The organism is Falsiroseomonas sp. E2-1-a4, from assembly GCF_051433165.1.
Lineage (GTDB): Bacteria > Pseudomonadota > Alphaproteobacteria > Acetobacterales > Acetobacteraceae > Falsiroseomonas.
In genome coordinates, this window is the sequence record NZ_JBHMFS010000018.1 from 1 (window position 1) to 102953 (window position 102953).

Below are 102953 nucleotides of genomic sequence, written 5' to 3' on the forward strand. Positions count from 1 at the left end.
GCAGTCCGCAGTCCCGGCCTGAACCCCAGTCCTTGGTAGAAAGCGTGGACCCAAGGGTCCTTCCGGCCGCTCTGCATCAGCACATGGCAGCATCCGCGCGTCCATGCCCGGTCGAGGGCGGCGGTCACTACGGCTCTGCCATGGCCCTGGCCCTGGAATGCTGGATGCGTAACGACGTTCTCCAAAACGTTGCATCGACCGGCGCGCAACAGGCTTGGAGCCGTCACCAGCATGCAGGTCGCGGCAATCCGGTCGCTCCTGCCTGACACGAAGACCTGGACCCCGGGATGCTGCAGGGTGTCCTGCCGGATGGCCTCCGCTCGCTCCGGCGTCTGCACGGCGGCGCTGACGTCCGAGGCCGCGAACATCTCAGGCAGCGACGAAATGTCCGAGGCACGGGCGAGACGAGCTGGCATTCGCAAACCTCAGCTGTCCACGGAGGCCCCACGTCCCACTATGCCGCGCCCGAGCCAAACGGTCTGCATTAGTTCGAGATCGCCTGCACATAATAGCCCAATCCGATTGTTATGTTGCGGCGCAACCAAAACAGGGACGCCGCGTTGACTGCCATGTACAGGCAATCAACTGAGCAAATATTAAATCAATTTATGAATCCATTTATTTGTGAAACGGATTCTTTCAGTTCAACGCCCCAACCATAATCGACGACAAGGACATGCCCCATGACCCTCCGAAGCCTGATGCAGGCCGGCCCAGCCAAAGCCAACGACCTGTTCGCCAAGCTGTCCGAAACATCGGATGGCGCTGTGAAGACCCGGGAGAAGCTCTTTGCGGAGCTCAAGGCGGAGCTGGAATTCCACACCAGCCTGGAGGAACAGCACCTCTTCCCGGTCCTGCGGCGAAACCCTGAGACCAAGGAGCTGGTCGCCGAAGCCATCCGCGACAACAAGGAGTTGCGCGCCAAAGTGGCAGAGCTCGACGCCACGGCGAAGAACGATCCGGCCTTCGCGGAGCGTCTCTCGGACCTGCAGAAGCTGTTCCGCCAGCATGCGCGTGACGATCGGAAGGAGCTTCTCCCGGCCGTGCAGCGCGCGCTGAGCGAGGAGCAGGTCCAGGGCGTCACGGAAAAGATGGAGGCTGGCATCGCCGAGGCCGAGCAGGCGAAGCAGGACGAGGCCGAAGAGCGTCGGGCCAAGGCCCGGCAGGAGCGCGAGCAGGCCGAGCTCCTTGCCCGCCAGGCCGAACTGCGCGAGCAGGAAGCTGCGAAGGCCGAACGTGACCAGGCTGCCGCCGAGCAGCGCGTGCAGGCGAAGTCACGCCAGATTGCGGACGCGGCGCTGAAGCCGGTTGCGGCGGCGGCAAAGGCCGTCGATCAGGTCGCCCGCCAGACCACTGCCGCATTGGGCGCCGATGCCGGGCGCAAGCAGCCCTCGGCGCTGGCCCTGACCAACATGTTCATGTTCCCTTGGCTTGGCGCCATGCAGGGCGCGGAGCGGAACAGCCCCGTGAAGCCACGCGGCGTGTCCGGCACCGAGGAGGTGATCCCGCTGGGCGAGGAAGTTCTCGAAGTGGGGAAGCGTACCGAGAACCGCGGCACGGTACGCATTCGCCGTTTCGTGGTCGAAACCCCCGTCGAGCGCCAGGTCACGCTGCAGAGCGAGCGGGTCGTGGTCGAGCGCCGTCGGCCGGTGAGCGACGCGGTCACGGGCGAGACGTTGACCGAGTTGACCGTCGAAATCGTCGAGACGGAGGAGCTTCCGACGGTCGAGAAGCGCCTTCGCCTGCGGGAAGAGATCGTGGTGCGGACGGAGCGCACCCAGCGCGTCGAGACGGTCAAGGAGACGCTTCGGCACGACGAGGTGGAGATCCAGCAGCCCAGCCGCAAGCGCGGCAGCCAGCACCTTCGCGCGGTTCCAAGCGAAGACTGATGCGCGTCGGGGCGGCGCCCAGGCGTGCGCCCTGACTATTCCGCTCCGTTCGGCGCCAGCGCCTCGAACACCAGCATGTGGCGACCGCGATAGGCAAAACTGTCGCATTCCCGCATGCCGATATCGGCCAGCACGAGGCGCGAGGCCGTATTGCCTTCCCAGGCGACCGCGATGATGCGGGACAGGCCGCGCCGGAAGCCGAAGGCGAGCGCGGCCCGTGCCGCCTCCCGCGCATAGCCCTTGCCGCGGCAGGCCGGCCACAGCGCGTACCGCAGCGCGACACCGCGGCCATCGGGCCGTTCCATCAGGCCGGTGATACCGAGAAACACCCCGGTTTCGCGCTCATACACCGCCCAGGTGCCATAGCCGCGGACCAGCCAAAACTCCCGGTCATCCTCCAGCTCCTCCCGCGCCCGTTCCGGGGTGCGGGTGCCATGCAGCATCAGGCCAAAGGCGGCATCGTCACCCTTCAGGGCGATGAGGTCCGGCAGGTTTTCCGGCGCGACCGGGCGCAGCGAAAGGCGTGGCGTGGTGACGCCATTGCCTTCCGCCAGACGAGAGACGACCAGCTCCCTACCGGGCCAGCGGGCGGTATTTGATGCGGTGCGGCTGATCCGCCGCGGCGCCGAGTCGACGTCGCTTATCCGCTTCGTAGGCTTCGAAGTTCCCCTCGAACCACTCCACGTGGCTGTCGCCCTCGAAGGCCAGGATGTGGGTCGCCAGGCGGTCGAGGAACCAGCGATCGTGGCTGATCACCACGGCGCAGCCGGCGAATTCCTCCAGCGCATCTTCCAGCGCGCGCAGCGTGTCGATGTCGAGGTCGTTGGTCGGCTCGTCCAGCAGCAGCACGTTGTGCTCCCGCTTCAGCATCTTCGCGAGATGCACCCGGTTCCGCTCACCGCCCGAGAGCACCCCCACCCGCTTCTGCTGGTCGGCGCCCTTGAAGTTGAAGGCGGCGACATAGGCGCGGGACGGAATGGTCCGCTTGCCGATGGTGATCTGGTCCATCCCGTCGGAGATTTCCTGCCAGACGGTGCGCGTGTCATCCAGGCTGTCGCGGGACTGGTCGACATAGCCCAGCTTCACCGTGTCGCCGACCACCAGGCTGCCGCCATCCGGCGTCTCGACGCCGGTGATCATCTTGAACAGCGTGGACTTGCCGGCGCCGTTCGGGCCGATGATGCCGACGATGCCACCCGGCGGCAGCTTGAAGTTCAGATCCTCGATCAGCAGGCGGTTGCCGTAGCCCTTCCGCAGATCCTGCGCCTGGATGACGATATTGCCGAGGCGTGGCGCGGGCGGGATGACGATTTCGGTATCGCCGCTCGCCCGATCCAGGCTCTTCGCCAGCATTTCCTCGTAAGATGCGATACGCGCCTTGGACTTGGCCTGGCGCGCCGCGGGGCTGCGGCCCATCCATTCCTGTTCCTTGGCGAGCTGCCGCTGCCGGGCGCTTTCCTCGCGCTCCTCCTGCTGCAGGCGCTTCCGCTTCTGGTCCAGATAGGCCGAGTAGTTGCCCTGGTAGGGGAAGCCCCGGCCGCGATCGACTTCCAGGATCCAGTTGGTGACGTTGTCCAGGAAGTAGCGGTCGTGGGTGACGATCAGGACGGCGCCCTTGTAGTCCTTCAGCGTCTGCTCCAGCCAGGCCACGGATTCCGCGTCCAGGTGGTTGGTCGGCTCGTCCAGCAGCAGCAGGTCGGGCTTTTCCAGCAGCAGCTTGCACAGCGCCACGCGGCGCTTCTCACCGCCCGAAAGATGGGCCACCGGGCTTTCGAAGGGCGGGCAGCGCAGCGCATCGAGCGCGATCTCGATGCGGCGATCCAGCTCCCAGCCCTCGGCGGCCTCGATCTTTTCCTGCAGATCGGCCTGCTCGGCGAGCAGGTCGTTCATCTGCTCCTCCGTCATCTCCTCGGCGAATTTGTCGGAGATTTCGTTGAAGCGGCGGAGCTGGCCGGTGAGCTCGGCAAACGCCTCCATGACATTCTCGCCGACCGTCTTGGTCTCATCGAGATGCGGCTCCTGCGGCAGGTAGCCGACGCGGGCGCCCTCGGCGGCCCAGGCCTCGCCGCCGAATTCCTTGTCCTGGCCGGCCATGATCTTCATCAGCGTGGATTTGCCGGCGCCGTTCGGGCCGAGCACGCCGATCTTCACATCGGGCAGGAAGGACAGGGTGATGCCCTTGAAGACCTCTCGCCCGCCCGGATAGGACTTGGTGAGGTCTTTCATGACGTAGACATATTGCCAGGCGGGCATGTGCTCGAATTCCGGCGCAGAGGATGAAGCGGCGGGTTCTACCGCGCCGGGGGGGCGGATGCCAACCGCGGCGGGTTTGGGAGGGGCAAGGCAAGGCCGGGGAGAAGGTATTCTCCCCGGACCCCTCATCTATTTTCGGGAATTGGGGGCGGAGCAGATTGATCCGCGCTGCGCGCGGTGCCTCATGCCTCCGGCGGATTTCCGCCTCGCGCGGCAGCGCCGCGCGATTGGCCGCCTTGCGGCCAATTCGGCGGAAATGGGCCCGGAGGGACTCGAACCCCCAACCAAGCCGTTATGAGCGGCCCGCTCTAACCATTGAGCTACAGGCCCATAGCCCGCGCCTGCATGGCAAGCGCCGCGGCTTCACGCAAGCCCGGCGAGCACCTTGGCCGTCGCCCCGCTGATCTCACCCAGCTTGGCGCCCGCCGCCACCCGCCCCTGCGTCGCCAGGCCACGCTCCTGCCGGGCGATCGCGGTACGGGCTTCTTCCTCCGCCTCACCCGGTGGCAGGATCAGCACGCCCGATTCGTCAGCCAGCACCGCATCGCCGGGCATCACCACCACGCCGCCGATGGAAACCGGCACATTCATCCGCCCGCCGAGGTCGTAGATACGCGTGGTGATCGGCGCGAGGCCGCGGCACCAAAGCGGGAAATCACTTCCCTCCACCTCCTCCACATCCGTGCAGGCGCCATCGACGATGCCTGCCTTGGCGCCGGCCGCCTTGGCCGCCACGGTCACGCCGCCTCCCCAGCAGGCGTGGCGGTCATCGCCCAGCCGGTCCACCAGCAGGATGTCACCGGGCCGCAGCAGGCCGAGCGCATGGTGCAGGATGGCCGAATCTGGCCCCGGGCATTGCACCGTCACCGCCGTGCCGGCCACGCGGCGGCGCAGCAGGCCCTGGATTTTCCGGTCCACGAAACCCCAATGGCGCCAATGGCCCACCGTTGCGGTTTCGGTCTGCTCCAGCAGCGCCACCACCTCCGCGCTGATCTGGCCGGGCATGGGTTCGACGACATAGCGAGCGATCATCATTCAATTCCTTCCAACGGCACGGGAAAAGCCGACCAGCCGCTCCACCAGCAGCACAACCGCAAGCGCCACGCCGATCAGCGTCATGGCGAGTGCGGCCACCAGCGGGTCCGTGCGGCTTTCGGCATAGCGAAACATCTCGACCGGCAGGGTGGACAGGCGCGGCCCCACCAGGAACAGGCTGATCACGGTCTCATCGAACGAAACCAGGAAGCACAGCGCCCCCGCCGCGATGGCGCCCGGCGCGGCCAGCGGCAGCGTCACCCGCAGCGCTGCCTGGAAGCGCGTGGCGCCAAGTGTCCAGGCGGCTTCCTCCAGATCCTTCGGCACGCCGCCGAAGGCGGTGGTCATGATGCGCACGGCAAAGGGCACGGCGACCATGGCATGCGCCAGCATCAGCCCCGGCCAGGTGGCTGCCAGCCGCGCCGGCTGCAGGGCCAGCAGCAGCGCCAGGCCCAGCACCAGCGTCGGCAGCAGCAGCGGCGCCACCAGGAAGCCCGCGAGCGCGCCGCGCCCGGGGAATTCCAGCCGCGCGATCGCATAGGCCGCCGGCATACCCACCACCAAAGCAATCACGGCCACCGCCAGCGCCAGCAGCGCCGAATTGCGCAGCGCCGTCATCAACTGCCCATTGTCGATCAGCGCCGCATACCAGCGCAGCGAGAATCCCGGCGGCGGAAAGTTGAGAAAATCCCCCGCCGAGAAGGAAATCACGAAGACCAGCACCGCCGGCGCCAGCAGCAGCGCATAGCCGCAGATGGCGGCGAAGCGAAGGAACCAGCCAGGCTTCATCGCGCCGCCCCGCGCCCCGAGAGCACGCCGCGCAGCACCATCGCCGTGATCAGCGTGCCCAGCAGCAGCATCGCCAGCGCCGCCGCGGCCGGCCAATCCACCGTCTCCAGCGCCAGGTCGAAGATCTCGGTCGCCACCACGAAGACGCGCCCGCCGCCCATCAGCCGCGGCGTGATGAAGGCGGAAACGCCGAGCACGAAGGCCAGTGCGAAGGCCGCCGCCAGCGCCGGCGCGGCGAGTGGCAGCGTCACCCGCAGGAAGGTGCGGCTGCGCGTGGCGCCTAGCGTCGCAGCCGCTTCCTCCAGCCGGGAATCGAGGCGCGACATGCCGGCGATCAGCACCAGGCAGCAATAGGGCATCAGGCTCTCGGTCAGGCCGATCCGCACGCCGGTGAGGTTGTTGATCAGCCGCACCGGATCGCTGGTGATGCCAAGCCCGGTCAGCACCGCGTTGATCATCCCCTGGTCGCCCAATATCGCCATCCAGCCCACCACACGCGCGGTGCCGGAGACCAGCAGCGGCGCCACCGCCATCAGCGCCAGCACACCGCGCCAGCGCGGTGCCGCGCTGCGGATCAGCAGCGTCACCGGCAGGGCCAGCGCCACCGCCGCCGCGGCCGCGCCGGCGGACAGGGTGATGGTGTTCAGCGCCAGGTCCCAGGTGAAGTCGTCGGTGACGATCTTGGCGTAGGTGTCCAGCGTCCAGGCCTGCTCCATCGCGCCCATGTCATTGGTGCGGTTGAAGCTGATGCGGCCGAGCAGCAGCACCGGCCAGACGAAGCCCGCCGCCAGGATCAGTGCCGCCGGCAGGCACAGCAGCAGGCCGATCACGCCGGGAACACCCGCAGGTCGCCGGGCTCCACACCAAGCCGCAGCGCATCCCCCACGCGCAGCGAAGCGGCCGGCGTGCCACCGGGCACTTCCGCCAGCAGCGTGCCGGCGGCGCTGCTGCATTCCAGCGTGATGATGTCGCCCGTATAGGTGCGGCGGGTGACGCGCGCCGGCAGCACATTGGCGGAATCCTCGCCCTCGGCCAGTGGCCGCAGATGATGCGGCCGGATGAAGATCTCGGCGCGGCCGGATTGCGGTGTCTCCGCCGCCTGCAGCGTCGCGCCGCCCGCCCGCAACAACCCGGGCGCCACTACTTCGGCGGCCAGGATGGCGGCGCGGCCGACGAAGGTGGCGACGAACCGGGTGGCGGGGCGTTCGAACACCTCCTCCGGCGCCGCCAGTTGCTCGATGCGGCCCTGGTTCATCACGGCGACCAGGTCGGCCATCGCCAGCGCCTCCGTCTGGTCATGCGTGACGAAGACGGTGGTGGTGCCGAGGCGCTGCTGCACGGCGCGGATTTCATCCCGCACCTCCTCGCGCAGCTTCGCATCGAGTGCCGAGAGCGGCTCGTCCAGCAGCAGCAGGTCCGGCTGTGGCGCCAGGGCACGCGCCAGCGCCACGCGCTGCTGCTGGCCACCCGAGAGTTGCCGCGGCTTGCGCGCGGCGAAGCCCTCCAGCCCCACCAGCGCCAGCGCATCAGCGACGCGCTTCGCCCGATCGGCCCGCGCCACGCCGCGCATCTCCAGCCCGAAAGCCACGTTGCCCGCGGCCGAAAGATGCGGGAACAGCGCGTAGGATTGGAACACCACGCCCATGTTGCGCTTGTGCGGCGGCAGCGCGGTCACGTCCCGCCCCGCCACCTGGATGTGCCCGCCATCCGGCGCTTCCAGCCCGGCAATCATCCGCAAGGTGGTGGTCTTGCCGCAGCCGGAGGGGCCGAGCAGGGCGAGCAATGCGCCCTGCGGCAGATCCAGCGAGATACCGTCCACCGCCGGCGTGGCGGTACCGGGAAAGCGCCGTGTCAGGCGCTCCAGCCGAAGATGCGTCACCGGCTGCTGGCGGCAATCACCTCACGCCGCCAGCGCTGGTTCCAGCCATCGCGCAGGCGCACCATTTCCGACCAGTCGAGCGGGATCACCCGGCTGCGGGATTCCGGTGCCAGCGCGGTACGGGCCAGCGCGGCGGCGGAGGGCTGCGCGCGGGTGTTGGTCGGGCCGTAGAACATGCGCTCGGTGAAGGCCACCTGCGCTTCCGGTGACAGGGCATGCGCGATGAAGGCCAGCGCCTGGGCGCGGTTCTTTGAATTGGCCACCAGGTTGATGGTGTTGATCTGGAACACCGTGCCCTCCGTCGGCAGCGTCACGCCGATGCGGCCCTGCGACTGGTCGCTGTACAGCTGCGCCCGCGCATTCCAGCCGGTGGCGAAGCGCACCTGGTCGTTCAGGATCAGCGTGTAGCCATCCGGATTCGGCGTGAAGGTCTGCACGGCGGGTGCGAGTTCCCGCAGCTTCGGCATGGCCGCGCCGATGTTGCGCCAGTTGCCGCCATCGGCATGCGCCAGGATCGCGGTCAGCGCCAGGCCCTGGATGTTGGGCGGCGCGGACAGCGCGATGCGGCCGCGGTGTTCCGGCGCCCACATGGCGGACAGGCTGGTCGGCGCCGGCGTCACCGCGCGGCTGTCATAGACCATCACCAGATGGTCGTAGGTCACGGCCGGGCCGCATTCGCCGCCGGCCTGGCGGCCCTGTTCGTCCACATCGCCGATTACCGGCAATGTGCTGGCATCGATCTTCTCCACCAGCCCCTCGGCGCAGGCGATGGCGGCGGTGGTGACATCCATGATGACCACGTCGATCTGCGGATCGGCGCGCTGGGCGCGCAGCGTGCCGAGCATCGCCGCACTTGTGCCGCCATCATGGTACTGCACGGCGGTGCCACGCGCCGCGGTGAAGGGCGCCACCACCGTCTGCGTGTAGTTGTCCCGGAAGATGCCGGCATAGGCCTGCAGCGTAATCTGCCCGCCACCCTGGGCAAGTGCCGGAGCGGCGAGGCCAAAAGCGGCGACAGTGGCAAGCAAGATGCGGCGCATGGTGCGGTCCCCGATCCGTGAGGACCGCAGCATGGCAAGGCATCGCCCCGCTTGCCAAGCACCCATGTTGCGGATGCTCAGCCCCGGGGCACTCAGCGGCGGTTCATGAAGCCCACGATCGCCGCGGTGATCGCCGCGCCAATGGCGCCTTTCTTTAGTGTCTGGCTCCGCAGCAGCGGCGCCAGGATCATCGCCTGCGTGGCGGTATCACCCATTTGCCGCAACGCCGCCTGGCGCAGCGCCAGGGCTTCCTCCGCCACGGTGTCGCGCGGCGGCTTGCGGGCGAGCAGGCCGAGTATGGCCGCCAGCACCAGATCGGCGAAGGCGATGATCAGCGCCGACCAGACCGGCCCCTGCGAAGGCACCAGTGCTGCAAAGCCCGCGATGTGCAGCATCACCAGCATCAGCAGCGCGAAGATCGCCGCCACGGCGCCGAAGCCCGCCTGGATGGCGTAGCCTCGGCCGCTGCGGCGCAGGTACAGCCCTTCCGCCTGCCAGGCGGCACGGGCCAGGCTCAGCAGGCGCATGGTCCTGCCCGCCGCTTACTTGCGGTCCGGGTAGACGTAGGTGCGGTTGCCCATCAGCCGGCCGATGACATAGCCGCTGAAGGCGGCGGCGGCGACGAACAGCAGCGGCTGGGCGCGCACGGTGTCGGACAGGGCGGTGGCGTTGTCCTCGATGCTGTGGCGGGCGCGGCGGGTGTAGTCTTCCACCGTCTCCGCGGCGTGGCCGAGCGCCGGCGTCACGCGCTCTTCCATCAGGCGCTCAACCTGGTTCCGCAGGCGGGCCAGCTCGTCGCGCGCATCGTCGGCCAGGCGGCCACCGGCGGCCGAAGCTTCGTCGCGGATGTTCTTCATGTCGTTGCCGAGCTGAGACATGTTCATTTTCCTTTCGGGACCATTGGTGGCTGACGAACGCACCGTATCCGATTTGGTTCCTACCGCCCCGCATGTCTTCACCGCAATGCGGTATGCCACTTCCGCCGTGCTCCCGGCACGGGCTAACAATGCGGTGGACGACAAAGGGGCGGGCGATGCGCGGGCGGCGGGACTGGCTGGCGGCAACGGGCGTTTCGCCACTGGCGGCGGCACTCGGCCTTTCGCCGCTGACCGCAGCCCGGCCCGGTCAGGCCCAGGGTCTGCGCGACCTCACCGTCGTGTCCTGGGGCGGTGCCTATCAGGACGCGCAGCGGGACGTGTTGTTCCGCCCCTGGATGACCGCGCGCGGCGCGCGGATGCTGGAGGAGAACTGGGATGGCGGCATGGATGTGCTGCGCACCCGCATGCGCGACGGCGGCACCAATTGGGACCTGGTGCAGGTCGAAGGCGACCAGCTGCTGATCGGCTGCCGCGAGGAATTGTTCGAGCCGATGGACTGGGACGCCATCGGCGGCCGCGACGCCTACCTGCCGGAGGCGGTGCATTCCTGCGGCGTTGGCGCCGCCCATTATGCCTTCGTCCTGGCCTGGGACCGCGCGCGGCACCCCGTGGCGCCGACGGGTTGGGCCGATCTGTTCGATCTGGCGCGCTTTCCCGGAAAGCGAGCCTTGCGGCGCGGCCCCAAGACCACGCTGGAAATCGCCCTGATGGCGGATGGCGTGCCGGTGGCGGAGGTCTATGCCCGCCTCGCGACCCCGCGCGGCCAGGACCGGGCCTTCCGCAAGCTGGACAGCATCCGCGCCGAGATCGCCTGGTGGGACCGCGGATCGCAACCGCCGCTGTGGCTGGCGAATGGGGAGGTCGCGCTGGCCTGCGCCTATAATGGCCGGATCAGCGCGGCCAATCTGCGCGACGGGCGGGATTTCGGCATCATCTGGCAGCAGAACCTGGCCGGCATGGGAAGCTGGGTGATCATGCGCGGCAGCCCGAACAAGGCGCAGGCGCTGGATTTTCTCAACTTTGCCGGGCGGGCGGAGGCGCAGGCGCGGCTGGCGCGCATCATCCCCTATGGCGTCACGGCCGCCGGCGCCGCGGCGCTGCTGACGGCGCCGGTGCTGGCACAACTGCCCACCGCGCCCGCCCAGGCCGCGGCGGCGCTGCGGCTGGACGAGGCGTTCTGGCAGCGCAATCTGGATGCGCTGACCCGGCGCTTCCGCGCCTGGCTGCGCGCCTAAAGAAACCCCACCGGGTCCACATCCACCTGCACCCGGACGGAGTTCGGCAGCCTCACCCGTTCCAGCCAGTCCCGCAGCAGCGGCTGCACCTGCACATCCTTCCGCGCCTTCAGCAGCAGCCGACGCCGGTGCCGGCCGCGCAGCAGGGCCAGCGGGGCGGGGGCCGGGCCGAGCACCTCCACCCCCTCCCCCCTCGGTGCCGCCAGGCCGAGGTCGCGGGCGGCGCGATCGGCCTCCCGCTCATCCTCCGAGCTGACGATCAAGGCTGCCAGCCGGCCGAAGGGCGGCCAGTGGCCGGGGCGGCGCCCTTCGGCCTCGGCGCTCATGAAGGCCTCGAAATCATGGGAGACCAGGGCCTGCATCACCGGGTGGTCTGGGTTGAAGGTCTGCATCAGCACCCGCCCCGGCGCCTCCGCCCGCCCGGCGCGGCCGGCGACCTGGTGCAGCAATTGCAGCGTGCGCTCCGCCGCCCGCAGATCGCCACCGGCCAGGCCGAGATCCGCATCGACCACGCCCACCAGCGTCAGGCCCGGAAAATGCCAGCCCTTGGCGACGATCTGCGTGCCGATGATCAGATCCACCTGCCGGTCCGAGATCGCCGCCGCCGCCGCCGCGGCCGCCGCCGGGCCGGGGATGGTATCGCTGGCCATGACGATGCGGCGGGCATCGGGGAACAGCGCGGTGGCTTCCTCCACCACCCGTTCCACCCCTGGCCCCACGGGGGTCAGCGTGCCGGGCGCGTTGCATTCGGGGCAGGTGGGCGGGATTGGCTCGGCATGGCCGCAATGGTGGCATTGCAGGCGCTTCTGGGCGCGGTGTTCCACCAGCCAGGCGGTGCAGTTCGGGCAGCGCATCCGATGGCCGCAGGCGCGGCATAGCGTGAGCGGCGCATAGCCGCGGCGGTTGAGGAACAGCATCGCCTGTTCGCCGCGCGCCAAAGTTTCGCGAATGGCCTCCACCAGGACCGGCGACAGGAAGCGGCCGCGTTCAGGTGGCGATTTCCGCAAATCCAGCGCCTCCACCCTCGCCATGCCCGCCGCGCCATGCCGCTCCGGCAGGTCGAGGTGCCGGTAGCGGCCGGATTCCACGTTGTTCAGCGTCTCCAGCGAGGGCGTGGCGGAGACCAGCACGCAGGTCGCCTGCGCCAGCCGGGCACGGACCACCGCCATGTCGCGGGCATGATAGACCACGCCCTCCTCCTGCTTGAAGGCGGTCTCATGCTCTTCATCCACCACGATCAGGCCGAGATCGGGGAAGGGCAGGAACAGGGCGGAACGGGCGCCGACAAGGACGGAAACCTCCCCCTCCGCCACCGCGCGCCAGGTCTTGGCGCGGGTCCTGGTGCCGAGCTCGGAATGCCACAGCGCGGGGTCCACGCCGAAGCGCTTCCGGAACCGCTCCAGCCATTGGGCGGACAGCGCGATCTCCGGCAGCAATACCAGAGCCTGCCGACCTTCCCGCAGGCATTCGGCCACCGCGTCCAGATAGACTTCGGTCTTGCCGGAGCCGGTGACGCCGGTCAGCAGCGTCACGCCGAAATCCCGCGCCGCGACCTGCGCCCGCAGCGCCGCCGCCGCGCTGTCCTGCTCCGGCCCAAGCACCGGGCCGGGCAAGGCGAGGTCCGGCGGGGTGAAGGCGCGGCCCGGCGGCAACAGGGCGGGCACCAGCAGCCCGGCATCGGCCAGCCCCCGCACCACGGCGGGCGAGACCCCGGCGGCGGCGGCCAGTTCCGACCCGGCCATCACTTGACCCGGCCGCAAGGCGGCCAGCACGCGGGCACGGCCGGGGGTGACGCGCGCGGGGGGCTCCGCATTGGCCAATTGCCAGCCGGCGCGAGCGGGTGGCGGTTCCAGCGCCGCCGGTGCGCTCATCGCCATGCGCAGCACGGCGCCGGGGGGGCTGAGCGTGTAGGCGGCGACCCAGGTGACGAAGCGGCGCAGCGTTTCCGTCATCGGCGGCGCATCGAGCAGCCCGGCGACATCGCGCAGCTTCGCCTCCGGCAGGTCGGGGTCGGCCGCGCCATCCCAGGCCACGCCCAACACCTGCCGCCCGCCCAGCGGCACCACCACGAAATCACCCGGCTGCACCGCCAGCCCGGCCGGAATCCGGTAATCATAGGCCCCGGCTGCCAAAGGAAGAGGCAGCAGCACACGGATTCGTGGCATGGAAGACACGCTTGCCGGTTGGTTCGGCTGCGATGCCTTCCACGGGGGGGCCTGCATGCTATAAACTCCCAGTCGAACGAAAGCGAAACAAAGTCACATTCGCCGCAGCTTTCCCGGCCAGGACCGGAATGCCGGCATCAAGGGAATCGACCTTCATGAAGTTCTTCGTGGATACCGCTGATGTCGCCGAGATCCGGGCGCTGGCGGAATCCGGCCTGGTTGATGGCGTCACGACCAATCCCAGCCTGATCGCCAAATCCGGGCGCAAGATGTCCGAGGTCATCGCCGAGATCTGCGCCATCACTGACGGGCCGGTCAGCGCGGAGGTCACCGCCACCGATTTCGCCGGCATGCTGGCGGAGGGCAAGTACCTGCGCGACATCGCCGGCAATGTCGCGGTCAAGGTGCCGCTGACGGAAGCCGGGCTGCGGACCTGCCGGGCGCTGTCGCAGGAAGGCACGCCGGTCAATGTCACCCTCTGCTTCTCCGCCGCCCAAGCCCTGCTCGCGGCGAAGGCGGGCGCTGCCTTCATCTCGCCCTTCGTCGGCCGGCTGGACGACATCGCGCATGACGGCATGACGCTGATTGGTGACATCGTCCAGATCTACCGCAACTACCCGGGCATCAAGACGGAAGTGCTGGTCGCCTCCGTCCGCCACCCGATCCATCTGGTGCAATCCGCCAAGCTCGGCGCCCATGTGGCGACCCTGCCGCCGGCGGTGATCCGCCAGTTGCTGAAGCACCCGCTGACCGATAGCGGGCTGTCCGCCTTCCTCGCCGATTGGGCCAAAACGGGGCAAAGCATCCTGTGAGCCAGCACGCCACGACCATCCTCGACCCAGGAGACGATCCGATGGCCGAGGAGGTCGCGGCGTATCTGCGCGACCACCCCGATTTCCTGACCAGGCGGCCGGAGCTTTACCGCACCCTGGCGCCGCCGCGCCGCGTGCATGGCGAAAACATGGCAGACCACATGGCCGCCATGGTCGCCGCCGAACGCAGCCGCACCCGCGGGCTGGAGGCGGAGGTGCAGGCCGCCGTCGCCAGCGGCCGCGCCGGCGCCACGCTGGTGATGTGCGTGCGGCTGGCGGTGCTGGCCCTCATGCGGTCCCGCGATGTGATGGAGACGGTGACCCAGGAACTGCCCGCCCTGCTGCGGGTGGAAAGCTGCACCCTGCTGAACGAACCCACCACACATGCGTCCGGGCGCCAAGCCGAAGCGACCTTCGCTTTCCGCCGCGCCGGCTTCCTGCCGATGCCGCCCGGCAGCCTGGTCCGCCTGGTCGGCCGCGGCCGGGATGCCCGGGTGCGGACCGAGGTGACGGAGGCCGCCATGCTGCATGCCGAGGCGGCGGAATTGGTGACGCGGGACGCGTTGGTGCGCGTGCCTCTGGCCTGCGGCACGCCCTGCCTGCTGGCGCTTGGCGCGCGCGATGCGGCATCCCTGCCGACGCGGCAGACGACGACGACGCTGGCCTTTCTCGGCCGCATCGTGGCGGCGGCGCTCTCCCGCTGAAATGACGGGCGCCGAAGCCCTGGCAGGTTGGCTGGCGGCCCTGGCGGAGGAACGCCGCGCCAGCCCGCATACGGTGGAGGCCTATGCCGCCGACCTGTCCCTGTTCCTCGGCTTCCTGACCCGCCATCTGGGGGAGGAGCCGGATGTGGCCGCCCTCGGCGCGCTGCGGCCCACCGATCTGCGCGCCTTCCTGGCGGAGCGCGCGGCGCAGGGGGATGGCAACACCACCCGCGCCCGGCGCCTCGCCGCGCTGCGCAGCTTCCTGCGGCATCTGGCGCGCCGCCACGGCCAGCCCACCACCGCGCTGGCCGGCCTGCGTGGCCCGCGCGCCGCCAGGCCCGTGCCGCGCGCCCTGACGGCGGCCGATGCGCGGGAAGCCGTGACCGGCATCGGCGCGGTGCATGACCCGGACCGGGCGATGCACCCCCGGATGCAGGCAGCGCGGGACGTGGCGCTGTTCACGCTGCTGTATGGCTGCGGCTTGCGGATTGCGGAGGCGCTGGCGCTGGATGTGGCCGACGCCCCCCGCCCCGGCGCCACGGGCGCGCTGCGCGTGACCGGCAAGGGCAACAAGCAGCGACTGGTGCCGGTGCTGCCGGCGGTGCGCACCGCGATGGGCGAATGGCTGGCGGAACACCCGGACCCGCGGCCGGATGCGCCGCTGTTCCTCGGCGCACGCGGGGCGCGGCTGGACCCGGCGGTGGCGCAGCGGTCGCTCCGCAACTGGCGCCGCCTCGCCGGGCTGCCGGAACATGCGACGCCGCATGCCCTGCGGCATTCCTTCGCCACCCATCTGCTGGGTGGCGGGGCGGATCTGCGGGCGATCCAGGAATTGCTGGGCCATGCCAGCCTGTCCACGACGCAGCGCTACACCAGCGTGGATGCCAGGGCGCTGCTGGAGACCTGGCGCGCCGCGCATCCAAGGGCGGATTGATTACCCGGCGCGCGGGGCCTGCAGGGCCTGCGCGCGCTGCAGATGCTGGCGGATCGCCGGCAGCTTCGCCTGGGCAAAGGTCTTCAGCGCCGTCACTTCGCCATTCTGGGCATAGGATTCGTAGAGCGTCGCCAGTTCCTGCTGCGCCTCGACCTGCATCTGCACATACCAGCGGTTCAGCTCGTCGCCCTCATGGTTCCGCAGGCTGGCCAGCTTGGCCTGCATCCGGTCATCGCCGCTGGAGGGCTGGCGGGTGGAGGCTTCGGGCAGAGCCAGCAGTTCGGCGGCTTTCGCCGTGTGGGCGCTGACCAGGTCCTCGGCCAACTGGCGGATCTGCGGATGCGTGCTGCGCTCCAGCAGGATCTGGCTGGACTGGATCGCGAAGTTGTTGCCGATGATCGAACGCTCGACGAAGGTATTGGCGCCGACGCCCGTGCCGCTCAGCAGGTCCAGCACCGTGGTCGGACGATCCTGCGCCATCAGTGGCAGGGCAGGCAGCAGCATGGCGCCGGCAAGGAAAAGGCTGCGTCGGTTCATCACGGTGGTCTCCTGGATACATGTCGCTCGTATCCAGCAAACGTCACCGGGGTTGCCGGGTTGCCCGGGCCAGGCCGGATTGACGCCGATGCGGTGACAGACGGGCTATCCCGCCCGGTCGAAAATGCGCCGGGAGCGATCGCGCAGCCCCTGGATGGTGCGGTCCGCGCGAAGAACCATGCGCGTCTCCATCACCTCCACCTTCGCCACCGCCCCCGGCCAGCGTGAATCGGCCCAGGACAGCGCGTTATGCGCCCAATGATATTGGTGGCGCAGCACGAACAGGCCGAGCACCAGGAAGACAAGCCCCGGCAGGACCGGCAGCAGGCCTCCGATGGGCGCCAGGGCGATCAACGACCATCCGGCGCATTTGCGCCGGAGGGAGGGGCGATATTCCATCATGGTGTCGCAGATGGTCCTGCCGCGGCACCGCTGCAACGGTCCTGTCCCGGCACATGCCCCCCCTGCACCATGCGGTAGTCCTGGTTCCGCGGCAGGTCCAGCCGGCGGTCGCTGGCGACATACAGCCGCTCTACCGTCCCCTCCGGCCCCGGCGTGCCCACCTTCTCCCCGCGCCCGTTGTGAATGCCAAGGCGGGTGCCGGCGTAACGGCGATGCGGCACCTCCAGCACATGCAGGAAGCCGCGCCCGGCCAGCATGCGCTCCAGCTCCGCCCGCGCCAGGAAGCCCTCCGCGCCGAAGGACACCACCAGGGTGCGTGCGCGTAGATTCGTGACCAGGCGGGTGAAGGCGGGGCCGATGCCGGCGCGGGTATTGAAGGCGCTGCGGCGGGTGCGGCAATCCACGCGCTTCTGCGCCCTTCCATAGACCTCCGGCCGGTCCCACCGCACCAGCGTTTCCCAAAGATGGTAGTTCGACAGGTAGGCGTGCTGGTCATAGGGCGGGTCGAGATAGGCGACATCGCATTCGATGGCGCCGGCGAGCGAAACGGCATCCTCCGCCAGCGCCAGGCAGGGGCCGGCGGCAGGGCGGGGCAGCAATTCGGGCTGGCGCAACACCAGCGGCTTCAGGGCGCGCGGGGCGAGTTCCCGCATGAAGGACATCTGGTGGCCGGCGCAGCTATCGACCCGGTCCGCCGCCTGGATCAGCGCGGTGAGCAGAATGGCGCGCAGCTCCGGCGCCGGCTCAAGCCGCTCGATCGCCTCCCGCATCGCCTCCAGCCGCGCCGCATTCACCGGATGCAGGTAGCGCGCGGTCTCGGCATAGGTGGCGGTGAACCAACCCGGCGCGGGCGGCAGATGCGACAGGTCGTCCAGAACCTTGTCGGCCCGCGCGGCCCAATGCTCGGCATCGGCCTGGACCAGCCCGCAGGCAAGGGTCTGGGCGAAGGGCAGCTCATCATTCGCCAGCACGCGCCAGCCAGCCGCCTTCAGCGCATGGGCGACACGGGCGGAGCCGGAAAACAGATCCGCCACCACCGCCCGATCCCCGGCCGCGGCCCCCACCGCCCGCAGGATCTGCGGCAACAAACCCCGCTTCGACCCCAGATATTTTATCAGGCTACCGCTGCCCGGTGGCACGGCGGGCCGGCCACCCTGCAAGGTTGGCGCGGATCGTGCGCTTCCAGAACGCCGACCAAGGCGATCATCCCGCGCGAATGGCAAGCGCGCGGAAGCCGCACCCGTAGCGCCGACATTGCGCCTGCGGCACGATCGCGCGCCTAGATATGCAGCGCGCGCCCACTGACGGCCAGTGCCGCTTCCTTCACCGATTCATTCAGCGAGGGATGCGCGTGGCAGGTCCGCGCCACATCCTCCGAGCTCGCGCCGAATTCCATGGCGATGGCGATCTCGGCGATCAGCGTGCCGGCATCCGGGCCGATGATATGCGCGCCCAGCACGCGGTCCGTGGCCTTGTCCGCCAGGATCTTCACGAAGCCGTCCATGTCGCCCATGGCGCGGGCGCGGGCATTCGCCATGAAGGGGAATTTGCCGACATTGTACTCGGCGCCGCGGGCCTTCAACTGTTCCTCGGTCTCACCGATGCTGGCCACTTCCGGCCAAGTGTAGACCACGCCCGGAATGGCATTGTAGTTCACATGGCCATGCTGGCCGGCGAGGATTTCGGCCATGGCCACGCCCTCCTCCTCCGCCTTGTGCGCCAGCATCGGGCCGACGATGGCATCGCCGATGGCATAAAGGCCGGGGATGTTGGTGGCGTAGTGGGCATCCGTCACCACGCGGCCACGCTCATCCAGCGCCACGCCGATCTCCTTCAGGCCCAGCCCGCCGGTGAAGGCGCGGCGGCCGATGGCGACCAGCACGACATCGGCCTTCAGCGTCTCCGCCGCACCACCCGCCGCCGGCTCCAGCGTCAGCGTCACGCCGTCCTTGTCCTTCGTGGCACCCGTGACCTTGGTCTTGAGCTTCGTCTTGATGCCCTGCTTGCCCAGCACCCGTTCGAACAGCTTGCCCACCTCGGTATCCATGCCCGGCACCAGGCGGTCGAGGAATTCCACGACCGTCACCTCGGCGCCGAGGCGGCGCCACACGCTGCCCAGTTCCAGCCCGATATAGCCGCCGCCGATGACGACGAGGTGGCCTGGCACCTTCTCCAGCTCCAGCCCGCCGGTGGAGGTGACGATCTGCTTCTCATCCACCTCGACGCCCGGCAGCGGAATGCTCTCGCTGCCCGTGGCGATGACGATGTGCTTTGCGGCGTAGGTGGTGCCGGCGACCGCCACCTGGCCCGGCGCGGGGATGGTCGCCTCCCCCTGCAGCCAGGTCACCTTGTTCTTCTTGAACAGGAACTCGATGCCCTTGGTGTTGGCGGACACCACCTCACCCTTGCGCGCCTGCATCCGCGCCAGGTCGATCTTCACGCCTTCGACCATCACGCCGTGATCGGCCAGCTTGTGCTTGGTTTCCTCGTAATGCTCGGAGGAATGCAGCAGCGCCTTGGAGGGGATGCAGCCGACATTCAGGCAGGTGCCGCCCAGCGTCGCCCGCTTCTCCACACAGGCGACCTTCATGCCGAGCTGCGCCGCGCGGATGGCGCAGACATAGCCGCCGGGGCCGGCACCGATGACGATGAGGTCGAAGCTCTCGGACATGAAGAATGATCCTGCGAATGCTGGGCGGACCATAGCCCGCACCGCCCGGGGTGCAAGCCGCCACAGGATCGCAAGCGCGATCAAGCCGGCTTCGGGCAGGATCGCGGCGCTGAAGGAACCGTCGATGGCCACGAAAAGTCTCACGCGGCAGGATTACGGAGGGCGCATGGCGCGGACCATCGCGCATCTCGGCCGACCCGGCACGCAATACGGGGCTGGAGGAGCTGGCGCCTTCAGCCCCTTCCGGCTGTACCGAGACTGGCTGCCGCAGAGCGGGGCCGAACCCGCGGACCAGTAGGTGGCCGCCCGGTTGGTGGGCAGCCTATCGCAGCAGCGCCCCACCCAGCAGGCCAAGTCCAAACACCCCGGCCGCCATGGAGGTCATGCCCCACCAGCGTTCCGGCGTGAAACCGCCGGCGAAAGCGAAGACGGCGCCGAGCAGATAGGCGCCGGCGCCCTGCGCCACGTCGACCCGCACCATCACCACCAGCGGCCCGATGGTGGCCAGCAGCCCGGCCAGTGTGCCAAGGCCACGCCAGATACGGTCCGTGCGCGGGTCCGGCCGCAGCAGTGGTTCACCGCGGGCGCGATACTCCAGCGCCGCGCACAGGGCGAGGAAGCCGAAGGCGAGGAACAGCATGGCCGATCCTCGCCATCCGGCCTCAGAGGTCCAGCATCAGCCGGCGCGGATCCTCGATGCTTTCCTTCACGCGCACCAGGAAGCTGACGGCTTCCTTACCGTCGACGATGCGGTGGTCGTAGCTCAGCGCGGTGTACATCATCGGCCGGATTTCCACCTTGCCGCCAACCGCCATCGGGCGTTCCTGGATCTTGTGCATGCCCAGGATGCCGGATTGCGGCGGGTTCAGGATCGGCGTGGACATCAGCGAGCCGTAGATGCCGCCATTGGTGATGGTGAAGCTGCCGCCGGTCAGGTCTTCCAGCTTCAGCGCCCCGTCACGCGCCTTGCGGCCAAGGCCACCGATGGCCTTCTCGATCTCGGCAAAACCCATCTGGTCGGCATCCCGCACCACGGGCACCACCAGGCCGGAGGGGCCGCCGACGGCGATGCCCATATGAACGGCGTGCTTGTAGACAATCTCGTCACCGTCGATCTCGGCGTTCACCGCCGGGAATTCCTTCAGCGCCGCGACGCAGGCCTTCACGAAGAAGGACATGAAGCCGAGCTTCACGCCGTGCTTCTTCTCGAAGGCGTCCTTGTACTCGGTCCGCAGGGCCATCGCCGCGCCCATATCCACCTCGTTGAAGGTGGTCAGCATCGCGGCGGTGTTCTGGGCTTCCTTCAGGCGGCGCGCGATGGTCAGGCGCAGCCGGGTCATCTTCACCCGCTCCTCACCCACTTCCGGGGCGCGCGGCGCCTTCGCGGCGGGTGCTGCGGCTGGCGCTGCGGCGGGCTTGGCGAGGAAGGCGAGCACATCGCCCTTGGTCACGCGGCCATCCTTGCCCGTGCCGGCACCGAGCTGCGCCTGGGTCACGCCCGCATCGGCCATCGCCTTGGTCGCGGCCGGGCCGTTGTCGGTGCTCGGCGCGGGGCGTGACACCGGGCCGGGCGCCGGCGGCGGCGCCTCGGCCTTCGGCTGGGCCGGCGCGGCGGCGGCCGGCTTGGGGGCGGCGCCGGGCTTGGCGGTCGCGCCCTCGGCGATCACGCCGATCACGGCACCGGCCTCGACCTCCGCGCCCTCGTCGGCGCTGATGCTCTCGATCACGCCGGCAACGGCGGCATTGACCTCCACCGTGACCTTGTCGGTCTCCAGCTCCACCAGCGGCTCATCCATCGCCACCGCTTCGCCGGCCTTCTTCAGCCATCGCGCCACGGTGGCGGAGGAGACGCTTTCCCCGAGCGGGGGCACCACGATATCGGTCATCTGTCCTGCCTTCTGCCTGGGGGGACGCTCACGAAAGGCCGAGCGCCTCACGCACCAGGGTTTCCTGCTGCTGCTGGTGAACCTTGGCGAGTCCCGTCGCCGGGCTGGCCGCCTCGGCGCGGCCCACGTAGATCGGGCGCTTCGCCTTCATCTCGATGTCGCGCAGCACGCCTTCGATCTTGCGGTCGATGTAGGTCCAGGCGCCCATATTCTCGGGCTCCTCCTGGCACCACACCACCTCCGCATTGCGATAGGGCGCGAGCACCTTGGACAGCGTCGTCCGGGCGAAGGGGTAGAGCTGCTCGACGCGGATGATCGCCACGTCCTTCACGCCCTTCTCCCGCCGCTCCGCCAGCAAATCGTAATAGACCTTGCCGGTGCAGAGCACGACCCGCTTCACCTGATCCTCCGCCACCAGGGCGTCGGTTTCCGGGATGATGTACTGGAAGGCGCTGCCCGGGCCGAAATCAGCCAGCGGGGAGACCGCCAGCTTGTGGCGCAGCAGCGACTTCGGTGTCATCAGCACCAGCGGCTTGCGGTAGTTCGCCTTCAACTGGCGGCGCAGCGCGTGGTAGTAATTGGCCGGTGTGGTCAGGTTGCCGACGCGCATGTTGCGCTCCGCGCAGAGTTGCAGCCAGCGCTCCAGCCGGGCGGAGGAATGCTCCGGCCCCTGGCCTTCGTAGCCATGCGGCAGCAGCATCACCAGGCCGGACATGCGCAGCCACTTGGTCTCGGCACTCGCGATGAACTGGTCGATGATGACCTGCGCGCCATTGGCGAAGTCACCGAACTGCGCTTCCCACAGCACCAGGGTGCGCGGGTCCGCCAGGGTGTAGCCGTACTCAAAGCCGAGCACGCCCATTTCGGACAGCAGGCTGTTGAAGGCCTCGAACTTCGGCTGGCCGGCGCGGATGTTGTTCAGCGGGACGTATTCGGCCTGGGTCTTCTGGTCCACCAGATGGGCGTGGCGCTGGCTGAAGGTGCCGCGCTGCACATCCTCGCCGGACAGGCGCACACGGTGGCCCTCCAACAGCAGGGTTCCGAAGGCCAGTGCCTCGCCGGTCGACCAGTCGATGCCTTCGCCGGTCTCGATCGCCGTCTTCTTGGCTTCGAGCTGGCGCAGGATCTTCGGGTTGGCGCCGAAATCGGCCGGTACGCGGGCCAGCGCGGCGCCGACCTCGCGCAGTTCATCCAGGCCGACCGCGGTCTCGTGCAGCCGCTCGACATCCTCACCCACCGTCACGGCCTTCAGGCCTGACCAGTGGCCTTCCAGCCAATCCGCCTTGTTCGGCTTGAAGCTGGTGGCGGCCTGGAAGGCTTCCTCCATCTGGGCATTGAAGGCATCCAGCACCGCCTTGGATTCCTCGGCCGGCACGCTGCCCTCCTTCGCCAGCTTCTCGGCGTAGAGGGTGCGGGTCGTCTTCATCTCGCGGATGCGGCCGTACATGATCGGCTGCGTGAACGCCGGCTCGTCCGTCTCATTGTGGCCGTGGCGGCGGTAGCAGACGATGTCGAGCACGAAATCCGCGCCGAACTCCATGCGGAACTCGGCCGCCATGCGGGCGCAGAACACCACCGCTTCCGCGTCGTCGCCATTCACATGCAGGATCGGCACCTGGATGCTCTTCGCCACGTCCGTGCAATACAGGCCGGAATAGGCATGCGCCGGGACGGTGGTGAAGCCGATCTGGTTGTTGGTGACGATGTGGATGGTGCCGCCGGTGCGGTAGCCGATGAGCTGGCTCATCGCCAGCGTCTCATACACCAGGCCCTGGCCGGCGAAGGCCGCATCGCCATGCAGCAGGATGCCGAGGACGGAGCGCCGCCCCTTGGTGTCGCCCGCCATGTCCTGGCGCGCCCGCACCTTGCCCACCACCACCGGGTCCACCGCTTCGAGATGCGAGGGGTTCGGCTGGAGCGAGAGGTGCACCATGCGCCCGGCCACCTCGATATCGGTGGAGGTGCCGAGGTGGTACTTCACGTCGCCGGAGCCCTGCACATCCTCGGGCGTCGCGGCATTGCCCTTGAACTCGCTGAACACGGCGGAGAAGGGCTTCTTCACCACATTCACCAGCACGTTCAGCCGGCCGCGATGGGCCATGCCGATCGAGATCTCGTTCACGCCCTGGCTGGCCGTGACCTCGATGACGGATTGGATGGCCGGTATGGTGGATTCACCGCCCTCCAGCCCGAAGCGCTTGGTGGTGGCGTATTTCTTGGCGCAGAAGGCCTCGAAGCCCTCGGCCTCGGTCAGCTGCTGCAAAATCTGGCGCTTGGCGGCGCCGTCGAAGGCCTTGACCCAGGGCGCACCCTCGATCCGGCGCTGGATCCAGGATTTCTGCTCCGGGTCCTGGATATGCATGAACTCGGTGCCGATGGAGCCGCAATAGCTGGCGCGGCAGATCTGCAGGATCTCGCGCAGCGTCGCGTTTTCCTTGCCCAGGACGAAGTCCAGGAAGATCGGCCGGTCCATATCGGCATCGGTGAAGCCGTAGGTCTTGGGGTCCAGCTCCGGATGCGGCTTCAGCACCTGCAGGCCCAGCGGGTCCAGCTGCGCTTCCAGATGCCCGCGCACGCGGTAGCTGCGGATCAGCATCAGGGCGCGGATGGAATCCAGCACCGCCCGCTGCGCTGCGGCCTTGTCCACGGTGTTCGCAGCCGGCGCGGCGGCGGCGGGCGCCCCCTTGCCCTTCGGGGCCGCGGCCGGCGGCTCCGGATCCGGGCCGAAGGCGCCGCGCAGGCGGGGCGCCCAGCTGGCGCCGACCGCATCGGTCAGTACCGAACGAGCTTCGTCGTTCAGCGCCCCGAACAGCTCGGCGAAGGAGGGATCGACGCTGTCCGGCTTCTCCGCCCATCGGGCATAGAGGTCGGCGAGGTAGGCGGCATTCGCGCCCGACATCGCACTCGCGAGGACATCCACTCCGGCCATTTCCGTCTCCGTTGCGCCTGCCTCAATCCCCGGGCGGCGCGCCGCACATAGATAGGGCACCAGGCCCGTCAACGTCAGGCCCTGAACCGGGACCCTGACGCGACCCTGGTGACCGTTACATTACTTCTTGAGCGCCTTCACCATGGTGGAACCCAGGGCGGAGGGGCTGTCGGCGACATGGATGCCGGCCTTCGCCATTGCTTCCATCTTCGCCGCCGCCGTGTCGTTGCCGCCCGAGATCACCGCACCGGCATGGCCCATGCGGCGGCCCGGAGGGGCGGTGGCGCCGGCAATGAAGCCGACCACCGGCTTGTTCGGCTTGCCCGGTCCGAAATTATGCTCGGCCAGGTATTCGGCACCGATCACCTCGGACTGGCCGCCGATCTCGCCGATCATGATGATGGACTGCGTCTCGTCATCGGCCAGGAACAGCTTCAGGACATCGATGAAATCCATGCCCTTCACCGGGTCGCCGCCGATGCCGACGCAGGAGGACTGGCCGAGGCCGGCCGCCGTGGTCTGCGCCACCGCCTCATAGGTCAGGGTGCCGGAGCGGGAGACGATGCCGACGGAGCCGCGGCGATGGATATGCCCCGGCATGATGCCGATCTTGCAGGCATCCGGCGTGATGACGCCTGGGCAGTTCGGCCCGACCAGCAGCGACTTGGAGCCATCCAGCGCGCGCTTCACCTTCACCATGTCGAGCACCGGAATGCCCTCCGTGATGCAGATGATCAGCGGCATCTCGGCGTCGATCGCTTCCAGGATCGCGTCCGCGGCGAAGGGCGCGGGGACGTAGATGACGGTGGCGTTCGCCCCGGTCGCGTCCCGGCATTCCACCACGGTGTTGAACACCGGCAGGTTCAGCTCGGGGTGCATCGTGCCGCCCTTGCCGGGGGTCGTGCCACCGACATAGGTGCTGCCATAGGCAATGCCCTGGCTGGCATGGAAGGTGCCCTGGGCCCCGGTGAAGCCCTGGGTCATGACGCGGGTGTTGGCGTCGATCAGAACGGCCATGGTTCAGGCGCCCTTTACAGCAGCGACGACCTTCTGGGCGGCGTCGGCAAGGTTGTCGGCCGCGATGATCGCCAGCCCGGACTCCGCGAGAATCTTCTTGCCGAGGTCCACATTCGTGCCCTCGAGCCGCACCACCAGCGGCACGCTGAGCGACAGGTTCTTGGACGCCTCGACAATGCCGTTGGCGATCATGTCGCACTTGGCGATGCCGCCGAAGATGTTGACCAGGATCGCCTTGACGTTGACGTCGGAGGTGATGATCCGGAACGCCTCCGTCACGCGCGCCGCATTCGCGGTGCCGCCGACGTCGAGGAAGTTCGCCGGGCTGCTGCCGTACAGCTTGATGATGTCCATCGTGGCCATGGCCAGGCCGGCGCCATTCACCATGCAGCCGATCTCGCCATCGAGCGCCACATAGTTCAGGTCGTTCTTGATGGCATCCAGTTCCTTCGGATCCATCTCGCTGTCATCGCGCAGCGCTTCCAGATCCTTGTGGCGGAACAGCGCGCTCTCGTCGAAGGACACCTTGGCGTCCAGCGCCACGATGTCGCCCTTGCCGGTCACGACCAGCGGGTTGATCTCGACGATGGCGCAGTCGAGTTCGAGGAAGGCGCCGTACAGCGCCAGCACGAACTTCTGGAACGCCGCGACCTGCTTGCCTTCCAGGCCCAGCCCGAAGGCGAGCTTGCGCGCGTGGTAGGGAAAGATGCCGGCGGCCGGGTCGATCGCGACCTTCAGGATCTTCTCGGGGTGGTCATGTGCCACCTCCTCGATCTCCATGCCGCCCTCGGTCGAGGCCATCACGGTGACGCGGCTGGTTTCGCGGTCGATCAGCAGGCCGAGATACAGCTCCCGCTTGATGTCGCAGCCATCTTCCACGAAGACGCGGGAGACCAGCTTGCCCTGCTCGCCGGTCTGCTTGGTAACCAGGACATTGCCGAGCATCGCCTCGGCCGCTTCGCGGACCGCCTCGATCGACTTGACGACGCGGACGCCGCCCTTGCCGTTCGGGTCGTTGGTGAAGCGGCCGGCGCCGCGGCCGCCGGCGTGGATCTGCGACTTCACGACATAGACGGGGCCGGGCAGCTTCTTGGCCGCTTCCACGGCCTCATCCGCCGTCCAGGCCACATGGCCCTCCAGCACCGCCACGCCGTAGCGGCGCAGCAATTCCTTCGCCTGGTATTCGTGGATGTTCATCCGATGTCTCCGGCCAGCAAGGCGCCAAAAAAGCCGGTGGCCCGACGCCTCTAAGGCATCGGGCCACCGGCGGGCAATCTCAGACGCCGAGCGCCTTGAAGTCTGCGACCAGCTTCTTCACCGCGTCGCAGGATTTGTCGAAGGCGGCCTTCTCCTCGGCCGTGAACTGCACTTCCATGATGCGCTCGACGCCGCCGGCACCGATCACCACGGGCACGCCCACATAGAACTGGTCCTGGCCGTATTCGCCATTCAGCATCACGGCGCAGGGCAGCACGCGCTTCTTGTCCAGCAGGTAGCTCTCGGCCATCGCGATGGCGGAAGCGGCCGGCGCGTAGAAGGCGGAGCCCTTCTCCAGCAGCTTGACGATCTCGCCGCCGCCATTGGCGGTGCGGGCCACGATCGCGTCGATCTTTTCCTGCGTCGTCCAGCCCATCTTGATCAGGTCGGGCACCGGCACGCCGGCGACGGTGGAGTAGCGGGTCAGCGGCACCATGGTATCGCCATGGCCGCCCAGCACGAAGGCGGTGACGTCCTCGACCGACACACCGAATTCCTGGGCCAGGAACAGGCGGATGCGGCTGCTGTCCAGCACGCCGGCCATGCCCACCACCTTCTCCGGTGGCAGGCCGGAGCGCTGCTGCAGCACCCAGACCATGACATCGAGCGGGTTGGTGATGCAGATGACGAAGGCGTTCGGGGCATACTGCTTGATGCCCTCGGCCACCTGGCCGATCACGCCGGCATTCTTGGTCAGCAGATCGTCGCGGCTCATGCCCGGCATGCGCGGGAAGCCGGCGGTGACGATGACGACATCCGCACCCTCGATGGCGGAATAGTCGCCGGTGCCGGACATGGCGCTGTCGAAGCCGTCCACCGGGCCGGACTGCATGATGTCCAGCGCCTTGCCGGCGGCAACGCCCGGGAAGACGTCGAACAGCACGACGTCACCGAGCTCCTTCAGGCCGATCAGGTGGGCGAGCGTGCCGCCGATGTTGCCGGCGCCGATGAGCGCGATCTTCTTGCGGGACATGCAGCGGTCCTTGCCTTGTGGTGCTTCGCAGGGATTTCAAGGCTGCGCCGTGCGGCGCGCCCTGCGGGGCTTCCTACTCCCGCCCTGCAGGCCGGGCAAGGCGGCGCTGCGTGTCATGCGTGCGGACCGCGCCAGTTGCGGCCCGCCGTGGTTTCAGACGGTCAGAGCGGCATGCAGCGGACGATATCGTCGTGTCCGCGCGCGAGGGTGGCGAAGGTGCCCACCGGGCAGTCCCGCTGCGTCATGGTCATCGCCGGCAGTCCGGCCTGCCAGCCGGCAATGCCGCTGCCGCGGGAAATGGTGGCCGCCGACGCCCCGCGTACCACGACGCTGCTGCGCTGCGTGCGGACATCGCCGCGGCGGACCGGCGCCTGGCGGGTAACGGCCTGGGTCCGGGCCGGGCGGGCGGCCGTGCGGCTGGTGGGCCGGGCCGCGGTGCGGGTGACCGTCCGCGGCGCGGCGCGTGTCACGGTGCGGGTGGCAGCCGCGCGGGCCGTGGTGCGGGCGGGTGTCCGCGTCGCGGCGGCCCGGGTCGTGGTGCGCGGCGTGGCGCGGGTGGAGGCGCGGGTGGCGGGGCTGGCTGCGGTGTTCGTTCTGCTCACCGCCGTTCCGCCGCGTTCGTCCCGTCTGGCGGCATCGGCCGCCTGCGGGGCCAAGACAAGTACAGTCAGCAGGGCGAGCAGGATCGTCCGCATGCGAGAATAGTCCCCCAATCAACACCACCCCGGCGTAATGACCGGTGGCAGCCCCCCGAGCCAAGAAATGGCCCAATGCGCGTTACTAGACTGAGGCGCCCGTAGCCTGTCAACGCGCATTTCAGGATGTTACGTGAGGTGCGCGAGCCCAAGCCAATCCTGGCTTTGCATCTCATTCAGCCGGCTCGCCGTCCTGGCAAACATGGCAGCATTATGACCTTCTTCGTGCAGGCGGTCCGGCACCGCCTGGGCGCTGGCCAACAACTTCACCCGATGCTCATAAAGCGCATCGACCAGTGTGATGAAGCGCCGGGCGCGATCGAAGTTCTCCGGATTGAGACGCGGCACGCCGTCCAGGACCATCGTATGGAAATGGGTTGCTAACGCGAGATAATCGGCCGGACCCAGCGGCTGGCCGCATAGCGACTCGAAATCGAACCGCGCAACGCCCCGCGCCGCCTGCGGGACGGCCAGGCTGCGGCCGAGCAAGGTCAGCCGGGTGGGCTTGCCATATTTTTCGCCGGTCAGTTCCTCGAAGGCCGCATCCAGCGCCCGCGTCGCCCGCTCATCGGCCGGGACATGCCAGGTGGGCAGGGCGCGGACCCGGTCGAGGCGATAGTCCCGCGCGGCCTCCAGCGTCAGCACCTCCAGCCGGCGGGAGATCAGGCCGATGAAGGGCAGGAAGGCATCGCGCCCGGGGCGGCCCTTGAACAGATCGGCCGGCGCCGTGTTGCTGGTCGCCACCACCACAGTGCCGCGGGCGAACAGCGCCTGGAACAGCCGGCCGAGAATCATCGCATCGGCGATGTCATGCACCTGGAACTCGTCGAAGCACAGCAGGGCTGCTTCCGCCGTGATGGCATCCGCCAGCGGCGGAATGGGGTCCGCCGTGTCGCCATGCTGCTTCTTCCAGGCATGGATGCGCCGGTGCACATCCTGCATGAACTGGTGGAAGTGGATGCGCCGCTTGCGGGTGACCTCCGCCGTCTCAAAGAACAGATCCATCAGCATGGATTTGCCTCGACCCACCTCACCCACCAGGTACAGGCCCATCGGCGTGCCGGCGGGCGCTTCCTCCGCGGCGACTGGCTTGCGGCGGGTGAAGCGGGCGAAGAAGCCGCCCTTTTCAGGCTCCTCCGGATGCGGGTCGTAGCCCTTGGTGCGGCGCCAGAGGTCCTGCAGCACCTCCACCGCCCTGGCCTGGGCCGGGTCGGCGGCCAAAGCGCCTTCGGCGATGCGGGCGCGGTAGGTCGGCAGCGGACCCCCGCCTGGACCTCCGCCGGCGGGATGCGGCCGATCGTTCATCGCCGCGCGATACCGCGATACTCCCTTCGCGGCAACGGCGGGTTCGGCGATTGACGCGCCACGGCGCGGCCCGCAGCCTTCGCCGCATGACCACCCCCGCCGCCGCCGCGCTGCTCTACGCCCCCGATGGCTACGATACCTCCCGCCCTCGGCTGATGGGGCGGCATGCGGCGGGGGAGGGTTTTCTCAGGGCGCTGATCCAGCATGCGGATTTCGACCGGCTGGTGGCGCTGACCCGCACGGCCGAGGATGCGGCGGCCTTCCGCGCGCAATGCCAGGCCCTCGGCGCGACGATGCCGCTGGAGGCGGTGCCGGAGACGGAGTTGCATCGCCTGGCAGAGACCGGCTGCCTGATGCTGCCGGGGCCGGAGCTGTCCCACCACGCCTGGCGGCGCCGGCGGATCGGCGCGGCGCGGGGCTTTTCCCTCGTCGGCCTGACCCACACCATCGCCTCCGCCACCGCCATGGACAGCCTGGCAGATTTGCTGGTGGCGCCGGTGCAGCCCTGGGATGCGGTGATCTGCACCTCCGCCGCCGTGCGCGGCGCCGTGCAGCGGCTGTGGCAGGCGGAAGGCGAATACTTGGCGCGTCGCCTTGGCGCCACGCGGCTGGAGGGGCCGGCGCTGCCGGTGATCCCGCTCGGCGTCGATGCGCCGGCGCTGGCGCGTGATCCGGCGGCACGCGCGGCCTGGCGGCAGAAGCTGGGCGCTGCGGCCGGGGATGTGGTGGTGCTGCATCACGGAAGGCTGTCCTTCCATGCCAAGGCGCATCCGCTGCCGATGTTCCTGGCGCTGGGGCGCGCCGCCGTGGTCGCGCCGCCCGGGGTCGCGGTGCATCTGGTACTGTCCGGCTGGTTCGCGGATGAGGTCCAGCGCAACGCCTTCAAGGCACTGGCCGCCGCGCTGTGCCCGAACCTGGCAGTGCATCACGTGGATGGCCGCCTGCCAGAGGTGCGGCGGGCCATCTGGTCGGCAGCCGATGTCTTCACCCTGCTATCCGACAATATCCAGGAAAGCTTCGGCCTGGCCCCGGTGGAGGCGCAGGCCGCCGGCCTGCCGGTGGTCGCCACGGATTGGGACGGGCTGCGGGATACGGTGGCGCATGGCGTCACCGGCTTCCGCATCCCCTCCCTGATGGCCGGGCCGATGGAGGATCTCGCGGCGCGGCATGAGGATGGGCAGGACAGCTACGACCACTACATCGCCGGCGCCGCGCAATTCACCGCGGTGGATCTCGGCGCGGCGGAGGCTGCCTTCGCGGCGCTGATCGGCGATGCCGGGCTACGCGCCCGCATGGCCGCCGCGGCCCGGGACCGCGCGCGGGCAACCTATGACTGGTCGGTGGTGATCGGCCAGTACCGGGCGCTGTGGGCGGAACTGGCGGCGCTGCGCGGCGCGGGGCGTGGCGAGCGGGCCGCCCTGCTGCGCGGCGCGCACCCGGTGCCGCGCCGGCCGGACCCGAGCCGTCTGTTCGCCGATTTCCCCACGCAGCGCCTGGCGCCGGAGACGCGGCTGGCCCTGGCGCCCGGCCTGCCGGATGCGGCGGCCGCCCTGGCGCGGCTGCGGGCGATCGCCGCCATCCCCGGCGGGGCGCCGCGGCTGGACCTGCTGCCGGGGGCGGAGGTGTTCGGGCTGATGTTGTCGGGGCTGGAAGCCGGACCGGCCCAGGCCGGCACGCTGGTATCGGCGCTGCCGCCGCCCCAGGCCGGGCGGTGCTTTCGCGCACTGGCCTGGCTTGTGAAGGTGGATGTGCTGCGGCTGGCGTGACCCCGGGTCACCCCCGCCGCCGGAACCGCTCCACCGCCGCCACCAGCGCCGTCCGCACCCCCGGCTCCAGCGCCGAATGCCCGGCATCCGGAATCACCGTCAGCCGCGCCGGCGCCCAGGCGGCGGCCAGGTCGAAGGCGCTGTCGCAGGGGCAGACCATGTCGTAGCGGCCCTGCACGATCTCGGCCGGGATGTGGGCGATGCGGTCCATGTTCCCCAGTAGCCCCTCGGGCGGCAGGAACAGGTCGTGGCGGAAATAATGCGCCTCGATCCGCGCCAGCCCCAGCGCGCTCCGGTCCTGCGCGAAACTCGCCACCGTCTCCGGGCTCGGCATCAGGGTGGAGCATGAGCCTTCATACAGGCTCCAGGCCCGCGCCGCCGGGCTGTGCACCAGCGGGTCCGGGTCGCAGAGCCGCTTGAGGTAGGCGGTCAGCAGGTCGCCGCGCTCCTCCGGCGCGACATGCTCGGCGAAGGCCGCCCAGGCATCGGGGAAGACGCGGCGCAGGCCGTAGAGGAACCACTCCACCTCCGCCGCCCGGCCGAGGAAGACGCCGCGCAGCACGCAGCCCGAGACACGATCGGGGTGCGCCTGGGCATAGGCGAGCGCCAGCGTGCTGCCCCAGGACCCGCCGAACAGCAGCCATTTCTCGATGCCGAGGAAGCGGCGCAGCGCCTCGATATCCGCCACCAGATGCGGGGTGGTATTCTCCCGCAGGTCGCCCAGCGGGCGGGACCGGCCGGCGCCGCGCTGGTCGAAGATCACCACGCGCCAATGATTCGGGTCGAAGAAGCGGCGATGGATCGCCCCGGCGCCGGCGCCCGGCCCGCCATGCAGGAACAGCGCCGGCTGGCCGCGGGGGTTGCCCACCTGTTCCCAATACATGACGTGCCCGGCCGATAGCGGCAGAAGGCCGGTCTCGAAGGGGGCGATATCGGGATAGAGGTCGCCGCGGGGCATGCCAGCCCTTTAAGGGGCGGGGCCACCCCGAGTCCAGACAGCTTGTTACGCAGCCTGATGCGGATTCCCACAAAGTGACCCTTCGCCCCGGGCCGGATCGTGCCTAGTTTGTGCAGATGGCCGAGACCCCCTCGGCCGGCTCCCGTTCCGCCACCGCCGGCGCCCTGCGCTGCGGGGTGTGTGGAACCGAGAGCCGGCACCCCGCTTTCCGCCCGGCACCGCCCGAACAGGCCCCGGACCTCGATCTTCGCCCAGGCGAGCCGGTGCGCTCCACCATGGCGCGCTGGCTGCAGCAATGCCCTGGCTGCGGCTATGCCGCGCCCGACATCACCCGCGCCCATCCGGCGGCGGCGGAGGCGGTGCGCGCCGCGCCCTTCCGCGCCCTGCTGGCGGAATCCGGCACGCCGCCCCTGGCGCGGCGCTTCCTGGCCTGGGCCCTGGTGCTGGAGGAGACGGGCGCGCTGCATGCCTCCGCCGAGGCCACGCTTCATGCCGCCTGGGTGGCGGATGATCTTGGCCGGCCGGAATTCGCCCGCGCCTGGCGGCTGGATGCCGTGGCGCTGTGGCGCAGCGGGCCGCAACTGGATTCCGAACAGACGGTGCGGGTGATCGATGCGCTGCGCCGGGCGGAGGCCTGGGGCGATGCCAGCGCGACCGCCGAGGCGCTGGCCCTGACCGATCCGCCGGAGGCAGTGGCGCAGGTGGTGGCACTGGAACGGCGGTTGATCCAGGCGCAGGATTCCGGGCGGCATACCGTGGCCTCCGCCCTGCCGCCGCCGTCCCGCCGCCCGCACGTAACGCATCAGCGGATCGAGAAGCGGGGCGAGGGGCTCTGGGTGCGGCTGCGCCGCTGGCTGGGCTGGGGCTGACAGCCCCTTCGCCAGCACCGGCGCACGCGCTTGGCACTTGCCGCATCCCGTCTGCGCGCATAAAGCTATAGTATAACATTCCAAGGATCGGCGTCACCATGCTCCGGCGCACCCTTCTTTCCCTGCCGGCCCTTCTGCTGGTGGCCCCGACGCGGGCGCAGGCCCAGGCGCAGGCCACCTCGCCGCTCGTCGTGGCCTCCTTCTCCATCCTCGGCGACATGGTGGCGGAGATCGCCGGTGATGCGGTGCAGTTGCGCACGCTCGCTGGCCCGAATGTGGACGCGCACAGCTTCGCGCCCCGGCCATCGGACGCGCAGGCGCTGCGCGGCGCGGCGCTGGTGGTCCGCAACGGGCTGGGCTTCGATAGCTGGATGGATCGCATGATCCGCGCCGCCGGCTATCGCGGCCCCGTCGCCACCGCGACCCAGGGCATCACCCCGCTGCAGATGGATGGGCACGGCCATGGCCACCGGCAGGGCGATGCGCGCCAGGTGCCGGATCCCCACGCCTGGCAGGATCTGCGCTTCGGCATCCAGTATGCGCGCAACATCGCCACCGCCCTTACCGCCGCCCTGCCCGCCCAGGCGGCGCCGATCGAAGGCCGCGCCGCCGCCTATATCGCGCGGCTGGAGGCGCTGGATGCCTGGGTCCGCGCCGAGATCGCCGCGGTGCCGGAAGCGCGCCGCAAGGTGGTGACCAGCCACGACGCCTTCGGCTATTTCGGCGCCGCCTATGGCATCACCTTCCTGGCGCCGCAGGGCGTCTCGACCGAGGCCGAGCCGAGCGCCGCCGAGGTCGCCCGGCTGATCCGCCAGATCCGCGCCGAATCCATCACCGCCGTCTTCATGGAGAACATGGGCAACCCCTCCACCCTGGAACGCCTGGCGCGGGAGGCGGGCGTCGCCGTGCAGGGCAGGCTCTACGCCGATGCCCTGTCCGAGGCCGCCGGCCCAGCCGCGAGCTATGAGGCGATGTTCCGCCACAATGTCGGCGTGCTGGTGCCGGCGATGCGCGGCCAGGCGAGCTGAGAAACCACCGGCCATGCACCTGGCCGACTTCCCCGCCACCGCGGCCGCCGCCCGCCTGCTGCAACCGGCACTCGCCGCCCGCGTGGTGCCGCGGGACGATCTCGGGCCGGTCCGGGTGGTGGCCGGGGCGGATGCCAGCACGCTGCGCTTCGACCCGACGCGCACGGTCCACGCCGCCATGGTCGCGCTGGATGCGGCAAGCCTCGCCCCGCTGGGGGAGTGCGGCGCCACGCATCGCGGCGGCCTGCCCTATGTGCCGGGCCTGCTCGGCTTCCGGGAAGTGCCGCCATTGGCAGATGCGTTCCGCGCCCTGCCCCGGCGGCCGGACCTGGTGCTGGTGGATGGGCACGGCCTGGCGCATCCGCGCGGCCTGGGCGTCGCCTGCCTGCTGGGTGTGACGCTGGATGTGCCGACCATCGGCGTGGCGAAATCCATCCTGGTCGGCACGGTGGAGGGCGACCTGCCCGATGTAGCGGGCGCGCAGGCGCCGCTGGTCTGGCAGGGGCGCATCATCGGCATGGCGTTGCGAACCCGGCGCGGCGCCAACCCGGTCTATGTCTCCCCTGGCCACCGCGTATCCCTGGCCACGGCGCTGGCCTGGGTGGTCGCACTCGGCCGCGGGCGGCGTCTGCCGGAGCCGACGCGGCTGGCGCATGCGGCGGCGACGCGGGTGCGGCTGGGCCACGACCCGGGCTGACGGATTGGCTTCAGGAAACCGGGCGCAGCGCCTGCCAGATTCGCTGCGGCGTCATCGGCAATTCCACATGCACGCCATCCAGCGCATCTGCCACCGCATTGGCAAGCGCCGCCGGGGCGCCATTGGTCGGCAGCTCCCCGACGCCCTTGATGCCGAGGCTGTTGTTGGGCGAGGGCACCGGCAGCACCGCATGCCGGAAGTCGGGCAGATCCGCCGCGCGGGGCATGGCGTAGTCCATCAGCGTCGCGGCCAGCATCTGGCCCTCCGCGTCGTACAGCGCATCCTCCGACAGCGCCTGGCCGATGCCGGCCGCCCAGCCGCCCTGCAACTGGCCCGCCAGCAGCACCGGGTTCACCACGGTGCCGGCATCGATGGCCGCCGCGAAACGGTCCAGCAGCACCTGCCCCGTTTCCGGGTCCAGCTCCACCTCGCAGATCGCGATGCCGGCGGGCCAGGTCTCCACCGTCTCGGCGAAATCCGCCTGGCCGTGCAGCCCGCCCTGGCGCGCGGCGACGGCGGCCAGCGTCACGCGGCGATCGGTGCCGGTGATCTCATAGGCGCCGTTGTGCCAGGCGACATCGATGGGCGCGGCCTCCAGCATCTCCGCCGCCAGGGGCAGGCCGCTTTCAATGGCGGCCTCGGCGGCGCGGGCCAAAGTGGTGCCGGAGATGATGGTGGAGGAGGACCCGCCGGTGCCGCCGCCGCGCGGAATGCGGTCGCTGTCGCCCTGGATGATCTCGATCTGCGTGGCCGGCACGCCGAAGGCGGCGGCGAGAAGCTGGGCATAGGCCGTCGCATGGCCCTGCCCCTGGCTCTGCGTGCCGGTGCGCGCGGTGATGGTGCCATCCGCCCGCACCTCCACCATCGAGGTCTCGTCGCCCCAGCCGCCGGAGCCGTGCAGGTGGCAGGCGACGCCGCGCCCACGCCGCAGCCCGCGCGCGGCGGAGGCTGCGCGCCGCGCCGCGAAGCCGGGCGCATCGCCCAGTTCCAGCACCGCATCCAGCAGCGCCGCCGGGTCGCCGCTGTCGTAGCGGTAGCCGAGCGCCGTGCGGTACGGGTAGGCATCGCGGGGCAGCAGGTTCAACCGGCGCAGCGCGACGGGATCGCGCCCGGACTCCCGCGCCGCCACATCCACCAGACGCTCCAGCAGCAGCAGCGCCTCCGGCTTGCCGGCGCCGCGCACTGCGTCCACCGGGGCGGTGTTGCTGAAGGCGCAGCGCAGCGCGATGTGCATGGCGGGAATGTCGTAAAGCCCGCCGATCACCTTCGCCATGCCGGCGGTCGGAATGGTGGGATTCACGGTGGAGACGAAGGCGCCGAAATTCGCCACACCCTCCACGCGCACCGCCAGGAAGCGGCCTTCGGCGTCCAAAGCGAGCGAGGCCTCCGCCACCAGGTCCCGCGCATGTGTGTCCGCCAGGTGATGCTCGCTGCGGTCCTGCACCCAGCGCACGTCGCGCTGCAATTCCCAGGCGGCGAAGCAGGCCAGCGCCTGTTCGGGATAGGGCGGGAGCTTGGGGCCGAAGCCGCCGCCGACATCCGGCGTCATCACCCGCAGCCTGTCGCGCGGCCACTTCAGGATGTGGTCGCACAGGATGCGATGCAGCAGGTGCACGCCCTGGGATGGCGTGGTCAGCGTGACCCGCCCGTCCCGCCACTGCGCCAGCGCCGCGCGGGTTTCCAGGTAGCCCGCCAGGATGCGCGGGGACCGGTAGGTCACGCGGGCGATCTGCGCCGCGCCTTCGAAGGCCACCGCCACCGCCGCCGCATCGCCCTTCTGCCACAGGCAGCAAAGGTTCCCCGGCGCCTCCGCATGCAGCAGCGGGGCGCCGGGGGCCAGCGCATCATCGCCGCGCACCACGGCGGGCAGCGGGTCGTAGTCCACCACCACCGCCTCCGCCCCATCGCGCGCCGCATGCGCCGTCTCCGCCACCACCATGGCGACGATCTCTCCCACATGGCGCACGCGATCCGCGGCGATGGGCAGGCGTGGCGGTTCGATATGGCGGGCGCCGGCGGTATCGCGGATTTCGGTCACCGCCGGGTTGTGGCCGAGGCCGGCCACCTCCGCCGCCGTGAACACCGCCACCACGCCCGGCAGCGCCCGCGCGGCGGCGGCATCCACGCCGAGGATGCGCGCATGCGCGTGTGGCGAGCGAAGAAACACGGCGTGCAGCGCGCCGGGTGCGGCGACATCCGTGGTGAAGCGCCCGCCGCCGGTCAGCAGGCGCGGGTCCTCCAGCCGGCGCAATGGTTGGCCGAGGCCGGGAAGAACGTCGAATGCCATGCGGGCAGCCTATGGCGCGGCTCCGGCGCCGGCAAGCAAGGCGGGTCAAGCGGTCGTGATGCCGAAGGCTTTGCTGCTGGCGGCGCGTCTCGCATCATGCCATCCGCTCCGCACGCTGGAACCGAGGAGCGTCACCGCTTGGCCGCCACCACGCCCCCCGCCCCCTCCGGAGACCAGCCGCACGCCGCGGCGCCCGATGCCGTGCTCGCCGCGCTGGAGTCCGATGCCGAGGGGCTGAAAACGGCGGAGGCCGCGGCGCGGCTGGCGCGGCATGGGCCGAACCGGCTGCCGGAAGCCCAGGGCCCCGGCCCGCTGCGGCGCTTCCTGCGGCATTTCAACGACGTGCTGATCTATGTGCTGCTCGGCGCCGCCGCGCTGTCCCTGGCGCTGGGGCACGTGCTGGATACCTTCGTCATCCTCGCCGTGGTGGTGGTGAACGCGGTGATCGGCTTCGTGCAGGAGGGCAAGGCAGCCCGCGCGATGGATGCGATCCGCGGCATGATCGACCCCAGCGCCATGGTGCTGCGCGACGGCCACCGGCTGCGCGTGCCGGCGGCGGAAATCGTGCCCGGTGACATCGTCCTGCTGGAAGCCGGGGACCGCGTGCCGGCCGATTTGCGCCTGTTGCGCGCCCGCAGCCTGCGGATCGAGGAAGCGGCGCTGACCGGCGAATCCGTACCGGTGGACAAGGGCGTGGACCCGGCGCCTGCCGACGCGCCACTGGCGGAACGCACCTCCATGGCCTGGTCCGGCACGCTGGTGGCCGCCGGCAGCGGCGCTGGCGTGGCGGTCACCACCGGCGCGGCGACGGAGCTTGGCCGCATCAGCACGATGCTGGGCGCGGTGGACCAGTTGCAGACGCCGCTGCTGCGGCAGATGGCGCGCTTCGCGCGGCAGGTCTCCGGCACCGTGATCGCCGTGGCGGCGCTGCTGTTCGGCTTCGCCACGCTGCTGCGCGGGCAACCGGCGACGGAGGCCTTCATGGCCGTGATCGGCATGGCCGTCTCCGCCATTCCGGAAGGCCTGCCGGCCATCATGACCATCACGCTCGCGATCGGCGTGCAGCGCATGGCCGCCCGCAGCGCCATCATCCGCCAGCTTCCGGCAGTCGAAACCTTGGGGGCAGTGGGCGTGATCTGCACCGACAAGACCGGCACGCTGACGCGCAACGAGATGGTGGCGACGACGCTGCTGCTGCCGGGCGGCGCGCTGGCCGTGACCGGCGTCGGCTACGAGCCGGGCGGCGACATCCTGCGCGACGATGCGCCGCAGTGCCACGATTCCGACCCAGCCTTGGCCGAGCTGCTGCGCGCGGCGCTGCTGTGCAACGACGCGGAACTGCGCCAGGTGGACGGCGCCTGGCGGGTGGAGGGGGACCCGATGGAGGGCGCCCTGGTGGTGCTGGTGCGCAAGGCGGGGCTTGACCCCGCGGCCGGGCGCGAAGCCCACCCACGGCGGGACGAAATCCCGTTCGACAGCCAGCATCGCTACATGGCGACGCTGCATCCGGACGCCGATGGTGGCGACATCATCCTGCTGAAGGGCGCGCCGGAGCGCATTCTGGAAATGTGCGCCGACGCACCGGATTTCGACCGCGCCGACTGGGCGGCACGTGCCGAGGTGCTGGCCGCGGAAGGCCAGCGCGTGCTGGGCTTCGCCGCACTCGCCGCCCCGGCTGGTGCCATGCAGCTTTCCGCCGAGACGCTGGCCGGCGGCCCGCGCCTGCTCGGCCTGATCGGTTTCATCGACCCGCCGCGGCCGGAGGCGATGGCGGCGGTGCGCGATGCGCGCGCGGCCGGCATCCGCGTGGTGATGATCACCGGCGACCACGCCGCCACGGCCCGCGAGATCGCCCGCCAGCTCGGCCTGGCCGAGGCGCCGGAGGTGCTGACGGGGGCGGAGCTGGAAAAGCTGGACGATGCCGCCCTGCGACGGGCCGTCGGCCATGTCACGGTCTTCGCCAGGACCACGCCGGAGCACAAGCTACGCCTGGTGATGGCGTTGCAGGCCGAGGGCCATACGGTGGCGATGACCGGGGATGGCGTGAACGACGCGCCGGCGCTGAAGCGTGCCGATGTCGGCGTCGCCATGGGCGGCAAGGGGACGGAGGCGGCGAAGCAGGCCGCCGACATGGTGCTGGCGGATGACAATTTCGCCTCCATCGTCGCCGCGGTGCGCGAGGGTCGCACGGTCTATGACAATATCCGCAAGGTCATCGGCTGGACGCTGCCGACCAATGGCGGACAGGCCTTCACCATCATCGCCGCGATCTTCGCCGGCATGGTACTGCCGATCACGCCGTTGCAGATCCTGTGGGTCAATCTGGTATCCAGCGTCGCGCTGGGCACCGTGCTGGCCTTCGAGCCGACCGAGCCGGGCACCATGGCCCGCCCACCACGCCCGCGTGGGGAGCAGATCCTGACAAGGCTGTTGATCTGGCAGATCGTCTTCACCTCCGTCCTGATGGCCTGTGGCGCCTTCGGCGTGTTCTTCTGGGCCGAAGGCCAGGCGCTGCCGATCGAGACGGCGCGGACCATGGTGGTGAACGCGATCATCGTGATGGGAATCGCCTATCTGTTCTGCGTCCGCTACGTGCACGGAACTTCGCTGACCTGGCGTGGCGTCTTCGGCACGAAGGCGGTGCTGGCGGGGCTTGCGATCATCGTGCTGGCGCAGCTGGCCTTCACCTATCTGCCCTGGATGCAGCAAGCCTTCCATACCACCGCCCTGGGCCTGACGGAATCGGCGCTGGTGCTGGCCACGGGCGTGGCGCTGCTGCTGGCGGTGGAGGCCGAGAAGTGGGTACGGCGGCGCTGGGGGTGAACGCGCCGGCGCCTACTCCTCCCGCTTCGCGGTCTCCGGCAAGGGCGGCACCTCGTCGCTGCCGTCGCGGCGGTCGCGGTACAGCGCGGCGCGGGTCAGCAGCATCAGCGTGACGGGCGTGGTGATCACGACGAAGACACTGATCAGGATCTCATGCAGCACGAAGCGGGTCTGCAGCACGGAGAAATACAGCATCGAGCCCAGCAGCACGCTGCCGATGCCGAGCGTGCTGACCACGGCGGGCGCATGCACGCGGTCATAGAAGCCACGCAGCCGCATCAATCCGATGGAGCCGATCAGCGCCAGGCCGGAGCCCAGCAGCAGCAGCAGCGCCACCGGCACGGCCGCCCAGAGCGGCAGGTCAGCGGCCACCATCATTCGATCACCTCGCCCCGCATCAGGAACTTGGCCAGCGCGGCGGTGGCGACGAAGCCGAGCAGGGTGATCAGCAGCGCGGCCTCGAAGTAATGGGTGCTGCCGGTGCGGATGCCGAAGACCAGCAGCAGCGTGGCGGAGATCACATACAGCGTATCCAGCGCCAGCACGCGGTCCTGCGCCCGCGGCCCGCGCAGCACGCGCCACAGCGGGCAGGCCATGGCCGCCGCCAGCATGATCTGCGCCGCCAGCACCGCCCAGCCCAGCAGGGTCGCGCTCATTCGAACAGGTTCATCAACTGACGCTCCCACTTGTCCTTGACGATGCGAACCCACTGCTCCTCGTCGATCATATCCAGCACATGCAGGAGCATGGTGCCGCGGGCGGCGTCGTAGTCCACCCAGACCGTGCCGGGGGTCGCTGTCAGGATGCAGGCCAGCGCCGCCAGGCCGTAGGGGTCGCGCATATCCAGCGGGACCACGACGAAGCCGGACCGCCCGTTGCGCGCGCCTGGCAGGCGCAGAATGATGCGCGCCACCGCGTTGTTGGAGCGCAGCACCTCCACCGCCACGTCGCGCAGCAGCGCGGCCAGGGCCAGCAGCCGCCCTGGCGCGAATCGCATCGCCAGGGTGCGTGCGCCGGAACGCGGCAGCCGCAGCGCCACCAGAACGAGGCCGCCGGCCACCGCCAGCACGGCGCCGAGCACAAAAGCGGCCGGGGAGGCGCTTTCCTGCAGCAGCAGCCACAGCAGCAGCAGCGAAGCGGCCAGCAGCGGATAGGGCAGCAGGCGCCTCATGGCGAAACCTCCGGCAGCACGGCCCGCGCGCCCAACACGGCGCGCAGGTAGCCGCCCGGCGCGTGCAGCTGGTCCGCCGTCGCCTGCATATAGGCCAGCGCCGGCCCGCCCCCCACCGTCAGCGCCCCGCTCAGCGCCAGCAGCAGCAGCACGGGCGCCAATTCCACCACCCGCACGCGCGGCACCCGGCTGGCCTGCCCCACCCAGAACACCGCGATACCCGCCCGCACCATCGCGATCAGAGTCGCCAGGCCAGACAGGATCAGGGCCGCCATCAGCAGCCAGGTGGTGGTGGGGACCGGGGCCGGCGCGGTGCCGAGCAGCGGCGACAGGATGGCGAACTTCGCCAGGAAGCCGGACAGCGGCGGCAGCCCCGCCAGCAGCAGCGCGCACACCATGAAACTAAGGCCCAGTATGGCCAGGATGCCGGGGATGGCGACACCGGCCTCCTCCGTCGCCTCAGCCTCCTCCTCCTCCTCGCCGGGGCCGAGCGCCTCGCGCGTCACGGCCAGCACATCGGCGCCAACCTCCCGCGCCCGCTCGGCCAGTTCGATCAGCAAGAACAGCGCGCCGATCGCGAGCACCGAACCGGCCAGATAGTACAGGGCACCGCCCGTCACCGCCGCCTGGCCGGTGCCGATGGCGGCGAGCAGTGTGCCGGAGGAGACCAGCACGCTGGCGCCCGCCAGCCGCGGCAGATCCTGCGTCGCCAGCACGGCGATGGCGCCGAAGCCGATGGTCAGCAGCCCGCCCACCAGCAGCCAATCCGCGCCGAAGCCGGCCGAAGCCCCGGCCTCCGGCCCGAACAGCAGCAGCCAGACGCGCAGGATGGCATAGATGCCGACCTTGCTGAGGATGGACAGGATCGCCGCCGCCGGCGCCGCCGCCGCGGCATAGGTGCCGGTCAGCCAGAAGCCGAGTGGCCACATCGCCGCCTTGATCAGGAAGGCGACCCCCATCACCGCCAGCCCCGCCTCCACCAACCCGCGATCCTCCACCGCCACCAGCGGGATTCGCGCGGCCAGATCGGCCATGTTGAGGGTGCCGACGATGCCGTAGACGACGGAGACACCAACCAGGAACAGCAGCGATGCGACCAGGTTGATGGTCAGGTAGTGCAGCCCCGCCCGCACCCGCGCGACGCCGGAGCCATGCAGCGCCATGCCGTAGGAGGCGGCAAGCATCACCTCGAAGAAGACGAACAGGTTGAACAGGTCGCCGGTCAGGAAGGCGCCGTTCAGTCCCATCAGCTGGAACTGGAACAGCGGGTGGAAATACACCCCGGCGCGCTGCCACTTCGCCAGCGAAAACAGGAAGGCGGCCAGCCCCAGGCAGGCCGTCAGCACCAGCATCAGCGCCGAAAGCCGGTCCGCCACCAGCACGATGCCGAACAGGGTGGGCCAGTCGCCCAGACGGTAGATGCGAACCTCCGGCACCTGCGCCTGCATCAGCAACGCGATGGCCAGCGCCAGGATCAGCGACAGGGAAACGGCGCCGATCGCCACCACCAATCCGCGCCGGCGGTCCCCGGCCAAAATCATCGCCGCCCCGGCCAGCATCGGCACGACGATGGGCGCGATGACCAGATGGTCCATCCAGCCAATCACCGGTCACGCTCCCGGCCATCGACATGGTCCGTGCCGGTCAGGCCGCGGGACGCCAGCAGCACCACCAGCAGCAGCGCCGTGGTGGCGAAGCTGATGACGATGGCGGTCAGCGTCAGCGCCTGCGGCAGCGGGTCCGCGTAGGTGGCCAGCGTGCCGGCCTCGCCGCGTTCCAGGATGGCGGCGGCGCCGGTGCGCAGCCCGCCGGTGGAGAAGATGAACAGGTTCACCGCATAGGACAGCAGGCAAAGCCCGATGATGACCTGGAAGGTGCGCGGCCGCAGCAGCAGCCACACGCCGGAGCCGGTCAGTACGCCGATGCCCAGAGACAGGATCAGTTCCATCAATCCTCTCCCGCCACGGCCGCCACCGGCGCCGGGTCCCGCCGCACCATGGCGGGCGGCTTCCCACGCGTGGGCACCGCGCGATGCGCGCGCACGGATTGGTGCGCCAGCGCCACCAGCATCAGCAGCGTCGCCCCCACCACCAGCATGAACACGCCGATATCGAAGATCAGCGCGCTGGCGGTCGGCACCTGGCCGATCAGCGGCAGATCGGCATAGGCGAAGTACGAAGTCATGAAGGGCCGCCCGAACAGCCAGGCGCCCAGCCCCGTCCCCGCCGCGACCAGCAGGCCGCCGCCCATCCACAGCGGCGGCCGCAGCCGCAGCCGGTCCTCGGTCCAATCCGTGCCGCCGATCATGTATTGCAGGATGATGGCGATCGCCACGACCATGCCGGCGGAGAAGCCGCCGCCAGCCAGATCATGCCCGCGCAGCAGCAGGAAGACTGCGACCACCAGCATCACCGGGAACAGCAGCCGCGTCAGGGTGAAGGGCAGCAACAGCCAGTCCGATCCGGGCCGGGCCTCGCCGCTGCCGGTCATCACGGCACCCGCGGCGCCATCCCCCTGGTCGCGCTGCTGTTCCGGCACCTCCACGCTGTCCGCCGCCGGGCGGAAGCGGCGCAGCAGGGCAAAGGTGGTCAGCGCGACGGCGGCGACGACGAAGATCTCGCCCAGCGTGTCGAAGCCGCGGAAATCCACCAGGATGACGTTCACCGCATTGGTGCCGCCACCTTCCGAATAGGCGCGCGCCAGGAAGTCCAGCGCCAGCAGATCGGGTGGCGTGCGGACCATCACGGCATAGGACAGCGCCGCCAGCCCGCCGCCGGCCCCCACCGCAAGGGCCAGGTCGCGGATGCGGCGCCCGAGGGTTATCACCTCCGTCCCGCCTTCCGTCCCTCTGGCATCCGGCAGGCGCTTCGGCAGCCAGCGCAGGCCGAGCAGCAGCAGCACCGTGGTCACCACCTCCACCGTCAACTGCGTCAGCGCGAGGTCGGGGGCGGAGAACCAGACGAAGGTGATGCAGACCACCAGCCCGGCACCACCGAGCAGGATCAGCGCCGCCAGCCGATGGAACTTCGCCAGCCACGCGGCGCCGATGGCGCACGCCGCACCCACCACCCAGACCAGCGCCAGCACCGGGTCCACCGGGCTCGCCGCCAGATTGCCCGGCCCGATGCCGCCCGCCCAGATCGCCGCCACGCCGGCGATGATGCCGCCGCCGACAATCAGCCGAAGCTGCGGCTGCAGCCGCCTGGTGCCAACGATCAGCTCCAGCCGCCGTGCCAGGCGCCAGGACAGGAACACCATCACCCGGTCGAAGATCCGCCGTGCCTCGAGCCCGCGGAACAGCGGCGGCCAATCCAGGCCCCGCCGCAGGCGGGTGGCCAGCAGCATGTAAAGTGCGACGCCCAGCGCCAGCGCCACCACGCTCATCAGCAGCGGCAGGTTGAAGCCGTGCCAGACGGACAGGCTGTAATAGGGCACGTTTTCGCCCAGCACGGATTGCACGGCCACCGCCAGGAACGGCCCGACGGTCGCCGCCGGCAGCACGCCCACCACGAGGCAGATCAGCACCAGGATCTCGACCGGGAAGCGCATCCAGGTTTCCGGTTCATGCGGCTTGCGGGGAAGATCCACCGGGTCCGGGCCGAAGAAGGCGCCATGGATGAAGCGCAGCGAATAGGCGACCGCAAAGGCGCTCGCCAGCATCGCGGCGAAGGGCAGGATGTTGGCCAGGCCGTGCATCTGCGTCTCCGCCGTCAGCGCCTCGGCGAAGAACATCTCCTTGGACAGAAAGCCGTTCAGCAGCGGCACGCCGGCCATCGCCGCGGCGGCAACCAGCGCCAGGCGCGCGGTGAAGGGCATGGATCGGTTGAGGCCGGACAGGCGCCGGATGTCCCGCGTGCCCGTCTCATGGTCGATGATGCCGGCCGCCATGAACAGGGACGCCTTGAAAGCCGCGTGGTTCATGATGTGGAACACGGCGGCGACCAGCGCCAATTCGCTGTTCAGCCCCAGCAGCAGCGTGATCAGCCCGAGATGGCTGATGGTTGAATAGGCCAGCAGGCCCTTCAGGTCGTTCTGGAAGATGGCGATGTAGGCGGCCATCAGCATCGTGATCAGCCCGGCGCCGCCGACCAGCAGGAACCATTCCTCGGTCCCCGACAGCACCGGCCACAGCCGCGCCATCAGGAAGACGCCGGCCTTCACCAGCGTGGCCGAATGCAGGTAGGCGGAAACCGGCGTCGGCGCCGCCATGGCGTGCGGCAGCCAGAAATGGAACGGGAATTGCGCGCTTTTCGTCAGCGCGCCCGACAGCACCAGCACCAGCGCGACCAGGTACAGCGGGTGTTCGCGGATCAGATCGCCGGAGGCCAGCACCACGTCCAGATCATAGCTGCCGACGATATGGCCCAGCACCAGCACGCCGGCGAACAGCGCGAGGCCGCCCGTGGCGGTGATGGTCAGCGCCATGCGCGCCCCGTCCCGCGCCGCGGCGCTATGGTGCCAATACCCGATCAGCAGGAAGGAAAAGAGGCTCGTCAGCTCCCAGAAGAAGGCGAGCTGAATCAAATTGCCCGAAATCACCACCCCGGTCATCGCCCCCATGAAGGCGAGCAGGAAGGAGAAGAAGCGCGGCACCGGGTCTTCGGCGGACATGTAGTAGCGCGCATACAGCACCACCAGCGCGCCGATGCCGCTGATCAGCCCCGTGAACAGCCAGGCGAGACCATCGATCCGCAGCACCATGTTCAGGCCGAGCGTCGGCATCCAGGCGAATTCCGCCCGCAGCACGCCGCCCGCCGAGACTGTGGGATAGGCCGCCCAGACCAGCGCCAGGCAGACCAGCGAAACACCACCCGCCAGCCCCGCCGCCAGATTGCGGGAGGTGGAGGGCAGCAGGCCCGCGACGAGGGCGGCGGCGAAGGGCAGGCCGACCAGGCTGACCAGCAGCAGGACGTCAGGCATCGAGGCGCCTCACCGGTCGTCCTCGGGATCGTTTTCGGCGGAGCCGTAGCGTGCCAGCACCGCCACCACCTCCTCCGCCGAGGTCGCGGCCCGCAGCCGACGCAGCGCGGCGGGGGCGCGCAGCGGCCGGCAGGTGGCGGCCAAGGTGGGCAGGAAGCCCTCCGGCGCCGCTTCGGGCCACAGCACCAGGATCACCAGGTCAACCGGTTCCTCGTCCCGCGCCTCATAGTCGATCGGCTTGGCCAGGCGGGCGAACAGCATCAGCGGGGGGTAATCCCCCGCCATCCGCGCATGCGGCAGCGCCACGCCGCGGCCGAGGGCGGTGGAGCCCAGCGCCTCCCGCGCCTGCAGCGCGGCCAATATGTCCTCCCGCGCGCGGCCGCTGCGCCGGGCGGCCTCGGCGGACAGCGCCTCCAGCACCCGGCGCTTGCTGCCGCCGTCCAGATCGAGCAGCACGTCGGCGGCCGAGATCTGCTGCGTGGTCACCATCCTGTCCCGGCTCCTGTCCTGCGCCATCGCCGCCTTGCCATGCCGCACCCGGCACCGGTCGCGCAAGCCGCCACGTCGCGCAAGCCTCCGCGACCGCAAGGTCGGGGCGCCCGATCCTCGGCCCAGGGGTCTACCCGCAGGCGAAGGGGCGCCGCGCCCTCACCCTCCGCCGGCCAGCCGCGCCAGGTCCGGAATCGGCCGGGCGAGGTCTGGCAGCTCGGCGAAATGCGCCTCCAGCGCCTGCGCCGCATCCAGGGTGAAGCCGTCCGCCCCGCGCGGGCCGACCACCTGCAGGCCGAAGGGCATACCGTATTCATCCCGGCCGCAGGGGATGCAGATGGCGGGGTGGCCGGTCATGGAGATGCCGTAGGTGATGCCGGAGGTGGCGAAGTAGCCCTCCAGCGGCATGCCCTCCATTTCCGTTGGGTAGGGGAGCTGCTTGGGGAAAGGCGTCAGCGCCTGGCAGGGCAGCAGCAGCAGGTCGTGGCGGGTGAAGAAGTCCTGGAAGGCACGGTAGATGCGGGTCTGTTCGGTGTGTGCATCCGCCAGGTCGGACAGGCTGTAGCGCAGCCCTTCCTCGTAATTGCTGCGCGTATTGCCGCCCAGGAGCTTCGGGTCGCGCTCATAGTATTTGCGGAAGCCGGCGAGGAAGTTGGTGCAGCGGATGACGCGATAGGCACGGTCCAGCCCTGCCATGTCCGGGTTCTCCGCCTCGCAGGCGCCGAAGGCGCCCGCAACTGCCGCCATGCGGGCCTGGAACACCCGGCGAATGCTGGGCGCGATCGGGGCGAAACCGAGATCGACGGAGATCGCCACCCGCAGGGACGACAGATCCAGCGGCCGCCGCAGCGTCAGCCCCGCCAGCGCCTCGGGCTGCGGATTGGCCATTGGGTCGCGGCTGTCATTGCTGACCATGGCGCCGAGCAGCAGCGCCGTATCCGCCACGTTGCGCCCCATCGGCCCCTGCACGGACAGCACGGACCAGCCCTGCCGCCGGCGTTCGGAAGCGACCAGCCCCGGCGTCGGCCGGAACCCCACCACGCCGGACCACGCCGCCGGCTTCCGAAGCGACCCGCCGGTGTCGGAGCCGGTGCAGAGCGGCAGCATCGAGGTCGCCAACGCCACGCCGGACCCGCCGGAGGACCCGGCGCAGGATAGTGCCGGGTCGAAGGCATTGCCGGTGGCACCGTACACATCGTTGATGGTCGTGCCGCCGGTGCCGAATTCCGGCGTGTTGGTCTTGGCCAGGATGATGCCGCCAGCCTGGCGCAGCGCCGCCACCATGCGTTCGTCGCGGTCCGGCACATGGTCGCGGAACATCGGCGATCCATAGGTGGTGCGAAGGCCCGCCGTGTCGTTCAGGTCCTTGATGCCGATCGGCAGCCCGTGCAGCGCGCCGAGCTTGTCGCCGCGCATCACCTGCGCCTCCGCCTCCCGCGCCGCGCGCATCCCGCCTTCGATATCCAGCGCGACGACGGCATTCACCGCCGGGTTCACCGCCTCGATCCGGCGCAGGCAATCCTGCAGCAACTCCACCGGGGAGATGCGGCGCGTGCCGATCAGCCGGCGGAGCTCCACCGCCGGCAGGTCGCAGAGCGAGGCGCTCATGGTGCGCGCCGCGTCGCCGTGGCCAGCGTGCTCTGGTTGGCCTGCGGCGTGTAGACGAGATCGGGCGTCGTCGCCCAGGTGGAGACCCAGAAGACCAACGGCAGGATCGCGCGGCTGTCCATCACCTTCACCATCGTCTCCTGCAGGATGGCGCGGCGGCGGTCCTCATCCACCGTCACCAGCGCCTGGCGGATCGCCGCATCCACCTGCGGGTCCGAATAGCGGCCGCGGTTCGATCCGCCATAGGCACCGCCACGGGTATGCACGATGCCTACGAAGGTGCCCGCCGCCTCCCCGGTGCCGGCGCCCCAGCTATGCAGCATGTGCGACAGCTCGTTGCGCGCGGTGCGGCCGGAATAGACGGTATGCGGCATCGCCTCCACCGCCACACGGATGCCGATGCGGCCCCACATCTGCGCCACCGCCTGCACGGTGCGGGTGGCATTCACGATGCGGTCGTTGCTGGTGTGCAGGACGATGCGGAAGCCCTCCGGATAGCCGGCTTCCGCCAGAAGGCGGCGGGCGCGGGCGGGGTCCGGTGTCTCCGGCTGGATGGCCGGGTTGAAGCCGAAGAAGCCTTCGGGCACGAGCTGGTTGGCGCGCACCGCCTCCCCCTCATTCACCCGGTCCACGATGATGTCGCGATCGATGGCGAGCGACAGCGCCTGGCGCACGCGCAGATCCTGCATCGGGTTGCGCGGCAGCGGGTTGCCGGCATTGTCGCTGGCATTGCCGGGGATCGGCACGGCGTTGTGCACATCAACGGACAGGAAGGTCATGCGGTTGGTGGCACCCGACCACAGCCGGATGTTGGATTGCCGCCGCAGCCTTTCCATGTCGGTGCTCGGCACTTCGTTGATCATGTCGACATCGCCGGCCAGCATGGCGGCGACGCGGGCCGGGCCGAGCGTGATGATGCGGAAGGTGACGCGGTCCCACGGCTCCGCGCCGCCCCAGTAATTCGGGTTGCGCTCATAGATCATGCGGTCGCTCGGGCGGTGTTCCACAAGACGGTAGGGGCCGGTGCCGATTGCAGCGCGCACCGCCTGGTAATCCGCCGTGGTCGCCGTCTCACCATGCTTGCGGGAGATGATGGCGACGGAGCTGAGATCGATCGCCAGCAGCGGCGAAGGTCCATCCGTGTGCAGGCGGATGGTGTGCGGATCGACGATGGTCCAGCTCTTGATCTGCTTGGTGAAGGTGCCGAAGGAACTCGGGCTGCCCGGCACACGCGGCGCACGTTCCAGGGAGAAGGCGACATCATCGGCGGTGAAGGGCGAGCCATCATGGAAGGTGACGCCGCGCCGCAGCTTGAACTCCCAGGTCGTGTCATCGACCAGCCGCCAGCTCTCGGCGAGTCCGGGCGTGATCTGCTGGTTGGCGTCCTGATGCGTCAGCGCATCGAAGACGTGGCGGGCCTGGGAGTTGTTGACGCCGTTGTTGTGGAAATGCGGATCGAGCGAGGTGGGCGGCGCGGCCAGGCCGATGCGGAGTTCGGCAGCGTGCAGCGGCGTGGCGGCCAGCAGCACCGCAAGGCCGCAGGCTGCAAGGCGGGTGGGGATGGCCATCGCAATCTCTCCTTTACGTTGCGCCAGCCGGGCTGGCCGTTGGTGGTTCAGTCGAGCAGGCCGAAGAGGGTGGTGTTGAAGGCCTCCGCCGCCTCGTAGCTCACCCAATGCCCGGCGCCGGGAATCGTGTGAAAGGGGATGTGCGGGTCCGCCGCGCGCAGCACGTCGCGCCGCGCCGCGATGGCGCCGCGACCGATATTGTCCTGTTCGCCCCAGATCGCGGCGAGCCGGCCGCGCAGGGGCGGCAGGCTGCGGGCCAAGATGTCCGTGCGGCTGATCTCCGGGCTGCGGACGCGGCCTGACTCCGCATTGCCTTCCTGCAGATGCAGCGCCAGCGGGTCGATGCGCGCGGCATCGGCGAACATCAGCACCTCCAGCGTCTGCTGGTGCACGGCGAGCCGCGCGGCGCGGTCCGGCTGGCGGCGCCAGGACCCCATGGGCGCCATCGGCGCGCGCGGCAGGCCAAGGCCGTTGGAGCCGACGATGACGAAGCGCCGCAGCCGGTCGCCCAACTGCACCGCCACCGGCCCGCCGAGCACGCCGCCGAAGGAGAAACCCACCAGGTCCAGCGTCCCGTCCCCCGGCAACAGGCGGTGCAGCCCGTCCACCACGATGGCGGCCATCGCCTGCGGATCCTCCGGCGCCGGCGGCATGGCCGATTCACCGAGGCCCGGCAGATCCACCGCCAGCACCTGACGGTTGCGCGACAGCGGCAGCACGTTGCGGATCCAGTGGCTCCAGCCGCCATAGCCGCCATGCAGCAGCACGAGGGGCGGACCTTCGCCCCAGATGCGCCAGACCAGGCTGCCATCCCCGCAGGGCGTCTCCACGCGCCGCGCCAGGCCAGCGACATGTGCCTCGATCGCCGCGGGTGTCGCGCCGAGTGCGGCCATGTCCGGCGGGATCGGCATCAGCGTCCCTGGAACACGGGGGTGCGCTTTTCCATGAAGGCGCGGCGGCCCTCGGTATAGTCGGCGCTGTTGAAGCAGGTCTCGACATGGCCGCGCATCATCGCCGCATCCTGCGCGCTTTCCGGCTTCATCAGCTCGTTCACGATGGCCTTGGAGGCGCGTACCGACAGCGGCGCCTTCTGCGCCACCGCCTCGGCATAGGCGCGCACCTCCGCCTCCAGCGCATCCGGCGCGCAGATGCGGTTGATCAGGCCGAGGCGCAGCGCCTCCTCCGCCTCCAGCCGGCGAGCGGAGAACAATATGTCCTTCGCCGCCGCCGGCCCCACCAGCCCGACCAGCCTCCGCAGGCTGTCATGTGCATAGGCGATGCCGAGATTGGCGGCAGGGATGCCGAACTTCGAATCCGAGGCTGCGAAGCGAACATCCGCCGCCATGGCGATGCCCAGCCCGCCGCCCATGCAGAAGCCGCGGATTAGCGCGAGCAGTGGCTTGTCGAGCGCGTTCAACGCCGCGCGGGCGCCATCCGAGACCGCGGAATAGGCCGCCGCGGCTTCCGCATCGCTGCGGTTCTTCTCGAACTGGGAGATATCGGCGCCGGAGACGAAGGCCTTGTCGCCATCACCCTGCATCACCACCACGCGGATCGCGGGGTCCGCCTGGAAGTCGGCGAGAATTTCCGCCAATGCGCTCCACATCTCCAGCGACATGGCATTGCGCTTGGTGGGGTTGCTGAAAGTCATCCAGCCGATTCCGCCGGTCTTCTCCGACAGCATGCGTCCCGTCATGTCCCGCGCTCCCTCAGATCACGTTCTGCGTGCGCAGCGCGGCAATGGCCGCGGCGTCGTAACCCAGCTCCGCCAGAAGCGCGTCACTGTGCTCGCCGAGTTCCGGCGTCGGCATCCGCAGCGTCGCCGGCTGCGGCGCGGCGGAGAGGTTGATCGGCTGCCCCACCACACCCAGCGTGCCGAGGCTCGCATGTTCCACCTGCTTGGCGATGCCGAGGTGCTGGACCTGCGGATCGCCGAAAGTCTGGTCGATGCTGTAGATCGGCCCGCTCGGCACGCCCGCCTTGGTGAGCAGCGCGACAAGCTCCGCACTCGACATCTTCGCGGTGATCTCCGCGATGGCCTGGTTCAGCGCCACGCGGTTCTTGCGGCGCTTGCCCGTATCGCTGAAATCCGCGTGCGTGATCAGGTCCGGCCGACCCAGCGCCTCGCATAGCCGGCGGTACAGGCGGTCCCCGGCGGCGGCGATGTTCACCGTGCCATCGGTGGTGGGGAAGACGCCGGTGGGTGTGCTGGTCGGGTGGTCGTTGCCGGCCTGGGCGGGCACTTCCTTGTCCATCAGCCAGCGGCTGCCCTGGAAATCCAGCATCGCGATCTGCGCTTCCAGCAGCGAGGTATGCACCCACTGCCCGACGCCGGTATGCTCGCGGTCCAGCAGCGCCATCAGCACGCCCTGCGCCAGGAAATGGCCGGAGGTGAGGTCCGCGATCGGAATGCCGACGCGCACCGGCCCCTGCCCCGGCAGCCCGGTGATGGACATCAGCCCGCCCATCCCCTGCGCGATCTGGTCCACACCCGGCCGCGTCGCATATGGACCATCCTGTCCGAAGCCTGCGATCGAGCCATAGACGATGCGCGGATTGACCTTGCGGCAGGCCTCGTAATCCACGCCGAGCCGGGTCTTCACGTCAGACCGGTAATTCTCCAGCACCACATCGGCGGTCTCGACCAGCTTGAAGAAAATCGCCTTGCCTTCGGCCTGCTTCAGGTTGAGCGTCAGGCTGCGCTTGTTGCGGTGCAGGTTCTGGAAGTCCGAGCCATGCCGCTTGCCGATCAGCCCGCCCCCCGGTTCGTCATCCAGCGCCGCCGGCGGCTCGATCTTGATGACGTCGGCGCCCCAGTCGGCAAGCTGGCGGGCGCAGGTCGGGCCGGCGCGATGCGCGGTGAGATCGAGCACCCGGAAACGGGACAGTGGCAGGCGCGGTTCGGGCATATGGAACTCCAGCGGCGGGGCTTGGCTTGCCGGCAGGGCCGGGTTTTGCCATCCAATGTGCATCCCAGCCGATTTGGCCGCAGGGAACAACCGTTAAGCTGCCACCGCGCTGCGTCGGCGCGATGTGAGCCTGGGAGCGATGGCGATGCATGAGGGAATGCTGGCCGGCAAAGTCGCGCTGGTGACCGGCGCGGCGCGGCGCAACGGGCGCGCCACGGCGCTGGCGCTCGCCGGCGCCGGGGCCGCCGTGGTGGTCAACACCCGCACCAACATGGCGGAGGTCGAGGCGGTGGCAGCCGAAATCCGCGCCCGCGGCGGCCGCGCCCTGGCCGTGCAGGCGGATGTGACGGCGGAGGCCGAGGTCGCGGCGATGGTGGCCGCCGCGGTTGCCGAATTCGGCCGTCTCGACATTCTGGTGAACAACGCCGCCGACCGCGCCCTCGCCCCGTTCCAGGAGATGGAGCTGGCGGAGTGGCGGCGCGTGGTTTCCATCATCCTCGATGGCGCCTTCCTCTGCGCCCGCGCCGCGCTGCCGCACATGATCGCGGCAGGCGCTGGGCGGATCATCAATATGGGCGGCGTCACCGGCCATATCGGCGCGTATCAGCGCGCGCATGTCAGCACCGCCAAGGCCGGGCTGGTCGGGCTGACCAAGGCGCTGGCGGTGGAATTCGGCGCGCAGGGCATCACCGTGAACTGCGTGGTCCCGGGCAAGATCGGCGGCCCGCGCAGCGCGACGGCGGGCGAAGCCCCCTCGCCCGCCGGCGGCGCGCGGGTGCTGACCGGTGGCGAGGGGCAGGTGGAGGAGGTGGCGGCGATGATCCTGCATCTGTGCCTGCCGGCCAGCCGCTTCATCACCGGCCAATCCCTGCACATCAGCGGCGGCGCCTACCTGCCTTGATGGTGGAACCGCTCCGGCCGATACGGCTCGGGCGGCAGGAAGGGCGCCTCGCCGGTCATCATCTCCGCCAGCAGCCGCCCGGTGGTCGGCCCCAGCGTCAGCCCCTGATGTGCGTGGCCAAAGGCGCACCAGGCGCCGGGCTGGCCGGGCAGTGGGCCTATCACCGGCAGCATGTCCGGCGTGCAGGGTCGCACGCCCATCCAGGGCTTGTCGTCGACTCGTTCGCCCAGCGGCAAAAGGCCCTGCGCCAGCGGTTCCGCCCGCGCCAATTGCACCGGCGTTTCCGGCGCATCGGCCTTGGCGAATTCGGCGCCGGTGGTCAGCCGCACGCCGGCGCGCATCGGCGCCAGCAGGAAGCCGCTCTGCGTATCGAGGACGGGCCGGTTCAGCACCGCATTGCCGCGCAGCCTGTAGTGCATGTGGTAGCCGCGCTTGCCAAACAGCGGCGGCGTGTAGCCGAAGCGCTGCGTCAGCGCCCCAGCCCCGGCGCCGAGCGCGATCACCACCTCCGCCGCCTCCACCGGCCCCTGCGGCGTGGCGACGCGCCAGCCGGCGCCGTGGCGCTCCAGTGTGGCCGCATCGCCGCGCGCGAAGGTGCCGCCGGCCGCGGTGAACAGCCCCGCATAGGCCAGTGTCAGCGCCTGCGGGTCGCTGACCGAAAGCGGGTCCGTCCAGTGGATCGCGCCCTCGCGCGCCGCCAGCAGATGCGGCTCCGCCGCCGCCAGCGCCGCGCTGTCCAAGGTGGCGAAGTTCACGCCGTAGTCGCGCCGCGCCCGATCCGCCTCCGCCAGCGCCGCCGCCATGCTCTCGGGCGTGGCGTAAAGGCGCATCCAGCCGATCGGCCGCAGCAGCGCCATCGCCGCCGTGTCGCGCGCCAGCGCCAGATGCTCATCGAGGCAGGTGGCGATCAGCGCCGCATGAGCTGCGGCGGCCTGCGCGTAGCGATCCGGCGCCGAGTTCCACCAGTAGCGCAGCAGCGGCGCGGCCAGGCCCGGCAGCGCCGCCGGGTGGTACACCGCATCCACGGACCGGTTGCGCGCAATCCGCAAAATCTCGGACAGCTTGCGCGGGAAGGGATGCGGGAACACCGCCTCCCGCTGAATCAGCCCGCCATTGCCAAAGCTGGCGCCCTCGCCTGGCTCCTGGCGATCCACCAGCACCACGTCACGCCCGCGCCGTTGCAGGTGCAGCGCGACCGAGACGCCCACCATGCCAGCCCCCAGCACCAGCACCGATCCCGCCATCCGACCCCATCCACGAAACGTCACGCCACCAGACTGCTTTGAAACGATGCGATCCGGTAGCCCCGCCTTGCGCCGTATCGGAAGCGCCGCCATGCTGGCCCAAGCGCCAGAACAAACCAACGGCCGACCGCCCGCCGCTTGTGGAGGTTGCATGCTCCGTTCCGCCGCCCGCCGCGCCTTCGCCGAGGATTGCTTCGCACCGTGACCGAGCGTCGCATGCATCTGGTCGCCTATCTCAAGACGGGCCCGACCGCGAATCACCCCGGCGGCTGGCGCCACCCCGAGGCGGCGCTGCACGACATCTTCACGCCCGAGCGCTACGAGCACATCGCCCGCGTGCTGGAGGAAGCCTGTTTCGACGCCTGCTTCTTCGCCGACCTGCTCGGCCTGCCGGACATCCATGGCGGGAATTTCGACGCCTATCTCCGCAAGGGCGGGCAGATCAGCTACCTCGACCCGATGACGGTGTTGCCGGTGATGGGGCGTGTCACGCGGCATCTCGGCCTCGGCGCCACGCTGTCCACCACCTTCCTGCACCCCTACCACCTGGCGCGCAGCCTGGCCTCGCTGGACATGCTGACCGGTGGGCGCGCGGCGTGGAACATCGTCACCTCCGCCACCGATCTCGAAGCCCGCAACCTTGGCATGGACGGCATTCCGGCGAAGGAGGATCGCTACGACCGCGCGGATGAGGTGCTGGAAGCCTGCACCGCGCTGTGGGGGTGCTGGGATCCGGATGCCTTCGTCATGGACCAGGCGGCCGGCATCTTCATCGACCCGTCCAAGGTGCGCTACGCGAACTACGAGGGCCGCACGGTCCGCACGCGCGGCCCGCTCAGCATTCCGCGCACGCCGCAGGGCCGGCCGGTGTTCCTGCAAGCCGGCGCCTCCGACCGCGGGCGGGATTTCGCGGCGCGCTGGGCGGAGGCCGTGTTCTGCACGCCGCACAGCAAGGCGGACGCCATCGCCTTTCGCAGCGACATTCACGCCCGCATGCAGGCGCATGACCGCCCGCCCGATGCCTGCCGGGTGCTGCCCGGCTGCGCCGTCGTGCTCGGCGAGACGCCCTCCATCGCGCGCGAAAAGGCCGCCTACCTGCAATCGCTGATCGAGCCGGAGGCGCAGACCATGCTGCACTCCGCCCTGCTCGGCGCCGATCTGTCGCGGCACCAGACGGCGGAGGCGGTGGCGGCGGCGCAGGGCAACCAGGGCATCACCGGTTCGCAGGACCGCGTTCTGCAACTGATGAAAAAGGAAAACATCAGCTTCGCCGAAGCCGCCGCCCGCCCGCGCAACCTGCTGGTCGGCACGGCGCAGAGCATCGCCGATGAGATGGAGGATTGGTTCACCTCCGGCGCCTGCGATGGCTTCGTCGTCTTCCCCACGGTCTTCCCCCGCATGTTCGAGGATTTCGGCCGACTGGTCGTACCGGAATTGCAGCGCCGCGGACTGTTCCGCCGCGCCTATGCCGGCCGCACCCTGCGCGAGAATCTGGCCGCGGACTGACCCCTCCCTCCTCCCCACCCAGAAGGCCCTGCCCATGACGCGACCGTTCCACCTCGGCTGGTTCCTCCAGGGGTCTTCCGTGCAGGCCTGGGGCGAGCCCTGGACCGGCGCGATCGGCCGCGACTGGCGCGTGCCGGAGCTGTTCTGCGACATCGCCCGCGCGCTGGAACGCGCCTGCTTCGACTATGTGCTGATCGAGGACAGTTCCTATGTCGGGGAAAGCTACGGCGGATCACGCGAGATCTATCTGGCCAACGGTCTCGCCGTACCGCGCCAGGACCCGAGTGTGATCGCAACGCTGATGGCCGCCGCGACGCAGCGCATCGGCATCGTGCCGACGCTGTCCACCTTCGCCTACCCGCCCTATCTGCTGGCCCGCCTGGTGGCGACGCTAGACCAGGTCTCCTCCGGCCGCATCGGCTGGAACATGGTGACCGGCAGCAGCGATTACGCCGCCATGAACTACGGCCTGCCGGGCATGCCGGAACACGACCTGCGCTATGACATGGCCGATGAATACATGGGCGCCGTCAACGCGCTGTGGGATAGTTGGGAGCCCGGCGCGATGCTGGCCGATACCGCCAGCGGCGTGCTGGTGGACCACACCAAGGTCCATGCGGCGGATTTCCAGGGCAAGTGGTTCAGCACCCGCGGCCCGCTGAATTCCGGCCCCTGCGTGCAGGGCCGCCCCGTCATCGCCCAGGCTGGCGGCAGCGCCCGCGGCAAGCGCTTCGCGGCGCTGCATGCGGATACGGTGGTGGCCAGCGTGAAGGGCGTCGCCGCGATGCGCGCCTATCGGGACGATGTACGCGCCCATGCCACGGCGCAGGGCCGCAACCCGGATGATGTGAAGATCCTGTTCCTGGTCGCGCCCACGCTGGGCGAGACCATGGAGGAAGCGGAGCTGCGCCGCCGCCAGCGGCTGGCGCGGGCAGAGGCGCAGGTGCCGCAGTTCCTCGCGCATTTCGGCAAGATCACGAACATCGATTTCGGCCGTTACGACCTGGACACGCCGGTGAACCAGCTCGACCTGCACACCAATGGCCACCAGCAATCGCTGGATGATTTCAAGCGCGTCGCCGGCAAGCGCAGCCTGCGGGAGGCGATGCTGGCCTATCGCGGCAACCCTGGTTCGGTGGAGCTGACCGGCACGCCGGATGCCGTCGCGTCCCAGATGGCGGAGGCGATGCAGGAAGCCGGTGGCGATGGCTTCCTGCTGTCGCTCGGAGATGTCAGCCGGCGCAGCGTGGCCGAGATCGCCGATGGGCTGGTTCCGGCGCTACAGGCGCGCGGCCTGGCGCGACGCGCCTATGCCCATGCCCAATTCCGGGACAATCTGCGGGAGTTCTGACGCGGGGCGGTGCCGCTCAGCAATCGGCGCCGAGCGGGCCGGTCAGCGGCACATCCATGTCGCAGACCAGGCCGGAGGGCTGCCAATCCAGCGCGACGTCCCCGCGCAACTGGCCACGCACCGTGCCGGCCAGCACGCGTGATCCGAAGCCGCTCCGCAGCGGCGGGCCGGCAACCGGCGGCCCGCCACACTCCGCCCAGCGCAGCCGCAGCCGGTGACCTGCCTCCAGATGCCAATGGACGACGAGCTGTCCTCCGGGCAGCGAGAGCGCGCCGTATTTCGCGGCATTCGTCGTCAGCTCATGCAGCGCCATCGCCAGTGGCTGGGCCTTGGTCGGCGGCAGCATCAGGTCCTGGCCCTCCAGCGCGACGTGCGGCCCGACAGGTGCTCCATTGATGAAGGCGGCAAGCTCGTGCCGCAGCAGCGCCCGTAGATCGGCACCGGTCCAGTGTTCCTCGGCAAGCAGCGTATGCGCCCTGGCCAGCGCGGCGACGCGGCCCTCGATGGCTTGCGCATAGGCGCCCGGGTCATCCTTCGGTGTCAGCCGCAGCGCCGCCTGCACCACGGCCAGCACGTTCTTCGCCCGGTGGTCCACCTCCTGCGTCAGCAGGATCTGCCGTTCCTCCGTCTGCCGCCGCTCCGTCACGTCCAGGACCAGCACGGCAAAGTGGCCCGGCTCCGGGCGGTAGACATGCAGCTCGAACCAGTGCCCGGGGCGTGCGGTGCCGTCGAGGTGGCGCGCCGGCTGGCCGCTTTCGACAACGCCGGCGCAGACATCGAGCCAGGGCGGCGCCATGCCGGGCCACACCTCCTGCGCCGTGCGGCCGACCGCCGCGGCGCGCGGGACGCCGGTCAGCCGTTCGAAGGCGGGGTTAATCTCGACCAGGCAGTAATCCACCGCGCGACCCTTGGCGTCGTGCAGCACCTTGCACAGCGCGAAGCCCTCATGCATCCGGTCGAAAAGGCCGCGCCAATGCGCCTCACTCGCACGCGCGGCCATCGCATCCGCCTCGCGGCCCAGCAGATGCGCGCGAAGCTGGCGCTGGCGCAGCCGGGCCCGCAGGGCGGAGCGGACGGCGCCGATCAGGGACAGGGCATTCAAGGGACGTTCCAGGAACACCGCATTGCCCAGCACCTGCGGCAGACCCAGTTCGGCCACCGCGGTCCGCCCGGCGATGCCGCCGCGGGTCAGCACGATGAAGGGAAGGTCGGACCAGGGCGGTTGCGCGGACAACACCTCCACCAGTGCCCCGAGGGCCGGCCGGGCCAGGGCCTCCGCCGCCACCAGCACCGCGCCGGTGCCGGAATCGACCGCCGTGCGAAGGGTCGCGAAATCCGCCATCACGCGGCAGTCGATGTCGCGGCGGCCCAGCAGTTCGGCCGCTGTCTTCGCATCCCGGCCCGAAGGGGCCAGGATCAGCAGGGGGCCGACATCCTCCATCGCGGTGCTAGGCATCCGCATCATGGTTTGGCAGCAGCGGCGCTTCCTTGCCCAGATAGGTCGGGGTGCCGGTGAGCACGCCCTGGAAGGCCTTCAGCACCTCTCCCACCTGCACGCCATCCGTGCCGATCCGCAGCTCGCGGATGGTTTCCTCATGCAGCCCGCCGCGGTTCTTGATGATGGAGACTGCCTTGCGCACGCTGCCAGCCGCCTCGAAGAAACGCAGCAGCAGGATGGCATCCGACAGGTTGCTGACATCGATGTTGCTGCGCATGCTGCCCATCAGACCGTTCTGCGGGTTGATCAGCAGCGTCAGCACGCCGCGCTGGTTCAGGAAGGACAGCAGCTCATGCAGTTGCAGCAGAAGCTGCTTTTCCTGCGGCATCGCCGCGAGGTAGCCGCTGAGGCTGTCGATCACCACGATGCCGATGCCGGATTCTTCGACATCCGCGCGCAGGATGCTGGCGAATTCGCCCGGTGAAATTTCCGCCGGGTCCACCTGGCGAAGCGTGACGCGGCCAGCCGCGATATGCGGCCTCAGCTCCAGCCCGAGCCGGGTCAGCCGCGTCAGCAGCGTGCCCGCGCGTTCATCGAACTGGTAGATGGCGCAGGCCTCGCCGCGCTCCGCCGCGGCATGCACCCATTGCATGGAAAGCGTGGATTTTCCGGCGCCCGCCGGACCGCTCAGCAGCATGCAGGTGCCGCGCAACGGCCCGCCGCCGATCAGCGCATCCAGCGCCGCGACGCCGCTCGGCACCGGTTCGCCGACGAAGTCCGAATGGTGCTCGGACGCCACCAGCCGCGGGAACACCTGGATGCCGCCGCGCCGGATGACGTAGTCGTGCCAGCCTTCGCGGTACTGCGCGCCGCGCATCTTCGCCACTTCCAACCGGCGGCGGGATCCGCCGAAATCCAACGTCCGGCGTTCCAGCGTAATCACGCCATGCGACAGGCTGTGCAATTGCCGGTCCGGCACGCCACTGGTGCCGGCCAGGTCATCCACCAGCAGCACGGTGGCGCCGCGCTCGGCGAAGAACTGCTTGAGTGCCAGGACCTGCCTGCGGAAGCGCAGACCGTCCTGCGCCAGTAGCCGCATTTCGGAAAGGCTGTCGAAGACCACGCGCGTCGCGCCGGTGCGCTCGACTTCCGCCGTGATCAGCCCGACCGTTTCGCCCAGCTCGATCTCCCACGGATGCAGCAGGGTCGTGTCACGCTCCGCGCCCAGCGCCGCCTCGGCGCCGGCGAGTTCGAACAGGGCGATGCCGTCCAGGCTCCAGCCATGCGATCTGGCGACGGATTGCAACTCCTCCGCCGTCTCCGAGAGGGTGATGTAGAGGCCCGCCTCGCCGCGATCGCGGCCCGCAAGCAGAAAGTTGAATGCGAGGGTGGTCTTGCCGGAGCCGGGCGCGCCTTCGATGAGATACAGCCGGTTCGGCGCCAGGCCACCGCTCAGCACCTCATCCAGGCCCTGCACGCCGGTGGGCACACGGATGTCCGCCCCGTCGGCCAACGCCGTCATCGGCCACCGCCGCGGGGATGGAAAGTGGCATCCGCAGCGGGCCGGAGGGGCGCGCGAGGATACCGATCTGGCGGATCGCGGAGATCCGGGTCAAGGGCAGCACGAGCGGTCATAAAGTCCCTAACGCCCCAGGCGGCATTGGTTACCCGGCGACCTTCTACTTTGTGCGCGGGCCCGGGAACAAGATTGGTTCAGTCGGATGATTTGTAGGCGAATCGTCAACGCCCCGCCCGGCATCAAGTCAGGCGCAGCACCACGCCGGCATCCTGGAACGCCTGACCCAGTTTCTCCGGCGGCGGCGCGTCACATATCAGGGTGGCGAAAGCCTGCGCCGGCGCCACCCGGACCAGCGCGGAACGGCCAAATTTCTCGGCATGGCACAGCAGCACCGTCATCCGTGCGGCGGCCATGGCGGCGCGCTTGATCGCGACCTTCTCGGGGTCGAAATCCATCGGCGCACCGGCGGCATCGAAGCCGGAACAGGCAATCACTGCGACGTCCAGCGCCAGGTTGGCCAAGGCCGCCGCCGTCTCCCCGCCCACCAAGGATCCGTCGCCACCGCCCAGCCGTCCGGGCAGCACATGCACGGCGGGGTGTTCCGTGCGGGCAAAGGCGAGTGCGGCCACCATGCTGTTGGTGAAGATGCGGTCGCCGCCGCGCCCGGCGAGCGCCATCGCCGCGGCCTCCACCGTGGTGCCGACATCAAGGAACAGCGATTGCCGCGGCGGCAGCAGCGCCGCCAGCGCCGCGCCGATGCGGGACTTCGCCGCCGGTTGGCGTTCCCGCTTCTCGGCATAGCCCAGCCGCACCGCGCCGACCGGCCCGGCGCCGCCATGGAAGCGCTGCAACAGCCCGGCCTGGGAAAGCTGGATGATGTCCCGCCGCGCCGTCTGTGCCGAAATGCCGAAGCGCCGCGCCAGGGCCTCGATGGTCGCAAAGCCCTGTTCGGCGACCAGCCGCAGGATCGCCTGCTGGCGCGGATTGGGGGCGGCATCTTGCTCGGGCAGCGTGTCCATGGAAGCTTTCTTACATTGGGCGCTTGCGCCGGGACAAGGAGGCAGGGATGGATTTGCGACTGCATGAAGGACCGGATGGCCCCTGTCTGCACCGGGCGGATGCGGGTTTCGACCCCTGGCAACTGGCCTGGCAGCCGGCCCCGCCGCGTCCGGGTGGGCAGGCCGTGACACCGCTGGCGGCGCTGGCCGCGCTGTCCGCCGCCCGGCTGCTGCGTGGCGTGCCGGTGGCGGTGATCGGCCCGCGCGAGGCCTCGGCGGCGGAACTGGCGGCAGCGGAGGCGGTGGGGCTGGGGCTGGGCCGGGCTGGGCTGGTGCTGCTATGCGGCGGCAAGGGCGGCGCCATGGAAGCCGCCTGCCGCGGCGCCCGGCGCGGCGGCGGGCTGACCCTCGGCCTGCTGCCGGATGAGGAATGGCAGGGCGCGAATGACCATGTGGCGATCCCGATCGCCACCGGCATCGGCCCGGCCCGCAACGCCATCCTGGCCCGCGCGGCGGTGGCGCTGATCGCGGTCGGCGGGGCCTATGGCACGCTGTCCGAAATGGCGCTCGGCATGCAGTTCAACCGCCTGGTGCTGGCCTTGGGCCAGGCGCCGGAGGTGCCGGGCGTGATCCGCTGCGACAGTCCGGAGGCCGCGGTGGAACGCGTCGCACGGCACCTGCTGGGCATGTCATGAAACGATCATTCGCCATCCTCATGGAAGATTTCGTAAGTGCGGCGCAGCAAAGGATCGCCCGTGCCGATTGACCCGCTACCCGACCGGCGCCCCCCTGCCGGCATCTCCCTGCGCGGCATCGTCAAGCGCTACGGTGCGGCCACCGTGCTGGACGGCATCGACCTGGACATCGTGCCGGGCGAGTTTCTGACGCTGGTCGGCCCCTCCGGCTGCGGGAAATCCACGCTGCTGCGAACCATCGCGGGGTTCGAGCCACAGGATGAAGGGCAGGTCCGCATCGGCAAACGCGTGGTGGATGCGTTGCCGCCGGCGCAGCGCGACGTCGCCATGGTGTTCCAATCCTACGCGCTGTACCCGCACATGACGGTGGCCGGGAACATCGCGACGCCGCTGGAAATGCGGCGCCTGTCGCTGGCCGAGCGACTGCCCCTGCTGCGCCTGCTGTCGCCCCGCCGTCCGCGCATCCGACGCGAGATCATGGCGGAGGTCGAGGCGGTGGCGCGTCAGTTGGATATCCTGCCGCTGCTGGCGCGCAAGCCGGCGCAGCTTTCGGGCGGCCAGCGGCAGCGCGTGGCGCTCGGCCGCGCCATGGTGCGCGACCCGGCCGCCTTCCTGATGGATGAGCCGCTGTCCAACCTGGATGCGCGGCTGCGCGTGCAGATGCGGACGGAGCTGGCGGAGCTGCACAAGCGGCTCGGCGCCACCTTCGTCTATGTCACGCACGATCAGGTCGAGGCGATGACCATGTCCGACCGCGTCGCGCTGATGGAGGCCGGGCGCATCCTGCAGCTCGGCACGCCCGCCGCGCTGTACGACACGCCCGCCAGCATCGGCGTGGCGCGCTTCATCGGCAGCCCGCCCATCAACCTGCTCCGCGCCGAAGCCCGCGCCGATGGCAGCATCCTCGCGGAAGGCCTGCGCCTGCATGTCAATGCCGCGGTACCAGCCGGTCCGGTGACGGTGGGCCTGCGGCCGGAGAGCCTGGCGCTGGCGCCACCGGATGCGCCAGGCGCCCTGCCCGTCCGGCTGCGTCGCGCGGAGAATCTCGGCGCCGAATGGCTGCTGCATGTCGAAACCCCCGGCGGTGCCGCGCTGACGGCGCGCGTGCCGGCCACCGCGCCGGTGCCGGAGCGCTTCAGCCTGGCGATCGACCCGGCTCGGCTGCACCTGTTCGGCGCCGATGGCCAGCGCATCGCCGCGCGCCTCGGCATGCAGGTGCCGGCATGAACCGCGCCAAGGCCCTGGCCGGCGCCGCCTTCGCCGCCCCCGCCTTCGCGCTGATGCTGGCGCTGCTGATCGGGCCGCTGCTGGTGCTGCTGGCACTGTCCGTCACGAACTACCGCCTCGGCGCCATGGCGGTGAACCTGGTGGGCCTCGGCCACTACGCCGCCCTGTTCAGCGACGAGGTATTCCAGCGCGCCTTGCGGAACACCTTCCTCTATGTCGGCTTCGTGCTGCCGGGCGCCGTGTTCGGCGGGCTCGGCATTGCGCTGCTGGTGCATGCAAGGGTGCGGACGCGCAGCTTCTATGAGGTAATCTACTTCCTGCCCGTCACCTCGACGCTGGTGGCGATGGCGACGGTCTGGCAGTTCATGCTGCACCCCTCGCTCGGCCCGGTCAGCGCCGTCTTTGCAGCGCTTGGCCTGGCCGGGGTGGATCTGCTGAACGATCCGTCGCTGGCACTCGGCACGCTGGCGATGATCGGGCTGTGGCAGCAGATCGGCTTCAACATGGTGCTGTTCCTGGCAGGGCTTTCCGCGATTCCGCGCGACCTGTACGAGGCCGCGGCGCTGGATGGCGCGGGGGGCGGCATCGACCGCTTCCTGCGCGTCACCTGGCCCCTGCTGGGGCCGACGACGATGTTCGTCACCATCACCAGCACCATCGCCGCCTTCAAGGTGTTCGACACGGTGGCGGTGCTGACCAAGGGCGGCCCGCTGGGCTCCACCGAGACACTGCTCTACGTGCTGTATCTCGAAGGCTTCCAGTATTTCCGCACCGGCTATGCGGCGGCGATGACGGTGGTGCTGCTCGCCTTCCTCATCATCCTGTCCATCATCCAGGCGCGCGTGATCGACCGAAAGGTGCATTACGCATGAGGCGGCGCGGGTTTCTCGGTGCGCTGCTCTCGCACGCGGTGCTGCTGGGCGGCGCGGTGCTGATGGCGGCGCCCTTCCTGTGGATGCTGCTCACTTCCATCCGCCCGCCGGAGGAGGTGTTCGGCACGGTCTTCAACCTCATCCCGACGCGCTTCGCGGGCTACGAGAATTACCGGGTGGCCCTGACGGAGAGCAACCTGCCGCGCGCCCTGCTGAACGGCGTCATCGTCTGCCTCGGCATCCTGGTGGTGCAATTGCTGTTCGCGATCCCCGCGGCCTACGCATTGGCAAAGCTGAAATTCCGCGGGCGGGAATGGCTGTTCGGGCTGGTGCTGTTCGGGCTCTGCGTGCCGATCCAGGTGCCGGCGCTGCCGCTGTATCTCGGCCTCGCCCAGGCCGGGTTGCTGGATACCTTCTTCGCGCTGATGGCGCCCTTCTTCCTCACCGTCTTCGGCATGTTCCTGTTCCGCCAGTTCTTCCGCGGCTATCCGGATGAGGTGCTGGACGCGGCGCGGCTCGATGGCATGGGCGAGTTCGAGATCGTCTGGCGGCTGGCCACGCCGGCCGCGCTGCCGGCGATCGCCGCCTTCTCCATCTTCTCCGTCGTCGCGCATTGGAACGACCTCTACTGGCCGCTCATCGTCGTGACATCGGCGGAGCGGTCCGTGCCGTCGCTCGCGATCCTGGCGTTCCGGGATAGCGAGACCGGCGGCAACTACGGCGCGCTGATGGCCGCGGCCGCCATCACCACCGCGCCGCTGATCCTCGGCTTCTTTGCCGCGCGCCGCGCCTTCCTGCGCGGCATCACCATGACCGGGCCGCGCTGAGGCGGCCCCCAACCACGGAGAGGACACACCAGATGACAACCCGCAGAACCCTTCTTGCCACCGGCGCCGCGCTGCTCGCGGCCCCCGCCATCGGCCGCGCGCAGGGCCAGGTGACGCTGGACGTATTGTTCGCCAACCCGTCCTTCGCGCGCTTCTTCACCCCGATCGCGGAGGCCTTCACCCGGGCCAATCCGGGCATCCGCATCGCCTTCCGCCAGCCCGCGCCGAATTACGACGAGCAGCACCAGGCGCTGCTGCGCGGCGCGCTGACCAACCAGCTGCCGGACGTGACCTTCCCCGGCTTCAACCGCCTGCCGGAACTGGCGCGCACCCTGGCGCCGCGCAACCAGATCGCCGATCTCGCGCCGCTGATCGCGGCCGAGGGCGCGGAATGGAAGGACGCCAATTTCAGCGCGCGGATGCTGGCGCTGGGCCAGGTGGATGGCACGCAATACGGCATGCCGTTCAACGCCTCCTCCCCCATCGCCTACTACAATCCGGAACTGGTGCGCCGCGCCGGTGGCGATCCGGAGAACTTCCCTAAGGACTGGGATGCCGTGGTGGCACTCGGCGGCCGCATCAAGGCGGCGGTGCCGGACGCGATGGGCGTGTCCTACTACATCAACTCCTTCGACAGCGACTGGCTGTGGCAGGCGTTGGTGCAGCAGGGCGGCGGGCGCATGTTGAACGCCGATGGCAGCGTCGGCTTCGGCGGCCCGGCTGGCCAGGCGGCGATGGTGCTGGCGCGGCGCTTCGTGGCCGATGCGGGCATGGGGCTGATCGGCGCCGACCAGAACCGCCAGCAATTCGGCACCGGCGGCACCGGCGTGATCTTCGACAGCCCGGCACGCCTCGGCGTCATCACCGGCCTGGTCGGCGGCCGCTTCCCGCTGCGCACGGCGCCCTTCCCCATCACGGACGCGGCCAATGGCGGCGTGCCGACCGGCGGCAATGCGGCGGTGATCCTGACGCGCGACGCCGCGAAGCGGGACGCAGCCTGGAAGTATGTGAAGTACAGCGCCGGGCCGGAGGCGCAGAAGGTGGCGGTGGAAATGACCGGCTACCTGCCCACCAACCGCCGCGCGGAGGGCGCCGAATTCCTCGGCGGCTGGTATCAGCAGAACCCGAACGCCCGCAGCGCCGCGATGCAGGCGGACAAGTCCCTGCCGTGGGAGGATTACGGCGCCAACGGCCCGCGCATCCATCGCATGCAGCAGGAAATCCTCACCGGCGTGATGCGCGGCGACATGGCGCCGGAAGCCGGGCTGCAGCGCATGGTGCAGCAGACCGGCAGCATGATGCGGGCGTAATCCGCGGATGGTGCGGCCCGGCGGAAGCCGGGCCGTGCCCTTTCAGCGGAAGACCAGCACCGGAATCTTACAGCTCCGCAGCAGCGCGGTGGTGGTGCTGCCGACGATCATGTTGCGCAGCCGGCCGTGGCCATAGGCGCCCATCACCAGCAGGTCGATGCCGGCGGTCACGACATGACCGGCGATGGCTGTCTCGGGATCGCCCCGCAGCACTGTCAGCTTTGCCGTCTTGCCGGCGGCTTCGAGCTGCTTCGCCGGCTCCGCCAGCAGCGCCCGCCCCGCCGCTTCATCCGTCGTGACGGTCACCAGATGGCATTCCAGCCCATCCAGTGATGCAGTGCCGGCGGCATAGGCCACGGCCTGCTGGCCGGACCGGCCGCCATCATAGGCGATGGCGAAGCGCGTGATCGGCTTGAAGGCGCGGGAGGCGACGAGCACCGGCAGGCTGCTGGAGCGCAGCACCCGTTCGAGGTTGGCGCCCAGGTGGCCGACGGCGAAATTCGCCGCCTCGCCGCGCTTGCCCACCACCAGCAGATCGGCCTCGCTTTCGAATTCGACGACGGTGTCCACCAGCACGCCGTGCCGCTGCACGGTGGTGACCTCCGCCACGCCGGCCGCCTTCAGCCGGCTTTCCGCAGCCGTCAGTAGCGCGCGGGCACGGCGCAGCGAAACCTTGCCGCGCGCCGCGTCCAGCTCCGCCAACTCGCGCAGCAATTCCTCCGAGGCATTCACCCCCAGCGCACCGCTGCGGTCCACCGGCGCATCCGCCGTCGCGCGGTCCAGCACGTGCAGGACGCGCACCGAGGCGCCGCCCATGCGGGAAGCGGCCCAGGCGGCGTGGTCGAGGATGCTCTCGGCGTAGATCGATCCATCCGTGCAGGCAAGAATTCGCGCCATGGCCGTGTCCGTTCCCTTAATGCAGCGCCGGTGCGTCGGAAGCGCCCGGCTTGTCATGCGTGGCGAGCTTGTCCACCAGCGTGGCGCTCGCTTCGTTCAAGCCAAGAAGCTCCACTTCCGTACCCTCACGGCGGAACTTCAGCACCACCCGGTCCAATGCCGCAACCGCCGTCAGGTCCCAGATATGGGCGCCGGAGACGTCGATCACCACCCGCTCGATCGCCTCCTTCAAGTCGAACGCCTCGCCGAAGCTTTCGGCGGAGGCGAAGAAGATCTGGCCGGTCACGGTGTAGGTGCGCTGCATGCCATCCGCCGACAGTTCCGACTTGATCCGGAAGATGTTGGCGACCTTGCGGGCGAAGAAGATGCCGGACAGCAGCACGCCCACCAGCACGCCCTGCGCCAAGTCATGCGTCACCACCGTCACCGCGACGGTGGCCAGCATGACGATGGAGGAGCTTTTCGGGTGAACGCGCAGGTCGGTCAGCGACTTCCAGGAAAAGGTGCCGATCGAGACCATGATCATCACGGCCACCAGCGCCCCCATCGGGATTTCTCGCACCAGATCCGCCAGCACCAGGATCAGGAACAGCAGGAACAGGCCCGCCCACAGCGTGGAAAGCCGCCCGCGGCCACCGGACTGCACGTTGATGACCGACTGCCCGATCATCGCGCAGCCCGCCATGCCGCCGAAGCAGCCGGAGACGACATTGGCGATGCCCTGGCCGTAGCTCTCACGGACCTTGTTGGAGCCGGTATCGGTCAGCTCATCGACGATCTGCGCGGTCATGAAGGATTCCAGCAGGCCCACCACGGCAAGCGTCAGTGAGGTCGGCAGGATGATCCACAGCGTCTCCAGCGTCAGCGGGACATTCGGCAGGAAGAAAGCCGGCAGTTCCGAGGGCAGCTCGCCCATGTCGCCGACGGTGCGGACATCCAGCCCGAACCACATGACCACCGCCGTCAGCAGCACGATGGCCACCAGTGGCGAGGGGATCGCCTTGGTCAGCAGCGGCAGCAGGTAGATGATGCCGAGTCCGACGGCCACGATGACATAGGTCACCCAGGTGACGCCGATCAGCTCCGGAAGCTGCGCCATGAAAATCAGGATGGCGAGCGCATTGACGAAGCCGGTCATGACGGAACGTGAGACGTAGCGCATCAGCACGCTGAGTTTCAGCGTACCGGCAATCATCTGAAGAATGCCGCACAGGATGGTCGCGGCCAGCAAGTATTGCAGGCCATGGTCGCGCACCAGCGTCACCATGAGCAGCGCCATGGCGCCGGTGGCGGCCGAGATCATGGCCGGGCGGCCGCCGGTGAAGGCAATGATGACGGCAATGCAGAAGGAGGCGTAGAGGCCCACCTTCGGATCGACGCCCGCGATGATGGAGAAGGCGATCGCTTCCGGAATGAGCGCGAGGGCCACCACGGTTCCGGCCAGGATATCGGCGCGGATGTTCGAGAACCATTCGGCTCGGATTCGGGACAGATTCATAAGGTACTCCGGGAGCGATGCCCGCCAAGCGGCGTGTTCGGCCGGGACCGGAACAGGGCAAATTGATGAAAAGGCGCGGCCACGGCAAAAGCCGAAGATCGGGCGACACGTGCCGAAGGCGGCACATATCAATCCGGGTTCAGGGCGGCGCGTTCATTGTCATGCCCCGGCTGTAACAGAGTTTCGCTGCGGCGCACAACCGTTTTGCAGCCACTTTCTCGCGCGATGCCGCGTTGCCAAAGCCCCCACCAACGCAAAAAACCCTCTCCCCCGACGGGGGAAGAGGGTTGGGTGAGAGGGGCAGGGATGCGCCCCCTGTGAAGGGCGCGGCGGCCGCCGGCTAGTCGTTCGCCGCCCGCAACGCCGCGCAGACCGCATCCGTCACCTGTCGCGTCGTTGCGGTCCCGCCCAAATCCGGCGTGTGCAGCGCGGCATCCGCCGTCACCCGCTCCACCGCGCGCATCAGCCGGTCCGCGGCCGGCTTCTCGCCAAGATGCTCCAGCATCATCGCCGCGGTCCAGAAGGTGGCGACCGGGTTGGCGATGCCCTTGCCGGTGATGTCGAAGGCGGAACCATGGATCGGCTCGAACATCGAAGGCGCGTCGCGTTCCGGGTTGATGTTCGCCGTCGGCGCGATGCCGAGCGAACCCGCCAGCGCCGCCGCGAGGTCCGACAGGATGTCCGCATGCAGGTTCGTGGCCACGATGGTGTCGATGGTTCCGGGCTTGATCACCATCCGCATGGTCATCGCATCCACAAGCATCTTATCCCAGGTGACGTCCGGGAATTCAGCCGCGACCTCGGCCGCGATCTCGTCCCACATCACCATGGCGTGGCGCTGCGCGTTGGACTTCGTCACCACGGTCAGCAGCTTGCGCGGCCGGCCCTGCGCCAGGCGGAAGGCATAGCGCATGATCCGCTGCACGCCCGCGCGCGTCATCACGGAGACGTCCTGCGCTACCTCGATCGGCAGGCCACGATGCACGCGGCCGCCGACGCCGGAGTATTCACCCTCCGAATTCTCCCGCACGATCACCCAGTCCAGCTCGGGGCCGGAGACGTTGCGGAGCGGGCTGGTGATGCCGGGCAGCACGCGGGTCGGGCGGACATTGGCGTATTGGTCGAGCGGCTGGCAGATGGCGAGCCGCAGGCCCCACAGCGTGACATGGTCCGGAATGTCGGGCGCGCCGACGGCGCCGAACAGGATGGCGTCGAATTTGCGAAGCTGATCCGCACCATCCGCCGGCATCATCACGCCATGCTTGCGGTAGTAGTCGGAGCCCCAGTCGAAATCGGTGAAGTCCAGCGTGAAGCCGCCATCGCGCTCGACGCAGACCTTCAGCGCCTCGACGCCCGCGGCGATCACCTCGGGGCCGATGCCATCACCACCCATGGCGGCGATCCGGTAGTTTCGCATGACGATATCCTGATCCGTGCTCGCCCGATGCCGTCAGCCGGAAAGGCCCGGGCATGAGGGCCGCAAGCTATGCGGCGCCCGGGGCTGGCGTCAATTCGGTGCGGCAGCCCCGGACCGGCGCCGGATCAGCGGACCGTGGCGCCCGGCCGGCCCGCGAACAGGCCGGCCACCGCATAGGCGGCGATGGCGGTGCCGAGGCCGCCCGCGACGAAAATGCCGATCGCCAGCAGCCAGTCGGTCGGCCCGCCCATGTCGCCGGGCCAGGAGTTGGTGATGGCGAACATCGCCGCCACCGCGGCCAGGCCACCCAGCACGCCCAGCAGTTCCGCCCGCAGCAGGCGCGGCGCCACCAGGCGGCGGTCGCGCAGCAGCACCACGCCAAGCGCCAGCGTCGCCAGCACGCACAGCACCGCAATCGGCCAGATCGCCCAGCCCAGCATTTCCTGGAACACGGCGAGGAACATCCAGATTTCGAAATCCTGCATGATCTATCTCCCTTGGCTCAGTGACCGTTTGAGAATGCCGGCGGCTGAGGACCCGCCGGTGTTTTCAAACGGCCTCTCATGCGCGGCCGCGCAGCATGGCGAGGTAGGTTGGCTTCAGGCCCACCTCCTTGATGATCCAGGTGACCCACAGCTCCTCCAGCGGCGCGATCAGGCCGGGGAAGGACGGCACGAGATTGTCGTTGTAGTCGAACTCCACCAGCATCGCCCGGCCGATGCGCGTGATCATCGGGCAGGAGGTATAGCCATTGTAGCGGGCCGGACTTTCGCGCCCCTCGATCGTTCCAATCAGATGGTCCACCGCGACCGGCACCTGCCATTTCACGCTCGCCGCCGTCTTGCCCTTCGGCACGCCGGCGACATCGCCGATGCAGAACACCTCCGGGAAGCGGGCGTGGCGCAGCGTGCCGCGATCCACCTCCGCCCAGCCATCGGCGGCGAAGGGGCCGGTCTGCCAGGCGAGCGGTGAATTGCGGACCACCGCCGGCGCGCGCATCGGCGGCACCACATTGATGAAGTCGTAGCCGAGTTCCTGGTCGCCCTGCGGCGTGCGGAAGGTGGCGATGCGCCGGCCGGGGTCGATCGCGCGCAGCACATGGTCGTGGTTCACGCGGATGCCGCGATCCGCATACAGCATCCGCAGCCTCTCGGAGACGATGGGCACGGAGAACAGCACGCGGTTATGCGCGTTGTAGACCAGCTCCGCCTTCCCACGATTGCCGCGGCGGCGCAGGATGTCATCGGTCAGGAAGGCGTATTTCAGCGGCGCGCCGGCGCATTTCATCTCCGTCGCCGGCCGCAGGAACAGGCCCGTGCCGCCACGATCGGCGAAGTCGGACATCGCCCGCCAGGTTGCCGCCGCCTGCTCCGCCCCGGCATAGACGCTGCCCAGCCCGTCCCGGCCGATGCGCGCGACATCCATGCCCTCGATCGCCGCGTAGTCCAGCTGCAGGCCGGTGGCGACGATCAGGTAGTCATAGGCAATCCGCCGCCCGCCCTCGGTGGTGACGCTGCGGCCAACCGGGTCGATCTCCGCGACGGCGTCCTCGATCAGCGAGACGCGGCCGTTGATGTAGTCCCGCGTGGCGGAAAGGACGTAGCCCGGACCCTTCAGCCCGGCCGCGACCAGGGTCAGGCCGGGCTGGTAGACATGTTCCCGCCGCCGGTCGATCAGCGTGATCTGCGCCCCCTCCAGCCGCTGCGTCAGGCGGGACGCGGCGGCCAGCCCCGCGGCGCCGGCGCCGAGGATGAGGATGCGGGCCGGGGTCCGAAGCGGTGCCTGCCCGGATGCCGGCACTGCGGGCGCGAGGCCGAGCGCGGCGGCAGCCGCCAGCAGGCCGCGCCGGCTCAGGGTGCTTGGTGGTAGGGCCATTGGGTTTCCTCCTGCCGGCGCTTGCCAGGCCTTTTCTATTCACACATACGAATATATGAACTTGGTGGAGGAAACTTGCGCCAGATCAACCCGCCTCGGGAAAGCCTGACGCGCATGGGCGGCACGCAAGCGCCAGGGAACCGCCAAAATCGCCCTGCGACGGAACCCGCGCGGTCGCAACGCGCTGGAGGCGCACCCGCCCCGTCACACCCCGGCGCCTTGACGCCAGCGCGCCGCCCGATCCAATGGACCCCATGGAGGCTTCCCAGGACCCCGCCCCCGCCACCCTGCAGCCCGGCACCAATTGCTGGCGCATCAAGCAGGCGACGCGGGCCACCGTCATCATCGACGCCGCGAACTACTTCCGCGCCGCCCGCAGCGCCATGATGGAGGCGCAGCATCGCATCCTGCTGATCGGCTGGGATTTCGATGCGCGGATCGACCTGATCCCGGGCGAGGATTCGCCGGATGCGCCGCGCAGCCTCGGCGCTTTCATCCTGTGGCTGGTCAAGCGCCGGCCGAGCCTCGAGATCTGCCTTCTGCACTGGGACCTCGGCGCGCTGAAGACGCTGTTCCGCGGCTCCACGTTGCTGACGCTGCTGCGCTGGAAGATGCATCCGCGCATCACCTCCCGCCTCGACAGCGCGCATCCGCCCGCCGCCTCGCACCACCAGAAGATTGTCGTGATCGATGATTGCCTCGCCTTCTGCGGCGGCATCGACATGACCGCGGACCGCTGGGACACGCGCGACCATCCGGATGAGGACCCGCGCCGGGTCCGGCCCGGCGGCGCGCCGCACAAGCCCTGGCATGATGCGACCACGGCACTGGAAGGCCCGGCGGCGGCGGCGATCGGCGAATTGGCGCGGGACCGCTGGGAACAGGCCGGCGGCGGCAGCCTCGCCCCCGTCACCCGCAGCGGCGATTGCTGGCCGGAGGGCTTGCCGGCGCAGTTCCGCAACGTGGCGGTGGGCATCGCCCGCAGCCAGCCCGAGATGCCGGACCGGAGCGCGATCCTGGAGGTGGAGCGCCTGTATCTCGACCTCATCGCCTCCGCCCGCCGCATGATCTACGCGGAAAGCCAATACTTCGCGTCCCGCCGCATCGCGGAGGCGATCGCCCGCCGCCTGGCGGAGCCGGATGGTCCGGAGATCGTGCTGGTGAACCCGCTGAGCGCGCAGGGTTGGCTGGAGCCGATCGCCATGGATTCCGCCCGCGCCAGGCTGCGGGAGGCGCTGCGCCGCCTGGACCATCACGGCCGCTTCCGCATCTACCATCCAGAGACGGCAGGCGGGCAGCCGATCTATGTGCATGCGAAGATCATGGTGGTGGATGACCGCGTGCTGCGCGTCGGCTCCTCCAACATGAACAACCGCTCGCTGCGGCTGGATACGGAATGCGACGTGGTGATCGATGCCGCGCTGCCGGGCCAGCCCGACCTCGGCCCCACCATCGCCGCGGTGCGGAACGGGCTGCTGGCCGAGCATCTGGGCGTGACGGTGGATGCCGTGGCGGCGCGCCTTGCCGAGACCGGATCGCTGATCGCCACCATCGAGGGTTTGCGCGGCCCCGGCCGCAGCCTGGCGGCCTATGAAACGCCGGACCTCTCGGCCGTGGAGGCCTGGCTGGCGGACCACGAGGTGCTGGACCCGGAAGGCCCGGACGAGATGTTCGAGGCGCCCGACAAGCGCGGCCTGTTCCGCCGCTTCAGCCGGCTGCGCCAGGCGCGGCCGCCTGCTTGACCCGCATCGCGGCCGAGCGCTTGATCCGCATCGCGGCCGCCTGCTTGACGCATATCAAGGTACCGTCGCGCCGCCCTGACTAGGCTCGGCGGCATGAGCAGCACCCATCCGCGCGCCCTGGACACCACCCGCCTCGCCTTGGCCGAGCGATCCGTGCCGCGCTACACCTCCTACCCCACCGCGCCGCATTTCCATGCCGGCATCGGACCTGCCGACTACACCGGCTGGCTGGCGGCGCAGGATCCCTCGGCGACGCTCTCGCTATATCTGCACGTGCCCTATTGCGCGGCGATGTGCACCTATTGCGGCTGCCACACCAAGGTGACGCGGCAGCAGGCGCCGCTTGATGCCTATGTCGAATCACTGCTGGCCGAGATCCGCCTGCTCGCCGCCGCGACGCCGGCGCGGCGCGTGACGCATCTGCATTGGGGCGGCGGCACGCCGAGCATGCTGGGGGAGGCCGGGCTGGACCGCGTGATGGCCGGGCTGGCCGCGCATTTCGACCTCTCCGGCCTGGCCGAACACGCCATCGAGCTCGACCCACGCAGCCTGACCCGCAGCCTGGCGCGCAAGCTGGCGCAGTTGGGTGTGACGCGCGCCAGCCTTGGCGTGCAGGACTTCAACCCGGCAGTGCAGCACGCCATCGGCCGCGTGCAGCCCTTCGAACTGGTGCAGGCCAGCGTGGAATTCCTGCGCGAGTCCGGCATCGCGTCGATCAATTTCGACCTGATCCATGGCCTGCCGCTGCAGGGCGTGACGGGCCTCGCGCACAGCATCCGCCTGGCGCACAGCTTGGCGCCCGATCGCATCGCGCTGTTCGGCTATGCGCATGTGCCGTGGATGAAGAAGCACCAGCGCCTGATCGACGAGGCCGCGCTGCCCGGCGTGGCGGAACGTCTGGAACAGGCGCGTATGGCGCGCGCGCTGCTGGATGGGCTGGGCTATGTCGCCATCGGGCTGGATCACTTCACGCGCCCGCAGGACCCGATGGCACAGGCCGCGCGCACCGGCACGCTGCGCCGCAACTTCCAGGGCTATACGACCGATGTGGCGGATGCGCTGCTCGGCCTTGGCGCCTCCTCCATCGGCAGGCTGCCGCAGGGCTTCGTGCAGAATGTGGCGGAGACCGGTGCCTGGCGCCGCAGCGTGGCCGTGGGCGTGCTGCCCATCGCGCGCGGCCTGGCGATCACGGCGGAGGATCGTGCGCGCGGGGCGGTGATCGAGCGGTTGATGTGCGACTTCACCGTGCGCCCGCCGCCCGAACTGCTGGCGACGGCGTGGGCGGAGCTGGTGGCGCTGCGGGACGCCGGCATCCTGACGCTGGAGGATGGCGTGGTGGCGATGACAGCGGAGGGTGCGCCCTTCCTCCGCCTCGCCGCCGCCGCCTTCGACGCGCATCTGGCGCGCGCCGGGCGGCATTCCACCGCCGTCTGACCGCTACGCCTCGAAGGCGCGCTCCAGCTTCGCCAGCATCGCCTGTTCGGCCGGCGAAATACGGGCACTGAGGCCGAGGAAGCCACCGGCCGCCTCCGCCACGCCCCGCGCGCGGTCCAGCAGACCGGATTTCAGCGCCTGCCGCGCCGCCGCATCCATGCCGGCGGTGCTGGCGCGGATGTAGTCGGACCAGGTTTCCAGAAGCGCCGGCGGCGGCGGCGCGGAGAGCCACTGCGTCAGCGAACGCTGCGCCGGGCTATCGGCACCGAGGCCGGATTCCGCCGCCGCACGCAGCAGCGCCGCGCGTTCCTTCTCATCCAGCGACCCATCCGCCCAGCCCACCATCACCAGCGGCACCAGCGACAGCGCCGCGAGGGTGGAGGCTTCCAGCCCCTGCGCCGCCAGTCGGTCCAGCAGCGCCGTGTCGGTGATACCGGAGGCGGCCTGCAGGCCCTCACGCCGCGACGCCGCCGCGGCTTCCTCGCGCTGGCGCTGGCGCCAGGCCTCGGTCTCCCGCGCGAAAAAGGCTTCCTCCAGCGCGCGACGGCGATCGTCGAGGAATTCCTGGCTCATGCAATCCACTCCCTCAAGGCAAGAGACCACATCCTAGCGCAGCGCGCGCGCCGGGGCACGGGTCATTCGCGTTGCAACACATGCCCCACCGCGACGGCGCCGAGGCCGATCATATGCGCCATCGCGGTGCGTGCGCCCGGCTGCTGCCGGCCCGTCGCCTCCCCGCGCAACTGACGCACGATCTCCGCCACCTGGCCGATGCCGGTGGGGCCGATCGGGTGGCCCATGCCGATCAACCCGCCGGAGGGATTCACCGCGCAGCGTCCGCCGATCTCCCACGCGCCATCGCGCAGCCGCGCGGCGGCTTCCCCGGGCGGGCACAGGCCGAGCGCCTCGGCATAGACAATCTCCTCGACGCTGAAGGCGTCGTGCAACTCGACGATATCCAGATCTTCCGCGCCGATGCCGGCCTGGCGCAGGGTCTCCAGCCCGGATTGCCGCACCATCTCCAGCATGGCGAAGTCGCCGGGCACTGCTGCCCCCTCGCTGCTGGCGGTGGAGGACAGCACGCGGATGGCGCGGCGGCGGTCCAGCTTCAGGCGCGCCATCGCCGCCTCACTCGCCACGATGACGGCCGCCGCACCTTCCCCGCGTGGGCAGCATTGCAGCGCGGTGAGGTCGCCGGCAACGGGAGCGGAGGCCAGGACCTGTTCCAGCGTGCGCGGCTTGCGGAACTGGGCGAAGGGGTTGCGCGCGGCGCTGCCGTGGTTCTTCACCGCGACGCGCGCCATATCCACTGGCCGCAGCCCGTGGCGGTCCCGCCACAGGCGGGCGAGCAGGGCGAATTCCACCAGCGGGCTGTGATCCGTCGGCGAGAGGCGCGCCAGCCCGTCCTTGTCCAGCGCGCGCTGCGAGGAGCCGTGCTTGTCCACGCCCAGCGCCAGTACGATGTCGCGCTGCCCACTGCCCACCAGCAGGCAGGCCATGCGAAAGGCGGAGGAGCCGGAGGCGGAGGCGTTCTCCACCTGCATCACTTCCAGCCCGGTTGCACCCATATGCCGCAGCATCACGCGCCCTGCCGCCATGCCGAGGCCGGCGGTGCCGACCATCGCGGCCTCGATATCCGGCCAGCCCAGCCCGGCATCCTCCAGCGCCGCGCGCAGCGCTGTCAGGCCCAAGGTGATGTAGGGCGTGTCGCTGGCGAACTGGTAGCGATGCATCCCGATGCCGACGACGCGCACCGGGCGAAGGCTGGCAAGCCCGCTCATGCGCTGGGCCGGAAGCGGCAGACCAGTGCTCCATCCTCCGCCACCAGAACCGCACGCATCTTCGTGCCCGGCGGCGGTTCCGCCGTGGCATCCAGCACGCCATCCACCATCAGGCCTTCGGCGAGTTGCAACCGCGCCACCACCAATGGCGGCACCACGCCCGGCAGAACCGGCTGGTGCAGCGTGATGCAGGCCAGCAGGGTTGCGTGGCCGCTGAGCTCCACCTTTTCCAGCGTTCGCGGACCGTAAGCGGATCTCGGAAAACTCAGCGCGCCGCTGGCCGGATCGCGCAGCGCCAGCAGCACCGCGCCGTCGCCATGCGCTGCGGGGGCATAGAGGGTGGGCTCGCGCAGGTTCAAGACGTTCACTCCCGTTGCGGCCTGCAGGATAGACGCCCCTTGACCGCGCGGGATACTGGCCGGATCGTGGTGGAACGCCGCAAGGAGTTCACTTCGCCATGCCGGACACGCCGCTTCGCTTCACCGGCCGCATCGGCCTGGTCACCGGCGCCGCCTCGGGCCTCGGCCGCGATGCCGCGCTGGCGCTGGCGGCGGAAGGCGCCCGGCTGGTGCTGTTCGACCGCGACGCGGCGGGGCTGGAGGAGACCGCCGCAAGCTGCGCCGGTTCGCAGGCGGTGGTGGGCGATGTGACAAGCGCCGCGGATATGGACCGTGCCGTGGCCGCACTCGATGCGATCGGCCCGGCCACGCTGCTGGTCACCGCCGCCGGCATGCTTGGCCCGACGCGGCCGCTGCCGGAGGTGACCGAAGCCGAGTTCGACCAGGTTTTTGCGGTGAACGTGAAGGGCACCTGGCTCGCGCTCAAGGCGCTGCTGCCGCGCATGGAAGCGGCGGGCGGCGGTGCGGTGGTGACCATCGCGTCGGGCTCCGGCATCGTCGGCAATGCGGTGTTCCCGACCTACTCCGCCAGCAAGGGCGCGGTGGTGCTGATGACGCGCAGCGTCGCCACCGGCCACGCCATGCAGGGCATCCGCGCCAACACCGTCTGCCCCGGCCAGATCGAGACGCCGATGCTGCGCGGCGTCTTCGAACAACTCGGCGATCGTGCGGCCGGCGTGGAGGCGATGTTCCGCGCCAAGAACCCCTCCGCCCGATTCGGCGAGGTGCATGAGGTCACGGCCGCGGTGCTGTTCCTGCTGAGCGATGCGGCCAGCTACATCAACGGCGCGGCGCTGCCGATCGATGGTGGCCGGCTTGCCTGACCCCGCCCGCTTTGCCGGGCAGGCCGCGATCGTCACCGGCGCCGCCCGCGGCATCGGGGCTGCCACGGCTGCTAGGCTACGCGCCGATGGCGCGAATGTGCTGCTGGTGGATCGGGATGAGGCCGTGCTGGCCACGGCGGCGGCACTCGGCGCGGCGTCGCTGATGCTGGATGTCGCAGCGCCCGATGCCGGTTCGCGCATTGTGCAGGCGGCGCTGGACGCCTTCGGGCGCATCGACATGCTGGTGAACAATGCCGGCATCGGCGGATCGCGCCGGCTGGATCAATCGGATGATGCGCTGATTGCGCGTTTCCTCGATGTGAATCTCGGCGCGGTGCTGCGGGTGACGCGCGATGTGCTGCCGCATCTGCCGCGGCCGGGCGGGCGGCCAGGCGGGAGGGTGGTGAATGTCGCCTCCATCTTCGGCATCGCCGGCCATCCCGGCACCATGGCCTATGCGGTAGCCAAAGCCGGCGTCGCGCAGGCCACGCGAACGCTGGCGGCGGAGGTCGGGCCGCAGGGCATAAGGGTGAATGCGGTGGCGCCCGGGGTGATCGAGACGGCGATGACCGAAGGCTTTTTGCGCGATGGCTGGTATGTAAGCGGCATGGTGCAGGCCGCACCATTGCGCCGCGCCGGCACGCCGGAGGAGGTGGCGAGTGTGATCGCCTTCCTCGTTTCCACCGACGCATCATTCGTGACGGGGCAGGTGCTGGCAGTGGATGGCGGCTGGCTCGAAGCCCGCAACGCGCCGCGTGAATAGGGAGACGCCAAGAATGGACATGAGCGTGAAATGGCCGAACGGCGCACGCTGCGCCGTGGCGCTGACCTTCGACTTCGATGCGGAAACACTGTGGCTGTCGCGCGACCCCTCCAACGCCCGCCGCCCCGGCACGCTGAGCCAGGGCGTCTATGGCGCCCGCGTCGGCGTGCCGAAAATCCTGGAGACGCTGGAGGATGCCGGCGTGAAGGGCACCTTCTTCATCCCCGGCTGGACCGTGGAACACCACACCGACCGCGCCGAGATGATCCTGAAGGCCGGCCACGAAATCGGCCACCACAGCTATTCCCACGCCTGGCCCGATCCGGACGCGCCGGAGAAGGACATTGAGGAGATGGAGAAGGGCCTAGACAGCCTGAAGCGCGTGCTCGGCGTGGTGCCGAAGGGCTACCGGTCCCCGGCCGGGGAAACGACGGATGAGCTGGTGCGGCAGCTCGACAAGCACGGCTTCCTGTATGACAGCTCGATGATGGGCGATGTGAATCCCTATCGCCTGCCGCATCCGGATGGCGGCCGGCAATTGGTGGAACTGCCCTATCACTGGAGCCTGGATGACGCGCCCTTCGTGCTGTTCAGCGTGAAGACGCCGCGCCCGATCATGACCAACAGCCACATCCGCGAGGTCTGGCAGGAGGAATTCAAGGAAATCCACCGCTGGGGCGGCTTCTACAACCTGGTCATGCACCCGCAATTGACGGGCCGCCCCAGCCGCATCGCCCTGCTACGCGAAATGATCGCCTTCATCCGTGGCTTCGAGGGCGTATGGTTCGCGAGCTGCACCGAAATTGCCGAAGCCTGGGCCGCCCAGGAAACCCGCTGAGGAGAGACGACCATGCAGATCACCAGGCGACAGGCCCTTGCGGGCGCCGGCATCACCATTCTCTCGGCCGGCGCATCCTCGCGCGCCCAGGCGCAGGCGGCGCCATTCCGCTTCATCACCAATGTCGGGTTGCAGAACCTGGACCCGATCTCCAGCCCCAGCTTCGTCACCCGCAATTTTGCGTACCTTGTCTTCGACACGCTCGTCTCGATGAACGGCCGCGGCGAGTACAAGCCGCAGATGCTGGCCGGCTGGGAGATCAGTGGCGACACGCTGACATGGACGTTCACACTACGTCCGGGCCTCGCCTTCCATGACGGTAGCCCGGTGACGGCGGAGGATTGCGTCGCGTCCCTGAAGCGCTGGGGCGGCCGCGATTCCATCGGCCGGCGCCTGATGGCGTCCACCGAAAGCCTGACGGCGACGGATGCCCGCAAATTCACGCTGAAGCTGGCCAAGCCCTTCGGCGGCGTGCTGGAGGCGCTGGGAAAACCCTCCGTCCATGTGCCCTTCATCATGCCGGCGCGCATCGCCAACGGCACGCCGCCCTCGCAGCAGGTGCAGGAGATCATGGGCTCCGGCCCCTTCATTTTCCAGCGCGCCAACTGGATCCCCGGCGAGCGCGCCAGCTTCACCCGCAACGCGAACTACGTGCCGCGGGATGAGCCGGCGGATGGCCTGGCCGGCGGCAAGGTGGTGAAGCTCGATCGCGTCGAGATGGCGACGATGGCCGACCCTGGCCTGCGCGTCGCGGCGCTGCAGACCGGCGAAGTGGACTATCTGGAATACGCGCCGGTGGACTACCTGCCGCGCCTGCGCACCAACCGCCAGATGAAGATCGCCGAGGCCGGTGGCCAAGCGACGCTGATGTATTGCGCCAGCCTCAACCACTACCTGCCACCCTTCAACAACGTGCTGATGCGCCGCGCCGTGCAGCAGGCGCTTGACCGGACGGAGGTGCTGGCCGGCGCCGGCTTCGGGGAAGGCCTGGGCCAGCCCGATTGCGCCAGCCTGTTCATGTGCGGCGCGCCCTATTCCAGCACGCTGGGCAGCGAGTTGATCCAGCGCCCGAGCCTCGATGCCGCCCGCGCCCTGCTGCAACAGGCCGGCTACAACAATGAACGCGTAGTGCTGCTGCACCCGGCGGACAGCCCGCTGCTGAACCCCTACGGCCTGGTGATGATCGACCGGCTGAAGCGCGCCGGCTTCAACCTGGATGTGCAGGCCAGCGACTGGGCCTCCATCGCGCAGCGCTGGGTGCAGCGCCAGCCGCTGGACCAGGGCGGCTGGAACATCGTGCCGGTGGTCTATACCGGCTTCGATCTGGCGAACCCTCTGTCCAACATGGGCGTCGGCTTCAACTGCACGGACAACCAGCCCTGGGGCTATTGCGTGGACGAGATGTCCCCGGTGCTGGCGCAGTTCGAGGCCGAGGGCGACCCGGCGAAGCGGCGCGAATTGGCGGCGCAGTTGCAGAAGATCTCCTTCGAAAACGCCACCTTCCCAATCGCCGGCCAGTTCCGCAGCCCGGCCGTCTGGCGGGCCGAGCTGCGCGGCGTGATCGATTTCGGCTTCCCGGTGATCTGGAACATCGAGAAGCCGGCCCGCTAAACAGCGGGGGCGCGGTCTGCGGCCCGGCATTGCGGCACCCGCCGCAATGCACGCGGCCTGTCTCGTAACGATCTGCTGGACAACCTGATGTTGCAGCGCAGTCCTGGTGGTGGCAGTCTTCTTGCGCTGTGCGTGATCGTTTGACCCGGCCGCGCATGGCGGGCTTGGCGCAACTCGACGTCCTGCCCGCATCCAGCGACGAGTGAGATCCACCGACCCGATGCCATACGCAGCCCAGGGCTGTCTTGGCCCCAGTGCCGTCGCAGCCTCGCCCCTGGCGCCGTACAAGCCCCGGCCAGCAGCCCCGGCGGAAGCGCGGCGCCTGGTTCTGGCCGGGCCGGGCCGGCTGCTGCTGGGCAATCTGGTGGCGGCGCTGCTCTATGCCGGCCTTGGCGCGGCGGTCGGCACCTTCTTCGGGCAATATGGGCTGTTCCCGGCGCCGATCTGGCTGCCGGCCGGCATCGCCGCGGTCGCCTGCCTGATGGGCGGCGCGCGGCTGGTGCCGGGTCTGTTCCTCGGCTCCTTCGCGGTCAATTGGCTGCTGCTGGATGCCAGCCTGCTGACCTCCGTGCTGATTTCCCTGTCCAACAGCCTCGGGCCGCTGGCCGGTGCGTTGCTGACGCGGGCGCTGCGGCCGCCGACCGGCCTCTTCACGCGGCTGCGCGGCGTGCTCGGCTTCGTTGCAGGCTGCGTCGTGCTGCAGGCGGTGCTGACGGCGGCCGGCGGCACGGCGGGGCTGCTGCTCGCCGGCGGCCTGTCGGTGGAGGCCGCCTATTCGGTGTTTTCCCGCTGGGCGCTGTGCGAGGCGGGCGGCGTGTTCTTCTTCGCGCCGACGCTGCTGCTGTGGATGGGGATCGAGCGCACCCCGACCTCCCCCGCGCGACGCATCCTGGCCGATGGCTCACGGGGTGCCCCGGCCATTGGCGACCGCGCGGTGCTGGCCGCCGCGGCCGGCCTCGCCACCCTGGTCTTCGCCCTGCCGCCCCCGGCCGCCGCCCTGGTGCAGCCGGAGGCGGTGGTGCTGCTGACCATTCCGGTCACCTGGGTCACGCTCCGCATCTCGCTCCGTGCCGCCTACAGCCTGCTGACGCTGATCTCGGTGGTGGCGACGGTGGGCACGCTGGCCGGGCTTGGCCCGTTCCAGCCGGAGCTGGTCGCCAACCCGCTGCGGGCGGTGGGCATGATGATCGTGCTGATGGCGACCAACGCGCTGGTGCTGATGGCCCTTCTGAGCGAGCGGCGGGAGGCGGAGACGCTGCTGGCCGAAAGCAACATCCGCCTGACCGCCGAGGTCGCCGCACAGACCGCGGAGCTGCGCCACCGCGCGGAGACGGACCACCTCACCGGCATCGGCAATCGCGGCCATTTCCTGTGCCGGCTGCGCGAGGCCTTCGTCGAGGCGCGTCGGCAGGGCGGCAAGCTGGCGCTGGTGGTGATGGACCTGGACCATTTCCGCCCGCTGAACGATATGCGCGGCCACGCCGCCGGTGATGCCGCGCTGCAGGCCGTGACGCAGATCGGCCGCGCCCAGTTGAAGGACCTGCCGGCGCATTTCGGCCGGTTGGGCGGGGAGATCTTTGCCATCGCCCTGCCCGGCGCCGGTGCGGCGGAGGGCGCATCGCTCGCCGAGGCGCTGCGCGCCGCCATCGCCCGGCACAGCTTCCTGCTGAATGGGGACGAGGTGCCGGCGAGGCTGACCGCCAGCCTCGGCGTCACCAGCCTGCTGGCGGGCGATGTCTCGCCCGAGGAATTGTTGCAGCGGGCCGATGCGGCGGTGTTCCTGGCCAAGGCCAAGGGGCGCAACCGGGTGGAACTGCGGATGGTGAGCGAGGCGCCGAAGGAGATGCGCGCCAGCAACCTGTCGCGTTAACCCAGGCCCAGCAGCGCATACAGCCGCTGCGCGGGCGGCCAGGCTTCCATGACCTCGGCGCGGAACACGTAGCCCGCATAAGCCGCCAACCCCAGCACCAGCACCGTCAACACCCACCCGGCCACCGCGAAGCGGTCCGGCGGGCTGGACGGGGCCAGGGCAAGCCTGTCCTCCGCCGCGGCGCCGGGCGGCAGTGGGCTGCGCAGCGGGGCCGGGCGGGGCAGCGGTGGGTCGGGCGGCGGTTGGGGCGCCGGGGGGGCCACGGGCTCGGCGGGCCGCTCGGCCCGCGCGTTCATCTGCGACTCGGGTCGCGGCGCGGGCGCCGGCTCGGCGGCCGGCGGCTCCGGCAGCGCGGCCCGGAAGCTGTGGCCGCAGCGGGCGCAGCGCAGCATCCGTGGCCCGGCGGCCAGCGCCTGGTCCGGGACATCGTATTCGGCGCTGCATTTCGGGCAGGAAATTCGCATGTGGTCGCAGTTTTGCGGCGCCGCGCGTCCGGCGTCCAGCCACGAAGCGGCGGCTAATGTCGCATCGCCACGCCAGCATCATTTGGCGCCACGCCCGCTGCGTGGCAGACAGGGCCGATGGTACGCTTCGAGGCGGTCGGCCTCCGCTACCCCGGCGGTGGCCCGCATACCGGATCATGGGGGCCGGAGGCGCTGGTCGATGTGACCTTCGCGCTGCCCCAGGGGTCCTTCACCTGGCTGCTCGGCCCCTCCGGGGCGGGCAAATCCTCGGTGCTGCGCCTGATGCATCTGGCGCTGCGCCCCACACGGGGGGAGGTGGAGGTGCTGGGCCTGCGCACCGCCCAGGCCCGCCGCGCCGCGCTGGCGCCGGTGCGGCGGCGGATCGGCGTGGTGTTCCAGGATTTCCGCCTGCTGCCCTACCTGTCCGCCTTCGACAACGTGGCGCTGCCGCTGCGCCTGGCCGGGCGGCCGGAAGCCTCGCTGCGTGCCGATGTGACGGAAATGCTGCGCTGGGTCGGCCTGTCGGCACGGGCGGAGGCGCTGCCGCCGGAGCTTTCGGGCGGCGAACAGCAGCGCATCGCCATCGCCCGCGCCGTGGTGCACCGCCCGGCCCTGCTGGTGGCGGATGAGCCGACCGGAAACCTGGACAGCCACCAGGCCCGCCGCCTGCTGGCCCTGCTGCGGGAAATGAACCGCCTGGGCACCACCGTGGTGGTGGCGACCCATGACGAGGACCTCGTCTCCCGCTTCCCCGCCCCGTCCCTGCTGCTGCACGACGGCAGGCTGCATGACGTGGATGGCGCCCGCGGCGTCGACTCGGCCGAGGGCTATGACCCGGAAGGCCATCCCGGCGCCTGGCCGGAAGCGCCGCCGGCGGAGGATGCCCATCCCACGGACCCGCCGCCGCTGGAATCCTACCCCGACCCGGCCGAATTCCCGGAGCCGCCGCGCCACGCCAACCGCCCGCCCCCCTACATCGTGCGCCCGCGCGACCCTCGTCGCGGACCGCCGCCGCATGGCTAGGCGCCGGCGTTACTCGCGGGACCCGCTGGGCCTGCGCCGGGCGCTGTCCGGGCTGCTGCTGCCGGGCCTGGTCGCCGCCATGGCGCTGCTGGCGGCGCTTGCCCTGGCCGGGGCGCAGGGAGCGGCGACGCTGGCCGAGCGCTGGCAGCGCGGCGCCGCCGCGGCGGTGACGGTGCAGATTCCGGACGCGGATGCCGTGCGGCTGGAACGCGCGGTAGCCGCCCTGCGCCAGATGCCGGAGGTGGCCACGGCGGAGGCGATGGAGCCGGAGCGGCTGGCCGCGCTGCTGCGCCCCTGGCTCGGCGACAGCCCCGCCATCACCGTGCCCGGCGTGATCGAGCTGCGGCTGCGGGATTCGCGCACCGACCCGGTGCTGATCGGCGACCGGCTGGCCAATGTGGTGCCCGGCGCGCTGGTGGAGGCGCATGGGCTGTGGGTGCAGCGGCTGGCGGCGCTGGCGCGCAGCCTGCAGGCCATCGCGCTGGGCGTGCTGGTGCTGGTGGCGGTGGTGGCGGCCGCGGTGGTGGCGGTGGCCACCCGCGCCGGGCTGGCGGCACGGCGCAACGCGATCGAGGTGCTGCACGGCCTCGGCGCAAGGGATGGCGACATCGCCGGCCGCTTCGCCCGGCGGGTTGGGCTACTGGCGGCGACCGGGGCGCTGGTCGGCGCCGGCCTGTCCGTGCCGGCGCTGGCGCTGCTGGTGGACCTGGCCGGCCCCTGGGTGGGTGCCGAAAGCCGCCTGCACAGCCTCGCCGGCCTGCCCTGGGCCGGGCTGCTGGCCTTGCCGCCGGTGGCCTATCTGGTCGGCTGGGCCACCGCGCAGGCCACCGTGCGGCGCTGGCTGCACCAATTGCCGTGAAGCGCCTGCTGGCTTTGATCGGCGGGCTTGGCCTGGTCGGGCTGGTGCTGCTCGGCTGGGGATTCCTGCGCTTCCTGACCGGCGCCACCGCCGCGGTGGAGGACCCGGTGCGGCCGACCGAGGCGGTGGTGGTGCTGACCGGCGGCGCCGACCGGGTGGAGACCGCGCTGCGGCTGCTGGAACAGGGCGCGGCGCCGCATCTGCTGGTCTCCGGCGCCCATGCCGAGCTGACCCTGCCGGAGCTGGCCCGCGCCCATGGGCGTGACCCGGCCGCCCTGGCCGGGCGTGTCACCCTCGGCCGGGCCGCGGCGACCACGCTGGGCAATGCGGTGGAGGTGGCGGCCTTTGCGCGAGGCCGCGGCATCGGCTCCGTCCGCCTGGTGACGGCGGGCTACCACATGCCCCGCGCGCTGCTGGAGTTGCGCCGCGCGGCGCCGGGGCTGGCGGTGGTGCCACATCCGGTGGTGCCGCCAGGGTTGCGCGAGGATGGCAGCCCCGATGGCCGCGGCCTGCCGGGATTGCGCCGATGGACCCTGCTGTCCGGCGAGTATCTGAAGTATGTGGCCGCTGCCGCCGGGCTGACGCGTTTCCTGCCGGCGAAGGAACAGGCGCTACGATGATCTGGCTACGGTCCCTGATATTCAACATATTGTTGTTCGGCATCACCGCGGTGGTCGGCATCATCGCCATTCCCACCCTGCTTATGCCGAGCAGCGCGGCGCTGCGGGTGACGCGGCTTTGGGCACAACTCGTGATCCTGGCGCTGCGCTACAGCGTCGGCGTGCGGGTGGAGGTGCGGGGGTGGGAAAACCTTCCGCCGGGCGGCGTGGTGATCGCGGCCAAGCACCAATCGGCCTTCGACACCATCATCTGGCTGAGCCTGCTGGATAAGCCGGCCTATGTGATGAAGAAGCAATTGCTGGCGATTCCCGTCTATGGCTGGCACGCCCGCAATGCCGGGATGATCCCGGTGGACCGGGAGGGCGGCGGCCCGGCGCTGCGCGGCATGCTGCGCGCGGCCACCGCCGCGGTGGCCGGGGGGGCGCAGGTGGTGATCTTTCCGGAAGGCACGCGCACGCCGGTTGGCCAGCGTGTGGCCTACCAGCCGGGGGTGGTGGCGATTGCCGCCGGCACCGGGGCGCCGGTGGTGCCGGTGGCCACCGATAGCGGCCGGGTCTGGGGCCGCCGGCATTTCCTGAAGCGGCCTGGACTCATCCGCATCGTCATTCTGCCGCCACTTCCGGCCGGCTTGAACCGGACGCGGATGCTCGAAGCCCTGCAGAACCAGATCGAGGACACGACGGATCGATTGATGGCCGAGCCACAATTCGGATAGCCGGAACCCTGTGGATAAATCTGTGGGTTGACAGTCACGGTTGTCCCCAGGGCACGAAGCGGTTCTGATACGAAGTGTTTCTGAAACCGACCAAACCATTGATCATACGTCAATCCAGCCGCATCAGCCTTCCCGCAACCCATTGATTTTTATAATCTATCTCTTCGCGCTTTAATGCAGGGTTCAGACGGGATCTTGATGCAGTTTCGCAAACCTGGACAAGGACTTAGCCGGCGAAGGCGCGGTGGATTAATCCTGGCGCAGCGAGCGCCGGGGGGCGTTTGCCCCACTGTATGTTATATTTCCGGAACAAGATCTGCCGCCTTCGGCACCCTTATTTCCCTCGCCTCCGGCAGCAGGGCGGCCAGGCGCGCGAGGCCCCGGTCCCTCACCCCCATCTCGGCCAGATGCGCCAGCGTGTTCAGAAGGTAGTCGCGGTTCGGACCCATCTGGCCGACGCCCCGCGCGATGGCCTGCGCCGCCGCCGCATCGGCCAGGTCGCGCACGTACAGCCGGCAACCGCGATTGGCGACGTAGGTGACAGCCGGCACCGCCGGGCTGCCCGGCGCATCCAGCCGGCGCACCCGAAGCACGCGGCGGTGATAGACCACCTCCGCCCCATCCGGCAGTTCACGATCGTCCAGGTAGCGCAGCACCTCGGTCGCCGCGGCGGCGGGCACGCGGAACACCACGCCCCGGCAGGCGCCGCCGCGATCCAGCCCCAGCACCAGTCCCGGGGCCTCCGGCGTGCCGCGGTAGCGGTGCGACCACAGGCAGAAACGGCGGTGATAGCCGCCGAGCAGGGCGGGATGGCAGCCGGCATGGTCGAAGCCGGGCCGCCAGATCAAGGACCCGTAGCCGAAGACCCAGAGCGCCCCGTCATGCAGCGGCGGCGGATCGGCGGAGTGGGGAATGGGAGGATGCCTGCACGGGAAGACCGGAATCGGCTATACCGTCGCCCAGGATGGAAATGAAGACCCCGCGGCGTCGCCGCCCCCTCGGCCCGCGCCTCGCACTCGGCGCGCTGCTGCTGCTGCTTGCCCTCGGGGCCGGGCACACCCTTCTGTGGCGGGCCATGGCCCATCAGCTGGAGGCGGGGCTTGCCACCTGGGTCGAAGTCCGGCGGGCGCAGGGCTGGCGGGTGGATCATGCGGCGCCGGTGCGCGGCGGGTGGCCCTTCTCCGCCACGCTGACCCTGGGCGCGGTGCGGCTGGAAGGCGGCGGCGCCACGGTTCCCGGCGGCTTGGCGCTGGATGCAGAACGCGTGGTGCTGCGCGTGACCCTGCCGCGGCTGAACCGCCTGCGCGTGGAAATGCCCGGCGCCCAACGCCTGCGCCTGGCCGGCGGCGAATGGCGCTTCGCCGCGGATGAGCTGGTGGCCCTGGTGCCGCTGGAGACCAACACCCCGCCGCGGGAGGCGGAGTTCCTGGCGGAACGGCTGCGCCTGGCCACCCCCGCCGGGCCGATGGAGGTGGCACGTGCCCGGCTTGCCGCCGCCAGTTCCTCCACCGCCACCGAGGATGAGCCGGCCATCACGCTGGACCTCTCGGCCGAGGCGATCGACCTGCCGATGGCCGCGGATGCTGCCCGCGGCTTCGGCCGCCGGATTGAGGCGCTGCTGGCGGAACTGTCCCTCAGCGGCCCGGTGCCGCCCGGCCGCGTGCCGGCACAGCGCGCCGTAGCTTGGCGCGATGGCGGCGGATCGCTGGAATTGCGCCAGGTGGCGCTGCGCTGGGGCCCGGCGGAGGTTGCCGCGGCGGCCACCCTGGCGCTGGACGAGGGACTTCAGCCGATGGGCGCGGGCACGCTTCGCGTCACCGGCGCGGCGGAGGCGCTGCAGGCGCTGACCGATGCCGGCGTGGTCGGACGGCGCGCCGCCGGCACCGCGCGCATCATGCTGCCCCTGATGTCCCGCCCCGCCCCCGGCGGCGGCACCGAGATCGAGGTGCCGGTGACGGTGGAGGACCGCACCCTGGCGATCGCCCGCATCCCGGTGCTGCGCTTCCCGGCCTGGGACTGGCCGGTGGTGGGCGCTGCGACGCGCTGAGCGCGTGCCCCTGGCAATGCCTATCGCGGAAATAGAATTCGCGATCTGGAGGCGGCGGCAAATCACGCTTAGGTTTCGTTTCGAAGAGGAACGGTGATCGCTCCTCCCCATCGGAAGGAAGCCCAAAATGACCCGCATGACCCTGACCGCCCTGGCCCTGGGCCTGGCCCTGCCCCTGCTGCCCGCCGCCATCCCGCAGGCCGAAGCCCAAGGCCAGACCGCCTGCCGCGGCAGCGTCTTCGTGGATTCGGTGTACCAGACCGGCCTGGGCGGCAACCGCTACGAATACTTCGTGCAGGTCCGCAACGGCACGCCGCAGGCGATGGGTTTGCAGCTGAACTTCGGCGGCTTCGGCGATGCCGTGACGCTGTTCAGCCCGCAGCTCACCGGCATCACCCTGCCGGCGCATGGCAGCCAGACCATCCGCTTCGGCAACGGCACCAACGGCAACATCCACATGGGCAATGTGACCATTGCTTATGACGCCCCGGCCACGGGTGGCCGCGCCACCGTTTCCGCCAGCAACTGCGCTCGCCGCTGAGCGCAACACCCGGCAGATCCGGCTGCGCCGGATCGCCGGGGCTGCAGGATACCGGCCGGCCCGCCACGGTCGGCCCCACCATCAACAACTGCCAGGGATAGGCACCCACGCCGCAGGCCCGCGGGGCTGGCGGCGTTTCCCTGCGCGTACGGAAGGTCTAGCCTCGCCGCATGCTTGAACTGGTCGATATCGGCCGATCCTACCGCGTCGGCCCGGGCGAGATGCACATCCTGCGGCATCTCTCGCTGACCGTGGCCGCCGGGGAGCTGGTCTCCATCATGGGCGGCTCCGGCTCCGGCAAGACAACGTTGATGAACATCGTCGGCCTGCTCGACAAGCCGACCAGCGGCCAATACCGGATCGACGGCCAGGATGTGCTGCGGGCCGAGGCGCGGGAATTGTCGCGGCTGCGGAACCGGCTGATCGGCTTCGTCTTCCAATCCTTCTTCCTGCTGCCGCGGCTGAATGCCTGGCGCAACGTGGCGCTGCCGCTGATGTATCGCGGCACGCCGGAGGCCGAGGCGCGCCAGCGCGCCATCGCCATGCTGGAACGCGTCGGCCTCGATGAGCGGACGGAACACATGCCGGCGATGCTGTCCGGCGGCCAGAAGCAGCGGGTCGCCATCGCCCGCGCCCTGGTCGGCGAACCGCGCGTGGTCCTGGCGGATGAGCCGACCGGCGCGCTCGACCCCAAGGTGAGCCAGGAGATCATGGACCTGTTCCTGGCGCTGAAGCGCGAATACGGCGTGCTGATCCTGATCATCACCCACGACCCCGGCGTCGCCGCGCAATGCGAACGCCAGGTGGTGCTGGCCAATGGCGTGCTGACGGAGGTTGTTCCCGCATGCTGAAGCGCGTGGTCGCCGAAGCTGCGGCGAACCTGCTCGCCTCCCGCCAGCGATCGGCGCTGGCGCTGCTCGGCATCGTCATCGGCGCGGCGGCGGTGATCGCCATGCTGAATGTCGGCGCCATCGCGCGCAACGAGACCATCCGCCAGTTCCGCCAGCTCGGCACGGACATCCTGACGCTCCGCGCCGAGGGCAACACCGGGCTCGGCCATTTCCAGCTTTCCGACCTGGAGGCGCTGCCCCTGGAACTGCCGGCGGTGCGGGAGGTGGCGCCCTTCGTCATCGGGGGCGGCAGCGCGCAGCATGAGGGGCAGGTGTCCCATTCGTCCCAGCTCGGCATCACCGCCGCCTTCGCGCAGGTGACGCGGATGCGGATGCAGGCCGGGCGCTTCATCTCCGACTATGACCGGTTCGAGCTGTATGCCGTGGTCGGCGCCGGGCTGGCGCGGCAACTCTCCACACCCTATGCGCCGCTCGGCGTCGGATCGCCGCTGCGCATCGGGCGCTATGTCTTCACGGTGATTGGCGTGGCGGAGCCGATGCTGCACAGCCCGATGATGCCGGTGGATATCGACAACACGCTGTTCGTCTCCATCCCCAATGTCCGCCGCATCATGTTCAACCCGTCGCTGTCGATGGCCATCCTGCGGATGCAGCCGGATGCGGATGCGGAGGCTGTGGTGGGGCAATTGCAGCGCCACCTTGGCCCGAAGCTGCGCGACCAGCGGCTTTCGGTGCAGTCCGCGCGGCAGCTGATTGCCGGGATGCAGAACCAGATGCAGTTGTTCACGCTGCTGCTGGGCGCGGTGGGCGCCATCGCGCTGGCACTCGGCGGTGTGGGCGTGATGAACATCATGCTGGTCTCCATCGCCGAACGGCGGCGGGAGATCGGCGTGCGGCTGGCGATCGGCGCCCGGCCCGGCGACATCCGCACGCTGTTCCTGGCGGAGGCGGTGCTGCTGTCCATCACCGGTGGCGTGCTGGGCATTTTCCTCGGCATCGCCGGCGCCTGGGGCTTTGCGTGGCTGTCCGGCTGGGAATTCGTGATCTCCCCCACCGCGGCGCCGCTCGGCGCCGGGGTTTCGGTGGCGGTCGGTATCTTCTTCGGCTTCTACCCGGCCGTCATGGCATCGCGCCTGGATCCGATCGAGGCGCTGCGGGCGGAGTAGCAGGCGGCTGAAGCGCGATCGGCGGCTCGCCGGTCGGCTCCGCGATGGCCGGCATCGGCAGGACGGTTGGGGTTTCCATGCTGGCGGCATCGGGCGGGCTGCGCAGCACGGCTGGCGTGCCGCAGGCAGCCAGCATCAGCAGCAACCCGAGGCTCGCCCAACGCAAGGACCCGCCGGGGGGGAACCCGGCGGGTGGTGCGACGCGCGGCGTGGGGGGCGGTGGCCGCATGCGTCGCGTCGCGCTCAGCTGCGGATGGTGCAGGAGGTGACCCGCAGCGTCACCACGCTGCCGGCGAGCGAACCCGGGAAGGCCTGGATGCTCGGCCGCGTCGACTGCTCGCCGGGATTGGCGTTGTCCACATGGATGTTGCCGCTGATGAAATCCGCACCCCGCCGCAGCTCGATCTGCACATCGTAGCGCAGGCGGCTATGGCTGGTGTTGGTGATCACCAGGTGGATCGGCTGGCCGGCATTGGGCTGGTAGATGCGGTCCAGCCGCAGCGCGCAGTTGGTGACAGTCGGCGGGTGGTATTGGCGGTTCTGGCCCTGCCATTCATGGCCGCTCTGCGCCTGGGCGGCACCGCCTGCCGTGATCGCCGCCAGTGCCAGGGCCGCGCCTGTCAGCTTTCCCGCGTATCGCATGAACCGTCTCCCGTTCCGTTCGTTGCGTGCCTGACGGAACCATTCCGATCCGGCGACGACATCAGGATTGCACTGAGCGAAACGGTTCGGCAATTCGGCGCTGACGATGTGCGCAATAGGAAACGCCTCACGGGACCGCATTGCCTCTTCACCCTTTGGGATGAGATACTTTGGCGGAAGCGAGGTTGCACGGAAAGAGAAGGGTCGGCCGGGTGGCATGGCATGTCGTGGCGGGGATCGGCGCGATGCTGGTCCTGCTGATGGGGCCGGCAGGGGCGCAGCCGAGGCTGCAGCCGGGGGCACCGCCAAGGCCGCCCGCCGGCGCCGTGCCGCTGACATTGCCGGAGGCGGTGGCGCTGGGCCTGCGCAACAATCGCGGCATCCGCGGCGAATACCTGCAACGCATCTCGGACCGTTTCGCGCTGCGCGTGGCGGAGGACAGCTTCACCCCCCGCCTCGCCCTTGCCGCGGAAGCCGGCCGGTCGCGCAATGCGGATGTGCGCGCCTCGCGCTTCGCGGTGGGGCCGGTTGTCACGGTGGATACGCCGACCGGGGCGGTGTTCCGGATGTCCTGGCTCGCCAGCCAGACCAATACGCGCGGCCAGACGCCGCAGGGCCCGTCGCAGATCGGCTTCCAGGTGGAGCAGCCGCTGCTGGCCGGTGGCGGCATCGACTACGCCATGGCGCCGCGCCGCATCGCCCGGATTTCGGAACAGGGCGCGCAACTGCGGCTGAAGGCGCAGGTGATCGACCAGATCTCGCAGATCATCGTCGCCTATCGCACGCTGCTCCAGTCGCAGGAACAGACCCGCATCGCGGAGGAAAGCCTGCGCCGCGCGCGTGACCTGGTGGAGGTGAACCGCGCGCTGATCGCCGCCGGACGGCTGGCGCAGGTTGAGCTGATCCAGTCCGAGGCCAGTATCGCGCAGCAGGAACTTCAACTCATCGCCGCCCGCAACAACGGCGAATCGGCGCGGCTTTCGCTGCTGGTGCTGATGGGGATCGACCCGTCCTCGCCGGTCTGGGCGGCGGAACGGCCGGCCGCGCCGGCGGTGCGGGTGGATATGGACCGCGCGCTGGCCACCGCCTTCGCGACGCAGCCCGCCTATCTGGCCCGCCTGCTGAGCATCGAGATCAGCCGCATCAACCTCGACATCGCGCGCAACCAGCGGCTTTGGGACGTGTCGATCGTGGCCGGCGCCGGGCAGCAGGCGCTGCGGTCCCAGGTGCTGGAGACGATCGGCGCGCTGTCCACCGTGCGGTCCGATTTCAACATCGGCCTGCGCGTGAACATCCCGATCGGCGGCCTTTCCCGCGAACAGCAGGAGGTCAACGCCACGGTGGCGCTGCGGCAGAATGAGGTGCTGGTCGAGGAAGCGCGCGACCAGCTGCGCCGGCAGGCGGAGGATGCGGTGCGGAACATCGAGGCGCAGCGCCGCCAGGCCCAGCTCGCGACGCGCGCGCGTGAACTGACGGCGCAGCAATTGGCGGCGGAGCTGGTGAAGCTCCAGGCCGGGCGGTCCAGCAACTTCCAGGTGGTGTCCTTCCAGACCGCGCTGCAACAGGCCGAAAGCGCGGAGCTTGCCGCGGTGATCGCCTATCTCAACGCGCTGACGGCAATGGACCAGGTGCTGGGCACCACGCTGGACACCTGGCGCATCAGCCTGAACGAACGCTGATGGATGGCGTGCCCAACCCGGCGGAAGCCGCGCGGCTGGCGGCGCTGGCGCGCTACGCCATTCTGGACACGCCGCCGGAAGCTGCCTTCGACGATGTGGCGAAGCTGGCCGCCAGCCTCACCGGTTGCCCGATGGCCTATGTCGCGCTGCTCGACGCCGGGCGGCAATGGCTGAAGGCCGCGCATGGCTTCGATGCCGCGCTGCTGACCTGCGCGCGCGACCAGGCCTTCTGCAACGACACCATCAGGGCGCGGGACCTGCTGGTGGTGCCGGACCTGGCCGCGCATCCGCGTTATGCCAGCTACCCCAGCGTGGCCGGCGCACCCTTCCTGCGCTTCTACGCCGGCGCGCCGCTGATCTCGGCGGAGGGCCACGCGCTCGGCACGCTTTGCGTGGTGGATACGGTGCCGCGAGAGCTGGATGCCCGGCAGGCGGAGGGATTGGCCCTGCTGGCCACGCGGGTGGTGGCGGAGTTGGAACTGCGTCGGCGGATGATGGAGCTGGATGCGACCGAGGCCGATATCCGCGCCGCGCATGACCGGCTGGACCTCGATTTCAACGCGGCGCTGGATGGGCTGGCCGATGGCGTGGTGACGCTGGCCAGCGATGGCGCCGTGATCGCGATGAACCATGCCGCCGCCGCCATGCTCGGCCTGGTTGCGGCGGCGGCGCAGGGCGCGACGCTGCTGGCGCTGCTGCCCGGCGACGGCACCGCCGATGACCTGCTGGATGCGATACTGGCGCCGATTGGCGGGGAGACCGCACCGCCGCGCCGCACCATCAGCTTCGGCCCGCGCCGCCTTTCCGTGGTCAGCCGCGCCTACCGCCTGCGGGTTGGCGCAGCACGCGGCCGGCTCGGCCTGACCGCGACGCTGACCGATGTGACGGAGACGGAGCGTCTGGCGGAAGCCGAGGCGGCGCTGTCCCGCGATCTGGCGGACCAGCACCGCAAGCTGCAGACCGCCTATCTGGACCTGGAGAACGGCGCCATCCGCATGCAGCAGGTGGCGCAGCGCGTGCGGCTGGCGCGGATGGGCGCCGCAGCCGGCGTGGTGGCGCTGCTGCTGGCCACCGGCGCCTATGCCTGGCTGCCGGCGCCGAGTTGGACAGCCTCTGCACCCGCGCCGTCCGGCGCGCCCAGCATCACGCTGGTGCCGCAGCCCGTCTCCTCCCGCATCGCCGTGGTCGGCATGCTGGATGCGGGGTCGCTGGTCAGCGTGGTCGGGCCGTTCGACGGGTTGGTGCAGGACAGGCTGTTCCAGTATGGCGGCCAGGTGGAACGCGGCCAGCCCTTGCTGCGACTGAACCTCGGCGAGGTGGAGGTGCGGCTGCGCGATGCCCGCAGCGCGCAGATCCGCGCCCGCCAGCGCGTGGCCGAACTGCGCGGCTGGGCCACGGGCTTCGAGGTGGCACGCGCCCGCCGCAGTCTGGCGCAGGCCCGGCTGGAGGCCACCGACCTCACCACCCGCGTGGCGCAGACCCGCATGCTGCTGTCGCGCGGCATCATCGCCGCCGATGAACATCGCGCGCTGGTCCAGCAGCAGCGGAACCAGCAATTGCAGGTGCAGTCGGCGGAGAACGACCTGGAGGCGACGCTGGCACGCGGCGATGCGGAGACGCTGCGAATCGCCGAACTGGAACTCGCCAATGCCGAGGCGAAGGTGCAGGAGCTGGAGACGGACCTCGCCAACGCCACCGTGCTGGCCCCCGTCTCCGGCGTGGTGCTGATGCCGCCGGAGGGCCAGGGCGGAAGGCGGGCGGAGACGGTGGAAGCCGGATCCCGCGTACAGCGCGGCCAGACCATGTTCACCATCGGCGCGCTGGAGACTTTTCGGGTGCGCGCCACGGTGGATGAGATCGATGTGAACAAGGTGCGGGTCGGGCAACGGGTGACGGTGACGGGCGATGCCTTTGGCGGGCTGGTGCTGGAAGGCCGCGTCACCAGCGTGGCCGCCCAGGCCGGTAGCGAATCCGCCTCGCGCCAGGGCATGCCGAGCTTTCCGGTCTCGGTGGCGGTGGAGGGACTGTCGCCGGACCAGCGCCGGCAGTTGGCCGTCGGCATGTCCGCCAGCCTGTCCATCGTCACCTATGACAACCCCGAGGCCTTGGTGCTGCCGCCCCATGCCGTGCAGGACCAGGGCGGCACCCGCGCGGTGCGGGTGCGCCGCAACGGGGTGGAGGCGATGGTGCCGGTGGTGCTCGGCATCAGCACGCCGGAGGGTGTGGAAATCCGCAGCGGCCTGGCGGCCGGGGATGTCGTGCTGCCCTGACTACGTCGCCCGCAGGGCGCGGATGGTATCCCGCAGGGCGCCGACTATATGGCCCGCTTGGCGCGCCAATTGGTGGCGCGTTCGAAGGCGTGGCCGGCGCGCAGCACCATGGCATCCGCGAAGGGCCGGCCGATGATCTGCGCGCCGACCGGCAGCCCGCCCACCCCGAAGCCGGTGCAGACGGCCAGCGCCGGCTGGCCGGTCAGGTTGAAGGGCATGGTCAGGCCGGGGTTTTCCAGGCTGGCGAATTTCGGCACCTGGTCGATCGGCGGCGCCTCTGCCGGCTGCGCGGCCGTCACCAGCAGATCCACATCCGCCATGGCCACGGCAACCTGCTGGCAAAGCTGCCGGCGGCGGCGCTGCGCCTGGAGGTAGTCCGCCGCCGTGACCAGCGCGGCGAGCGCCAGCCTTTCGCGCAGGATTTCGCCATAGTCGTTGAAGCGGGCGCGCAGCCAGGGCTCATGCACCGCATGCGCCTCCGTCATCAGGATCAGCCAGCCGGCGGCGTGGAACTCGGCCAGCGGCGGCAGCGTGACGTCGGAGAGGATGGCGCCCTCAGCGCGCAGCACATCGGCCAGGTGGTCCACGCCGGCGCGGACGGCGGGGCTGGCGTTCAGGTCCCGTTCATGGAAGTGGCGGATCACGCCGATCCGCAGTCCCTTCACACCGCCTTCCAGCCCACTGAGCAGGTCCGGCACCGGCCGGTCGGCGGAGGATGGGTCGGTGGGATCATGGCCCGCCATGGCCTGCAAAAGCAGCGCGCAATCCTCCACCGTCCAGGCCAGCGGGCCGGTCGTGTCCAGGCTATGCGCCAGCGGCAGCACGCCGGTGCGGGAACACAGCCCATAGGTCGGCTTGATGCCGGCAAGGCCGCACAGCCCGGCCGGTCCGCGGATGGACCCGCCCGTGTCGCTGCCGGTGCCGCCCAGCACGATGCCCGCCGCAACGGCCGCGCCGGTGCCGGTGGAGGACCCGCCGGTGAAGCGGCTGGTGTCCCAGGGGTTGCGGGCCGGCGGCCAGGGCAGGTCGAAGCTGGGGCCACCCCAGGCGAATTCATGCGTCGCGGTCTTGCCGATGGTGACCGCCCCGGCCTCCGCCCAGGCGCGCACCACCGCGGAATCCTGCGCCGGGATGTGGTTTTCCAGGATGCGGGAGTGGCCGGTTGTGGGGATGCCGGCGGTTTCGTAGATGTCCTTGTGACCGATCGGGATGCCGTCCAGCTTCCCCTTCAGCGTGCCGGCCATCTGGCGTTCTTCGGCCGCGCGGGCCTGCTGGCGGGCGAGGTCCGGGGTCAGGCGGATGAAGGCGTGCAGTTCCGGGTTCAGCCGCTCGGCGCGGGCCAGGGCGGTCTCCGCCAATTCGACAGGGGAGACCTGCTTCGCGGCGATCAGCCGGGCGGCGGCGGCGAGGCCCAACGGCAACTCGTTCATGGCTTGAACACCGTGGCAGGTTCCAGCGCAACCTGATCCTGCGGGCGCAGGCGCTCGGTCGCGGCGGTGATGTAGCGGGAGGCATCGAGGATGCTGGCCCGCTCCGCCGGCGTCAGCACCAGCCCGGCACGGGCAATCAGCGCATCGAACAGGGGTTCGGGCATCGGCTCCGGCATGGGGCGGTTCCTTTCTGGGACGGGCTGATCATGCGGATTCTACGGCGCCTGTCATCCCACCCCCCTCGCGGCGGCGGCGGGGGCTGTGGTATTTGCGGCGCGGCGTCTCCGTAGCTCAGCCGGATAGAGCACCAGATTCCTAATCTGGGGGCCGTGGGTTCGAATCCCGCCGGGGACACCAATTAGATCCTTCAAAGCATTGATTTTTCTGAATTTGTGCTTCGGGGCCTAGTTCATCCCCCACGATATCCCCCACAGTGCGCAGAGGCTTGGCGGCATTTCGGGCTTAACGGTCGCCACCATGCGCAGAGCGCCCAGCGACATAGCCACCCCACCCAATCGGCCGCGGGGGAAGCAGCCACGCCAAAACGTCCGGCACCCTGAAGCCGGCGCCGTTACGCGGCGCGTCGATGATGCGGAGCATTGCGCGAAGCTCCCGCCATTCTTGCATCCCCAAGCGGCTCCGCCCGCCATGTTTCCAGTTCCCGTGCCGCTTCGGCCGGTGCCGGGCGGGTGTCTGGCGTAGCGCGCGGAATGCAGCCCACCCGGCCGGGACATTGCGCCAGCTCACTCGGCAGCTTCCGGCCAAAGAGCATCGCCCACAGCGGCCAGCGGTGCCGCCGCCTGAACGAAACGCGCCACCGCATCCGATACAGCCTCAAGCCCCCGCTCGCCCGCCGGCAGCAAGGCCAGCCGCTCAAGCCCCGCCAGGGCGCGCGGCTCAATCTCGATCCAAGCCCACACCACACCTCGCCGCCGCCGGCTTCGATAGGCGCGGGCGCGCTCCCGGTTCAGTTTCCGCCGTTGCGCCGCGCGCTCCGCTTGCGTCATCGGTTCATGCGTTTCCGTCATTCTCGCCCCATTTCATCCGTTCACCGTGACGCGCCGCCACCAAAGGCCCGGCGCCAAAGATCATCGAGGAATGCAACGCACTCCGCCGGGAGGCGCGCTTTCACCGGCTTGCCGTGTAGCCATGCCCGCATCTGTTCCATCCGTTCGCGCTGCGCGGTCGTCAGTTCCGGCGCCCGCACCAGCAGCGCGATTTGCTTTCGCGCCGTCCGCGGCGGCAGGCTCGCAAAGCTGAATATCGGCGCCGCTTGCCGCTTGCCTTCCGCCTCCACCACAGCGGCCAGCGCGTGCCAATCCAGGCCCGCGCCGTTTAGCGTTCGCGTGATAGCAGCGGCGGCAGCGGCCACCTCGCCCGGCCGGTCGCTTGCCAGCACCGGCAGCAGCTTGGCGAGGCGTCCGCCAATACGGGAAAGCCCGCTCATGTCCGCACTTCATGAATTCTGCTTGCCGCCAGATGCACAGGGGGATGACAGGGCCAGCATCGCCAGCCGGTCGGCTCCCGCGCCTCACGCCACCACCGGCCACCACCTTGCGGCGTGTGCCGTCCACAGCACCCGCACCAGGCCCCCGGCGGCGGCTTAGAAGTCACGTCCGCCCATGACGGCGGGCGCTGCAAACCGGAGAGGCAGAGTGCGGCGATATGCGCCCGATGCTCAGCATCCGGATTGACGGGATACTCGCCGCGCGCATCGGCCTCACGCGCCGCATGGATTTCCACCCGCTCGGCAACAAGGGCGGCATCCGGTGCGGCCAGTGCCGCAAGCGCAAGTTTCGATGCGGCGAGGTAGAAGTCGGCACGCGCCGCCCCATCATCGCCAGCTTTTGCATTTCGACTGGCAACAGTGGCAACGCTGGCAACATTGGCGGTTTTCTGCGCCTCTGACAGCGTTACCACCTCAGAAAAGGCACTGGTAACGCTGGTAACGCTCCGGGCAGCGCGGGCGGCACGCCACCCGGCCAGCCGGTCGGCACGGGCGCCGCTCACTTCGCCACCTCGCCTGCGAGGATGGTGTCGCGGATCACATAGACCCGCACTGGGCTGGAAAGCCCCACACGCTCGGCGCGTTGCAACCGGCCATGCTCTTGCGGGATCAGGAAGCCCGCCCGTCGTAGCGCATCGGCCGCCCCCTTTGCATCCATCCCGGCCACCACCTCGGAGCGCCAGGTGTCGGGCAAGATCAGGAATTGCCAGCCGCCGCCTTCCCGCTTGCGCCAACCCGCCCGGTTCACCACAAGCCGCGCCTCCGCGTCGCCTTCGCTTCCGAGTGTCTGGAAGCGGCTTTCCGCATGCGCCCCGATAAAGCCCCGCACAGCAGCCACCGCCGCAGCATCCTCGGCCGCACCGTTGCCAGCCTGCCGCGCGCCACGCCATGCGACGAAGCAGGCAGCCGCGGCCTTCTCAGCCTCACCCGCCGGCCAGGGCAGCAAGCCGCTTGCCGTGGCGAGTTCACCCGCCGCCGCAGCCAGTGCAAAGCGCCCCGCCGCCCGCCGCACTTGTCCGGCGGCATCCTTCGGGACATGGGCGGCCAGGAAAGCGGCCACCACCTCCCGCGCATCGCGCGCCATGCCTTCGGGATCATCGGCCAGGATGTGCAGCCAAGCGCGGCCCGCGGTGCCGTAGCAGCGCCCCGCCGCCGCCTTGAGCGCGTCGGCCATGGCGCCCGCTCCGGCGTGGTGGTGCAGCTTCTCAAACAAGCCATGCGGCCCGGCCTCGGCCGGAATATCCAGCACCCGCACTTCCTGCCCAGCCCGCGCCCGCTTGGCACCGCCGCGCGCCTCGGCCATCCGATCGGCAATGCCTTCCTCGCCCGTCGAGAGGAACAGCGTCCGCCACTCCGCCACGCGCCGCGCGCTGCCATCCCGCCCGGCTCGGCCTTTGCCTGCACCGTTCGCCAGCATGTAAGCCGCACTCGCCACCGTCTCGGCGCCGGCCTCGCCCATTTCGTCGAGGCACAGCAGCAGGTCGCAATGCGCCGCTGCCACCGCTTCCAGCGAATTATCGGTGGTGCGCCAGCTTCGGCACCACCCGCGCAAGCCGCCGCCACCCCACACGCTGCCAGCCGCATGAAGCGCGGTGCTTTTCCCCACACTGGAAGGCCCGCGGAAATGAAACCCGCCACCCTCGGCGCCGATCAGCGCCGCCAACGGTGCCGCGAAGGCCACCGCCAGCGCGAAGCCAAGGCGAGAGTTCCCCGACGCCAGCGCCGCCAGTTCGCTTTGCCACTCGGCCAGCGTGCCGGATTGATGGAGCGGCGGCAGCGCGTCGGGCCGCTCGGTTTGCAGCATCACCCGCTCACCGCCGCGGCGGCCCATGGTGGCATCCGGCAGGACAAACACCCGCCGGCCTTCGGCACCATGCCACCCGATGCGCGAAACCACCCGCACCCGGTCAGGCGGATTGGCGCGCGTCAGATACTCGGCCAGCTTCTCCCGCGCCTTGCGCCCGGAACTTAAGAACAGCCCACCATCGAGAAGATGGGAGCGCACCTCTTGCCCATCGCCGGCCAGCATGGCGCGCGGCATCGCCCATTGATGTTGCCGCCCGTCCGCATCCTCCCATTCCAGCAAAGCGCCCCAAGCCTGCCCGGTGCCATTATTCGTCGCGGCCACCACCCGGAGCGGGCCGCATACATGCACCGGCACCACCGCATCCCGCCCGCCTTCGATCGGCTCCGCCTCCCACCACACGCCTCCGGAGCGCATGTAGAAAGGCCGCGGCATTTTCGGTGCATCCTCGGCTTGCGCCTCCGCATCGGCCACCATCCGCCGCAACGTCTCCGCGGTCACATCAGGCGGCAGCGGGTCCGCCAAGTCCCATTTCTCCGGCCAGTCAGCAGGGATCGCCACCACCGCCACGGAAGCGGCCCCAGCCTTCGCCAGCGCCTTGCGGAGCGCGTCGGCAGCCTCATCACCCGCCGTGTCATGATCGGGCCAGATGATGACGTGGCGGCCTTCCAGCGGGCGCCAATCGGCCTTGCCGGTGGCGTTGCTACCGCCCGGCCATGTTGCGGCCACATGCTCCGGGAAAAGCGCCACGGCAGCTTCGGCCGCCTTCTCCCCTTCGCAGAGGATCACGGGCGCCTCGGGCCGCGCGGCGAGGGCCGCCAGGCGATAGAGCGGGCGCGGTGCCAGTGGTGCTTTCCAGTGCCAGCGGCGTTGCCCTTTCGCGGTGCCGAACGTCAGTGGCAAAAATTCCTTGCCGCCATCGGGCAGATTGAAGCGAAACACCCGGCACAGCGGGCGTTGCTCCGCATCACGATAGGTCCACCCGCAAACCGGCATGCCAAGCCGGGGATGGCGCCACGCTTTCGGTGGTTCCTCCGGTGCCGGCAATTCCGCATGCCAGGACGCGGCGGCTTCGGGCATTTCCTGCACCTCCGGCGCAGCGCCAAGCGGCGCGAAGGGATCAGCGTCCATCGCTCGCGCCCCCCATGCCAAGCATCTGCGCCAGCCGCTCGGCGGCCTCGCCTTGCGTCAGACGATGCACCGCCGCGGCGAGGCTCACTGCATCGCCACCCCGCGCGTCCGTGGCGAAGTCCGCCCATCGGCCGGTGCGGAGATTGACCTTGCAGGATGCGCCCGGCTCGCCGGCCAGGCTGCCGCATGTCCACTCGGCCCCGATTTGCTTTCCGCCCGGCAGCCATCGCCGGCAGAGTTCGGGCAGGTGCGGGAGTGCGGCGCGCGCCACCTCGGCAATATCGAGGTCCGGCGCCATGCAATGTCGCGGGAAAGGATGCGCGCTCATGCTGGACCGCCTTCCAGGCGCCGCTTGCACGCCAGCGCGTCGGCCATGGTGGCGAAGGCCAGTGCCACCGCGCCACCCCGCGCCAGCGTCTCGCCCGCCAGCATTTCGCCGCGGCGGTTCGGCCAGTTCAGCCCCTCATCATGGGTGAGGAATGCCGAGAGTGCGCCGCGCCGGGCGAGGCTTTCCAGCCGTGCCCGCGCCGGATCAGCGGCCACGATCACGCACCACCCAAAGGCGGGAATGTCAGGAAGGGAAAAGAGCCTTGCAGCGCCGCCCTTCGGCAGCGTCAGGCCCGGTGTCATTTCATCGCGCATGTTGCGCTCCTTGTGATGTTGGAGCGGGTGCGGGATGTGCTGGAATCCGAGCGCCGGGCGATGTAGAAAGCGGGTGCGACCACCGCTCACCAACACTGCCGCCGCCGGGCCGCACATGCTGCGCCCGGCGGTACTCATTCAGCACCGAGCATCCGGCGCAGCGATGCGCCATCGGCCAGGGTGCGGCCGCCACAGCGGAAAAGCCGGAGCGCGCCATCCGCGGCACGGCGCCGCAAGGTGGCAACGCTCAGGCCGCTTAGGCGTGATGCATCGGGCAGGGTGAAGGAAAGGGCATCGCGCATCGGCGCGGGCCGCTCATCCGGGCGCCGCTTCCGGCGCGGTGCAGT

At 69.9% G+C, this 102953-nt stretch carries 96 protein-coding genes, 2 tRNA genes and 1 pseudogene; 38 read left to right on the forward strand and 61 right to left on the reverse strand.

The window, feature by feature from the left end; genetic code table 11:
- On the reverse strand, nt 1-416 hold a 416-nt coding region (locus tag ACFHNC_RS18425; protein ID WP_437170704.1), incomplete at its 3' end, for a GNAT family N-acetyltransferase.
- A gap of 267 nt (nt 417-683) precedes the next feature.
- Here ACFHNC_RS18425 and ACFHNC_RS18430 point away from each other — a divergent pair.
- Complete coding sequence (locus tag ACFHNC_RS18430; protein ID WP_437170705.1) at nt 684-1889, forward strand: DUF2382 domain-containing protein; 1206 nt, start codon at nt 684-686, stop codon at nt 1887-1889.
- Between the two features lie 35 nt (nt 1890-1924).
- On the opposite strand, the gene ACFHNC_RS18435 is transcribed toward ACFHNC_RS18430, so the two are convergent.
- The 10 genes from ACFHNC_RS18435 to ACFHNC_RS18480 form a co-directional block, all read right to left on the reverse strand.
- Nucleotides 1925-2533, reverse strand: coding sequence for a GNAT family N-acetyltransferase (locus ACFHNC_RS18435; protein WP_437170796.1), 609 nt, complete (start codon nt 2531-2533; stop codon nt 1925-1927).
- The gene (gene ettA, locus ACFHNC_RS18440) at nt 2463-4142 is read right to left on the reverse strand and encodes an energy-dependent translational throttle protein EttA (protein WP_437170706.1); all 1680 of its coding nucleotides are present in this window, start codon (nt 4140-4142) and stop codon (nt 2463-2465) included. Before ettA ends, ACFHNC_RS18435 begins: the two co-directional genes overlap by 71 nt.
- Before the next feature lie 257 nt (nt 4143-4399).
- Nucleotides 4400-4472: transfer RNA gene (locus ACFHNC_RS18445), tRNA-Ile, on the reverse strand.
- Nucleotides 4473-4505: 33 nt separating this feature from the next.
- Nucleotides 4506-5177 (reverse strand): RraA family protein, encoded by a 672-nt coding sequence (locus ACFHNC_RS18450; protein WP_437170707.1) that lies wholly within the window; start codon nt 5175-5177, stop codon nt 4506-4508.
- Nucleotides 5178-5966 carry an ABC transporter permease gene (locus tag ACFHNC_RS18455; protein WP_437170708.1) on the reverse strand — a complete coding sequence of 263 codons (789 nt, stop codon included), beginning with the start codon at nt 5964-5966 and terminating at the stop codon, nt 5178-5180.
- Nucleotides 5963-6796, reverse strand: a complete 834-nt coding sequence (locus ACFHNC_RS18460) for an ABC transporter permease (RefSeq protein WP_437170709.1) — start codon at nt 6794-6796, stop codon at nt 5963-5965. Before ACFHNC_RS18460 ends, ACFHNC_RS18455 begins: the two co-directional genes overlap by 4 nt.
- Nucleotides 6793-7845, reverse strand: coding sequence for an ABC transporter ATP-binding protein (locus tag ACFHNC_RS18465; protein WP_437170710.1), 1053 nt, complete (start codon nt 7843-7845; stop codon nt 6793-6795). Before ACFHNC_RS18465 ends, ACFHNC_RS18460 begins: the two co-directional genes overlap by 4 nt.
- Nucleotides 7842-8885 (reverse strand): ABC transporter substrate-binding protein, encoded by a 1044-nt coding sequence (locus ACFHNC_RS18470; protein WP_437170711.1) that lies wholly within the window; start codon nt 8883-8885, stop codon nt 7842-7844. The genes ACFHNC_RS18465 and ACFHNC_RS18470 overlap by 4 nt, the downstream gene beginning before the upstream one ends.
- A gap of 92 nt (nt 8886-8977) precedes the next feature.
- Complete coding sequence (locus ACFHNC_RS18475; RefSeq protein ID WP_437170712.1) at nt 8978-9412, reverse strand: phage holin family protein; 435 nt, start codon at nt 9410-9412, stop codon at nt 8978-8980.
- A 15-nt stretch (nt 9413-9427) separates the two neighbouring features.
- Nucleotides 9428-9763: a hypothetical protein gene (locus ACFHNC_RS18480; protein ID WP_437170713.1), complete on the reverse strand. Its 336-nt coding sequence runs from the start codon at nt 9761-9763 to the stop codon at nt 9428-9430.
- Nucleotides 9764-9891: 128 nt separating this feature from the next.
- Here ACFHNC_RS18480 and ACFHNC_RS18485 point away from each other — a divergent pair, with 128 nt between their 5' ends.
- Nucleotides 9892-10998 carry an ABC transporter substrate-binding protein gene (locus ACFHNC_RS18485; RefSeq protein ID WP_437170714.1) on the forward strand — a complete coding sequence of 369 codons (1107 nt, stop codon included), beginning with the start codon at nt 9892-9894 and terminating at the stop codon, nt 10996-10998.
- On the opposite strand, the gene ACFHNC_RS18490 is transcribed toward ACFHNC_RS18485, so the two are convergent.
- A complete protein-coding gene (locus tag ACFHNC_RS18490; RefSeq protein WP_437170715.1) occupies nt 10995-13163 on the reverse strand; it encodes a primosomal protein N' in 2169 nt (722 codons plus the stop codon). The two genes, ACFHNC_RS18485 and ACFHNC_RS18490, sit on opposite strands and share 4 nt — an antisense overlap.
- Nucleotides 13164-13318: 155 nt before the next feature.
- On the opposite strand from ACFHNC_RS18490, the gene fsa reads away from it, so the two are divergent.
- The 3 genes from fsa to ACFHNC_RS18505 are packed head-to-tail and all read left to right on the forward strand — an operon-like array spanning nt 13319 to nt 15613.
- Entirely contained in the window at nt 13319-13975 is a 657-nt protein-coding gene (gene fsa / locus ACFHNC_RS18495; protein WP_437170716.1) for a fructose-6-phosphate aldolase, read from the forward strand.
- Nucleotides 13976-14016: 41 nt separating this feature from the next.
- The gene (locus tag ACFHNC_RS18500; protein WP_437170717.1) at nt 14017-14679 is read left to right on the forward strand and encodes a DUF484 family protein; all 663 of its coding nucleotides are present in this window, start codon (nt 14017-14019) and stop codon (nt 14677-14679) included.
- A gap of 1 nt (nt 14680) precedes the next feature.
- Nucleotides 14681-15613 (forward strand): tyrosine recombinase XerC, encoded by a 933-nt coding sequence (locus ACFHNC_RS18505; RefSeq protein WP_437170718.1) that lies wholly within the window; start codon nt 14681-14683, stop codon nt 15611-15613.
- On the opposite strand, the gene ACFHNC_RS18510 is transcribed toward ACFHNC_RS18505, so the two are convergent.
- The 4 genes from ACFHNC_RS18510 to lpdA form a co-directional block, all read right to left on the reverse strand.
- Complete coding sequence (locus tag ACFHNC_RS18510) at nt 15614-16150, reverse strand: DUF4142 domain-containing protein (RefSeq protein ID WP_437170719.1); 537 nt, start codon at nt 16148-16150, stop codon at nt 15614-15616.
- 105 nt (nt 16151-16255) lie between these two features.
- Nucleotides 16256-16552, reverse strand: coding sequence for a hypothetical protein (locus tag ACFHNC_RS18515; protein ID WP_437170720.1), 297 nt, complete (start codon nt 16550-16552; stop codon nt 16256-16258).
- Nucleotides 16549-17691, reverse strand: coding sequence for a DNA adenine methylase (locus tag ACFHNC_RS18520; protein ID WP_437170797.1), 1143 nt, complete (start codon nt 17689-17691; stop codon nt 16549-16551). The genes ACFHNC_RS18515 and ACFHNC_RS18520 overlap by 4 nt, the downstream gene beginning before the upstream one ends.
- A gap of 140 nt (nt 17692-17831) precedes the next feature.
- Nucleotides 17832-19256, reverse strand: a complete 1425-nt coding sequence (gene lpdA, locus ACFHNC_RS18525) for a dihydrolipoyl dehydrogenase (RefSeq protein WP_437170798.1) — start codon at nt 19254-19256, stop codon at nt 17832-17834.
- A 91-nt stretch (nt 19257-19347) separates the two neighbouring features.
- Between lpdA and ACFHNC_RS18530 the strand changes: the two genes are divergently transcribed.
- Nucleotides 19348-19521, forward strand: coding sequence for a hypothetical protein (locus ACFHNC_RS18530; protein ID WP_437170721.1), 174 nt, complete (start codon nt 19348-19350; stop codon nt 19519-19521).
- Nucleotides 19522-19545: 24 nt separating this feature from the next.
- On the opposite strand, the gene ACFHNC_RS18535 is transcribed toward ACFHNC_RS18530, so the two are convergent.
- The 8 genes from ACFHNC_RS18535 to zapE all read right to left on the reverse strand — a co-directional run bounded on the left by ACFHNC_RS18535 (nt 19546) and on the right by zapE (nt 29285).
- Nucleotides 19546-19863 carry a hypothetical protein gene (locus ACFHNC_RS18535; protein WP_437170722.1) on the reverse strand — a complete coding sequence of 106 codons (318 nt, stop codon included), beginning with the start codon at nt 19861-19863 and terminating at the stop codon, nt 19546-19548.
- 22 nt (nt 19864-19885) lie between these two features.
- On the reverse strand, nt 19886-21109 hold the full coding sequence (odhB, locus tag ACFHNC_RS18540; RefSeq protein ID WP_437170723.1) for a 2-oxoglutarate dehydrogenase complex dihydrolipoyllysine-residue succinyltransferase: 1224 nt from the start codon (nt 21107-21109) through the stop codon (nt 19886-19888).
- A gap of 28 nt (nt 21110-21137) precedes the next feature.
- On the reverse strand, nt 21138-24038 hold the full coding sequence (locus ACFHNC_RS18545; RefSeq protein WP_437170724.1) for a 2-oxoglutarate dehydrogenase E1 component: 2901 nt from the start codon (nt 24036-24038) through the stop codon (nt 21138-21140).
- A 120-nt stretch (nt 24039-24158) separates the two neighbouring features.
- Nucleotides 24159-25055 (reverse strand): succinate--CoA ligase subunit alpha, encoded by an 897-nt coding sequence (sucD, locus tag ACFHNC_RS18550; protein ID WP_437170725.1) that lies wholly within the window; start codon nt 25053-25055, stop codon nt 24159-24161.
- A gap of 3 nt (nt 25056-25058) precedes the next feature.
- Nucleotides 25059-26252 (reverse strand): ADP-forming succinate--CoA ligase subunit beta, encoded by a 1194-nt coding sequence (sucC, locus tag ACFHNC_RS18555; protein ID WP_437170726.1) that lies wholly within the window; start codon nt 26250-26252, stop codon nt 25059-25061.
- Between the two features lie 79 nt (nt 26253-26331).
- Nucleotides 26332-27285, reverse strand: coding sequence for a malate dehydrogenase (gene mdh, locus ACFHNC_RS18560; protein WP_437170727.1), 954 nt, complete (start codon nt 27283-27285; stop codon nt 26332-26334).
- Nucleotides 27286-27446: 161 nt separating this feature from the next.
- Nucleotides 27447-27980 carry a hypothetical protein gene (locus ACFHNC_RS18565; RefSeq protein WP_437170728.1) on the reverse strand — a complete coding sequence of 178 codons (534 nt, stop codon included), beginning with the start codon at nt 27978-27980 and terminating at the stop codon, nt 27447-27449.
- A 129-nt stretch (nt 27981-28109) separates the two neighbouring features.
- Nucleotides 28110-29285: a cell division protein ZapE gene (gene zapE / locus ACFHNC_RS18570; RefSeq protein ID WP_437170729.1), complete on the reverse strand. Its 1176-nt coding sequence runs from the start codon at nt 29283-29285 to the stop codon at nt 28110-28112.
- An 86-nt stretch (nt 29286-29371) separates the two neighbouring features.
- Between zapE and ACFHNC_RS18575 the strand changes: the two genes are divergently transcribed.
- Complete coding sequence (locus ACFHNC_RS18575) at nt 29372-31051, forward strand: glycosyltransferase family 4 protein (RefSeq protein WP_437170730.1); 1680 nt, start codon at nt 29372-29374, stop codon at nt 31049-31051.
- A gap of 7 nt (nt 31052-31058) precedes the next feature.
- On the opposite strand, the gene pip is transcribed toward ACFHNC_RS18575, so the two are convergent.
- Nucleotides 31059-32009 carry a prolyl aminopeptidase gene (pip, locus tag ACFHNC_RS18580; RefSeq protein ID WP_437170731.1) on the reverse strand — a complete coding sequence of 317 codons (951 nt, stop codon included), beginning with the start codon at nt 32007-32009 and terminating at the stop codon, nt 31059-31061.
- 116 nt (nt 32010-32125) lie between these two features.
- Between pip and ACFHNC_RS18585 the strand changes: the two genes are divergently transcribed.
- The 3 genes from ACFHNC_RS18585 to ACFHNC_RS18595 all read left to right on the forward strand — a co-directional run bounded on the left by ACFHNC_RS18585 (nt 32126) and on the right by ACFHNC_RS18595 (nt 34603).
- Nucleotides 32126-32878 carry a hypothetical protein gene (locus tag ACFHNC_RS18585; RefSeq protein WP_437170732.1) on the forward strand — a complete coding sequence of 251 codons (753 nt, stop codon included), beginning with the start codon at nt 32126-32128 and terminating at the stop codon, nt 32876-32878.
- Nucleotides 32879-32976: 98 nt separating this feature from the next.
- A complete protein-coding gene (locus ACFHNC_RS18590; RefSeq protein WP_437170733.1) occupies nt 32977-33906 on the forward strand; it encodes a metal ABC transporter solute-binding protein, Zn/Mn family in 930 nt (309 codons plus the stop codon).
- Between the two features lie 13 nt (nt 33907-33919).
- Nucleotides 33920-34603, forward strand: coding sequence for an endonuclease V (locus ACFHNC_RS18595; RefSeq protein WP_437170734.1), 684 nt, complete (start codon nt 33920-33922; stop codon nt 34601-34603).
- A gap of 10 nt (nt 34604-34613) precedes the next feature.
- On the opposite strand, the gene ACFHNC_RS18600 is transcribed toward ACFHNC_RS18595, so the two are convergent.
- Nucleotides 34614-36890: a xanthine dehydrogenase family protein molybdopterin-binding subunit gene (locus ACFHNC_RS18600; RefSeq protein ID WP_437170735.1), complete on the reverse strand. Its 2277-nt coding sequence runs from the start codon at nt 36888-36890 to the stop codon at nt 34614-34616.
- A 138-nt stretch (nt 36891-37028) separates the two neighbouring features.
- Here ACFHNC_RS18600 and ACFHNC_RS18605 point away from each other — a divergent pair, with 138 nt between their 5' ends.
- Nucleotides 37029-39713, forward strand: a complete 2685-nt coding sequence (locus tag ACFHNC_RS18605; protein WP_437170736.1) for an HAD-IC family P-type ATPase — start codon at nt 37029-37031, stop codon at nt 39711-39713.
- 12 nt (nt 39714-39725) lie between these two features.
- Here the strand turns inward: ACFHNC_RS18605 and mnhG are convergent, their stop codons facing one another.
- The 12 genes from mnhG to ACFHNC_RS18665 form a co-directional block, all read right to left on the reverse strand.
- Nucleotides 39726-40091: a monovalent cation/H(+) antiporter subunit G gene (mnhG, locus tag ACFHNC_RS18610; RefSeq protein WP_437170737.1), complete on the reverse strand. Its 366-nt coding sequence runs from the start codon at nt 40089-40091 to the stop codon at nt 39726-39728.
- A complete protein-coding gene (locus ACFHNC_RS18615; RefSeq protein WP_437170738.1) occupies nt 40088-40369 on the reverse strand; it encodes a K+/H+ antiporter subunit F in 282 nt (93 codons plus the stop codon). The genes mnhG and ACFHNC_RS18615 overlap by 4 nt, the downstream gene beginning before the upstream one ends.
- Nucleotides 40366-40884 (reverse strand): Na+/H+ antiporter subunit E, encoded by a 519-nt coding sequence (locus ACFHNC_RS18620; RefSeq protein WP_437170739.1) that lies wholly within the window; start codon nt 40882-40884, stop codon nt 40366-40368. Before ACFHNC_RS18620 ends, ACFHNC_RS18615 begins: the two co-directional genes overlap by 4 nt.
- A complete protein-coding gene (locus tag ACFHNC_RS18625; protein WP_437170740.1) occupies nt 40881-42479 on the reverse strand; it encodes a monovalent cation/H+ antiporter subunit D in 1599 nt (532 codons plus the stop codon). The genes ACFHNC_RS18620 and ACFHNC_RS18625 overlap by 4 nt, the downstream gene beginning before the upstream one ends.
- Before the next feature lie 8 nt (nt 42480-42487).
- Nucleotides 42488-42832, reverse strand: coding sequence for a Na+/H+ antiporter subunit C (locus ACFHNC_RS18630; RefSeq protein ID WP_437170741.1), 345 nt, complete (start codon nt 42830-42832; stop codon nt 42488-42490).
- Nucleotides 42832-45804 carry a monovalent cation/H+ antiporter subunit A gene (locus ACFHNC_RS18635; protein ID WP_437170742.1) on the reverse strand — a complete coding sequence of 991 codons (2973 nt, stop codon included), beginning with the start codon at nt 45802-45804 and terminating at the stop codon, nt 42832-42834. Before ACFHNC_RS18635 ends, ACFHNC_RS18630 begins: the two co-directional genes overlap by 1 nt.
- 9 nt (nt 45805-45813) lie before the next feature.
- Nucleotides 45814-46293, reverse strand: coding sequence for a PTS sugar transporter subunit IIA (locus ACFHNC_RS18640; RefSeq protein ID WP_437170743.1), 480 nt, complete (start codon nt 46291-46293; stop codon nt 45814-45816).
- 159 nt (nt 46294-46452) lie between these two features.
- Complete coding sequence (locus tag ACFHNC_RS18645) at nt 46453-47901, reverse strand: amidase (RefSeq protein WP_437170744.1); 1449 nt, start codon at nt 47899-47901, stop codon at nt 46453-46455.
- A complete protein-coding gene (locus ACFHNC_RS18650) occupies nt 47898-49469 on the reverse strand; it encodes an ABC transporter substrate-binding protein (RefSeq protein WP_437170745.1) in 1572 nt (523 codons plus the stop codon). Before ACFHNC_RS18650 ends, ACFHNC_RS18645 begins: the two co-directional genes overlap by 4 nt.
- A gap of 47 nt (nt 49470-49516) precedes the next feature.
- Nucleotides 49517-50380: an alpha/beta fold hydrolase gene (locus ACFHNC_RS18655; RefSeq protein WP_437170746.1), complete on the reverse strand. Its 864-nt coding sequence runs from the start codon at nt 50378-50380 to the stop codon at nt 49517-49519.
- The gene (locus ACFHNC_RS18660; RefSeq protein WP_437170747.1) at nt 50380-51165 is read right to left on the reverse strand and encodes an enoyl-CoA hydratase; all 786 of its coding nucleotides are present in this window, start codon (nt 51163-51165) and stop codon (nt 50380-50382) included. The genes ACFHNC_RS18655 and ACFHNC_RS18660 overlap by 1 nt, the downstream gene beginning before the upstream one ends.
- 13 nt (nt 51166-51178) lie before the next feature.
- Nucleotides 51179-52378 carry a CaiB/BaiF CoA transferase family protein gene (locus ACFHNC_RS18665; protein WP_437170748.1) on the reverse strand — a complete coding sequence of 400 codons (1200 nt, stop codon included), beginning with the start codon at nt 52376-52378 and terminating at the stop codon, nt 51179-51181.
- Nucleotides 52379-52523: 145 nt separating this feature from the next.
- Between ACFHNC_RS18665 and ACFHNC_RS18670 the strand changes: the two genes are divergently transcribed.
- Entirely contained in the window at nt 52524-53279 is a 756-nt protein-coding gene (locus ACFHNC_RS18670) for an SDR family NAD(P)-dependent oxidoreductase (RefSeq protein WP_437170749.1), read from the forward strand.
- Here ACFHNC_RS18670 and ACFHNC_RS18675 read toward each other — a convergent pair.
- Nucleotides 53267-54523: an NAD(P)/FAD-dependent oxidoreductase gene (locus ACFHNC_RS18675; protein ID WP_437170750.1), complete on the reverse strand. Its 1257-nt coding sequence runs from the start codon at nt 54521-54523 to the stop codon at nt 53267-53269. The genes ACFHNC_RS18670 and ACFHNC_RS18675 overlap by 13 nt on opposite strands.
- A 201-nt stretch (nt 54524-54724) precedes the next feature.
- Between ACFHNC_RS18675 and ACFHNC_RS18680 the strand changes: the two genes are divergently transcribed.
- Both ACFHNC_RS18680 and ACFHNC_RS18685 read left to right on the forward strand, forming a co-directional pair.
- Complete coding sequence (locus tag ACFHNC_RS18680) at nt 54725-56029, forward strand: LLM class flavin-dependent oxidoreductase (protein ID WP_437170751.1); 1305 nt, start codon at nt 54725-54727, stop codon at nt 56027-56029.
- Nucleotides 56030-56063: 34 nt separating this feature from the next.
- Nucleotides 56064-57380, forward strand: a complete 1317-nt coding sequence (locus ACFHNC_RS18685) for an NtaA/DmoA family FMN-dependent monooxygenase (protein WP_437170752.1) — start codon at nt 56064-56066, stop codon at nt 57378-57380.
- 16 nt (nt 57381-57396) lie between these two features.
- On the opposite strand, the gene ACFHNC_RS18690 is transcribed toward ACFHNC_RS18685, so the two are convergent.
- The 3 genes from ACFHNC_RS18690 to ACFHNC_RS18700 form a co-directional block, all read right to left on the reverse strand.
- Entirely contained in the window at nt 57397-58845 is a 1449-nt protein-coding gene (locus ACFHNC_RS18690; protein WP_437170753.1) for an HWE histidine kinase domain-containing protein, read from the reverse strand.
- A complete protein-coding gene (locus tag ACFHNC_RS18695) occupies nt 58829-60340 on the reverse strand; it encodes an ATPase domain-containing protein (protein WP_437170754.1) in 1512 nt (503 codons plus the stop codon). Before ACFHNC_RS18695 ends, ACFHNC_RS18690 begins: the two co-directional genes overlap by 17 nt.
- Before the next feature lie 236 nt (nt 60341-60576).
- A complete protein-coding gene (locus tag ACFHNC_RS18700; RefSeq protein WP_437170755.1) occupies nt 60577-61356 on the reverse strand; it encodes a DeoR/GlpR family DNA-binding transcription regulator in 780 nt (259 codons plus the stop codon).
- Between the two features lie 47 nt (nt 61357-61403).
- Here ACFHNC_RS18700 and ACFHNC_RS18705 point away from each other — a divergent pair, with 47 nt between their 5' ends.
- From ACFHNC_RS18705 to ACFHNC_RS18725, 5 genes are read left to right on the forward strand one after another with little or no spacing between them, the layout of a single operon-like run.
- Complete coding sequence (locus ACFHNC_RS18705; RefSeq protein ID WP_437170756.1) at nt 61404-62030, forward strand: hypothetical protein; 627 nt, start codon at nt 61404-61406, stop codon at nt 62028-62030.
- Between the two features lie 60 nt (nt 62031-62090).
- The gene (locus ACFHNC_RS18710) at nt 62091-63257 is read left to right on the forward strand and encodes an ABC transporter ATP-binding protein (RefSeq protein ID WP_437170757.1); all 1167 of its coding nucleotides are present in this window, start codon (nt 62091-62093) and stop codon (nt 63255-63257) included.
- The gene (locus tag ACFHNC_RS18715) at nt 63254-64129 is read left to right on the forward strand and encodes a carbohydrate ABC transporter permease (protein ID WP_437170758.1); all 876 of its coding nucleotides are present in this window, start codon (nt 63254-63256) and stop codon (nt 64127-64129) included. Before ACFHNC_RS18710 ends, ACFHNC_RS18715 begins: the two co-directional genes overlap by 4 nt.
- Complete coding sequence (locus tag ACFHNC_RS18720) at nt 64126-64956, forward strand: carbohydrate ABC transporter permease (RefSeq protein ID WP_437170759.1); 831 nt, start codon at nt 64126-64128, stop codon at nt 64954-64956. Before ACFHNC_RS18715 ends, ACFHNC_RS18720 begins: the two co-directional genes overlap by 4 nt.
- Nucleotides 64957-64988: 32 nt before the next feature.
- A complete protein-coding gene (locus ACFHNC_RS18725) occupies nt 64989-66266 on the forward strand; it encodes an ABC transporter substrate-binding protein (RefSeq protein ID WP_437170760.1) in 1278 nt (425 codons plus the stop codon).
- Nucleotides 66267-66308: 42 nt separating this feature from the next.
- Here the strand turns inward: ACFHNC_RS18725 and ACFHNC_RS18730 are convergent, their stop codons facing one another.
- From ACFHNC_RS18730 to ACFHNC_RS18750, 5 genes are all read right to left on the reverse strand, one after another.
- A complete protein-coding gene (locus ACFHNC_RS18730) occupies nt 66309-67163 on the reverse strand; it encodes a universal stress protein (RefSeq protein ID WP_437170761.1) in 855 nt (284 codons plus the stop codon).
- A 16-nt stretch (nt 67164-67179) separates the two neighbouring features.
- Complete coding sequence (locus ACFHNC_RS18735; RefSeq protein WP_437170762.1) at nt 67180-68661, reverse strand: SulP family inorganic anion transporter; 1482 nt, start codon at nt 68659-68661, stop codon at nt 67180-67182.
- Between the two features lie 340 nt (nt 68662-69001).
- Nucleotides 69002-70078: a tartrate dehydrogenase gene (locus ACFHNC_RS18740; RefSeq protein ID WP_437170763.1), complete on the reverse strand. Its 1077-nt coding sequence runs from the start codon at nt 70076-70078 to the stop codon at nt 69002-69004.
- A gap of 125 nt (nt 70079-70203) precedes the next feature.
- Nucleotides 70204-70563, reverse strand: a complete 360-nt coding sequence (locus ACFHNC_RS18745; protein ID WP_437170764.1) for a DUF5368 domain-containing protein — start codon at nt 70561-70563, stop codon at nt 70204-70206.
- A gap of 76 nt (nt 70564-70639) precedes the next feature.
- A complete protein-coding gene (locus tag ACFHNC_RS18750) occupies nt 70640-71953 on the reverse strand; it encodes an NAD(P)/FAD-dependent oxidoreductase (protein WP_437170765.1) in 1314 nt (437 codons plus the stop codon).
- A 254-nt stretch (nt 71954-72207) separates the two neighbouring features.
- Here ACFHNC_RS18750 and ACFHNC_RS18755 point away from each other — a divergent pair, with 254 nt between their 5' ends.
- Together ACFHNC_RS18755 and hemN are read left to right on the forward strand one after the other, a co-directional pair.
- Nucleotides 72208-73695 carry a phospholipase D-like domain-containing protein gene (locus ACFHNC_RS18755; protein WP_437170766.1) on the forward strand — a complete coding sequence of 496 codons (1488 nt, stop codon included), beginning with the start codon at nt 72208-72210 and terminating at the stop codon, nt 73693-73695.
- 93 nt (nt 73696-73788) lie between these two features.
- Nucleotides 73789-75129 carry an oxygen-independent coproporphyrinogen III oxidase gene (gene hemN / locus ACFHNC_RS18760; protein WP_437170767.1) on the forward strand — a complete coding sequence of 447 codons (1341 nt, stop codon included), beginning with the start codon at nt 73789-73791 and terminating at the stop codon, nt 75127-75129.
- A 3-nt stretch (nt 75130-75132) separates the two neighbouring features.
- On the opposite strand, the gene ACFHNC_RS18765 is transcribed toward hemN, so the two are convergent.
- The 3 genes from ACFHNC_RS18765 to ACFHNC_RS18775 form a co-directional block, all read right to left on the reverse strand.
- Entirely contained in the window at nt 75133-75702 is a 570-nt protein-coding gene (locus ACFHNC_RS18765; protein ID WP_437170768.1) for a hypothetical protein, read from the reverse strand.
- Nucleotides 75703-75764: 62 nt separating this feature from the next.
- Nucleotides 75765-76910, reverse strand: coding sequence for a thiolase family protein (locus ACFHNC_RS18770; RefSeq protein WP_437170769.1), 1146 nt, complete (start codon nt 76908-76910; stop codon nt 75765-75767).
- Entirely contained in the window at nt 76907-77269 is a 363-nt protein-coding gene (locus tag ACFHNC_RS18775; RefSeq protein ID WP_437170770.1) for a hypothetical protein, read from the reverse strand. Before ACFHNC_RS18775 ends, ACFHNC_RS18770 begins: the two co-directional genes overlap by 4 nt.
- A 98-nt stretch (nt 77270-77367) precedes the next feature.
- Between ACFHNC_RS18775 and ACFHNC_RS18780 the strand changes: the two genes are divergently transcribed.
- From ACFHNC_RS18780 to ACFHNC_RS18800, 5 genes are all read left to right on the forward strand, one after another.
- A complete protein-coding gene (locus tag ACFHNC_RS18780) occupies nt 77368-78132 on the forward strand; it encodes an SDR family NAD(P)-dependent oxidoreductase (RefSeq protein WP_437170771.1) in 765 nt (254 codons plus the stop codon).
- Nucleotides 78125-78895, forward strand: a complete 771-nt coding sequence (locus ACFHNC_RS18785) for an SDR family NAD(P)-dependent oxidoreductase (RefSeq protein WP_437170772.1) — start codon at nt 78125-78127, stop codon at nt 78893-78895. Before ACFHNC_RS18780 ends, ACFHNC_RS18785 begins: the two co-directional genes overlap by 8 nt.
- 13 nt (nt 78896-78908) lie before the next feature.
- Nucleotides 78909-79733, forward strand: a complete 825-nt coding sequence (locus ACFHNC_RS18790; protein ID WP_437170773.1) for a polysaccharide deacetylase family protein — start codon at nt 78909-78911, stop codon at nt 79731-79733.
- Between the two features lie 12 nt (nt 79734-79745).
- Nucleotides 79746-81344 (forward strand): ABC transporter substrate-binding protein, encoded by a 1599-nt coding sequence (locus tag ACFHNC_RS18795; RefSeq protein WP_437170774.1) that lies wholly within the window; start codon nt 79746-79748, stop codon nt 81342-81344.
- Between the two features lie 220 nt (nt 81345-81564).
- Nucleotides 81565-83214, forward strand: coding sequence for a diguanylate cyclase (locus ACFHNC_RS18800; RefSeq protein ID WP_437170775.1), 1650 nt, complete (start codon nt 81565-81567; stop codon nt 83212-83214).
- Here the strand turns inward: ACFHNC_RS18800 and ACFHNC_RS18805 are convergent.
- A complete protein-coding gene (locus ACFHNC_RS18805; protein ID WP_437170776.1) occupies nt 83211-83678 on the reverse strand; it encodes a zinc-ribbon domain-containing protein in 468 nt (155 codons plus the stop codon). The genes ACFHNC_RS18800 and ACFHNC_RS18805 overlap by 4 nt on opposite strands.
- A gap of 117 nt (nt 83679-83795) precedes the next feature.
- Between ACFHNC_RS18805 and ACFHNC_RS18810 the strand changes: the two are divergent.
- From ACFHNC_RS18810 to ACFHNC_RS18825, 4 genes and pseudogenes are all read left to right on the forward strand, one after another.
- Nucleotides 83796-84464, forward strand: a pseudogene (locus ACFHNC_RS18810) (cell division ATP-binding protein FtsE); the annotation flags it as partial.
- A 229-nt stretch (nt 84465-84693) separates the two neighbouring features.
- Nucleotides 84694-85560 carry a cell division protein FtsX gene (locus tag ACFHNC_RS18815; protein ID WP_437170777.1) on the forward strand — a complete coding sequence of 289 codons (867 nt, stop codon included), beginning with the start codon at nt 84694-84696 and terminating at the stop codon, nt 85558-85560.
- Nucleotides 85557-86180 (forward strand): YdcF family protein, encoded by a 624-nt coding sequence (locus ACFHNC_RS18820; RefSeq protein WP_437170778.1) that lies wholly within the window; start codon nt 85557-85559, stop codon nt 86178-86180. The genes ACFHNC_RS18815 and ACFHNC_RS18820 overlap by 4 nt, the downstream gene beginning before the upstream one ends.
- Nucleotides 86177-86896, forward strand: a complete 720-nt coding sequence (locus ACFHNC_RS18825) for a lysophospholipid acyltransferase family protein (protein WP_437170779.1) — start codon at nt 86177-86179, stop codon at nt 86894-86896. Before ACFHNC_RS18820 ends, ACFHNC_RS18825 begins: the two co-directional genes overlap by 4 nt.
- 296 nt (nt 86897-87192) lie before the next feature.
- On the opposite strand, the gene ACFHNC_RS18830 is transcribed toward ACFHNC_RS18825, so the two are convergent.
- Nucleotides 87193-87810, reverse strand: coding sequence for a gamma-glutamylcyclotransferase (locus tag ACFHNC_RS18830; RefSeq protein WP_437170799.1), 618 nt, complete (start codon nt 87808-87810; stop codon nt 87193-87195).
- 56 nt (nt 87811-87866) lie between these two features.
- On the opposite strand from ACFHNC_RS18830, the gene ACFHNC_RS18835 reads away from it, so the two are divergent.
- From ACFHNC_RS18835 to ACFHNC_RS18850, 4 genes are all read left to right on the forward strand, one after another.
- Nucleotides 87867-88943, forward strand: coding sequence for a DUF2125 domain-containing protein (locus ACFHNC_RS18835; RefSeq protein WP_437170780.1), 1077 nt, complete (start codon nt 87867-87869; stop codon nt 88941-88943).
- Between the two features lie 127 nt (nt 88944-89070).
- Complete coding sequence (locus ACFHNC_RS18840) at nt 89071-89484, forward strand: hypothetical protein (protein WP_437170781.1); 414 nt, start codon at nt 89071-89073, stop codon at nt 89482-89484.
- Nucleotides 89485-89654: 170 nt separating this feature from the next.
- Complete coding sequence (locus ACFHNC_RS18845) at nt 89655-90335, forward strand: ABC transporter ATP-binding protein (protein ID WP_437170782.1); 681 nt, start codon at nt 89655-89657, stop codon at nt 90333-90335.
- Nucleotides 90329-91501, forward strand: coding sequence for an ABC transporter permease (locus ACFHNC_RS18850; RefSeq protein ID WP_437170783.1), 1173 nt, complete (start codon nt 90329-90331; stop codon nt 91499-91501). Before ACFHNC_RS18845 ends, ACFHNC_RS18850 begins: the two co-directional genes overlap by 7 nt.
- A 243-nt stretch (nt 91502-91744) precedes the next feature.
- Here ACFHNC_RS18850 and ACFHNC_RS18855 read toward each other — a convergent pair whose 3' ends face one another.
- Complete coding sequence (locus tag ACFHNC_RS18855; RefSeq protein ID WP_437170784.1) at nt 91745-92143, reverse strand: hypothetical protein; 399 nt, start codon at nt 92141-92143, stop codon at nt 91745-91747.
- Nucleotides 92144-92355: 212 nt separating this feature from the next.
- Between ACFHNC_RS18855 and ACFHNC_RS18860 the strand changes: the two genes are divergently transcribed.
- Together ACFHNC_RS18860 and ACFHNC_RS18865 are read left to right on the forward strand one after the other, a co-directional pair.
- The gene (locus ACFHNC_RS18860; protein WP_437170785.1) at nt 92356-93822 is read left to right on the forward strand and encodes a TolC family protein; all 1467 of its coding nucleotides are present in this window, start codon (nt 92356-92358) and stop codon (nt 93820-93822) included.
- On the forward strand, nt 93822-96092 hold the full coding sequence (locus ACFHNC_RS18865; RefSeq protein ID WP_437170786.1) for an HlyD family efflux transporter periplasmic adaptor subunit: 2271 nt from the start codon (nt 93822-93824) through the stop codon (nt 96090-96092). Before ACFHNC_RS18860 ends, ACFHNC_RS18865 begins: the two co-directional genes overlap by 1 nt.
- A 44-nt stretch (nt 96093-96136) precedes the next feature.
- Here the strand turns inward: ACFHNC_RS18865 and ACFHNC_RS18870 are convergent, their stop codons facing one another.
- Together ACFHNC_RS18870 and ACFHNC_RS18875 are read right to left on the reverse strand one after the other, a co-directional pair.
- On the reverse strand, nt 96137-97522 hold the full coding sequence (locus ACFHNC_RS18870) for an amidase (protein ID WP_437170787.1): 1386 nt from the start codon (nt 97520-97522) through the stop codon (nt 96137-96139).
- Nucleotides 97519-97698 carry a hypothetical protein gene (locus tag ACFHNC_RS18875; RefSeq protein ID WP_437170788.1) on the reverse strand — a complete coding sequence of 60 codons (180 nt, stop codon included), beginning with the start codon at nt 97696-97698 and terminating at the stop codon, nt 97519-97521. Before ACFHNC_RS18875 ends, ACFHNC_RS18870 begins: the two co-directional genes overlap by 4 nt.
- Before the next feature lie 104 nt (nt 97699-97802).
- Between ACFHNC_RS18875 and ACFHNC_RS18880 the strand changes: the two genes are divergently transcribed.
- A tRNA-Arg gene (locus tag ACFHNC_RS18880) sits at nt 97803-97879 on the forward strand.
- A gap of 386 nt (nt 97880-98265) precedes the next feature.
- Here the strand turns inward: ACFHNC_RS18880 and ACFHNC_RS18885 are convergent.
- Nucleotides 98266-98550 (reverse strand): hypothetical protein, encoded by a 285-nt coding sequence (locus tag ACFHNC_RS18885; RefSeq protein WP_437170789.1) that lies wholly within the window; start codon nt 98548-98550, stop codon nt 98266-98268.
- A 20-nt stretch (nt 98551-98570) separates the two neighbouring features.
- On the reverse strand, nt 98571-98969 hold the full coding sequence (locus ACFHNC_RS18890) for a hypothetical protein (RefSeq protein ID WP_437170790.1): 399 nt from the start codon (nt 98967-98969) through the stop codon (nt 98571-98573).
- A 218-nt stretch (nt 98970-99187) separates the two neighbouring features.
- Here ACFHNC_RS18890 and ACFHNC_RS18895 point away from each other — a divergent pair, with 218 nt between their 5' ends.
- Nucleotides 99188-99430 carry a hypothetical protein gene (locus ACFHNC_RS18895; protein ID WP_437170791.1) on the forward strand — a complete coding sequence of 81 codons (243 nt, stop codon included), beginning with the start codon at nt 99188-99190 and terminating at the stop codon, nt 99428-99430.
- A 98-nt stretch (nt 99431-99528) separates the two neighbouring features.
- Here ACFHNC_RS18895 and ACFHNC_RS18900 read toward each other — a convergent pair whose 3' ends face one another.
- From ACFHNC_RS18900 to ACFHNC_RS18915, 4 genes are all read right to left on the reverse strand, one after another.
- Nucleotides 99529-101964 (reverse strand): DUF927 domain-containing protein, encoded by a 2436-nt coding sequence (locus ACFHNC_RS18900; protein ID WP_437170792.1) that lies wholly within the window; start codon nt 101962-101964, stop codon nt 99529-99531.
- On the reverse strand, nt 101954-102292 hold the full coding sequence (locus ACFHNC_RS18905) for a hypothetical protein (RefSeq protein WP_437170793.1): 339 nt from the start codon (nt 102290-102292) through the stop codon (nt 101954-101956). The genes ACFHNC_RS18900 and ACFHNC_RS18905 overlap by 11 nt, the downstream gene beginning before the upstream one ends.
- Nucleotides 102289-102606, reverse strand: a complete 318-nt coding sequence (locus ACFHNC_RS18910; protein ID WP_437170794.1) for a hypothetical protein — start codon at nt 102604-102606, stop codon at nt 102289-102291. The genes ACFHNC_RS18905 and ACFHNC_RS18910 overlap by 4 nt, the downstream gene beginning before the upstream one ends.
- A gap of 134 nt (nt 102607-102740) precedes the next feature.
- Nucleotides 102741-102953 (reverse strand): hypothetical protein (locus ACFHNC_RS18915; RefSeq protein WP_437170795.1); only part of this gene is annotated, 213 nt, incomplete at its 5' end.

What these genes read in the sequence shown, in the direction of transcription:
- ACFHNC_RS18430 (WP_437170705.1), top strand. Translation starts at nt 684, where the DNA reads ATGACCCTCCGAAGCCTGATGCAGGCCGGCCCAGCCAAAGCCAACGAC.
- ettA (WP_437170706.1), bottom strand. Translation starts at nt 4,142, where the DNA reads ATGCCCGCCTGGCAATATGTCTACGTCATGAAAGACCTCACCAAGTCC.
- ACFHNC_RS18450 (WP_437170707.1), bottom strand. Translation starts at nt 5,177, where the DNA reads ATGATGATCGCTCGCTATGTCGTCGAACCCATGCCCGGCCAGATCAGC.
- ACFHNC_RS18455 (WP_437170708.1), bottom strand. Translation starts at nt 5,966, where the DNA reads ATGAAGCCTGGCTGGTTCCTTCGCTTCGCCGCCATCTGCGGCTATGCG.
- ACFHNC_RS18470 (WP_437170711.1), bottom strand. Translation starts at nt 8,885, where the DNA reads ATGCGCCGCATCTTGCTTGCCACTGTCGCCGCTTTTGGCCTCGCCGCT.
- ACFHNC_RS18475 (WP_437170712.1), bottom strand. Translation starts at nt 9,412, where the DNA reads ATGCGCCTGCTGAGCCTGGCCCGTGCCGCCTGGCAGGCGGAAGGGCTG.
- ACFHNC_RS18480 (WP_437170713.1), bottom strand. Translation starts at nt 9,763, where the DNA reads ATGTCTCAGCTCGGCAACGACATGAAGAACATCCGCGACGAAGCTTCG.
- ACFHNC_RS18485 (WP_437170714.1), top strand. Translation starts at nt 9,892, where the DNA reads ATGCGGTGGACGACAAAGGGGCGGGCGATGCGCGGGCGGCGGGACTGG.
- ACFHNC_RS18490 (WP_437170715.1), bottom strand. Translation starts at nt 13,163, where the DNA reads ATGCCACGAATCCGTGTGCTGCTGCCTCTTCCTTTGGCAGCCGGGGCC.
- fsa (WP_437170716.1), top strand. Translation starts at nt 13,319, where the DNA reads ATGAAGTTCTTCGTGGATACCGCTGATGTCGCCGAGATCCGGGCGCTG.
- ACFHNC_RS18500 (WP_437170717.1), top strand. Translation starts at nt 14,017, where the DNA reads ATGGCCGAGGAGGTCGCGGCGTATCTGCGCGACCACCCCGATTTCCTG.
- ACFHNC_RS18505 (WP_437170718.1), top strand. Translation starts at nt 14,681, where the DNA reads ATGACGGGCGCCGAAGCCCTGGCAGGTTGGCTGGCGGCCCTGGCGGAG.
- ACFHNC_RS18510 (WP_437170719.1), bottom strand. Translation starts at nt 16,150, where the DNA reads ATGAACCGACGCAGCCTTTTCCTTGCCGGCGCCATGCTGCTGCCTGCC.
- ACFHNC_RS18515 (WP_437170720.1), bottom strand. Translation starts at nt 16,552, where the DNA reads ATGATGGAATATCGCCCCTCCCTCCGGCGCAAATGCGCCGGATGGTCG.
- lpdA (WP_437170798.1), bottom strand. Translation starts at nt 19,256, where the DNA reads ATGGTCCGCCCAGCATTCGCAGGATCATTCTTCATGTCCGAGAGCTTC.
- ACFHNC_RS18530 (WP_437170721.1), top strand. Translation starts at nt 19,348, where the DNA reads ATGGCCACGAAAAGTCTCACGCGGCAGGATTACGGAGGGCGCATGGCG.
- ACFHNC_RS18535 (WP_437170722.1), bottom strand. Translation starts at nt 19,863, where the DNA reads ATGCTGTTCCTCGCCTTCGGCTTCCTCGCCCTGTGCGCGGCGCTGGAG.
- odhB (WP_437170723.1), bottom strand. Translation starts at nt 21,109, where the DNA reads ATGACCGATATCGTGGTGCCCCCGCTCGGGGAAAGCGTCTCCTCCGCC.
- ACFHNC_RS18545 (WP_437170724.1), bottom strand. Translation starts at nt 24,038, where the DNA reads ATGGCCGGAGTGGATGTCCTCGCGAGTGCGATGTCGGGCGCGAATGCC.
- sucD (WP_437170725.1), bottom strand. Translation starts at nt 25,055, where the DNA reads ATGGCCGTTCTGATCGACGCCAACACCCGCGTCATGACCCAGGGCTTC.
- sucC (WP_437170726.1), bottom strand. Translation starts at nt 26,252, where the DNA reads ATGAACATCCACGAATACCAGGCGAAGGAATTGCTGCGCCGCTACGGC.
- mdh (WP_437170727.1), bottom strand. Translation starts at nt 27,285, where the DNA reads ATGTCCCGCAAGAAGATCGCGCTCATCGGCGCCGGCAACATCGGCGGC.
- ACFHNC_RS18565 (WP_437170728.1), bottom strand. Translation starts at nt 27,980, where the DNA reads ATGCGGACGATCCTGCTCGCCCTGCTGACTGTACTTGTCTTGGCCCCG.
- zapE (WP_437170729.1), bottom strand. Translation starts at nt 29,285, where the DNA reads ATGAACGATCGGCCGCATCCCGCCGGCGGAGGTCCAGGCGGGGGTCCG.
- ACFHNC_RS18575 (WP_437170730.1), top strand. Translation starts at nt 29,372, where the DNA reads ATGACCACCCCCGCCGCCGCCGCGCTGCTCTACGCCCCCGATGGCTAC.
- pip (WP_437170731.1), bottom strand. Translation starts at nt 32,009, where the DNA reads ATGCCCCGCGGCGACCTCTATCCCGATATCGCCCCCTTCGAGACCGGC.
- ACFHNC_RS18585 (WP_437170732.1), top strand. Translation starts at nt 32,126, where the DNA reads ATGGCCGAGACCCCCTCGGCCGGCTCCCGTTCCGCCACCGCCGGCGCC.
- ACFHNC_RS18590 (WP_437170733.1), top strand. Translation starts at nt 32,977, where the DNA reads ATGCTCCGGCGCACCCTTCTTTCCCTGCCGGCCCTTCTGCTGGTGGCC.
- ACFHNC_RS18595 (WP_437170734.1), top strand. Translation starts at nt 33,920, where the DNA reads ATGCACCTGGCCGACTTCCCCGCCACCGCGGCCGCCGCCCGCCTGCTG.
- ACFHNC_RS18600 (WP_437170735.1), bottom strand. Translation starts at nt 36,890, where the DNA reads ATGGCATTCGACGTTCTTCCCGGCCTCGGCCAACCATTGCGCCGGCTG.
- mnhG (WP_437170737.1), bottom strand. Translation starts at nt 40,091, where the DNA reads ATGATGGTGGCCGCTGACCTGCCGCTCTGGGCGGCCGTGCCGGTGGCG.
- ACFHNC_RS18615 (WP_437170738.1), bottom strand. Translation starts at nt 40,369, where the DNA reads ATGAGCGCGACCCTGCTGGGCTGGGCGGTGCTGGCGGCGCAGATCATG.
- ACFHNC_RS18620 (WP_437170739.1), bottom strand. Translation starts at nt 40,884, where the DNA reads ATGAGGCGCCTGCTGCCCTATCCGCTGCTGGCCGCTTCGCTGCTGCTG.
- ACFHNC_RS18625 (WP_437170740.1), bottom strand. Translation starts at nt 42,479, where the DNA reads ATGGACCATCTGGTCATCGCGCCCATCGTCGTGCCGATGCTGGCCGGG.
- ACFHNC_RS18630 (WP_437170741.1), bottom strand. Translation starts at nt 42,832, where the DNA reads ATGGAACTGATCCTGTCTCTGGGCATCGGCGTACTGACCGGCTCCGGC.
- ACFHNC_RS18635 (WP_437170742.1), bottom strand. Translation starts at nt 45,804, where the DNA reads ATGCCTGACGTCCTGCTGCTGGTCAGCCTGGTCGGCCTGCCCTTCGCC.
- ACFHNC_RS18640 (WP_437170743.1), bottom strand. Translation starts at nt 46,293, where the DNA reads ATGGTGACCACGCAGCAGATCTCGGCCGCCGACGTGCTGCTCGATCTG.
- ACFHNC_RS18645 (WP_437170744.1), bottom strand. Translation starts at nt 47,901, where the DNA reads ATGAGCGCCTCGCTCTGCGACCTGCCGGCGGTGGAGCTCCGCCGGCTG.
- ACFHNC_RS18650 (WP_437170745.1), bottom strand. Translation starts at nt 49,469, where the DNA reads ATGGCCATCCCCACCCGCCTTGCAGCCTGCGGCCTTGCGGTGCTGCTG.
- ACFHNC_RS18655 (WP_437170746.1), bottom strand. Translation starts at nt 50,380, where the DNA reads ATGCCGATCCCGCCGGACATGGCCGCACTCGGCGCGACACCCGCGGCG.
- ACFHNC_RS18660 (WP_437170747.1), bottom strand. Translation starts at nt 51,165, where the DNA reads ATGACGGGACGCATGCTGTCGGAGAAGACCGGCGGAATCGGCTGGATG.
- ACFHNC_RS18665 (WP_437170748.1), bottom strand. Translation starts at nt 52,378, where the DNA reads ATGCCCGAACCGCGCCTGCCACTGTCCCGTTTCCGGGTGCTCGATCTC.
- ACFHNC_RS18670 (WP_437170749.1), top strand. Translation starts at nt 52,524, where the DNA reads ATGCATGAGGGAATGCTGGCCGGCAAAGTCGCGCTGGTGACCGGCGCG.
- ACFHNC_RS18675 (WP_437170750.1), bottom strand. Translation starts at nt 54,523, where the DNA reads ATGGCGGGATCGGTGCTGGTGCTGGGGGCTGGCATGGTGGGCGTCTCG.
- ACFHNC_RS18685 (WP_437170752.1), top strand. Translation starts at nt 56,064, where the DNA reads ATGACGCGACCGTTCCACCTCGGCTGGTTCCTCCAGGGGTCTTCCGTG.
- ACFHNC_RS18690 (WP_437170753.1), bottom strand. Translation starts at nt 58,845, where the DNA reads ATGATGCGGATGCCTAGCACCGCGATGGAGGATGTCGGCCCCCTGCTG.
- ACFHNC_RS18695 (WP_437170754.1), bottom strand. Translation starts at nt 60,340, where the DNA reads ATGACGGCGTTGGCCGACGGGGCGGACATCCGTGTGCCCACCGGCGTG.
- ACFHNC_RS18700 (WP_437170755.1), bottom strand. Translation starts at nt 61,356, where the DNA reads ATGGACACGCTGCCCGAGCAAGATGCCGCCCCCAATCCGCGCCAGCAG.
- ACFHNC_RS18705 (WP_437170756.1), top strand. Translation starts at nt 61,404, where the DNA reads ATGGATTTGCGACTGCATGAAGGACCGGATGGCCCCTGTCTGCACCGG.
- ACFHNC_RS18715 (WP_437170758.1), top strand. Translation starts at nt 63,254, where the DNA reads ATGAACCGCGCCAAGGCCCTGGCCGGCGCCGCCTTCGCCGCCCCCGCC.
- ACFHNC_RS18720 (WP_437170759.1), top strand. Translation starts at nt 64,126, where the DNA reads ATGAGGCGGCGCGGGTTTCTCGGTGCGCTGCTCTCGCACGCGGTGCTG.
- ACFHNC_RS18725 (WP_437170760.1), top strand. Translation starts at nt 64,989, where the DNA reads ATGACAACCCGCAGAACCCTTCTTGCCACCGGCGCCGCGCTGCTCGCG.
- ACFHNC_RS18730 (WP_437170761.1), bottom strand. Translation starts at nt 67,163, where the DNA reads ATGGCGCGAATTCTTGCCTGCACGGATGGATCGATCTACGCCGAGAGC.
- ACFHNC_RS18735 (WP_437170762.1), bottom strand. Translation starts at nt 68,661, where the DNA reads ATGAATCTGTCCCGAATCCGAGCCGAATGGTTCTCGAACATCCGCGCC.
- ACFHNC_RS18740 (WP_437170763.1), bottom strand. Translation starts at nt 70,078, where the DNA reads ATGCGAAACTACCGGATCGCCGCCATGGGTGGTGATGGCATCGGCCCC.
- ACFHNC_RS18745 (WP_437170764.1), bottom strand. Translation starts at nt 70,563, where the DNA reads ATGCAGGATTTCGAAATCTGGATGTTCCTCGCCGTGTTCCAGGAAATG.
- ACFHNC_RS18750 (WP_437170765.1), bottom strand. Translation starts at nt 71,953, where the DNA reads ATGGCCCTACCACCAAGCACCCTGAGCCGGCGCGGCCTGCTGGCGGCT.
- ACFHNC_RS18755 (WP_437170766.1), top strand. Translation starts at nt 72,208, where the DNA reads ATGGAGGCTTCCCAGGACCCCGCCCCCGCCACCCTGCAGCCCGGCACC.
- hemN (WP_437170767.1), top strand. Translation starts at nt 73,789, where the DNA reads ATGAGCAGCACCCATCCGCGCGCCCTGGACACCACCCGCCTCGCCTTG.
- ACFHNC_RS18765 (WP_437170768.1), bottom strand. Translation starts at nt 75,702, where the DNA reads ATGAGCCAGGAATTCCTCGACGATCGCCGTCGCGCGCTGGAGGAAGCC.
- ACFHNC_RS18770 (WP_437170769.1), bottom strand. Translation starts at nt 76,910, where the DNA reads ATGAGCGGGCTTGCCAGCCTTCGCCCGGTGCGCGTCGTCGGCATCGGG.
- ACFHNC_RS18780 (WP_437170771.1), top strand. Translation starts at nt 77,368, where the DNA reads ATGCCGGACACGCCGCTTCGCTTCACCGGCCGCATCGGCCTGGTCACC.
- ACFHNC_RS18790 (WP_437170773.1), top strand. Translation starts at nt 78,909, where the DNA reads ATGGACATGAGCGTGAAATGGCCGAACGGCGCACGCTGCGCCGTGGCG.
- ACFHNC_RS18795 (WP_437170774.1), top strand. Translation starts at nt 79,746, where the DNA reads ATGCAGATCACCAGGCGACAGGCCCTTGCGGGCGCCGGCATCACCATT.
- ACFHNC_RS18800 (WP_437170775.1), top strand. Translation starts at nt 81,565, where the DNA reads ATGCCATACGCAGCCCAGGGCTGTCTTGGCCCCAGTGCCGTCGCAGCC.
- ACFHNC_RS18805 (WP_437170776.1), bottom strand. Translation starts at nt 83,678, where the DNA reads ATGCGAATTTCCTGCCCGAAATGCAGCGCCGAATACGATGTCCCGGAC.
- ACFHNC_RS18815 (WP_437170777.1), top strand. Translation starts at nt 84,694, where the DNA reads ATGGCTAGGCGCCGGCGTTACTCGCGGGACCCGCTGGGCCTGCGCCGG.
- ACFHNC_RS18825 (WP_437170779.1), top strand. Translation starts at nt 86,177, where the DNA reads ATGATCTGGCTACGGTCCCTGATATTCAACATATTGTTGTTCGGCATC.
- ACFHNC_RS18835 (WP_437170780.1), top strand. Translation starts at nt 87,867, where the DNA reads ATGAAGACCCCGCGGCGTCGCCGCCCCCTCGGCCCGCGCCTCGCACTC.
- ACFHNC_RS18840 (WP_437170781.1), top strand. Translation starts at nt 89,071, where the DNA reads ATGACCCGCATGACCCTGACCGCCCTGGCCCTGGGCCTGGCCCTGCCC.
- ACFHNC_RS18845 (WP_437170782.1), top strand. Translation starts at nt 89,655, where the DNA reads ATGCTTGAACTGGTCGATATCGGCCGATCCTACCGCGTCGGCCCGGGC.
- ACFHNC_RS18850 (WP_437170783.1), top strand. Translation starts at nt 90,329, where the DNA reads ATGCTGAAGCGCGTGGTCGCCGAAGCTGCGGCGAACCTGCTCGCCTCC.
- ACFHNC_RS18855 (WP_437170784.1), bottom strand. Translation starts at nt 92,143, where the DNA reads ATGCGATACGCGGGAAAGCTGACAGGCGCGGCCCTGGCACTGGCGGCG.
- ACFHNC_RS18865 (WP_437170786.1), top strand. Translation starts at nt 93,822, where the DNA reads ATGGATGGCGTGCCCAACCCGGCGGAAGCCGCGCGGCTGGCGGCGCTG.
- ACFHNC_RS18870 (WP_437170787.1), bottom strand. Translation starts at nt 97,522, where the DNA reads ATGAACGAGTTGCCGTTGGGCCTCGCCGCCGCCGCCCGGCTGATCGCC.
- ACFHNC_RS18875 (WP_437170788.1), bottom strand. Translation starts at nt 97,698, where the DNA reads ATGCCGGAGCCGATGCCCGAACCCCTGTTCGATGCGCTGATTGCCCGT.
- ACFHNC_RS18885 (WP_437170789.1), bottom strand. Translation starts at nt 98,550, where the DNA reads ATGACGGAAACGCATGAACCGATGACGCAAGCGGAGCGCGCGGCGCAA.
- ACFHNC_RS18890 (WP_437170790.1), bottom strand. Translation starts at nt 98,969, where the DNA reads ATGAGCGGGCTTTCCCGTATTGGCGGACGCCTCGCCAAGCTGCTGCCG.
- ACFHNC_RS18895 (WP_437170791.1), top strand. Translation starts at nt 99,188, where the DNA reads ATGCGCCCGATGCTCAGCATCCGGATTGACGGGATACTCGCCGCGCGC.
- ACFHNC_RS18900 (WP_437170792.1), bottom strand. Translation starts at nt 101,964, where the DNA reads ATGGACGCTGATCCCTTCGCGCCGCTTGGCGCTGCGCCGGAGGTGCAG.
- ACFHNC_RS18905 (WP_437170793.1), bottom strand. Translation starts at nt 102,292, where the DNA reads ATGAGCGCGCATCCTTTCCCGCGACATTGCATGGCGCCGGACCTCGAT.
- ACFHNC_RS18910 (WP_437170794.1), bottom strand. Translation starts at nt 102,606, where the DNA reads ATGCGCGATGAAATGACACCGGGCCTGACGCTGCCGAAGGGCGGCGCT.